General features: G+C 64.6%; 109 protein-coding genes and 1 tRNA gene (1 of these 110 cut by a window edge). 63 read left to right on the plus strand and 47 right to left on the minus strand.

Annotated elements, in window-relative coordinates; all coding sequences use genetic code 11:
• Positions 1-333: 333 nt before the first annotated feature.
• Both EAE28_RS14070 and EAE28_RS24440 read right to left on the minus strand, forming a co-directional pair.
• A complete protein-coding gene (locus EAE28_RS14070; RefSeq protein WP_127107338.1) occupies positions 334-1,539 on the minus strand; it encodes an IS256 family transposase in 1,206 nt (401 codons plus the stop codon).
• 117 nt (positions 1,540-1,656) lie between these two features.
• Entirely contained in the window at positions 1,657-1,821 is a 165-nt protein-coding gene (locus EAE28_RS24440; protein ID WP_127107340.1) for a helix-turn-helix domain-containing protein, read from the minus strand.
• A 321-nt stretch (positions 1,822-2,142) separates the two neighbouring features.
• Here EAE28_RS24440 and EAE28_RS14080 point away from each other — a divergent pair, with 321 nt between their 5' ends.
• Positions 2,143-2,697 carry a metallophosphoesterase gene (locus EAE28_RS14080; protein ID WP_127107342.1) on the plus strand — a complete coding sequence of 185 codons (555 nt, stop codon included), beginning with the start codon at positions 2,143-2,145 and terminating at the stop codon, positions 2,695-2,697.
• A 147-nt stretch (positions 2,698-2,844) separates the two neighbouring features.
• On the opposite strand, the gene EAE28_RS14085 is transcribed toward EAE28_RS14080, so the two are convergent.
• The 4 genes from EAE28_RS14085 to EAE28_RS14100 form a co-directional block, all read right to left on the minus strand.
• Positions 2,845-6,747, minus strand: coding sequence for an NACHT domain-containing protein (locus EAE28_RS14085; RefSeq protein WP_127107344.1), 3,903 nt, complete (start codon positions 6,745-6,747; stop codon positions 2,845-2,847).
• A 260-nt stretch (positions 6,748-7,007) separates the two neighbouring features.
• On the minus strand, positions 7,008-8,807 hold the full coding sequence (locus tag EAE28_RS14090; RefSeq protein WP_127107346.1) for an ATP-binding protein: 1,800 nt from the start codon (positions 8,805-8,807) through the stop codon (positions 7,008-7,010).
• Positions 8,804-10,120 carry an SIR2 family protein gene (locus tag EAE28_RS14095; protein ID WP_127107348.1) on the minus strand — a complete coding sequence of 439 codons (1,317 nt, stop codon included), beginning with the start codon at positions 10,118-10,120 and terminating at the stop codon, positions 8,804-8,806. The genes EAE28_RS14090 and EAE28_RS14095 overlap by 4 nt, the downstream gene beginning before the upstream one ends.
• A gap of 862 nt (positions 10,121-10,982) precedes the next feature.
• Positions 10,983-13,241, minus strand: a complete 2,259-nt coding sequence (locus EAE28_RS14100) for an adenosylcobalamin-dependent ribonucleoside-diphosphate reductase (protein ID WP_127107350.1) — start codon at positions 13,239-13,241, stop codon at positions 10,983-10,985.
• Positions 13,242-13,384: 143 nt separating this feature from the next.
• Here EAE28_RS14100 and EAE28_RS14105 point away from each other — a divergent pair, with 143 nt between their 5' ends.
• The gene (locus EAE28_RS14105) at positions 13,385-13,810 is read left to right on the plus strand and encodes a DUF1489 family protein (protein WP_127107352.1); all 426 of its coding nucleotides are present in this window, start codon (positions 13,385-13,387) and stop codon (positions 13,808-13,810) included.
• 315 nt (positions 13,811-14,125) lie between these two features.
• Here EAE28_RS14105 and EAE28_RS14110 read toward each other — a convergent pair whose 3' ends face one another.
• Genes EAE28_RS14110 through hisS form a run of 4 tightly spaced genes read right to left on the minus strand, consistent with a single transcriptional unit; the run spans position 14,126 to position 18,049 of the window.
• Complete coding sequence (locus EAE28_RS14110) at positions 14,126-14,788, minus strand: HAD family hydrolase (RefSeq protein ID WP_127107354.1); 663 nt, start codon at positions 14,786-14,788, stop codon at positions 14,126-14,128.
• Positions 14,785-15,474: an ATP phosphoribosyltransferase gene (gene hisG, locus EAE28_RS14115; RefSeq protein ID WP_127107356.1), complete on the minus strand. Its 690-nt coding sequence runs from the start codon at positions 15,472-15,474 to the stop codon at positions 14,785-14,787. Before hisG ends, EAE28_RS14110 begins: the two co-directional genes overlap by 4 nt.
• On the minus strand, positions 15,471-16,568 hold the full coding sequence (locus EAE28_RS14120; protein WP_127107357.1) for an ATP phosphoribosyltransferase regulatory subunit: 1,098 nt from the start codon (positions 16,566-16,568) through the stop codon (positions 15,471-15,473). Before EAE28_RS14120 ends, hisG begins: the two co-directional genes overlap by 4 nt.
• Complete coding sequence (gene hisS, locus EAE28_RS14125; protein WP_127107359.1) at positions 16,565-18,049, minus strand: histidine--tRNA ligase; 1,485 nt, start codon at positions 18,047-18,049, stop codon at positions 16,565-16,567. Before hisS ends, EAE28_RS14120 begins: the two co-directional genes overlap by 4 nt.
• Positions 18,050-18,178: 129 nt before the next feature.
• Between hisS and EAE28_RS14130 the strand changes: the two genes are divergently transcribed.
• Positions 18,179-18,382: a SlyX family protein gene (locus EAE28_RS14130; RefSeq protein ID WP_127107361.1), complete on the plus strand. Its 204-nt coding sequence runs from the start codon at positions 18,179-18,181 to the stop codon at positions 18,380-18,382.
• A 628-nt stretch (positions 18,383-19,010) separates the two neighbouring features.
• On the opposite strand, the gene groL is transcribed toward EAE28_RS14130, so the two are convergent.
• From groL to EAE28_RS14160, 5 genes are all read right to left on the minus strand, one after another.
• The gene (gene groL, locus EAE28_RS14140; protein WP_127107363.1) at positions 19,011-20,660 is read right to left on the minus strand and encodes a chaperonin GroEL; all 1,650 of its coding nucleotides are present in this window, start codon (positions 20,658-20,660) and stop codon (positions 19,011-19,013) included.
• Positions 20,661-20,731: 71 nt separating this feature from the next.
• Complete coding sequence (locus EAE28_RS14145) at positions 20,732-21,019, minus strand: co-chaperone GroES (RefSeq protein WP_127107365.1); 288 nt, start codon at positions 21,017-21,019, stop codon at positions 20,732-20,734.
• Positions 21,020-21,138: 119 nt separating this feature from the next.
• The gene (locus EAE28_RS14150) at positions 21,139-21,405 is read right to left on the minus strand and encodes a hypothetical protein (RefSeq protein WP_127107367.1); all 267 of its coding nucleotides are present in this window, start codon (positions 21,403-21,405) and stop codon (positions 21,139-21,141) included.
• Positions 21,402-21,911: a DUF2953 domain-containing protein gene (locus EAE28_RS14155; protein WP_246022367.1), complete on the minus strand. Its 510-nt coding sequence runs from the start codon at positions 21,909-21,911 to the stop codon at positions 21,402-21,404. Before EAE28_RS14155 ends, EAE28_RS14150 begins: the two co-directional genes overlap by 4 nt.
• Positions 21,912-21,924: 13 nt before the next feature.
• Entirely contained in the window at positions 21,925-22,293 is a 369-nt protein-coding gene (locus EAE28_RS14160; RefSeq protein ID WP_164736638.1) for a GerW family sporulation protein, read from the minus strand.
• 102 nt (positions 22,294-22,395) lie between these two features.
• Between EAE28_RS14160 and EAE28_RS14165 the strand changes: the two genes are divergently transcribed.
• A complete protein-coding gene (locus tag EAE28_RS14165; RefSeq protein WP_127107373.1) occupies positions 22,396-22,863 on the plus strand; it encodes a phosphatase domain-containing protein in 468 nt (155 codons plus the stop codon).
• 70 nt (positions 22,864-22,933) lie between these two features.
• Here EAE28_RS14165 and EAE28_RS14170 read toward each other — a convergent pair whose 3' ends face one another.
• The gene (locus tag EAE28_RS14170; RefSeq protein ID WP_127107375.1) at positions 22,934-23,608 is read right to left on the minus strand and encodes a DUF2161 domain-containing phosphodiesterase; all 675 of its coding nucleotides are present in this window, start codon (positions 23,606-23,608) and stop codon (positions 22,934-22,936) included.
• A 60-nt stretch (positions 23,609-23,668) separates the two neighbouring features.
• On the opposite strand from EAE28_RS14170, the gene EAE28_RS14175 reads away from it, so the two are divergent.
• Both EAE28_RS14175 and EAE28_RS14180 read left to right on the plus strand, forming a co-directional pair.
• Positions 23,669-24,364, plus strand: a complete 696-nt coding sequence (locus EAE28_RS14175) for a ZIP family metal transporter (RefSeq protein ID WP_220443936.1) — start codon at positions 23,669-23,671, stop codon at positions 24,362-24,364.
• A gap of 88 nt (positions 24,365-24,452) precedes the next feature.
• Positions 24,453-25,373 carry a manganese-dependent inorganic pyrophosphatase gene (locus EAE28_RS14180; protein ID WP_127107379.1) on the plus strand — a complete coding sequence of 307 codons (921 nt, stop codon included), beginning with the start codon at positions 24,453-24,455 and terminating at the stop codon, positions 25,371-25,373.
• 233 nt (positions 25,374-25,606) lie between these two features.
• On the opposite strand, the gene EAE28_RS14185 is transcribed toward EAE28_RS14180, so the two are convergent.
• The gene (locus EAE28_RS14185) at positions 25,607-26,842 is read right to left on the minus strand and encodes an aminopeptidase (RefSeq protein ID WP_127107381.1); all 1,236 of its coding nucleotides are present in this window, start codon (positions 26,840-26,842) and stop codon (positions 25,607-25,609) included.
• 130 nt (positions 26,843-26,972) lie between these two features.
• Between EAE28_RS14185 and EAE28_RS14190 the strand changes: the two genes are divergently transcribed.
• Positions 26,973-27,854 carry a TIGR01459 family HAD-type hydrolase gene (locus EAE28_RS14190; protein ID WP_127107383.1) on the plus strand — a complete coding sequence of 294 codons (882 nt, stop codon included), beginning with the start codon at positions 26,973-26,975 and terminating at the stop codon, positions 27,852-27,854.
• Positions 27,855-27,956: 102 nt separating this feature from the next.
• On the plus strand, positions 27,957-28,523 hold the full coding sequence (locus EAE28_RS14195) for an NADPH-dependent FMN reductase (RefSeq protein WP_127107385.1): 567 nt from the start codon (positions 27,957-27,959) through the stop codon (positions 28,521-28,523).
• Here EAE28_RS14195 and EAE28_RS14200 read toward each other — a convergent pair.
• Positions 28,520-29,722: an MFS transporter gene (locus tag EAE28_RS14200; protein ID WP_127107387.1), complete on the minus strand. Its 1,203-nt coding sequence runs from the start codon at positions 29,720-29,722 to the stop codon at positions 28,520-28,522. The two genes, EAE28_RS14195 and EAE28_RS14200, sit on opposite strands and share 4 nt — an antisense overlap.
• Before the next feature lie 217 nt (positions 29,723-29,939).
• On the opposite strand from EAE28_RS14200, the gene EAE28_RS14205 reads away from it, so the two are divergent.
• The 5 genes from EAE28_RS14205 (at position 29,940) to EAE28_RS14225 (ending at position 34,200) form a co-directional block, all read left to right on the plus strand.
• The gene (locus tag EAE28_RS14205) at positions 29,940-30,425 is read left to right on the plus strand and encodes a MaoC family dehydratase (protein ID WP_281279600.1); all 486 of its coding nucleotides are present in this window, start codon (positions 29,940-29,942) and stop codon (positions 30,423-30,425) included.
• 34 nt (positions 30,426-30,459) lie between these two features.
• Positions 30,460-31,386, plus strand: a complete 927-nt coding sequence (locus EAE28_RS14210; protein ID WP_127107391.1) for a bifunctional riboflavin kinase/FAD synthetase — start codon at positions 30,460-30,462, stop codon at positions 31,384-31,386.
• A 679-nt stretch (positions 31,387-32,065) separates the two neighbouring features.
• A complete protein-coding gene (locus EAE28_RS14215) occupies positions 32,066-32,647 on the plus strand; it encodes a GNAT family N-acetyltransferase (RefSeq protein ID WP_127107393.1) in 582 nt (193 codons plus the stop codon).
• A gap of 42 nt (positions 32,648-32,689) precedes the next feature.
• Positions 32,690-33,151, plus strand: a complete 462-nt coding sequence (locus EAE28_RS14220) for a YcgN family cysteine cluster protein (RefSeq protein ID WP_127107395.1) — start codon at positions 32,690-32,692, stop codon at positions 33,149-33,151.
• Positions 33,151-34,200, plus strand: a complete 1,050-nt coding sequence (locus tag EAE28_RS14225; protein ID WP_127107397.1) for a threonine aldolase family protein — start codon at positions 33,151-33,153, stop codon at positions 34,198-34,200. Before EAE28_RS14220 ends, EAE28_RS14225 begins: the two co-directional genes overlap by 1 nt.
• 21 nt (positions 34,201-34,221) lie before the next feature.
• On the opposite strand, the gene EAE28_RS14230 is transcribed toward EAE28_RS14225, so the two are convergent.
• The gene (locus EAE28_RS14230; RefSeq protein ID WP_127107399.1) at positions 34,222-34,506 is read right to left on the minus strand and encodes a DUF1294 domain-containing protein; all 285 of its coding nucleotides are present in this window, start codon (positions 34,504-34,506) and stop codon (positions 34,222-34,224) included.
• A gap of 294 nt (positions 34,507-34,800) precedes the next feature.
• Between EAE28_RS14230 and gap (EAE28_RS14235) the strand changes: the two genes are divergently transcribed.
• The 4 genes from gap (EAE28_RS14235) (at position 34,801) to EAE28_RS14250 (ending at position 40,382) form a co-directional block, all read left to right on the plus strand.
• A complete protein-coding gene (gene gap, locus EAE28_RS14235) occupies positions 34,801-35,802 on the plus strand; it encodes a type I glyceraldehyde-3-phosphate dehydrogenase (protein ID WP_127107401.1) in 1,002 nt (333 codons plus the stop codon).
• 114 nt (positions 35,803-35,916) lie between these two features.
• Positions 35,917-36,663: a type I methionyl aminopeptidase gene (map, locus tag EAE28_RS14240; RefSeq protein WP_127107403.1), complete on the plus strand. Its 747-nt coding sequence runs from the start codon at positions 35,917-35,919 to the stop codon at positions 36,661-36,663.
• Between the two features lie 128 nt (positions 36,664-36,791).
• Positions 36,792-37,796: a type I glyceraldehyde-3-phosphate dehydrogenase gene (gene gap, locus EAE28_RS14245; protein ID WP_127107405.1), complete on the plus strand. Its 1,005-nt coding sequence runs from the start codon at positions 36,792-36,794 to the stop codon at positions 37,794-37,796.
• Between the two features lie 81 nt (positions 37,797-37,877).
• The gene (locus tag EAE28_RS14250; protein ID WP_127107407.1) at positions 37,878-40,382 is read left to right on the plus strand and encodes a cation:proton antiporter; all 2,505 of its coding nucleotides are present in this window, start codon (positions 37,878-37,880) and stop codon (positions 40,380-40,382) included.
• A 3-nt stretch (positions 40,383-40,385) separates the two neighbouring features.
• Here the strand turns inward: EAE28_RS14250 and coaD are convergent, their stop codons facing one another.
• Both coaD and EAE28_RS14260 read right to left on the minus strand, forming a co-directional pair.
• On the minus strand, positions 40,386-40,904 hold the full coding sequence (coaD, locus tag EAE28_RS14255) for a pantetheine-phosphate adenylyltransferase (protein WP_127107409.1): 519 nt from the start codon (positions 40,902-40,904) through the stop codon (positions 40,386-40,388).
• A gap of 120 nt (positions 40,905-41,024) precedes the next feature.
• Positions 41,025-41,456, minus strand: coding sequence for a CBS domain-containing protein (locus EAE28_RS14260; protein ID WP_127107411.1), 432 nt, complete (start codon positions 41,454-41,456; stop codon positions 41,025-41,027).
• A gap of 111 nt (positions 41,457-41,567) precedes the next feature.
• Between EAE28_RS14260 and EAE28_RS14265 the strand changes: the two genes are divergently transcribed.
• Positions 41,568-42,200, plus strand: coding sequence for a hypothetical protein (locus tag EAE28_RS14265; protein WP_127107413.1), 633 nt, complete (start codon positions 41,568-41,570; stop codon positions 42,198-42,200).
• Here the strand turns inward: EAE28_RS14265 and EAE28_RS14270 are convergent.
• On the minus strand, positions 42,182-43,084 hold the full coding sequence (locus EAE28_RS14270; RefSeq protein ID WP_127107415.1) for a LysR family transcriptional regulator: 903 nt from the start codon (positions 43,082-43,084) through the stop codon (positions 42,182-42,184). The two genes, EAE28_RS14265 and EAE28_RS14270, sit on opposite strands and share 19 nt — an antisense overlap.
• Before the next feature lie 111 nt (positions 43,085-43,195).
• Between EAE28_RS14270 and EAE28_RS14275 the strand changes: the two genes are divergently transcribed.
• Positions 43,196-44,695, plus strand: a complete 1,500-nt coding sequence (locus EAE28_RS14275) for a CoA-acylating methylmalonate-semialdehyde dehydrogenase (RefSeq protein WP_127107417.1) — start codon at positions 43,196-43,198, stop codon at positions 44,693-44,695.
• Positions 44,696-44,756: 61 nt separating this feature from the next.
• On the opposite strand, the gene EAE28_RS14280 is transcribed toward EAE28_RS14275, so the two are convergent.
• Positions 44,757-45,386, minus strand: a complete 630-nt coding sequence (locus tag EAE28_RS14280; protein WP_127107419.1) for a hypothetical protein — start codon at positions 45,384-45,386, stop codon at positions 44,757-44,759.
• Positions 45,387-45,711: 325 nt separating this feature from the next.
• On the opposite strand from EAE28_RS14280, the gene EAE28_RS14285 reads away from it, so the two are divergent.
• From EAE28_RS14285 to EAE28_RS14315, 7 genes are all read left to right on the plus strand, one after another.
• Positions 45,712-46,047: a cupredoxin domain-containing protein gene (locus EAE28_RS14285; protein ID WP_220443937.1), complete on the plus strand. Its 336-nt coding sequence runs from the start codon at positions 45,712-45,714 to the stop codon at positions 46,045-46,047.
• Positions 46,048-46,134: 87 nt separating this feature from the next.
• Positions 46,135-46,557, plus strand: a complete 423-nt coding sequence (locus tag EAE28_RS14290) for a hypothetical protein (RefSeq protein WP_127107421.1) — start codon at positions 46,135-46,137, stop codon at positions 46,555-46,557.
• 142 nt (positions 46,558-46,699) lie between these two features.
• Positions 46,700-47,845, plus strand: a complete 1,146-nt coding sequence (locus tag EAE28_RS14295) for an acyl-CoA dehydrogenase family protein (RefSeq protein ID WP_127107423.1) — start codon at positions 46,700-46,702, stop codon at positions 47,843-47,845.
• A 9-nt stretch (positions 47,846-47,854) separates the two neighbouring features.
• Positions 47,855-48,883 (plus strand): enoyl-CoA hydratase/isomerase family protein, encoded by a 1,029-nt coding sequence (locus tag EAE28_RS14300; protein ID WP_127107425.1) that lies wholly within the window; start codon positions 47,855-47,857, stop codon positions 48,881-48,883.
• A 48-nt stretch (positions 48,884-48,931) separates the two neighbouring features.
• Positions 48,932-49,801 carry a 3-hydroxyisobutyrate dehydrogenase gene (gene mmsB, locus EAE28_RS14305; protein WP_127107427.1) on the plus strand — a complete coding sequence of 290 codons (870 nt, stop codon included), beginning with the start codon at positions 48,932-48,934 and terminating at the stop codon, positions 49,799-49,801.
• Entirely contained in the window at positions 49,801-50,448 is a 648-nt protein-coding gene (locus tag EAE28_RS14310) for a Crp/Fnr family transcriptional regulator (protein WP_127107429.1), read from the plus strand. The genes mmsB and EAE28_RS14310 overlap by 1 nt, the downstream gene beginning before the upstream one ends.
• A gap of 85 nt (positions 50,449-50,533) precedes the next feature.
• Positions 50,534-50,740: a YgaP family membrane protein gene (locus tag EAE28_RS14315; RefSeq protein ID WP_127107431.1), complete on the plus strand. Its 207-nt coding sequence runs from the start codon at positions 50,534-50,536 to the stop codon at positions 50,738-50,740.
• An 88-nt stretch (positions 50,741-50,828) separates the two neighbouring features.
• Here the strand turns inward: EAE28_RS14315 and EAE28_RS14320 are convergent, their stop codons facing one another.
• Positions 50,829-52,682: an ABCB family ABC transporter ATP-binding protein/permease gene (locus EAE28_RS14320; RefSeq protein ID WP_127107788.1), complete on the minus strand. Its 1,854-nt coding sequence runs from the start codon at positions 52,680-52,682 to the stop codon at positions 50,829-50,831.
• Between the two features lie 101 nt (positions 52,683-52,783).
• The gene (locus EAE28_RS24225) at positions 52,784-54,805 is read right to left on the minus strand and encodes a LysM peptidoglycan-binding domain-containing protein (protein ID WP_246022360.1); all 2,022 of its coding nucleotides are present in this window, start codon (positions 54,803-54,805) and stop codon (positions 52,784-52,786) included.
• A 105-nt stretch (positions 54,806-54,910) separates the two neighbouring features.
• Between EAE28_RS24225 and EAE28_RS14330 the strand changes: the two genes are divergently transcribed.
• Positions 54,911-55,471, plus strand: coding sequence for an LOG family protein (locus tag EAE28_RS14330; protein WP_127107433.1), 561 nt, complete (start codon positions 54,911-54,913; stop codon positions 55,469-55,471).
• A 112-nt stretch (positions 55,472-55,583) separates the two neighbouring features.
• Here EAE28_RS14330 and EAE28_RS23785 read toward each other — a convergent pair whose 3' ends face one another.
• Positions 55,584-55,754 carry a hypothetical protein gene (locus EAE28_RS23785; RefSeq protein WP_164736639.1) on the minus strand — a complete coding sequence of 57 codons (171 nt, stop codon included), beginning with the start codon at positions 55,752-55,754 and terminating at the stop codon, positions 55,584-55,586.
• Between the two features lie 535 nt (positions 55,755-56,289).
• Between EAE28_RS23785 and EAE28_RS14335 the strand changes: the two genes are divergently transcribed.
• On the plus strand, positions 56,290-57,273 hold the full coding sequence (locus EAE28_RS14335; RefSeq protein ID WP_127107435.1) for a hypothetical protein: 984 nt from the start codon (positions 56,290-56,292) through the stop codon (positions 57,271-57,273).
• A 151-nt stretch (positions 57,274-57,424) separates the two neighbouring features.
• Here the strand turns inward: EAE28_RS14335 and gatB are convergent, their stop codons facing one another.
• On the minus strand, positions 57,425-58,936 hold the full coding sequence (gene gatB / locus EAE28_RS14340) for an Asp-tRNA(Asn)/Glu-tRNA(Gln) amidotransferase subunit GatB (protein ID WP_127107437.1): 1,512 nt from the start codon (positions 58,934-58,936) through the stop codon (positions 57,425-57,427).
• 402 nt (positions 58,937-59,338) lie between these two features.
• Here gatB and EAE28_RS14345 point away from each other — a divergent pair, with 402 nt between their 5' ends.
• Entirely contained in the window at positions 59,339-59,914 is a 576-nt protein-coding gene (locus EAE28_RS14345) for a lytic transglycosylase domain-containing protein (protein ID WP_127107439.1), read from the plus strand.
• Between the two features lie 5 nt (positions 59,915-59,919).
• Here the strand turns inward: EAE28_RS14345 and EAE28_RS14350 are convergent, their stop codons facing one another.
• Complete coding sequence (locus EAE28_RS14350; RefSeq protein WP_127107441.1) at positions 59,920-60,456, minus strand: YbjN domain-containing protein; 537 nt, start codon at positions 60,454-60,456, stop codon at positions 59,920-59,922.
• 223 nt (positions 60,457-60,679) lie between these two features.
• Between EAE28_RS14350 and EAE28_RS14355 the strand changes: the two genes are divergently transcribed.
• The gene (locus EAE28_RS14355; protein ID WP_127107443.1) at positions 60,680-61,153 is read left to right on the plus strand and encodes a DUF4177 domain-containing protein; all 474 of its coding nucleotides are present in this window, start codon (positions 60,680-60,682) and stop codon (positions 61,151-61,153) included.
• A gap of 161 nt (positions 61,154-61,314) precedes the next feature.
• Complete coding sequence (locus EAE28_RS14360) at positions 61,315-61,950, plus strand: J domain-containing protein (protein WP_127107445.1); 636 nt, start codon at positions 61,315-61,317, stop codon at positions 61,948-61,950.
• A gap of 222 nt (positions 61,951-62,172) precedes the next feature.
• Here the strand turns inward: EAE28_RS14360 and EAE28_RS14365 are convergent, their stop codons facing one another.
• Genes EAE28_RS14365 through EAE28_RS14380 form a run of 4 tightly spaced genes read right to left on the minus strand, consistent with a single transcriptional unit; the run spans position 62,173 to position 64,405 of the window.
• Positions 62,173-62,595, minus strand: a complete 423-nt coding sequence (locus EAE28_RS14365; RefSeq protein ID WP_127107447.1) for a protein tyrosine phosphatase family protein — start codon at positions 62,593-62,595, stop codon at positions 62,173-62,175.
• 19 nt (positions 62,596-62,614) lie between these two features.
• Positions 62,615-63,055, minus strand: a complete 441-nt coding sequence (locus EAE28_RS14370) for a DUF6691 family protein (protein WP_127107449.1) — start codon at positions 63,053-63,055, stop codon at positions 62,615-62,617.
• A 1-nt stretch (position 63,056) separates the two neighbouring features.
• The gene (locus EAE28_RS14375) at positions 63,057-63,485 is read right to left on the minus strand and encodes a YeeE/YedE family protein (RefSeq protein ID WP_127107451.1); all 429 of its coding nucleotides are present in this window, start codon (positions 63,483-63,485) and stop codon (positions 63,057-63,059) included.
• 56 nt (positions 63,486-63,541) lie between these two features.
• Positions 63,542-64,405, minus strand: a complete 864-nt coding sequence (locus tag EAE28_RS14380) for an MBL fold metallo-hydrolase (protein ID WP_127107453.1) — start codon at positions 64,403-64,405, stop codon at positions 63,542-63,544.
• Between the two features lie 206 nt (positions 64,406-64,611).
• Here EAE28_RS14380 and EAE28_RS14385 point away from each other — a divergent pair, with 206 nt between their 5' ends.
• Positions 64,612-64,944 carry a TraR/DksA family transcriptional regulator gene (locus EAE28_RS14385; RefSeq protein ID WP_246022361.1) on the plus strand — a complete coding sequence of 111 codons (333 nt, stop codon included), beginning with the start codon at positions 64,612-64,614 and terminating at the stop codon, positions 64,942-64,944.
• Positions 64,945-65,066: 122 nt separating this feature from the next.
• Positions 65,067-66,905: an enoyl-CoA hydratase-related protein gene (locus tag EAE28_RS14390; protein ID WP_127107455.1), complete on the plus strand. Its 1,839-nt coding sequence runs from the start codon at positions 65,067-65,069 to the stop codon at positions 66,903-66,905.
• A gap of 342 nt (positions 66,906-67,247) precedes the next feature.
• Here the strand turns inward: EAE28_RS14390 and EAE28_RS14395 are convergent, their stop codons facing one another.
• On the minus strand, positions 67,248-67,718 hold the full coding sequence (locus EAE28_RS14395) for a DNA polymerase III subunit chi (RefSeq protein WP_127107457.1): 471 nt from the start codon (positions 67,716-67,718) through the stop codon (positions 67,248-67,250).
• A gap of 3 nt (positions 67,719-67,721) precedes the next feature.
• Complete coding sequence (locus EAE28_RS14400) at positions 67,722-69,173, minus strand: leucyl aminopeptidase (protein WP_127107459.1); 1,452 nt, start codon at positions 69,171-69,173, stop codon at positions 67,722-67,724.
• Positions 69,174-69,826: 653 nt separating this feature from the next.
• On the opposite strand from EAE28_RS14400, the gene lptF reads away from it, so the two are divergent.
• The 5 genes from lptF to pdxA all read left to right on the plus strand — a co-directional run bounded on the left by lptF (position 69,827) and on the right by pdxA (position 76,528).
• Complete coding sequence (gene lptF, locus EAE28_RS14410; RefSeq protein ID WP_127107794.1) at positions 69,827-70,930, plus strand: LPS export ABC transporter permease LptF; 1,104 nt, start codon at positions 69,827-69,829, stop codon at positions 70,928-70,930.
• Entirely contained in the window at positions 70,840-72,027 is a 1,188-nt protein-coding gene (gene lptG, locus EAE28_RS14415; protein WP_127107463.1) for an LPS export ABC transporter permease LptG, read from the plus strand. Before lptF ends, lptG begins: the two co-directional genes overlap by 91 nt.
• A gap of 3 nt (positions 72,028-72,030) precedes the next feature.
• Complete coding sequence (locus tag EAE28_RS14420; protein WP_127107465.1) at positions 72,031-74,214, plus strand: LPS-assembly protein LptD; 2,184 nt, start codon at positions 72,031-72,033, stop codon at positions 74,212-74,214.
• A 74-nt stretch (positions 74,215-74,288) separates the two neighbouring features.
• Entirely contained in the window at positions 74,289-75,554 is a 1,266-nt protein-coding gene (locus tag EAE28_RS14425; RefSeq protein ID WP_127107467.1) for a peptidylprolyl isomerase family protein, read from the plus strand.
• 14 nt (positions 75,555-75,568) lie between these two features.
• Positions 75,569-76,528, plus strand: a complete 960-nt coding sequence (pdxA, locus tag EAE28_RS14430) for a 4-hydroxythreonine-4-phosphate dehydrogenase PdxA (RefSeq protein WP_164736650.1) — start codon at positions 75,569-75,571, stop codon at positions 76,526-76,528.
• 36 nt (positions 76,529-76,564) lie between these two features.
• Here pdxA and EAE28_RS14435 read toward each other — a convergent pair whose 3' ends face one another.
• Positions 76,565-77,173 carry a 3'-5' exonuclease family protein gene (locus EAE28_RS14435; protein ID WP_127107471.1) on the minus strand — a complete coding sequence of 203 codons (609 nt, stop codon included), beginning with the start codon at positions 77,171-77,173 and terminating at the stop codon, positions 76,565-76,567.
• A 95-nt stretch (positions 77,174-77,268) separates the two neighbouring features.
• On the opposite strand from EAE28_RS14435, the gene rsmA reads away from it, so the two are divergent.
• From rsmA to EAE28_RS14455, 4 genes are all read left to right on the plus strand, one after another.
• Complete coding sequence (gene rsmA / locus EAE28_RS14440; RefSeq protein WP_127107473.1) at positions 77,269-78,105, plus strand: 16S rRNA (adenine(1518)-N(6)/adenine(1519)-N(6))-dimethyltransferase RsmA; 837 nt, start codon at positions 77,269-77,271, stop codon at positions 78,103-78,105.
• A gap of 243 nt (positions 78,106-78,348) precedes the next feature.
• Entirely contained in the window at positions 78,349-79,617 is a 1,269-nt protein-coding gene (locus EAE28_RS14445; protein WP_127107475.1) for a TadE/TadG family type IV pilus assembly protein, read from the plus strand.
• Positions 79,614-80,150, plus strand: coding sequence for a TadE/TadG family type IV pilus assembly protein (locus EAE28_RS14450; RefSeq protein ID WP_127107477.1), 537 nt, complete (start codon positions 79,614-79,616; stop codon positions 80,148-80,150). The genes EAE28_RS14445 and EAE28_RS14450 overlap by 4 nt, the downstream gene beginning before the upstream one ends.
• 8 nt (positions 80,151-80,158) lie before the next feature.
• Positions 80,159-81,994 carry a TadE/TadG family type IV pilus assembly protein gene (locus EAE28_RS14455; RefSeq protein ID WP_127107479.1) on the plus strand — a complete coding sequence of 612 codons (1,836 nt, stop codon included), beginning with the start codon at positions 80,159-80,161 and terminating at the stop codon, positions 81,992-81,994.
• 45 nt (positions 81,995-82,039) lie between these two features.
• On the opposite strand, the gene EAE28_RS14460 is transcribed toward EAE28_RS14455, so the two are convergent.
• Positions 82,040-82,636, minus strand: coding sequence for a TetR/AcrR family transcriptional regulator (locus EAE28_RS14460; RefSeq protein WP_127107481.1), 597 nt, complete (start codon positions 82,634-82,636; stop codon positions 82,040-82,042).
• A gap of 109 nt (positions 82,637-82,745) precedes the next feature.
• Here EAE28_RS14460 and EAE28_RS14465 point away from each other — a divergent pair, with 109 nt between their 5' ends.
• From EAE28_RS14465 to glpX, 4 genes are all read left to right on the plus strand, one after another.
• A complete protein-coding gene (locus EAE28_RS14465; protein ID WP_127107483.1) occupies positions 82,746-83,024 on the plus strand; it encodes a hypothetical protein in 279 nt (92 codons plus the stop codon).
• 97 nt (positions 83,025-83,121) lie between these two features.
• Complete coding sequence (locus EAE28_RS14470) at positions 83,122-84,423, plus strand: homoserine dehydrogenase (RefSeq protein WP_127107485.1); 1,302 nt, start codon at positions 83,122-83,124, stop codon at positions 84,421-84,423.
• Between the two features lie 3 nt (positions 84,424-84,426).
• Positions 84,427-85,131 carry a ceramidase domain-containing protein gene (locus EAE28_RS14475; protein WP_127107487.1) on the plus strand — a complete coding sequence of 235 codons (705 nt, stop codon included), beginning with the start codon at positions 84,427-84,429 and terminating at the stop codon, positions 85,129-85,131.
• Positions 85,132-85,234: 103 nt separating this feature from the next.
• A complete protein-coding gene (gene glpX / locus EAE28_RS14480) occupies positions 85,235-86,200 on the plus strand; it encodes a class II fructose-bisphosphatase (RefSeq protein ID WP_127107489.1) in 966 nt (321 codons plus the stop codon).
• A 5-nt stretch (positions 86,201-86,205) separates the two neighbouring features.
• On the opposite strand, the gene EAE28_RS14485 is transcribed toward glpX, so the two are convergent.
• The gene (locus tag EAE28_RS14485) at positions 86,206-86,958 is read right to left on the minus strand and encodes a hypothetical protein (protein WP_127107491.1); all 753 of its coding nucleotides are present in this window, start codon (positions 86,956-86,958) and stop codon (positions 86,206-86,208) included.
• Between the two features lie 58 nt (positions 86,959-87,016).
• On the opposite strand from EAE28_RS14485, the gene EAE28_RS14490 reads away from it, so the two are divergent.
• The 3 genes from EAE28_RS14490 (at position 87,017) to EAE28_RS14500 (ending at position 89,527) form a co-directional block, all read left to right on the plus strand.
• Entirely contained in the window at positions 87,017-87,454 is a 438-nt protein-coding gene (locus tag EAE28_RS14490) for a MarR family winged helix-turn-helix transcriptional regulator (RefSeq protein ID WP_127107493.1), read from the plus strand.
• Positions 87,455-87,521: 67 nt separating this feature from the next.
• On the plus strand, positions 87,522-89,282 hold the full coding sequence (recJ, locus tag EAE28_RS14495) for a single-stranded-DNA-specific exonuclease RecJ (protein ID WP_127107495.1): 1,761 nt from the start codon (positions 87,522-87,524) through the stop codon (positions 89,280-89,282).
• A 170-nt stretch (positions 89,283-89,452) separates the two neighbouring features.
• Positions 89,453-89,527 (plus strand) — tRNA-Glu (locus tag EAE28_RS14500).
• A gap of 159 nt (positions 89,528-89,686) precedes the next feature.
• Here EAE28_RS14500 and EAE28_RS14505 read toward each other — a convergent pair.
• The 6 genes from EAE28_RS14505 to EAE28_RS14530 all read right to left on the minus strand — a co-directional run bounded on the left by EAE28_RS14505 (position 89,687) and on the right by EAE28_RS14530 (position 96,149).
• Positions 89,687-91,324, minus strand: a complete 1,638-nt coding sequence (locus EAE28_RS14505; protein ID WP_127107497.1) for a flavin-containing monooxygenase — start codon at positions 91,322-91,324, stop codon at positions 89,687-89,689.
• A 191-nt stretch (positions 91,325-91,515) separates the two neighbouring features.
• The gene (locus EAE28_RS14510) at positions 91,516-92,487 is read right to left on the minus strand and encodes a branched-chain amino acid ABC transporter permease (RefSeq protein ID WP_127107499.1); all 972 of its coding nucleotides are present in this window, start codon (positions 92,485-92,487) and stop codon (positions 91,516-91,518) included.
• A 1-nt stretch (position 92,488) separates the two neighbouring features.
• Positions 92,489-93,361, minus strand: a complete 873-nt coding sequence (locus tag EAE28_RS14515; protein WP_127107501.1) for a branched-chain amino acid ABC transporter permease — start codon at positions 93,359-93,361, stop codon at positions 92,489-92,491.
• Positions 93,362-93,367: 6 nt separating this feature from the next.
• Positions 93,368-94,084, minus strand: coding sequence for an ABC transporter ATP-binding protein (locus EAE28_RS14520; protein ID WP_127107503.1), 717 nt, complete (start codon positions 94,082-94,084; stop codon positions 93,368-93,370).
• On the minus strand, positions 94,077-94,883 hold the full coding sequence (locus EAE28_RS14525) for an ABC transporter ATP-binding protein (RefSeq protein ID WP_127107505.1): 807 nt from the start codon (positions 94,881-94,883) through the stop codon (positions 94,077-94,079). The genes EAE28_RS14520 and EAE28_RS14525 overlap by 8 nt, the downstream gene beginning before the upstream one ends.
• A 63-nt stretch (positions 94,884-94,946) precedes the next feature.
• Entirely contained in the window at positions 94,947-96,149 is a 1,203-nt protein-coding gene (locus tag EAE28_RS14530; protein ID WP_164736640.1) for an ABC transporter substrate-binding protein, read from the minus strand.
• Positions 96,150-96,471: 322 nt separating this feature from the next.
• On the opposite strand from EAE28_RS14530, the gene EAE28_RS14535 reads away from it, so the two are divergent.
• From EAE28_RS14535 to EAE28_RS14570, 8 genes are all read left to right on the plus strand, one after another.
• Positions 96,472-97,374: an SMP-30/gluconolactonase/LRE family protein gene (locus EAE28_RS14535; protein WP_127107509.1), complete on the plus strand. Its 903-nt coding sequence runs from the start codon at positions 96,472-96,474 to the stop codon at positions 97,372-97,374.
• Positions 97,365-98,543 (plus strand): acyl-CoA dehydrogenase family protein, encoded by a 1,179-nt coding sequence (locus EAE28_RS14540; protein ID WP_127107511.1) that lies wholly within the window; start codon positions 97,365-97,367, stop codon positions 98,541-98,543. The genes EAE28_RS14535 and EAE28_RS14540 overlap by 10 nt, the downstream gene beginning before the upstream one ends.
• 9 nt (positions 98,544-98,552) lie before the next feature.
• Positions 98,553-99,668 carry an acyl-CoA dehydrogenase family protein gene (locus tag EAE28_RS14545; protein ID WP_127107513.1) on the plus strand — a complete coding sequence of 372 codons (1,116 nt, stop codon included), beginning with the start codon at positions 98,553-98,555 and terminating at the stop codon, positions 99,666-99,668.
• Between the two features lie 179 nt (positions 99,669-99,847).
• Positions 99,848-100,612: an enoyl-CoA hydratase/isomerase family protein gene (locus tag EAE28_RS14550; RefSeq protein WP_127107515.1), complete on the plus strand. Its 765-nt coding sequence runs from the start codon at positions 99,848-99,850 to the stop codon at positions 100,610-100,612.
• Positions 100,613-100,617: 5 nt separating this feature from the next.
• Positions 100,618-102,198 carry an acyl-CoA synthetase gene (locus EAE28_RS14555; RefSeq protein ID WP_127107517.1) on the plus strand — a complete coding sequence of 527 codons (1,581 nt, stop codon included), beginning with the start codon at positions 100,618-100,620 and terminating at the stop codon, positions 102,196-102,198.
• Positions 102,199-102,239: 41 nt separating this feature from the next.
• Entirely contained in the window at positions 102,240-103,019 is a 780-nt protein-coding gene (locus EAE28_RS14560; RefSeq protein ID WP_127107519.1) for an enoyl-CoA hydratase-related protein, read from the plus strand.
• A 16-nt stretch (positions 103,020-103,035) separates the two neighbouring features.
• The gene (locus EAE28_RS14565) at positions 103,036-103,902 is read left to right on the plus strand and encodes an alpha/beta fold hydrolase (protein ID WP_127107521.1); all 867 of its coding nucleotides are present in this window, start codon (positions 103,036-103,038) and stop codon (positions 103,900-103,902) included.
• Positions 103,903-104,032: 130 nt separating this feature from the next.
• Positions 104,033-104,815 carry a helix-turn-helix domain-containing protein gene (locus tag EAE28_RS14570; protein WP_127107523.1) on the plus strand — a complete coding sequence of 261 codons (783 nt, stop codon included), beginning with the start codon at positions 104,033-104,035 and terminating at the stop codon, positions 104,813-104,815.
• A 12-nt stretch (positions 104,816-104,827) separates the two neighbouring features.
• Here EAE28_RS14570 and EAE28_RS14575 read toward each other — a convergent pair whose 3' ends face one another.
• A complete protein-coding gene (locus tag EAE28_RS14575; RefSeq protein WP_127107525.1) occupies positions 104,828-105,586 on the minus strand; it encodes an SDR family NAD(P)-dependent oxidoreductase in 759 nt (252 codons plus the stop codon).
• A gap of 394 nt (positions 105,587-105,980) precedes the next feature.
• On the opposite strand from EAE28_RS14575, the gene rsgA reads away from it, so the two are divergent.
• A complete protein-coding gene (rsgA, locus tag EAE28_RS14580) occupies positions 105,981-107,048 on the plus strand; it encodes a ribosome small subunit-dependent GTPase A (protein WP_127107527.1) in 1,068 nt (355 codons plus the stop codon).
• Positions 107,049-107,158: 110 nt separating this feature from the next.
• A complete protein-coding gene (locus EAE28_RS14585) occupies positions 107,159-107,428 on the plus strand; it encodes a hypothetical protein (RefSeq protein ID WP_127107529.1) in 270 nt (89 codons plus the stop codon).
• Positions 107,429-107,505: 77 nt separating this feature from the next.
• On the opposite strand, the gene EAE28_RS14590 is transcribed toward EAE28_RS14585, so the two are convergent.
• A complete protein-coding gene (locus EAE28_RS14590) occupies positions 107,506-108,141 on the minus strand; it encodes a L,D-transpeptidase (protein ID WP_127107531.1) in 636 nt (211 codons plus the stop codon).
• 290 nt (positions 108,142-108,431) lie between these two features.
• Here EAE28_RS14590 and EAE28_RS14595 point away from each other — a divergent pair, with 290 nt between their 5' ends.
• The 4 genes from EAE28_RS14595 to EAE28_RS14610 all read left to right on the plus strand — a co-directional run bounded on the left by EAE28_RS14595 (position 108,432) and on the right by EAE28_RS14610 (position 110,453).
• A complete protein-coding gene (locus EAE28_RS14595) occupies positions 108,432-108,626 on the plus strand; it encodes a hypothetical protein (RefSeq protein ID WP_127107533.1) in 195 nt (64 codons plus the stop codon).
• 173 nt (positions 108,627-108,799) lie between these two features.
• Positions 108,800-109,003, plus strand: coding sequence for a hypothetical protein (locus EAE28_RS14600; protein WP_127107535.1), 204 nt, complete (start codon positions 108,800-108,802; stop codon positions 109,001-109,003).
• Between the two features lie 191 nt (positions 109,004-109,194).
• Positions 109,195-109,401: a cold-shock protein gene (locus tag EAE28_RS14605; RefSeq protein ID WP_127107537.1), complete on the plus strand. Its 207-nt coding sequence runs from the start codon at positions 109,195-109,197 to the stop codon at positions 109,399-109,401.
• A 122-nt stretch (positions 109,402-109,523) separates the two neighbouring features.
• Complete coding sequence (locus EAE28_RS14610) at positions 109,524-110,453, plus strand: LysR substrate-binding domain-containing protein (RefSeq protein ID WP_127107539.1); 930 nt, start codon at positions 109,524-109,526, stop codon at positions 110,451-110,453.
• Here EAE28_RS14610 and EAE28_RS14615 read toward each other — a convergent pair.
• On the minus strand, positions 110,413-111,261 hold the full coding sequence (locus tag EAE28_RS14615) for a DMT family transporter (RefSeq protein WP_127107541.1): 849 nt from the start codon (positions 111,259-111,261) through the stop codon (positions 110,413-110,415). The genes EAE28_RS14610 and EAE28_RS14615 overlap by 41 nt on opposite strands.
• 91 nt (positions 111,262-111,352) lie before the next feature.
• Positions 111,353-112,924 carry the 3' portion of an ABC transporter permease gene (locus EAE28_RS14620; RefSeq protein ID WP_127107543.1) on the minus strand. The gene runs 111 nt beyond the window's last position, so the window shows 1,572 of its 1,683 coding nt (coding positions 112-1,683); its start codon lies off the right edge, out of view — the gene reads right to left on this strand; it ends in the stop codon at positions 111,353-111,355.

The following is a 112,924-nucleotide window of genomic DNA, read 5'->3' on the forward strand; positions in this document are numbered from 1 at the left end:
AAGGTGTTCCTCTCGGCCATCGCCCTCGCTGCGACCGTTCTCTTCTGGCTTTGAAAATCAATGAGTCTGGAACCTAAGGGCTCGGCGTCGAGGCCCATACCTTGCTGACACACCGGGATTAGAAATTTTATCTCTCAAAATCAGCCAGATAAAAGGAAAACGGGCCTACCCTCTGCAGGTAGGCCCGTTGCTTTTCTACTGACATCCACAGCGCCCGACATCGGCCCGTGGGCAATCTATGCGGTGATACTGGACACCAAACCGCACCAAATGGGCAAACTATGGTCACGTCCGTCAAGGTGGTGTAAATTGCGAGATGGCCTGAGGTCATGATCAGGCGGCTCTTGTGGTGATGCTGAGAAGCGGGTCGATCTCCTCCTTGTCGATCTGGGCGAATGCCTCGACCATCATGTAGCGGCTGGAGGTCTGCCATTCGTCATTCTGTTCGAACAGCACGGCGCCGATCAGACGCAGGATCGAGGCCTCGTTCGGGAAGATCCCGACGACATCAGCGCGGCGTTTTACTTCTTTGTTCAGGCGCTCGATCGGGTTCGTACTGTGAAGCTTCGTGCGGTGCTGGCGCGGAAAGGCCATGTAGGCCAGCACGTCATGCTCGCTGGCGTCCATCAGATCGGCGAGCTTGGGCCAGCGGGGTCGAACTTGATCCGCCACGCGATGCCATGTTTCCGCGGCATGGGTGCGGTCAGGTTGTTCGAAGGCCTGGCGGATCGCGGCGGCCACGACCGTGTGCTGGCCCTTCGAGACGTGAGCCAGTGCATTGCGCATCCAGTGAACGCGGCAACGTTGCCAGGTCGCTTCAAAGACGCGGGTGATGGCGGCCTTGAGGCCGGTGTGGGCATCGCTGACCACCAGCTTCACCCCATCGAGGCCACGGGCCTTCAGAGAGCGCAGGAAATTCGTCCAGAACGTCTCTGCCTCGGATGGGCCAATCCCCAGGCCGATGATCTCCCTGCGGCCTTCGGTGTTGGCGGCGACGGCGATTATCGCCGCGACGCTAACGATGCGCCCGCCCTGGCGCTGCTTGAGGTAGGTGGCGTCGAGCCAGACGTAGGGCCAGTCCCCGGTCAGGGGTCGGTTCAGGAACTCACCGACACGCTCATCAATGTCTTTGCACAGCTTGGAGACGGTGCTCTTCGAAATGCCACTCAGCCCCATGGCCTGCACCAGATCGTCGACCTTGCGTGTCGAGACGCCGCTGATCCACGCCTCCTGTATCACGGCCACCAAGGCCTGCTCGGAGGTCTTGCGGGCCTCGAGGAAGCCAGGAAAGTAGCTGCCCTGCCGCAGCTTCGGCACCTTCAGGTTCAGCGTGCCGAGCCGGGTGTCGAAGGACCGATCTCGGTGGCCATTGCGCCACGTCGTGCGCCCCTCGGCCCGTTCGTGTCGCCCGGCACCGATCAGGCCATCGACATCGGCCTCCATGATCAGCTGAAGGACAGCCTCGGCGATGCTGCGCAATAAATCCCCCTGATCGTGCTTTGCCAGAAGCTCGGACAGGTCCATTGTGGTCTTGGTCATCGGGGTCTCCGTGTGGTTCGCGGTTGAAGCGTCGAAACTCCACCTCGATCATACACCTCGATGGCCACCTCGCCCTACACCGGCAGCGCCGATGAAATTACACCACGTCCTCGGACGCTACCCGATTGCCGCTTCGATCCGCGGAGATCTTTTCCTACCCGCCAACACGTTCGACACCGCAGGTCGACTGTATCCGATACTCTCAGCAAGCTCCGTGATCGTCGTCCCGGACATCCCGAGATGCAGTTTCACGATCTGCTGGCGCATTTTGTCTGCGTCCATATCTTACAGCCTTCAGCGGGAACGAACGTTTCTAATCAAGCCGGGTTTGTTTTCTCGAACCGAACCGATTCTAGAAAGCCCCCAGAGCAGCTTGCAAGGGGAATCTGGAGTCTTACCCCGGAGAAGTCTCAATTAGTTCTGACACTTAACTTACCTTTCCCTTGGAATGTCAGATGGCAATTTCACATTAGACATTGGCGGCGGAACAAAGGTTTCCGAAGACGTCGGGAAACCCACACCATACCGAAAGAGGTCCTCGGCTTTTGTGCAGTCACATGCCAATGTCTGGGACGGATTCTGACGAAAGCGGAGGGCATGCACTTGGCCAACTGGTATTCGGCCGACTTGCACTTCGGCCATCATCGCATCATCGACTTCTGTAAGCGCCCGTTTGCCTCGACAGTCCAGATGAACGCCACGTTGATCGCAAACTTCCAGGCCTGCGTCCATCATGACGATGATCTGTGGATTCTGGGGGATTTCGCGTTCGGACGGGCCGAGGATACGGCGCAGTTCGAGAGCTGGTTTCACAGCCTCCCCGGGCGCAAGCACCTGATCATCGGCAACCACGATGATGAAGCAGTGATTTCGCTACCCTGGGAAAGCACCGAGTACATGGCCGAGATCAATGACGGCGATCAAAGCCTCATTCTTTGCCACTATCCGATGATCACTTGGAACGGCGCTCGACGGGGTGCCTTACAGCTCTTCGGCCACGTTCACGACCAGTGGCCTGGCTCACGTAACAGCCTGAACGTCGGCGTCGACCAGTGGGACTTCCGTCCCGTGCAGGTTTCCGACATCATAGGTCGGGCCGCAACGCTGCCCGTGAACAAGCACTGGCATGATGTGGAACACGGGAACGAGCTTAGTTGAGAATGCTGTGCCCGGTAGGCGGCACAATGGTACAGCGGCAGGCAGCACCCATCGCTCCAGATGGACCTGAACGGCCGGTCGAATTGGCACTGTGCTACCGGTCTTTTCTTCAAAGGCGCGCAATCGCGGTACCAGTGAACTCGGGGCTCAGCGCCTTGCGAGGTCAAGAACCACAACATCGATCTTGCCCACGAGTTCGGCGGACAAGCCTTCTTCAAGTTTCTTTTTCAGATCAGAGACCTGCAAGTTATCGTGGTTCTTCAGGCCTGCAATCTTTTCGTTCGTCCCAAACCAGAGAACTAGATAGACGCCCTGATCTTCTGCAGTTGGGTGTACTGCGTAGCGATCTGAAAGCTGCATGTGGGCCGCCGTGAAAAGCTCAGCGTTCCATTGACCTTTAACTTCAACAACCAGCATCTTGCGCCCTGCAGACGTCTGGATGGATGCTGTAATGTCGCATCGGTTGCCATCAGCTAGCTGGTGTTCGATCACATCCACGAACCCCAGGGGCTCAAGGCGAGGTCTCAGCCAGTTTACGATGCGCCGGGTCGCGGCGTTCTCGCCAAGCCGCTGTCCTTTCTCGTAAAACTGGTCGATCACTCCGAGGTCGCCGCCCTGAATATCGTCCTGCAATCGTCCAAGGTACTCGACAACGATGCCGCGCATGTGTTCAACGCTGGCTGGCCGTGCCTGATCAAGTGCCGCTCTGACGGCTGCGGCACTCGGTGGGGTAAAGTCGCGTAGGGATCTTGTGCGCCTGCTCGTCGCCCGGATGCTTCGCAGATTTATGTGAAACGGTGCCATTCGACGATCGGCGAGAAGGCCATCCAGAACCGGCAAGACAGCGTCCGTCGTATCCCGTCCAATCGTGTAGACGATGTCACAAAGATAGCGATAGGCGACTTCAGGCTTCGGGCTCCCCGTTCCCCAGCTTGAAGGGAGTGGGACAGGCGGCCAGCGGTCAATGAACGTGTCTAAGATGCGCGCGATTTTCGCGGCACTCAGGTCGGGCCACGTCGCATCCTCCCCTCTCTGGTCACTTCGAATGTGTTCAAGTTCGAAGATGAAATCCGGATCACGATCCAGAACCGACCAGACCGCCGGCTGATCCTCATCCAAGAACCAGAAGTGGCGAAGGAACCAAAAGCGCCGTTGCGCCTCGAGCCGGTGGGGCAGCATGCCGGAATCAAGGTCTGCACAGCGCTCCCTGATCAACGAAAGCAGGTCTGCGCGATCCCCGTAGCGAACAGCCATGTCGAAGAGCCGGTTCAAGGGATGGTGCGCGATGGCCGGAAACTTGCGCAGCCATTCCAAAGGACGCGTAGGCCGTAGGAAATGGAACGTTGGCTTTCGTTCCAACCAACTTACGTCTGCCGCTTCGCTGCCAGAGGCGAGCTGAGCTTCAACGTACCCTGTTATGAATGCGTCGGCGTCGGTGTCGTTGCGAAAAAGCAATGCGTCGACCGCTTCCTCGAATTGTACGCGTTCATCCTCACTAACCCCATTGTATCCGCCGATATCTGTGCGAACCGCAGCGAGGATGCGCCGATCAATATGCGACAGGTCTCCGGTGGCCCTGAACTCGGCGACGCAGGCGGCATGGAGCCTGGCAACGCTTGCGCGGGCGGTGCCCAATGCACACTGTTCCAAGTTCGGGATGTCATCGACGACGACGCGGAGATAGTTCCGCAGGGCCGCGTCCACGTCGATCAATCCGTGCGTAAGTTCCTGCATTTCGTCGGGCTGAATGAGGTAGTACTGCGCGATGTGCGTCAGCCAACCCTTGTGACGGCCAGCCTCGATAATGCTGCGGTCTCGGTTCAGTGATAAGACCGCGGCGCCTTCAGCCGCACGATCTCGACGGCGCCGACGGGCTTGGAAGCGAGAGCGTCGATCGCGGTTCCGCTGCCAGTAATCGAACTGCCTGCGCTGCCGAAGTGCCCACCTTTCGAGGAATGCGGGCTTCTGTTGCGCTTGCCATCGCGCATACCGCCGCAGATCGTTCGGACCTCGTTCGCTCGGTCCGGCGTAGAAATGGTGCGATGGCGAAAAGAAATCCCAAAGCTCGAAGTTATCCGTGGCGAACGCATAATCCATCGCGGGCCGAATATCGTCGCGCAGGAAGGAGAGGCCGGCGTGACCATAGCGGTCGGTTCTTTGGTCGATCATGGCCTCCCGCGTGGTTAGCCCGTCGAACATTAACCGCTGAATTTCACGACGCAGGTGGTGTTCCTCGTGCAGGACGCGGACTGCTGGGCTATCCTTGGCACCGACCGAGCGATGGAAGTGAAGCGGTTTCAAACAACTCCAGATCCTTGCAGGATCCCGCGGCGCCTCGGCGATGTCAAAATATCGGTCTAGGAGATGCCCAGCAATCTTGCTGATGCCATCTCGGCAGTGACAATCCCATGGACGCGCACCGCAAGTACACGTCAAGCCTCGTGTAATCTCATCAAGCAGCCAGCCACACAGATCAGCATCGAAATCCCGCACCAGAATTCTTATGAAGTATCGTGATCCGATCACGCGGTCGCGCTCTTTTGGATCAGTCGGGTACAAGTTGGCGCAGGACAGAAGCAGGTCGCGAAGCCTTTCGCGAGGTTGGCGTCTCACACCCACGTGGGTAACGATCTCTGCAGCAAGACGCAGGGCCTCGTTTGTGCCAGACGCGATAAGTGGATCGATCATCGGTGCCAGGTCGAGCTCTTCCCTTGCGAGGCAATCGAACGCTGCGTGCCTGCACCGCGGCGTGGCGGTGTCGTCCAGAATGATCGCTTTCAGTTCTGGACGAAGCGCGGTGACCGCAGGCGAGCCCGATAGAAGCTCCAGCAACAATGCGCGCAAGTCACCTCCGGTTTCGCGAACGATCATCGGGCGGATCGCATCAACGATGTCGGGAGAAAAGAACCCCGAGGCGCTGAAATTTCGCCAGCGATCTACGCGGCGGAAGAAGGGATCATCGGCCTCCAGTTTGCCGAGGGCTTCAAGAAGTCGATGTCTGGACCTAACCGAGAGACGCGATGGATCCCCGTTTGAGAGGACGGCATATGGGTCAACGTCGATGGCCGCATCCTGGACATTCTGGCTTCCTAATGCAGCCATCCAGCCAAGGAGACCACGAAGGTCATCGCGGGTAGCACCGTTGGGTGCTACAAGGCTGAGACACTGTTTTACGGTGAATGTGTTTGCAGGATCGTCAACCCGTTGGACAAGCGCGCGGGCTGCACAGTGCTCCGCAACAATGCGATGGACAGGTTCATGTCGATCGGCGCCAGCAGCCGGACGAAAGAGGCGGGTATCAAGGATCGAGGGTAGTCGTTGGTCGGGCAGGCCAAGGTCTGCGAGACGGGGGAACGTGGGGCCTTCGGCGAAATCGGCCATTGCAACGCCATCGCAACCTGACAAGAGAAGTCGAGCAAAGACCTCGTCCGCCCAAGCTATGCGTTGCTCAGTTGTGGGCGCATCTCGTGTGGAAACCGACCTATTCGTTTCGCGAGCGAGATACCGAACCGCATCGCTGAAAATCTCATGTCGCTCCGTGAATCGGCCTCCGGCCTGAACGAACGCATCCGCGAACAGGTTCAGGAACTCCGGATTGCCAAGGAGATGAGTTAGGTCGTGGCGGGCGGCATCGGAAAGGAAGTCCTCGAAGTTGGCATCTGGATGTCGGTATCGAAAGAGCAGAGCTTGCTCGTTTTGATCAAATGGGACCAACCTGGCGATGGTTGGCTCGATACCCGTGATGTCATGCAGCAGGCGAGTGTCCGCGTCGCTCCACTCCCCAGATCGGCTCGACAGAATTGTGTGCTCTGCTCCCGTGTGACGCAGTTCTTTGAATGTGCGATGAAGGCCTGTCGGATCAATGCGAGCAACCTCGTCGAATGCATCGACGACAATGCACGGCGCATGCGTTCGTTCGAAAATGCTGGCCTTGACCGAAGTGGTGCCAAAGCGTGCTGCAAGACTTACCAGAAGTGCTGACTTTCCTGACCCTGGTTCGGCTAGAACAATTGCTACGCCGGGACCTGAAAGCAGGTCAGTTTCCAGCACCTGCATTTCACCTAACAAGAGCTTACGTGGGATATGAAACGGCGGCAGAGTTTGAACTTTCTAGTAAATCGAACTTTTTACGAAAATGCGACCTAACGAGTTGTGTCGCAAGCTGTATTCACATCCTCCACTGCCCAAGCCTGCTTTTAACGTTCGCACAACGGGTCACTTTCTACCCTGAAATTCGGAACCATGGTGCATGCTGCAACATTTACGAACGTCAGCTAAGGGCGAAGGTACCGCGATGCCTGAGTTCCCACCTACCCCTCGACAACAGTGCCTCCGCCGCCCCAGAAGCGTTGATATTGAGGGCCATGGCTCTCAGGCTGCTGCCCCTTTTCAGGCTTTGTCATCATGAGAGGCAATGGTGCTGGAAGGTCTGGCCCAACGACAATTGCTTCGCCTTGCGCAAGCGCAGGAATGAAAGCGGCAGCACTCCTGTCGAGATCGCCACAGGCTTTCTCTATTGTTTCCCGATCCCGTTCGTTAGTTAGTCGATGGACGAACAAGGTTCCAAGTTGGCTGAGCACGTCCGGAGGCACGTCACGCGGTCGTTGCGTGGCGATCACTGTCGTAAGACCGTATTTGCGACCTTCCTTGGCGATTAAGCCGAACGCATCGAGAGACACATGGTTTTGCTCGTCACCGACGGACCTGCCGATGAACTGGTGAGCTTCGTCTAAGAAGCACACCAACGGGCACTCACGGAACCGCCCCTGCCGCGCAAGTCCTAACAGGTAGCGCCCAAGCGTATTCAGGAGTAGTTCGCGGGTATTATGCTTAAAGCTAACCTTCTCGAAGGAAAGGACCATGGCATTTGCGCTGGGATCACCCAAAAAACTTTCAATCTCGGCTGAGATGTCCAACCCATTTTCTGAGAAGATACAGGCCAACTCAGGCGAAGAAAGGTAGGTCTCAATTCGAATGATCAATGTGTTGCAGTAGCCAATTGCAGCATTATCGAGGCCACCGAAGCTAGCCGCGTCATTGCCAACTGGGCGAACGCATTCATTTCGAACTTGCCGAGACAGAGCACGGAAATCGAAATCGCATTGCTCAGCGGTCAACTGCTCTGCGAGCAACAACTCTGCCCTTCCGAAGGCAACCCGACTTTGGTTTGCCTTCTCAATTGAGCCGTGCTCTTCGATAACCACATAGCCGAATGGGTTTTCTCCCTGACGGATAAGAACCTTTGTTCTCTTACCCTCGGCTTCCTGTGTGAAAAGATGAGGTGCGTCACGCAAGGCTTTAGACATGCGCAGGCTTTTGGTCGCGCCGCGAAGCATGGGACCTTGGCTTTGGCCGGTTGGCGTCAAGAGAGCATGGAGGTCAAGTTCCGAAAGCAGCTTGCTCGGGAAACGCACCAGTGGCTGCCCTGGGAGCGTGGCCTCGGCAAATGCGAACTGCTTTGCACCAGCAACCTTACCTGTGAACTCTCCTGTCGGATCAAACAGGATGCACTTCCCACCGATCCGAACGACCTCGTTGACTAAGCGCGATACCGTCCAGCTTTTGCCGCCCCCGGTGGCCCCAAACACACCGCAATGACGACCGAACAGCTTTTCTGGCGGGATGCTGATCTCTGCATCCTCCAGCCCCGCCAGCCTGCCCAAGTTGACCATCAACGGCTCAGTGCTTCCGTCTGCCCCACCTCGCAGTGCATCTTGGATCGAAGCCGACAAGGCGCTTCCATCGGCGAGATATACCCCGTCTCCGACGCGCGGCTGCGAGCTGATCCCGCGCGAAACTTTTCGCGTTGTCTTGCTCACGGTCGCAAGCAATTGGATGCGGCCATTAGGCTCTACCAGTGCTTCCTGCTCGATCTGATGCTCTAGGCTCGGTCTTTGTTTCTCGGGGATGCCGACTTCTGTAATCCGCCCGAGAACGGTCTCCCGGTCGCAATCAACGAACACAAAGTTACCTACCGCGCCCTTCGCCAGCCCTCTGCGCCCAGAAGCTGCCAACGCGTTGGGAAGCGTGAGTTCAACGGCGCTGGCCGTGACGCGTGTAACAGTTCCGATGCGCTTGAGCGGGTCGATCAGTGAAGCAGGCTCGGTCATGCGTTAGTCTCCCCGAGCGTGGCCAGACGGTCTTGCAAAAGCTGACGGTCTGTCTTGCCAGATATCTCGGGGATTGCATGGGCCAGGTCCTCGAAACGCCCATTCAGGACGGTGATCCTGCTGTCCCCCTGCTGCACGAGCTTGATGATCTTCTTTTGATAAGAACGCTGCGTATCAAGTTCGAGGTCGATTTCATGCGCATCTATTGCGTCAAGTCGCTGATGGGGAACAAAGCCCCTGTCACACAGGATCACGCGCAACGACAAGTTTGTCTCAATGGCTGACCAGATCGGAGCGCTGATGTGATAGTCGGCAAAGCCGAACCCCGAAACGATCAGCGTCGTGTCAGGCTCTCGCAGTGCCTCTTGCAGGGCCGCGAACATGTCGAGGTAGGGCGTTTCAAACGCCTCCTGATATTTGGTCGAGCGCGGATAGATCAGGACCGGGCGCAGTTCATCAGTGGCTTCTGCCTGACTGCGGATCACAACACCATCGGCTTGTCTGCGCCAGTCCACCGACCCGTGTAGTTTGTAGGAGTGAAAGACCCCATCAAGGTAATCAGCCTTTGTGCTTTTCGTGGAGCGCCGCACGATGTCGTGCTGAAAGTGATCCCGATTGAACCGCTGTACAGCAGCGTGTGAAAATCCGTCTACCAGAACGACGCCCAAACGGGCTGCCGCCGTTTCAATGCAGAGGTCGTAATTGGTAGTAAACAGCTTGACGCGCGGCTTCTCGGGCGAGCGGCGTCCGAATTTGCGAATAAACCCCACGTGGGCGGCCAGCTCCGTATCCAGCCTCACGAAATCCACCTTCTCAAGGATGGTCTTTTCCGCGGCCTTGATGAACTTTTCTAGGCTTCTGAGCTTGGGCTGCTCTATGAAAAGCTGGTCATTCTCCGACTGTACGCGCAATAGCTCAATTGACATCTTACACAGGCTTAGCAGCCCCTCAATGTTTTCTTTGCCCTCGTCGGGAACATCGCCCATCACATATGTGACGATTTGATCGAAGGCATCATGGCCGTATCCATCGCGGACGGCGTACCAGAGGTCCCACATACCGGGTGCTTTGGACCCATCTGCGCTCTTAGCGCAGAAAGAAGCGCCAGATCCTAACAGCACGACCACATTGGTCGAGTGCAAGGCATCGTTCAGCTTGTCCTCCACCTGCTCACGGCATCCCGTGATGCGTTTGCTTTTTGCATCATCCGGGTCGGCTTCCTTGTCAGACCAAGCCAGCCACTTTGCATTACCTGTCAGCAGGCGCAGAAGGTCTTTTTTGCCATCGTGGAGGCTTTCCCAAAAATCGGTCATAGTAAAACTCGCTCGAAATCCCTCACCGCGCCTCGCACTCTGTCAGCGTGATCTATTCGCGATACAGCTTCCTGCTGGCAGTTTTTGAAAAGATCGTATTCACACGCCTAATCTGACCGGAGCAAGAACCGTGAAATACAGGAGTTCTGAATATCGCCCATTGTCGCGGAACCTTCCCAAATAACAGAAACCTACTCGCTCTCAGAAGGCACTATTTCCGGCAGTGGTTTGGAAGGCAAGGCAATCAGAGCGTGTGAGTGCAAAGAAACGCCCGCCGAGTTCTTGGTGAACAGCTTGTCCCACAGGCTTAGCCGGCCAGCATGACGTCTGAGGCGTGGCCGGTCTGGACGCGATTGTCATAGCGGAGGAAGCCGCCTGTGCTGATGAGGTCGCAAAGACTAGCGGCCCTCGCGCAACAACCCGGCGCCATGGTCTGCTTCGAAGCCACCGATTGGCAGGAGTGGAGGTTATGCTGCGCAAGGTCATCCATGTCTGGTTCGGGTAAGCTGCAATGCGGCTACACCGCTTCCGGCGAATAACGCCATTGGGCCGGCACCGGCGGCAACCAGCGCCAAGATGAACTGGGCAATTGGCCGGCTCCTGACAAACTAAGACCTGATGCACGCGGAACCGCATTCACTTGCTGCGCCTGCCTTTGTTCATACGATCACATGATGCGCAACGGAGGTCGATTTGGCCTGCTGCCCAGCAAAAACACTGGCAGGCGTCTCCACAACCGGACATGCAAACGGCCTCGGGTACTCCCCGAGGCCGTTTCTTTATCACCTCAGCCAAAATGACCTTGTGAGACGGTTAGGTCATGTCGCGTGGCACGCCACAACTACTTCCCACCCCACCACCGTCACCCGCATTTCGAATGCCCGCAGGCGCGGCAGGTCATGCAGCCTTCGATCATTACCAGCTCATACGCGCCACAGGACGGGCACGAGGCGGGGCGGACGTTGCTGGTCACCGGGCCGGCCTTGGGATCGGATTTCAGCCCCAGTCCCTGCCCTTCGATAAAGCCGATGGCGACCAGATGTTCCTCGATGACGCCGCCAATCGCGGCAAGGATCGAGGGGATGTACTTCCCCTGCATCCACGCCCCGCCGCGCGGATCGAACACGGCCTTCAGCTCTTCGACGACAAAGGACACATCGCCCCCGCGCCGGAACACCGCGCTGATCATCCGCGTCAGCGCCACGGTCCAGGCGTAATGCTCCATGTTTTTCGAGTTGATGAACACCTCGAACGGCTGCCTGCGCCCGCCGACGATGATGTCATTGACGGTGATATAGATCGCGTGCTCGCTCACCGGCCATTTCAGCTTGTAGGTGTGGCCCTCCAACGCCTCGGGGCGGTCCAGCGGCTCGGAGAGGTAGATCACCTCGGCGCCGGTATCGGTCTGCGGGGCTTTCTCGCTGGTCTCGGAAACGGTCAGCACCGAGCCGGTCACAGCATTGGGCCGATAGGTCGTGCAGCCCTTGCAGCCCATGTCCCAGGCCGCCATGTAGACGTCCTTGAAGGATTGAAAATCAATGTCTTCCGGGCAGTTGATGGTCTTGGAGATACTCGAATCCACCCATTTCTGCGCCGCCGCCTGCATGCGCACATGCTCCATCGGGGCAAGTGTCTGGGCGCTAACGAAATACTCGGGCAGCGGCGCATCGCCGTTCTTCTCACGCCACAGCGCGACGGCGTAATCGACCACCTCTTCCTCGGTGCGCGAGCCATCCTTCTGCAAGACCTTGCGGTTATAGGCATAGGCGAACACCGGCTCGATCCCCGAGCTGACATTCCCGGCATAGAGGCTGATCGTCCCCGTCGGCGCAATCGAGGTCAACAGCGCGTTGCGGATACCATGCGCGCGCACAGCCTCGCGCACATCGTCATCCATCGCCTGCATGGTCCCAGAGGCGAGGTACTTCTCGGCATCAAACAGCGGGAAGGCCCCCTTCTCGCGCGCCAGATCGACCGAGGCGAGATAGGCCGCCCGCGCAATCGCCCGCATCCACGCGTCGGTCTGGACGACAGCGTCGTCCGAGCCATAGCGCAACCCCATCATCAGCAGCGCATCGGCCAGACCGGTGACGCCCAGACCGATGCGACGTTTGGCCTCAGCCTCAGCCGCCTGCTGCGGCAGCGGGAATTTCGACGCGTCAACCACGTTATCCATCATCCGCACAGCCGTGCGCACCAGCGCGTCCAGCTCGGCCGTATCGATGCCGGCATCGCTCTCGAAGGGCGCCTTGACCAACCGGGCCAGATTGATCGACCCCAGCAGACACGCGCCATAAGGCGGCAGGGGCTGCTCGCCGCAGGGGTTGGTGGCGGCAATCGTCTCGACATAGCGCAGGTTGTTGGCGGTGTTGATCCGGTCGATGAAGATCACGCCGGGCTCGGCATAGTCATAGGTCGCGCGCATGATCCGGTTCCACAGATCCAGCGCCTGCACGGTGCGGTAGACCCGGCCATTGAACTGCAGATCCCACGGCCCATCGGCTTTTACGGCATCCATGAACGGATCGGTCACCAGCACCGACAGGTTGAACATCCTTAGCCGGGCGGAATCCTGTTTGGCGGCGATGAAATCCTCGATATCCGGGTGATCGCAACGCATCGTCGCCATCATCGCCCCCCGGCGGCTGCCTGCCGACATGATCGTCCGGCACATCGCGTCCCAGACATCCATGAAGCTGAGCGGCCCTGACGCATCGGCGGCGACCCCATGCACCACAGCGCCCTTGGGGCGGATGGTGCTGAAATCATAGCCGATGCCGCCGCCCTGCTGCATGGTCAGCGCGGCCTCTTTCAGCATCTCGAAAATGCCGCCCATGCTGTCGGGGATCGTGCCCATGACGAAGCAGTTGAACAGGGTAACAGCGCGGCCCGTCCCGGCCCCGGCCAGAATACGCCCCGCGGGCAGAAAACGGAAATCTTCAAGCGCGGTATAGAAGCGGTCCTCCCACAGCACCGAATCGCTCTCGACCGAGGCCAGATCACGCGCCACGCGGCGCCAGCTGTCTTCCAGCGTGGCATCGAGGGGCGCACCACCGGCGTCTTTGAGCCGGTACTTCATGTCCCAGATCTGCTCGGCAATGGGGGCGGAGAAACGGCTCATCGGGCGTCCTGACGGCAAGAGTTTGGCTGTATGGAGAGCGACGGAAGATAGTCTGCCGCCACGCCGGGGTCAACGTATTGAACCGCGACGGAACGGCGGGATCGCGCCTTGAACTTGCGGGGCATCGGGGCACATATGGGGCCATGACCGTTCACATCCTCAAACTCTGCGTCGGCTGCGAATCGATTGAGGATCTCGCCGATTGGCAGATCCAGCGCGCCAGCGAGCGGCCCGACGGGCTGCCGCGCCATGTTACCCGCATGTGGCCAAAACGCGCGGATGAGATCACCGATGGTGGCTCGATCTACTGGATCATCAAAGGCCAGGTGAGCGTGCGCCAACGCATTGTCCGGCTGGATGAGGTGGTCGGTGACGACGGCATCCGCCGCTGCGCGCTGGTGCTTGACCCCGAGCTGGTGCGCCTCCAACCCGCGCCCCGCCGGCCGTTCCAGGGCTGGCGCTACCTGTCGCCCGAAGACGCCCCGCGCGACCTGCCGCGATACCGTGCCGGCGACGATGAACTGCCGCCCGAGCTTGCCGAAGCGCTGGCGGAGTTCGGCTTGAGGTAGGCGCGGCTCGGACCCCATCGAGGGGTCCTCGCCGCGGCGGGTTGCCACCCGCACCCGCTTCAAGGGACGCACGCGCCCCTTGAAAATCCCCGTGGATATTTAGAGCATAAAGTTGAACAAAAAGCGGCACGCATCCCAGGGACACGCGCCGCCAACTTCATGCACGGTCATCGGCATCCCTGCCTGTACCGTGCGGCTATTCTGGGCCCGCAGCGTTAACAAAGGCTGAACGCCGCCCCAACTTTATGCCCAAAATATCCTGGGGGGTGAATTTGGCTTTAGCCAAAGAGGGGGGCTAGCCCCCCTTACCCGCTCTCAGCCCTGCGCACGCAAGAGCAAGGGCATCATCGCTGCCACCAGTGCGCGCGCGCCGTTGGGCTCGTAATCCCACCCCAACCAGCCGCGCTTTTCCGCGGCGGCGATGTTTGCGGCGGTGTCATCAATGAACAGGATCTCGAAAGGCGCCATGTCCAGCGCCTTCTCCACCGCCTCGAACGCTGCCGGGTTCGGCTTCATCAGCCCCGTCTCGCCCGACGCAAAGAACGCGTCCACCCGTTCGGCCCAGCCCGCATCCTGTGCGATCCAGCGGGCGCGGCGGGAGTCGTTGTTGGTAAAGATCGCCTGCACGATGCCGCCCTGCGCCAGCATCTCGACGATACGCTCAAGTTCGGGGTCCGGGTCGTGATCGGTCTCGAACCACAGTTCCAGCACGTCCTCGGGGGCCAGGTCGACGCCCGCGCTCTCGGCCCAGTCCGCCAGCCGGTCCATCACGTCGTCCTTGCCGGTGAACAGTGCCGCCTTGTCACGCCCGAACACCGCCTTGCCCATCGCGACGGCGTCGATGCCCAGCTCGCGCCCGACCAGCGCCTGCCACGGGAAAATCCCCTGCGCATCCGGTCGCCCGGCGCGGTTGAGTACGCCGTCGAAATCCCAGACCACGGCGCGGACGGCGTCCAGTCCCTCGATCACCTCGCTCATGCCAGACGCTCCCGCAGGGCCTGCATCGCGGCCGTTTCACCCGCATCCAGCGCCGCAGCGCGCGTCGCGAAAAGCGTTGCCTGTGACAGCAGGATCGGTTCGGTATCGAGGATCTTCAGATGGTTGGCGCGCAACGTCTCGCCAGTCGAAGTGATATCCGCCACCGCCTCGGCCGTCAGGTTGCGAATGGTGCCCTCGGTCGCGCCCTGGCTGTCGACCAGCTGATAATCCGCCACCCCATGCGCGCGCAGATAGTCGCGCACCAGCCGGTGATATTTCGTCGCGATCCGCAGCCGGAACCCGTGATCGGCACGGAACGCCGAGGCCGCCGCATCCAGATCATCCAGCGTTTCGACATCGACCCAGCACTCGGGCACCGCGATGATCAGGTCGGCATGGCCAAACCCCATCGGCGCGATTTCCTCGACCACCGCTTGCCAGTCCGCCAGCTTTTCGCGCACCAGATCGGTGCCGGTGACGCCCAGATGAATACGCCCCGCCGCCAGCTCGCGCGGGATCTCGCTGGCCGAAAGCAGCACCAGCGAGACACCCTCGATCCCCTCGACAGCGCCCGAATATTCGCGTTCAGCGCCAGTGCGCTTCATGGTGATGCCGCGTTCGGCGAACCACTCGAAGGTCTTCTCCATCAACCGGCCTTTTGAGGGCACGCCAATCTTCACGCTCATGCCGGGTCTCCCAGTTCGACCAGCAGCGCGGGCCGGATCACCCCGCCCACCGCCGGGATCGAGCGCCCCTGCCCCAGCACCGCTGTCAGCGCATCATACCGCCCGCCGGTTGCCACAGGGGCCAGATCGGGCCGCGCCTCGGCATAGAAGCCAAAGACGAAGCCGTCGTAATATTCCAGCGTGGTGCGGCCATAGGCCGCCTCGAAATCCAGATCCTCGACCGCGACACCATGCGCCGACAGCACCACCAGCCGTTGCTCGAAGAGGTCCAGCGCCGGGGCGATCCACGGCATCTGCCCGGCCAGCCCGCGCATCGCCGCCAGTGCCTTCGGCGCCTTGTCAGCCACCGCCACCAGCGCCTCCAGCGCATCGACCACCGCGCCCGGAATCGCCGGGGTCGCCGCATCCTCGGCCAGTCGCGCCAGCCGTGTTTCGATCTCGGCGCGCGAGCGCAGACCGATTTGCGGTGCCGGGCTCTCGACCGGATCGCCCGCCGCCAGCCGCTCCAGCAACGCCGTGCGTCCCTTGGGCAGCGGCGCGCGGTCCGCAAACCGCTCCAGCAACGCGCGGAACCGCGTAGGCCGCCACAGGTGGCGCATCAGCGCCGCCTTGCGCGTGTCCGACGTCGGCAACCCCCGCACCGCCGCGATCAGCACCCCGATGTCGCCCGTCGCCGCCCGCAGCCCCTTGCCCGCCAACATGCGGGAAAACAACGCGAAAACCTCGGCATCTGCGCGCAACGGCTGCTCGCGGTCAAAGACCTCATAGCCGACCTGCAGGTATTCCGAGGCCCGGCTCCTGCCGCCCTCCTGCTTGCGAAACACCTCGCCGCTATAGCAATAGCGCGCCGGTTCCGCCCCCAGCGCCATATGCGCCTGCACCACCGGCACGGTAAAATCCGGGCGCAGCATCATCTCGCCCTGCACCGGGTCCGTGGTGACATAGGCGCGCGCGCGAATATCCTCGCCATACAGGTCCAGCAGCGTTTCCGCCGGTTGCAGCACCGCCGCCTCGACCGGCACCGCGCCCCAGCTCTGGAACGCGCTGAACAGACGCTGCGCCTCGGCGCGGGCGGCAAGGGATGGTGTGCTCATGAGGCCTCCAGCATGGCCTTGACGGTGGCCACCAGATCCGCGAGCGGCACCTCGACCTGCGCGGGCCGCTCTTTCCATTCCTCCAGCGTCGCGTTCTCGGCGATCTTGGCACCCAGCACCAGATCCTTGACCTGCACCACGCCGCGCGCGGCCTCGTCCGAGCCCTGGATGATTGCCACTGGAGAGTTGCGTTTATCGGCGTATTTCAACTGGTTGCCGAAGTTCTTGGGATTGCCCAGATAGACCTCGGCCCGGATCCCCGCGCGGCGCAGATCGCGCACCATCGCCTGATAATCGGCCATCCGCGTGCGGTCCATCACCGTCACCACCACCGGCCCGGCCGTATCCGCCACGACCCGCCCCTTGGCGGTCAGCGCGGCCAGCAGACGGTCGACACCGATGCTGACGCCGGTTGCCGGCACCGCTTGGCCCGTGAAGCGTTTGACCAGATCGTCATAGCGCCCGCCACCGGCCACCGAGCCGAACTGCCGCTTGCGGCCCTTCTCGTCGAGGATCTCGAAGGTCAGCTCGGCCTCATAGACCGGCCCGGTATAATACCCAAGGCCGCGCACCACTGACGGATCAATCACCACCCGGTCCGCGCCATACCCCTGCGCGGCCAGCAGCGCAGCCATCTCTTCCAATTCGGCCACGCCCTCGGCCCCCATCACCGAGTCCCCGACCAGCCGCCGCAATTCAGCGCAGGTCTCGGCCCCGCTGTCACGGCGCGCAGCGGTGAAGGCCAGCACGATATCCGCCGAGGCGTCCGGCAGCCCGGCCCCCTTGGTGAAATCGCCGCTGTCATCCTTGCGGCCTTCGCCGATCAGCGCGCGCACCCCGGCTTCGCCCAGGCGGTCCAGCTTGTCGATGGCGCGCAGCACAATCCCGCGCTCCTCGGCAAACTTCTCTGGATCGGCCGGGTCCAGCACCCCCGCCGCTTCCATCACGCCGTTCAAAACCTTGCGGTTGTTGATGCGCACGATGAAATCGCCGCCCAAACCCAGATCCTCGAACACATCGGCCAGCATCGCGCAGATCTCGGCATCGGCGGCCACCGTCGAGGCCCCCACCGTATCCGCATCGCATTGATAAAACTGCCGGAACCGCCCCGGACCGGGCTTTTCATTGCGCCAGACCGGCCCCATCGCATAGCGCCGGTACGGGCTGGGCAGATCGTTGCGATACTGCGCCGCGACGCGCGCCAAGGGCGCTGTCAGATCATAGCGCAGCGCCACCCAGTCCTTTTCATCCTCCTGCCACGCGAAGACCCCTTCATTGGGGCGGTCCACATCCGGCAGGAACTTACCCAGGGCTTCTACAGTCTCGACCGCGCTGGTCTCCAAGGGGTCAAAGCCATAGCGATGATACACCCGGGCAATCCGGTCCAGCATCTCTTTGCGCGCGGTTACCTCGGCGCCGAAATAATCGCGGAAACCCTTGGGCGTTTCAGCCTGGGGGCGGCGTTGCTTGGTCTTGCTCATGGATCACCCGTTCTGCTCGCGCGAGGTCTACCCCAAGGGGCGCGGCACGACAAGAAGGCGGGCACCTGCCAAGGCCCCTCGCCCGAACACCCGATTGACGCCGCCGCTGCTCCCTGCGCATTGTGCGCCATGACCAACACCGACGCTCTTGAAGAACGCATCGCCCATCTGACCCGCGCGGTCGAGGATCTCTCGGATATTGTCCGCGCGCAGGGGCTGCAACTGGACCGCATGACCCACCGCGTGCGCATGCTGACCGAGCGCGAGGCCGAACGCGACGCCGCCGATGGCGTGCAGATCCCGCTGACCGACCAACGCCCGCCGCATTACTGAGGCGTCCATTTTTCGGCTAAAACAGCCGATAGGCGCGCGATCATCGCGAGACCGACACGCCCCGACACCGTCAAAGATCGGCGAACACGCGCAAGCGCGTCGGGAACGACCTTGATCTGATGCTAAATTCCCGTCGGCAGGGAAGAATTGCACCCCCGCTCGGCCAAATCCCCACGCAGCACCGCGCCCAAGCGCAACGATCAGCAGCGGCGCGACGCTAAGCACGGGCTAAAGTCATCGCAAAGACGCGTCACTCAACCCGTCCCTCACCCACCGCCGCCGCCAAAGCACACGCCCTCGGTCAGCGGGACTTCTACCGCACGGCTCCGACGACCGACACGACCCTGCCCCCTCACCTTGTCCCAAATACTCACGCACCAGTGCCGCATCCTCACGGCTGACCCGCTGCACCCGCCCCTTCATCTTGCCCCAAATACGCACCCGCCGCTCCCGCAACACCCCGGCCTGAACCGCGCGCAACAGCCGGGCCGCCCGCGGCACGCGGGCAGGTCCGGGCGGGGGGCGTCGGGGGGCCCTGGCCCTCCGGCGCCCCCCGCCATCCCCTTTCGGAATAGAAAAAGGGCGACCCGAAGGCCGCCCTTTCCCGTCTGTGCGTTTGCACGGCAGATTACATCATGCCGCCCATGCCGCCCATGCCACCCATATCGGGCATGCCGCCGCCGTTCGAGCCTTTGGGCTCGGGCTTGTCAGCGATCATGGCTTCGGTGGTGATCAAGAGGCCAGCGATCGAGGCTGCATCTTCCAGCGCGGTGCGAACCACTTTGGCCGGGTCAATGACGCCGAACTTGAACATGTCGCCATATTCTTCGGTCTGCGCGTTGAAGCCAAAGGTCTTGTCGTTCGATTCGCGGATCTTGCCCGCCACGACAGCGCCATCAACGCCGGCGTTTTCAGCGATCTGACGCATCGGGGCTTCCAAAGCGCGGCGCACGATGGCGATACCGGCTTGCTGGTCGCTGTTCGCGCCAACCAGATCGGCCAGGATTTTCGCACCCTGAACCAGCGCCACGCCACCACCGACAACGATGCCTTCTTGCACGGCAGCGCGGGTCGCGTTGAGCGCGTCATCGACGCGGTCCTTGCGCTCTTTGACTTCGATCTCGGTCATGCCGCCGACGCGGATAACGGCAACACCACCGGCCAGTTTGGCCAGACGCTCTTGCAGCTTCTCTTTGTCGTAGTCCGACGAGGTCTCTTCGATCTGCTGACGGATCTGGGTGACCCGGGCTTCGATCTCGGCTTTGTCGCCAGCGCCATCAACGATGGTGGTGGTGTCTTTGTTGATGGTGATCTTCTTGGCCACGCCCAGCATGTCCATGCCGACGCTTTCCAGCTTCATGCCCAGATCTTCCGAGATGACCTGACCACCGGTCAGGATCGCGATGTCCTGCAGCATGGCCTTGCGGCGATCGCCAAAGCCCGGGGCTTTGACCGCAGCGATTTTCAGACCGCCGCGCAGCTTGTTGACCACCAGCGTCGCCAGGGCTTCGCCCTCGACGTCTTCGGCGATGATCAAGAGCGGCTTTTGCGACTGGATCACTTGCTCGAGCAGCGGCACCATCGGCTGCAGCGACGAGAGTTTTTTCTCGTGCAGCAGGATGTAGCAATCTTCCAGATCCGCGATCATCTTGTCGGGGTTGGTCACGAAGTACGGCGACAGGAAGCCGCGGTCGAACTGCATGCCCTCGACAACTTCGACCTCGGTCTCCATGCCTTTGTTTTCTTCGACGGTGATCACACCCTCGTTGCCGACTTTCTGCATCGCGTCAGCGATGAAGCGGCCGATGTTGGCTTCGCCGTTGGCCGAGATCGTGCCGACCTGCGCCACTTCATCCGAGTCAGCGACCGGACGGGCAGCAGCTTTGATCGACTCGACGACTTTCAGGGTCGCCATGTCGATGCCGCGCTTCAGATCCATCGGGTTCATGCCGGCGGCGACGGCTTTCATGCCTTCGCGCACGATGGCCTGAGCCAGAACCGTTGCGGTGGTGGTGCCGTCACCGGCTTCGTCGTTGGTGCGGGAAGCGACTTCCTTCACCATCTGCGCGCCCATGTTCTCGAACTTGTCGCTCAGTTCGATCTCTTTGGCGACCGTCACACCGTCTTTGGTGATGCGCGGGGCGCCGAAGGACTTGTCGATGACCACGTTGCGGCCTTTGGGGCCCAGAGTGGTTTTCACGGCGTCGGCCAGGATGTTCACGCCCTTGAGCATGCGATCGCGGGCGTCGGTGCCGAATTTGACTTCTTTAGCAGCCATGTGTGGTGCTCCAATGTCTGAAGGTGGGTGTAGGGTGCGCGGATCGGCGCACCGTTACCGGAAAGTCGAGATCAGGCGATAACGCCCAGGATGTCGCTTTCTTTCATGATCAGCAGCTCTTCGCCGTCGACCGTCACTTCGGTGCCCGACCATTTGCCGAACAGGACGCGGTCGCCGGTTTTGACAGCCATGGCGATCAGCTCGCCCGAATCCTTGCGCGCGCCTTCGCCGCAGGAAACGATCTCGCCTTCAGCGGGTTTTTCTTTCGCCGAATCGGGGATGATCAGTCCGCCTTTGGTCTTTTCTTCGCCTTGGACGCGGCGCACCAGCACACGGTCGTGGAGGGGTTTGAAAGCCATCTGTGAACACTCCCTAGGTTCCAGGTTCTATTCTCTTAGCACTCGCCGTTGGTGAGTGCTAACGACCCCCGAGATAGGCAACCTGACCCAGCCTGTCAACAGCCGCTTGGCGGGAAATTTTACGCGTCCTGCCCGCGGGCCGATTGCGCGAACTGCCCCCAGACATCGGGCGCCAGCGCCTCGACCTCGGCGCGGCTCAGAGACCCGCCGTCAGGCGCAAAAGCCGCGATGCCGTCCGGCCCGGCGATCAGGATCGCGACGGGTTCCTTGCGGCCCCAGCCGACGATCCGCTCGTCCACCATCTGGGCACCCGCCCCGCTGCGTGCAAGGGCGGCGACCCGAAAACCTTTTGCCGTCATGACCTTACCCAGCGTGAGTTCGCTCATCGAAGCGCCCAGACCAGCCGCGCCGCCAAGGGCAGCAGCCGCGCGGGCACCAGTGACAGCGCCAGTTCAGCCTCACCCTCCAGCGTCTCGCGGTCAAAAACCGGCACCAGTCGCAGCCATCGCCCGCCCCCCAGCGCGGCCAGGGGCGCGGCCAGCCGACCGTATAGCTCGCCCGTCATCGCCGGGTCTTCCAGCCCGAACCACAGCGCGCCCCGGCAGGTCTCGATCCTGATCTTCCCCAAAGCCTCCAGCGCCCCGCCCGGCAACAGCCGCAGGAACCGTGTCGGCGGTCGCCAGCCGCCCGACTTTGCCTTGGCCTTCGGGGCTTCGCGCCGGGGTTTACGCGGTAGCGCGCTGTCCAGCGGCGCAAACCGCACCAGCCCCCAGAACAGTCCCAGCTCCACGCGAGCCTGCGCCGGGGTGCTTGTTACCGTGGCCCGCAGCCGAACCGGTGCGACCAGGATCACCGCCAGCACCGCGACCAGCCCCAAAAGCACCCACGCCACAGCCGCCAAGCGCTTACTCCGCGTCCGCAGCCTTTTCAGCCGCCTTGCCGCCGCGCGCTTTGATCACTTTGGCGACGGTCGAGCCGATCGCTTCGGCCATCGTCGCCGCATCGCCACGGATCGCCTCGACCCGCGCGCCGCCGTCGTCGATGATGATCGCACCGACCGGCCGGATCCCACCCCCTGCCGCCGTGCCCATACCGCTGCCCTGCGCGGCAGCTGGACCGGTGCCACTGCCCGCCCCAAAGCCGAAGCCATAGCTGACAATCGGAATCACCGTCGCCCCGTCGCGGTCGATGGGCGTGCCCAGTACATTCTTGGCGTTCAGCAGCTTGTCCAACTCGTCTACCGTGCTTTGTAGCAGCTTTGCGACGTCATCCATGATCCGACTCCTTTGCATTTGATCTATCATCGCGCAAAGCGCAGGCCTTCGCCATGACTTGGATCACTTGCGCGAAACCACGCGCGCGGCTACGCCAAAGCCATGCGTTTCACGATCTCCCCCCTGCCCCTGCGCCACGGCACGCTGGCGCTCTGCGCGGTTCCCGCCGGAGCCGACGCGCGCGCGGCCCTCGCCGAATTTGCGCCCGCGCTTGTCGTCTCGATGACCGAGGCCGATGAGCTGGAAAATCTGGGCGCAGGCGACCTCCCCGACTGGCTGGCCGCCCAAGGCATCCTTTGGCGCGGCTTCCCCATCCGCGATTTCGGCACGCCGCCGCCGGGGGCCGACTGGGCGGCGCTTGCCCGCGATGCCGCCCGGATCCTCGACACTGGCGGCCGCGTCTTGCTGCACTGTCGCGGCGGGCTTGGCCGGTCCGGCATGATAGCCCTGCGCCTGATGGTCGAGGCGGGCGAAGACCCCGACGCAGCGCTCACCCGGTTGCGCAGTGCACGTCCCGGCGCGGTCGAGACCGTGGCGCAAGAGCACTGGGCGACATCGGGACAGTCTTAAGATTTCCTGAATCACGCCACCTAAGTGGTTGATTTGTATAGTCCTGAAAAATGTCCCATCGTGGGACACCCTACTCGGGCAGCGCCCCGTCCCAGTCCGCCAAGCCTTTGCGGCCCGCTTCCGTCAGCCCGTAGACGCCGGTTGAGACCCGCTCGAACCAGCCATAATGATTATCCGCCATGATCCGCCGCGCCACCGGCACGCCAGTATCGCGCGCCACCGCCGCCCCCTTGGCCGCCCCGTATTCCGCCAGATACGCAGCACATCTGAGCGCATCCTGCCGATACCCCGTCACCAACCCGTGCCGCGTCGCCCCGCCCGCGTTCGGATCGCCCTGACGGCGCGCGAACTCCGCCTCCAGCTTGCCCCGCTTCGCCTTCGAGCCGCGCGGCGCATAGGGCCCCGGCTCGGCCAGCACCTCGACAAACCCGTCGCGCCCCCGCACCGTGATCAACCCCAGCGCCAGCCTGCGGCACAGCGCCGTATTTTCCTTGATCATCCGCCGCGCCGCCGCGCCCTCAGGCCGCAGCACCGCCAGATACACCTGCGGGCTCATCGCCAGCCGCGCGATACCCTGATGATAGAGCGCCAGCGAGAACTTCAGCTTCATCTCGACGATGACCGGGTCCGCGCCCCCCATCGCCACCAGATCCGCAGCCCCGATCTCGCCCTTCACGGTCAGACCGCGGGCCTCGAAATGCGCCTTCAGGGGCGGGTAGAGATCCGCTTCGCGGGTGACTGTCATGAGTGCTTTCTAGCCCGGCCCGGAACTCAGGGGAACCGGCGGCGTTAAGGCTCCATGCTGATGACCCTGCTCGTCCTCGCCCTTGTCGCCGCCGCCCTGTTGCTCGGGGCCGCCTGGGGCCTGTTTGCCCCGCTGCCCGAACGGCTTGAGGGGTTCCTGATCGCAGTAGCGGGCGGCGCGCTGATCGTGTCGATCATGTCCGAACTGGTCGACCGCGCCGCCCCCCATATCCCCTATCCGGTGCTGGCCCTGTCCCTGCTGGCAGGCGCCGGCGCCTTCGTGCTCCTCGACCGGCTGGTCAAGCGCCGGATGGGGGCCGAGTCCGGCGGCGGGCTGCTGCTCTCGGTCACGCTGGATGGCATCCCTGAGAACCTCGCCCTCGGCGTCGCCCTGATCGGTGCCACACCGCTGGAAGTGGCGGCGCTGGCCGGCGCGATCTTTCTGTCCAACCTGCCCGAAGCGGCAGGCGGCGCGAAGGGCATGCACAAGGACGGCTACAGCCGTGCCGCGGTCTTCGCGATCTGGACCGGCACCGCCCTGCTGCTCTCGCTGGCCGCGTTGATCGGCAACGTGACCCTTGCCGAGGTCAGCGAAACACCCCTCGCCATCATCCGCGTCTTTGCCGCCGGGGTCGTCGCAGCCTCGCTGGCGACCGAGGTCTTCCCCAAGGCCTACAAGGAAGACAGCCTAGCGACCGGCTTCGCCATCGCGCTGGGACTGGTCGCGGCGCAGGGGCTGGGGCAACTGGCGGGATGAGGGCTGCGACCCTGGCAACTAGTGACATCCCCTGGGGCTTTGCCTATAACCCGCGCGAAAATTCGCCGCAGCGCACGGGACACTTCACATGACGATTCAGGTTTTTGGCCACAAATCCCCCGACACCGACTCGACCGGTTCGCCCATCGCCTGGGCCTGGTATCTGAGCGAGATCAAGGGCACCCCCGCCAAACCCGTGCTGCTGGGCGAGCCGAACACCGAAGCGGCCTTTGTTCTCAAGCACTGGGATCTGCCCAAGCCCGAGATCATCGCCGGCGTCGAGGCCGGCGCACCGGTGGTGATCGTCGATACCAACAACCCGGCCGAGCTGCCCGAGGGGATCAACAAAGCCGACATCCTTGCCATCATCGACCACCATAAACTGGTCGGCGGGCTGGAAACCAACGGACCGATCGAAATCACCGTGCGCCCGCTGGCCTGCACGGCGACGATTTTGCATGACCTGATGGGCGACGACCTCGCCCGCGCGCCGCGCGGCATCAAGGGCGCGATGCTGTCGTGCATCCTGTCCGACACGCTGGAATTCCGCTCGCCCACCACGACGGCGCATGACCGGGCGGTGGCCGAGAAGCTGGGGGCGGATCTGGGCGTTGACCTGAATGCGCTGGCGACGGCGATGTTCGAGGCGAAATCGGATGTCTCTGGCTTTTCCGACGCCGCCCTGCTGCGCATGGACAGCAAGGAATACACCGTCGCAGGCAAGGAGCTGCGGATCTCGGTGCTGGAAACCACGGCGCCCAAACTGATCCTCGATCGCAAAGCCAGCCTGATGGCCTCGATGATCGACGTCGCCAAGGAAGACGGCGCGGATCAGGTGCTGCTGTTTGTCATCGACATCCTGAACGAAGAAGCGACGCTTCTGGTCCCCAACGCGCTGGTCAAGGAAATGGCCGAGAAAAGCTTCGGTGCGACGGTCACGGGTGACACCGTCGTGCTGCCGGGCATCATGAGCCGCAAGAAACAGATCATCCCCTCACTGTCGCTGTGAGCGCAGGCAGGTGCGGCGCTCAGGGGCATCGAGCCCCTTCGCGCCGCCGGGGGGCGCTGCCCCCCACGCGCGTTCCGCGCTCCCCCCGGGATATTTAGAGCATAAAGTTGAAAGAATCGGGCGCGGGCTGCGCAACTTTATGCTTCAAATATCCACGGGGGGATTTTCAAGGGGGGCGCGTGCGTCCCCCTTGAAGCAGGGGGTCCGGGGGGCGGCAGCCCCCCGGCGCCGGGTCACGCCCATTCGCCCTTGCGCATCACCGGCACGCGCTCGCCGCTTTGGCTGATGCCGTCGATGTCGATCTGACCCGAGCCGATCATCCAGTCGATATGGATCGCCGAGGCATTGCCGCCGCGGCGCGCAACCTCGTCGTTGTCCATCTTGTCGCCGCCGTGGAAGCAGGTCGAATAGCACTGCCCCAGCGCGATATGCGAGGCGGCGTTTTCGTCGAAGAGGGTGTTGTAGAACAGCATGCCCGATTGCGAGATCGGTGAGCCGTGGGGCACCAGCGCCACCTCACCCAGCCGCCGCGCGCCTTCATCGGTGTCGAGCACTTTTTGCAGCACGGCTTCGCCTTTGGTTGCCTTGGCCTCGACGATGCGCCCGTCCTCGAACCGCACGGCGATATTCTCGATCAGCGTGCCCTGATGCGACAGTGGTTTCGTCGCGCAAACCGTGCCGCTCACCCGCAGCCGGTGCGGCGTGGTGAAGACCTCTTCGGTCGGGATATTGGGGTTGCACAGGATGCCACTGGTGGTCTCGGTCGCGCCTGCCACCCATTTGTGCCCGTCGGCCAGACCGATTGTCAGATCGGTCCCCGGCCCGGTGTAATGCAGAGCGGAAAAGTTCTGGCCGTCCAGCCACGCCGACCGACGCCCCAGTTCCGCGTTATGGCTCAGCCAGTTCTCGACAGCGCCGTCGTCATCGACGCGCGAGGCGGCAAAGATCGCCTCGGCCAGCCGCCGCTGCGCGTCGTGCTCGCTCAACTCGGGCGAAACCAGCCGTGCCCAGGCTGCATCCGGCCAGGCGACAATCGTCCAGTTCGTCGCAAAGCGGGTGATCCGGTCACGCGCGCCCGAATAGGCCATGGCCATCGCCCGGTTGGCGCGGGCGACCTTGTCCGGGTCTTGTTCCGACAGCAGCATCGGGTCGCCCCCGGCGATCGCCAGCCGTGCCGCGCCCTTGTCATAGGCCGCAGCCATGCCGTCAAACAGCCAGCCCGCCGCCGCATCGAACGACTCATCGCGCGCATGGGCGTAGCGCGCCAGCGTCACCTGATCGTCGGACAGGATCGGCGTGACCAGCCCCGCGCCCGCCTTGTAGGCGTGCTCGGCGATGCGCCGCACCAGCGGCAGCGCGCCGACCGGCGCCGTCAGGACCAGGTCCTGCCCCGGTTGCAGGTTGAGCCCGACGCGCACGGCCACTTCGGCCAGTCTGTCGAGTTTGACGGGATCTATCGGGTCTTGCATTGCGTTCCCTTGTTCTTGGGTGGGGCAAAGCTGAGCCGTTGCCCCGATGTGTCGCTGAGGATAAACCCACTCTGCCTGCCGTCAATGCCAGCGCCCGGTGCTCTGCGCCGAAACCGTGAAAGGACTGCCCGTGACTGATGTGATCGCCTCGCTTTTTGAGATTTCGGCACCGTATGATGTGCTTTACTGCGATCTCTGGGGGTGCCTGCATAATGGCAAGGCCTTGTTCCCGCAGGCGGTTTCCGCCCTGCAGGCGTTTCGGGCCAAAGGCGGCGCTGTGGTTCTGCTGACCAACGCCCCGCGCACCAAGCACGCCGTCAAGCGTCGGCTCGACCAGATGGGCCTGCCTGAGGATGCCTATGATGCCATCGCCGCCTCGGGCGACGCGACGCAGATCGCGATGCTGCAAGGCGCTGCCGGTCGCAAGCTGTGGCATCTGGGGCCGGGCAAGGATGAGGATCTGTTTTCCATCATCCCCGACTGGCTGCAGGACCAGCCTGCCATCGAGCGTGTACCGTTTGAGCAAGCCGAGGGCATCATTTGCACCGGCCCGTTCGACGAGTTCAACGACACGCCCGAGGATTACCGCGGCCGCTTCCTTGCCGCCAAGACGCGCGGTCTGAAGATGCTCTGCGCCAACCCCGATCTGGTCGTGGATCTGGGCGAGCAGCGCATCATTTGCGCCGGCGCCCTTGCGCAGCTCTATGAGGAGATGGGCGGCGAGGTGCTGTCCTTCGGTAAGCCGCATCCCCCCGTCTATGACGTCGCGCGCAACGCGCTGGCGGCCAAGGGCATCACCTATGAGAATGACGCGATCCTTGCCATCGGCGACGGGATCCGCACCGATTTGCGCGGCGCGCAGGGCGAAGGCATCGACGCGCTCTTCGTCACCGGCGGGCTGGAAGCCGATCGCTTTGGCCCGGATGTCGAGAATCCCGATCCTGCCCTGCTGACCGCCTGGCTGGAAGCCGAAGACCTGCACCCGCGCTACACCATCGGGCGTCTGCGCTAAGCATCGCCCGCTGCGCTTGAGACCACCCGCAAGCGGCCTATCTCATCCCAAGACGGCGCTACACTTTCAGCGCAACTGACCTTTCCTGACCTTGGAGCCCCAATGACCCATTCCCTCAAGATCATCATCGGATCGACCCGCCCCGGCCGTAAAGGCCCTGTCGTGGCGCAATGGATCGACACTGTCGCGCGGGCGCATGGCGCGTTTGACGTCAGCCTTGTCGACCTTGCCGATATGGACCTGCCGCTGCTCGATGAGCCCAAGCATCCGGCGATGCAAGACTACCAGCACGACCACACCAAGCGCTGGAGCGCGGTGATCGGTGAAGCCGACGCCTTTATCTTCGTGACGCCGGAATATGACTTTTTCGCCCCTGCCTCGCTGGTTAACGCGATCCAGTGTCTGAGCCGGGAATGGAAATACAAGGCCGCCGGCGTCGTCAGCTATGGCGGCATTTCGGGCGGCCTGCGCTCGATGGAAGTGCTGCGCGGTCTGCTGGTCAACCAGAGCGTCATGCCGCTGGCCCAGAGCGTGCCACTGCCCTTGTTCACCAACCACATCACCGACGATGGCCGCTTTGACGCCAACGAAAAGATGGTCGAAGGCGCCAACCTGATGCTGGACGAACTGGTCAAATGGACCGGCGCGCTCAAGTCCCTGCGCGGTTAACCCAGAACGTCTGACGGCGGGCGCAAGCGGCCCAACAGGATGCCGCCCACCGCCGTCAGCGCGCAAAAGCCCATCATCGGCCCCAGCGCATAGACCCAGTTGCCGCCGCCGAACGACACCGAGGCGGCAACCAGCGGTGCGCCGATGAACTGCCCCATGGACGAGCCCTGCATCAACATCCCGTTGCCCGCACTGATATGGCGCAGGCTGGGCGTATAGCGCGGAACGCAGGTGAACAGGGCGGGCGGGATCAGCCCGCCTGCAAACGAGAACACCAGACACAGCGCCACCCGCATGCCCACCGACGGGCCGGGCAGGAAGATCCCCAGCGTACAGGCCGCCATAACCCCGGTGGCGATCAGGATCATCGGACCGGGGTTCCAGCCCCGGCGGATCAGCGCGCCGCCGAACAGGCAGCCGGGCACGTTGATCAGCACCACCAGCGCGGTCATCAGCGCGGCGAAGCCAAGATCGGCGTTGAAGCTCTCGGTAAGAAAAGTCGGCAGCCAGGCCATCAGTGTCACCCACTGGAACGCATAGGCAAAGAAAACCAGAGCAATCAGCTGGAAGCCCCGCGTGCGCAGCGCCTCAAGCGCCAGCGGCAGGAAGGGGGCGCGGTTGGGCGCGGGCAGGTCCAGCCGCTTCATCTGACGCAGCGCGGCCCAGGCCACGAACGGGCAGAGCGCCGCGATCAGCCACCAGACGCCGCGCCAGCCGAAGAGATGCAGCAGGACCGGCGAGGCGAGCATGGTCAACGCCATCCCGAAGGGGTGGTAAATGCTCCAGATCCCCAACACCATGCCCTGATCCCGTGGCGCTGCGGCGGAAACCATCGCGTAGGGCAACGATACCGTGACGGCAACAAAACCGACGCCTTCGACCAGACGGCTGACCATCAGCCAGACCAGATTGGGCGACAGCGCGCCCAGAATGCCGCCCGCGACAACGAGGCCAAAGCCCAGGGCCACCAGACGCTGCCGCCCTGCCCGCTCGGCCAGACCGCCGAGCAGCACGGCAATGGTCATGCCCAGCACGTTGAACAGCGACAGCACGAACCCACCGGCGATCAGCCCGAATCCCATGTCAGACCGGATCAGCGGCAGTGCCGGCGGCAGCTTGCCCACCTGCGCCGAGGCCATTGCCCCGGCCAGTGTGATGATCGCCACGGCACCCCAGGCTGTCTTGTCTCGGCTGGTCACGGGCCCCTCCCTGCTCGATCTGCCGGATGGCTAGCGGGAATGGGGGGCAAAGGCCACAGGGCGCGGGCTTGCTTCACCTATTAAGTAAAGCAGGCAGATTCTCTGCGTAATTAAATTGCCTCCGCCAGTGATTTTGCGCACAATAATTACTTGCTGGCTTGCGTCAGCCCGGCAAACCCGCTATGCTGCGCTGCAACATCCCCTGTGAGACCCGAAAATGGGACATAACAACGGAACCCGCGCCATGCTCGACAGTCGCCCCAAGGATAACCTGCCCCGCGGCACGATCTGCATCGAGGATCTTGAGGTCGGCCTCATGCGCTATCTGCGCAAGGAAATCACCGACCGCGACATCGCACTGTTCGCCGAGGTCTCGACCGACCACAACCCGGTGCATCTGGATGACGACTACGCCCGCGACACGATTTTCGAGGGGCGCATCGCGCATGGGATGCTGACGGCGGGCCTGATTTCAGCGGTGATTGGCGAGCAATTGCCGGGACATGGCACCATCTACATGGGCCAGAACCTCAAGTTCCTTGCGCCCGTGCGCCCCGGCGATGTGGTGCTGGCCGAGGTCACGGTGCGCGAGATCGACTACGCCAGGCGCCGGGTTACCCTTGATTGTCGGTGCTCGGTGGGCAATACCACCGTTCTGAAAGGCGACGCGCTGGTTCTGGCGCCAAGCCGCAAATTCGACTGACGCCGCGACCGCGCGGCAAGCGCCGCGGGGCAGCATGAAACACATCACCACCTGGAGCGGACTGGACGCGGCGCTGAAAGGCGCCTCGGTCGCGATGGGCAATTTCGACGGGGTCCACCGGGGCCATCAGGCCGTGATCGACGCCGCCCGCCGCCCCGATATGCCGCTGGGCATCGTGACCTTCGAGCCGCATCCGCGTCAGGTCTTTGCCCCCGATGCGCCGCCCTTCCGGCTGATGAACGCCGAAGCGCGCTCCAACCGGCTGGCCAAGCTGGGGGTCGCGTTCCTGTACGAGCTGCCCTTCACCCGCGATCTGGCTTCGCTCACGCCCGAGGACTTCGCGCGGCAGGTGCTGGCCGAAGGGCTGGGGATCAAGCATGTCGTTGTCGGTGCCGATTTCTGCTTCGGCAAGGGCCGCGCCGGCACCGCGCAGACCCTGCGCGAGGATGGCAAACGCTTTGGCTTCGAAGTGACGATCCAGCCTTTGGTCGGCGGGGATGAGGGGGCGATTTCCTCGACCGCGATCCGCGCGGCGCTGGGCGACGGCCGCGTGCGCGATGCCGCTGACATGCTGGGCCATTACCACCGCATCGACGGCGAGGTTCTGCACGGCGAAAAGCGCGGCCGCGCGCTGGGCTATCCGACGGCGAATATGGCCGTCGAGGGCCTCCACCTGCCCAAGCTGGGCGTCTACGCCGTCAAGGTCGAGGTGCTGAGCGGCGAGCATCGCGGGTTCTATGACGGCGTGGCCAGTCTGGGTGTGCGCCCGATGTTTGGCGAGAACACGCCGAACTTCGAGGTGCATCTTTTTGATTTCACTGGCGATCTCTATGGCCAGCATCTGAGCGTCGCTTTGGTCGAATACCTGCGGTCCGAGGCCAAGTTCGACGGGCTCGACGCGCTGATCGCCCAGATGGACGCTGACAGCGAACAAGCGCGAGCGATCCTGATCAACGGTTGATCCTTATGAGAAACAATATCGCCGAAAAGATGCAGACCTGTCGATTATCGAACCCGGATCTGAATGGGGTCATCGAAGAGTTCGATCGTTTCCCGACCAACACGATCGCCGGTAAAGATCACCTCAATTGCTGGCGTCGACCCACCGCACGATCTGCTTTGCCTAACACCGGTGCGCCCTAACGAAAAATGGCCAAGTGATGAAGCCGGGGGACGAAAACTGCTCTGCCGTGGTGTCTCGCCGCAATTAGCACGCATTCCATGGATGACGACGCTTTGGCCGACATTCAGGGTAACGCTGTCTCGATAACGAATCGTGAGGTTTGCATCGGCGAGAGACACCGTGCCAGTTCCCAAGAAAGCCAAACACGCAAAAACAATTGTCGAAAGCCGCATTGTAAATTCCTCGTCTCGTTGAGTTCATAGAAATGAAACAGGCGATTCCCAATCGCGTCAACTCAATATCGAAAAGCTCTGCGCCCTTACGATACCAAGGACCGCTGGGCGTTTGCCTGTAGGTCGCCAAGCTTTACACACAAAATTTCCGTGCGCTATCGATGTCTAAGCGAATTCTCAGACTGGGTATGTCTATCATTACCTGTGATCCCATGGTGGCATTAGCAAACTAACCTTGGTTTGCGAATAATCTCTGGTTGTCACGGCAACTGAAAGGGATGCCCATGTCCAATGCCACTGTCATCCGCCCGCTGACGCCTGATCTGTCAGCGGATTTCCAGACGGTCATGGGCCCCTCGGGCGCTTGTTACGGCTGCTGGTGCACAGCGTTCATGATGAGCCCGAAGGCGCGGCAGGCCAGCACGCCGGACGAACGGCGCGATCTGTTCCTGAACATCGTGGCCGAAGGGCCGCCGCCCGGCCTGATCCTCTACCGTGACGGCGCGCCGGTCGGCTGGATGCAGATCGGCCCGCGCGCGCTGGTGCCCGAATGGAACAACCCGCGCCGCAGCTCCACCCCCCTGCCCGACGCGCCCGCCGATGACCCGGGTGTCTGGGCGATCACCTGCTTTTTCCTGCACACCAAGCACCGCGGACAGGGTCTGTCGCACGCGCTTGTCGCCGCCGGGATCGACCATGCCCGTGCCAATGGCGCGCGGGTGCTTGAGGCCAGCCCGATGGATCAGGCGAAGCGGTCCAAGAGCATCGGGCTGTTTGTCGGCTCGACCTCGGTCTTTGAGAAAGCCGGGTTCGAGACCGTCGCGCGGCAAAAGCCTAACCGTCCGCTGATGCGGTTCACGCTCTGAGGCCCCCTTTTTGTTTCGCGCGTGAAGGTCTAGGGTCGCGGCATGAACACGCCCTCTGCCCTGCGCCCCCGTTTCTGGGAAACCGTGCCCCTGTCCAAGATGACGCTTCCGGAATGGGAAGCGCTGTGTGACGGCTGCGGCAAATGCTGTCTGAACAAGCTGGAGGACGCCGACACCGGTGAAGTGTTCTTCACCCGCATCGCCTGCCGTCTCTTCGACGACAAAAGCTGCCAATGCGGCAACTACGCGAATCGCAAATCCATCGTGCCGGAATGCGTCATGCTGACCCCCGACACGCTGAAGGACATCAGCTACTGGATGCCGCGCAGCTGCGCCTATCGCCGTCTGAATGAGGGCCGCCCGCTGGAAGCGTGGCACCCGCTGATCAGCGGCGATCCGGACTCGGTTCACCGGGCGGGGATTTCGGTGCGCGAAGAGACGGTCAGCGAATACGACGTCGCCGACGACGATTGGGAAGATTACATCATCGACGAGGAGATCTGATGTTTCTGGCATCCGACAACACTTCGGGCGTGCCCGAGCAGGTTCTGGCCGCTCTGGGTCGCGTTAATGACGGGTTCTCATTGGGCTACGGCGCTGACGACCTGATGCAGCAAGTGCAGGCGAAGATCCGCACGCTGTTTGAAGCGCCCGATGCGGCGGTGTTCTTGGTTGCCACCGGCACCAGCGCCAATTCGCTGGCCATCGCCACCTATGTGCAGCCGTGGAGCGCGGTCTACTGCCACCGCCACGCGCATATCGAGGAAGACGAGTGCAACGCGCCCGAGTTCTACAGCAACGCCAAGCTGTCCCTGGTGGACGGCGAGCATGCCAAGATCGACGCACAAGCCCTTGAAACCACACTGACCAATGCCGCCGAGGGGGTGCACCATGTGCAGCCCGGCCTGCTCAGCCTGACCAACCTGACCGAACGCGGCGCGCGCTATACGGTAGCCGAGGTGACGCGGCTGGCCGCCATCGCCAAGGCCAAGGGCCTGCCCGTTCACATGGACGGCGCGCGCTTTGCCAATGCGCTGGTGGCCGAGGGCTGCACGCCTGCCGAGATGACGTGGAAAGCGGGCGTCGATGTGCTCAGCTTCGGCGGCACCAAGAACGGGTTGCTGGGCGTTGAGGCGGTGATCTTCTTCGACCCTGCCAAGGCCTGGGAATTCGAACTGCGGCGCAAGCGCGGCGGGCATCTTTTCTCGAAACACCGCTTCCTGTCCGCGCAGATGGACGCCTATCTGACCGACGATTTGTGGCTGGATCTGGCCCGCACCGCCAACGCACGGGCTGAGGCGCTGGAAGCGGGCCTGACGAAAGCCGGTGTGCGGCTGCTACACCCGCGCGGCGGCAACATGCTGTTCGCCGAATTCCCGCTCAAGGCGCACGACGCCCTGCGCGCTGCCGGGGCTGTCTATTACGACTGGCCCGCCCCGCCGCCCCAAGGCGCGGGCGGCGATCATCCGCATCAATGTCGTCTGGTGGCCTCGTGGTCAACGACCGAGGCGGATATTGCCCGGTTCATCGAGGTGCTGACGGCCGCGCTGTAACACCGGCAGGCGCGCTGTCGCTCAGCGCGCCAGATACGAGATCGAGTAAATCGCAGCCATGGCGACGATCTGGACCGCAAGGATGCCGTTAAGCTGCTGGCGAAACGGCTCTTTGCGGATCTTGTGGCGAAGGGTCATCTGGGCGATCTTGGCCCCGATCGAGCCGCCCAGAAACGCCAGCGCCAGCAGCCGGTCCTCTGAAATGCGACGCGCTCCGGCAATCGCCGCGGCCTTGTCGCGCGCGAAGGCGACATAGGCGGCGATGTTGACCACGCATAAATACAATCCGACGAGGATTTCAAACACAGCGCGTCCGTCGCTTCGTTGAGTTTCACTTCGTCCGCCCTCTTAGGAGAGGCCCGCGCACATTGCAATGCGATCCCGGGCCGCCTGTTGCCGCCGCGCCCGGAAAATCGTTATCGCAAACACCCGCAGATTTGCGATGGTTTGCGCTAACGCCTTGCGAAGTATCGCTTTTCGCCCTTTCTATGCCACCTTTGGGCAGGTATACATTGCGCAGCATCATACGCGGACTCGTACCCGGGTTGCCTCTCTGCTCCCGCCTTCGCACCCGGTTCGACACCAGACGGAGACAGATCCATGACCATCACCATCGGCATCAACGGTTTCGGTCGCATTGGCCGTTGCACGCTGGCCCATATTGCCGAAAGTGCGCGCAACGATGTGGAAGTCGTCGCCATCAACGCGACCGGCCCGATTGAGACCAACGCGCATCTGCTGAAGTACGACAGTGTGCATGGCCGCTTCCCCGGCACCGTCCGGGTTGAGGGCAACACGCTGGATCTGGGTCGGGGTCCGATCCGCGTCATGTCGACCTACAATCCGCAAGAGCTGGACTGGGAAGGCGTCGATATCGTTCTGGAATGCACCGGCAACTTCAATGAGCGTGACAAGGCCGCCGTGCACATGACCCGCGGTGCCAAGCGCGTGCTGATCTCGGCCCCGGCCAAGAACGCTGACAAGACCATCGTCTACGGCGTCAACCACCGCACGCTGACGAATGAGCATCTGGTGATCTCGAACGGGTCGTGCACGACCAACTGTCTGGCTCCGCTGGCCAAGGTGCTCAACGATGCGGTCGGTATCGAATCGGGCATCATGACCACGATCCACAGCTACACCGGCGACCAGCCGACGCTGGACCGCCGTCACAAGGATCTCTACCGCGCCCGCGCCGCTGCCATGGCGATGATCCCCACCTCGACCGGGGCTGCCAAGGCGATTGGCGAGGTGCTGCCGGAACTCAAGGGCAAGCTGGACGGCTCGGCCATCCGCGTGCCGACGCCGAACGTCTCGGCTGTGGACCTGACCTTTGTGGCGGGCAAGGACGTGACGGTTGCCGACATCAACGAGATCATGCGCGAAGCGGCTGCCGGTCCGATGGGTGCAGTGCTGTCCTATGACGCCGAGCCGAAGGTCTCCATCGACTTCAACCACACGCCCTATTCGTCGATCTTCGCCCCTGACCAGACCAAGGTCATTGGTGGCCGCACGGTGCGCGTGCTGGCGTGGTATGACAACGAATGGGGCTTCTCGTGCCGCATGGCCGATGTCGCCGGCGCGATGGGTCGCCTGATCTGACCCGATCCCGTTTGCAGACCCTGCAGGCCCGTCCCTCACCGGACGGGCCTTTGCCTTTTTGTGTGCGGGGCACTAGGTGTGGGGCCGACCCGCCCAGCCTGTGAGACCCCGATCATGACCATCACCCAGGAAGACGAACTCGACGGCCTGAAAGAAATCGGCCGTATCGTCGCCAACACCATGCACGCCATGGCCAAAGCGATGGAGCCGGGCATGACCACGGCCGAGCTGGACGCCATCGGGCGCGGGCTGCTGGAGCGCGACGGCGCGGTGTCGGCCCCCGAGAGCACCTATGACTTCCCCGGCGCGACCTGCATCAGCGTCAACGAAGAGATCGCGCATGGCATTCCGGGCGAGCGGGTTCTGGTGGCGGGCGATCTGGTGAACATTGACGTCTCGGCCTCGAAGAACGGGTTTTTCGCCGATACTGGCGCGACCTTCCGCCTGCTGCCGGTCAAACCCTCGCTCGATCAGCTGTGCCGCGATGGCAAGCGCGCCATGCAGATCGGCATCGCGCAGGTCGGCAGTGGCAAACCGCTGGCCGGGATCGGCAATGCCATCGGCAAGTTTGCCGAGCAGCGCGGCTATACGCTGATCCGCAACCTTGCCAGCCACGGCGTCGGGCGCAGCCTGCACGAATACCCCGAAGAGATCGCCACCTGGCCGACGCGCGACAAGCGTCGGATCACCAAGGGGCTGGTGCTGACGGTCGAGCCGTTCCTGTCCAAGGGTGGGCTCTGGGCCGATCAGGGCGATGACGCGTGGACGCTCTACAGCGATCCGCGCGCGCCGGTGGTGCAGTATGAACACACCGTGGTGGCAACCGATCGCGGCGCGATCATCGTCACGCAACCGCGCTGATTTTACAGGCACCCTGACCTCTGGACCCCGGCTGCGGCCATCGCGACCTTGACTTTTGCGGTATTCTGTGTTGTTAGCGCAAACAAAGGCCCTGGCTCGCTCAACCCCGGGGACCGAGGAGTTGCACCATGACCACCACCCTTGCCATCAACGGTTTCGGCCGCATCGGTCGCCTCGTCCTGCGCGCCCTGATGGACCAAAAGCGCACCGATCTTGAGGTCGTTGCCATTAACGATCTGGGCCCGGTCGAAACCAATGCTCACCTGATCCGCTTTGACAGTGTCCATGGCCGCTATGACGGTGAGGTCACCACCGGCGACGACTGGATGGATCTGGGCGCCGGCCCGATCAAGGTCACCGCGATCCGCAATCCGGCAGAGCTGCCGTGGAAACACGTCGATGTGGTCCTCGAATGCACCGGCATCTTTACCGACGCCGAGAAAGCCAGGATCCACCTTGAGAATGGCGCGACCCGCGTGCTGGTCTCGGCCCCGTCCAAGGGCGCGGACCGCACAATCGTGTTCGGTGTCAACGATGGCACGCTGGTTTCGGCGGACAAGATCATCTCGAACGCGTCCTGCACTACCAACTGTCTGGCGCCCGTGGCCAAGGTGCTCAATGACACCGTCGGCATCACCAAGGGCTTCATGACCACGATCCACAGCTATACCGGCGATCAGCCGACGCTGGACACGATGCACAAGGATCTCTACCGCGCCCGTGCTGCGGCGCTGTCGATGATCCCCACCTCGACCGGCGCGGCCAAAGCGGTCGGGCTGGTTCTGCCCGAGCTGGACGGCAAGCTGGACGGTGTGGCGATCCGCGTGCCGACGCCCAACGTCTCGGCGGTGGATCTGACCTTTGAAGCCTCTCGCGAGACGACGGTTGAGGAGATCAACGCAGCCCTCAGCGCCGCGGCCGCAGAAGGCCCGCTCAAGGGCATTCTGGGTGTCACAGGCTTCAAGAATGTCTCGATCGATTTCAACCATGACCGCCGCTCGTCCATCGTCGCGTTGGACCAGACCAAGGTGATGGGCGGCACCATGGTCCGCATTCTGGCATGGTATGACAACGAGTGGGGCTTCTCTAACCGGATGCTCGATACGGCGGCAGTGATCGGGAAACTTGCCTGATCCGCAATTGTTGCAGAACTTGTCCTAAATTTGACCCCCCGGCCACTGTGCGCCGGGGGGTTTTGCTTTTATCTTAAGGACATGGACCTAGTAGCCGTTGTCGCCCTCACCGCCATTCTTTTTGCGATCATCGGCCTGTCCGAGCCGGTCGCCAACCGTCTGCGCCTGCCCGCTACGGTGGTTCTGGCGCTGATGGGCATTGCCATCGGCGCGGTTTCGGCCTCGGTGCTGGCCTTGCCGGATTCGCCGATGCTTGAGGCGGCGGGCGAGATGATCCAGAACCTGCCGATCCGCTCGAACCTGTTCTTGTATGTCTTCCTGCCGACGCTGATCTTTCAGGTCTCGCTGACAATTGATCTGCGCCGGATGCTGGATGACTGGGTGCCAATCCTGCTGCTGGCCGTCGTCGCCGTGGTGGTCAGCACCATGGCCGTGGGCTGGGCGCTGTTCCCGCTTTCAGGCTTGCCGATCATGGCCTGCCTGATGATCGGCGCGATTGTGTCGACCACGGACCCGTCGGCCGTTGTCGGCATCTTCCGCGCCACGCCTGCGCCCCAGCGACTGGCCCGGATCGTCGAAGGCGAAAGCCTGCTGAATGACGCGGCCGCCATCGCGTTGTTTTCGCTGTTCTTTGCCTTTGTGGCCTACGGCATTCCCAATCCGCGCCTCAGCGATGTCGCCGTGCAATTCCCGTGGCTGGTGGTGGGGGGTGCGGTAACCGGCTGGGTCGCCGGGCGGCTGGCGCTGGCCGGCCTTGCTCGGCTTGATGACCATCCGCTGGGGCAAGTTTCGCTGTCGGTGGCGCTGCCGTATCTGACGTATATCATCGCCGAAACGCTGCTGGGCGTGTCGGGGGTGATCGCCGTGGTGGCTGCCGGACTGGCGCTGAACTTCCACGCGCCCGGCTCGCTGTCGCCGCCCAGCCGCGCCAAGCTCGAGGACACCTGGGATCTGCTCGGCTACTGGTCCGGTGGCCTGATCTTCGTGCTGGCCGCCATCCTGATCCCGCGCCTGTTGTCGGATGTGCGGCCCTTCGATCTGGTGCTGGTCGCCGTCACCGTGCTGGCCTCGCTGGCCGCGCGGGCGCTGATTCTGTTCGGCCTGCTACCGCTGCTGGGCAAGTTGAAACTGTCACCCAAGGTCGAGCGCCGACAACGCGCGGCGATCCTGTGGGGCGGTCTGCGCGGCGCGGTAACGCTGGCGCTGGCACTGGCGGTGACCGAGAGTTTCCGCATCCCCGTCGACATTAAGCGGCAGGTCGGCATAATCGCCACAGGCTTCACGCTTTATACCCTGATGGTACAGGGTACGACGCTGCGCTGGGTGATCAACCGGCTGGGGCTGGACAAACTGTCGGCCATAGACGTTGCGCTCTCGGCGCAGGTTGTCGCGGTTGCGTTGCAATCGGTGCGCGAGACGGTCAGCGACACCGCGCGCGATTTCGGACTGGCGCCGCAGACTGTGCGGGATGAGGCCAAACGCTTTGCCGAACGCGTGGACGAAGCGGTCAAGGCCGCCGACGCCGGGGCCGAGATCGCCGACCGTGACCGCATCACGCTGGGGCTGGTGGCGCTGGCCGGGCGCGAGCGTGATCTGGTGCTGGAAGGCTTCAGGGACGGGATGCTGCCTGCGCGGCTGGCGACGCAGATGGTCGCCGACGCGGACCGCCTGATCGAAGGCACGCGCAACGGGGGGCGTCTGGGCTATCTGACCACGGCGCGGCTGACCCAACGCTCGGGCCGCGCGCAGGCGCTGGCGACCTTCCTTCATAACCGGCTGCGCATCACCGGCCCGCTGGCGCGCCAGACGGCTGATCGCTTTGAACATCTCGTCGCCCTTGCCCCGACCCTGCGCGAACTGCACGGCTTCATTGATACCCGCATCCGCCGCATTCACGGCAAGCGCGTCGGCGACCTGCTGCACGACCTGCTCGAACGCCGCATGGACGAAGCGGATCGGGCGCTGGACGGCCTGCGTCTGCAATTCCCCGGCTACGCCGAGGAACTGGAGCGCCGCCTGATCCGCCAGATGGTTCTGGCGCAGGAAGAGCGGGAATACGCGGCGCTGGTCGATGACGGGCTGGTCGGTCCCGAGCTGCGCCATTCGCTGGCCAATGGCATCGCCAAGCGGCGCAGTGCGCAATCGCAGCGGCCGACGCTGGACCTTGCCATTCAGCGCATGGCGCTGGTCGCAACCTTCCCGCTGTTCGCCGAGATGCCGGTGGACCGCCGCAAGATGCTGATGCGCGAGATGCGCACGATCTATGCCGCGCCCGGCACCGTGCTGCTCAAGCGTGACGAGATCCCGCGCAAGGTCTGGTTCATCTCCTCAGGCGCGGTCGAGCAGGTGCGCGCGGGTCAGGTGCTGCGGCTGGGACCGGGCGAAATGTTCGGGCATCTGGCCATGCTCAAACGCGGCTTGCGGCGCGGCCAGACCACAGCGATCACCCGCTGCACCCTGCTGACGCTGGACGAGGCGCAGTTTATCAAGATGATGAAGGCTGATAAAGGCCTGCGTCAGGCCGTCATCGAAAGCGCCGCCAAACGCGGCGTGGCCCTGGACCCCGACGCACTGACGACAGAGTGATGCCTAGGGTGCAGGGGCGCGTTCGATGGCCGGGCCAAACCGCTCACGCAGGGCGGTATTGACCGGCGCGGGCACGAATTTACTGACCTCGCCGCCCAGCCGGGCGATCTCCTTGACCAGCTTCGAGGCAATCGCCTGACGGCGGGCGTCAGCCATCAGGAACACGGTCTCGACCTTGTCGTCGAGCGCGCGGTTCATACCAACCATCTGGAATTCATACTCAAAATCCGCCACGGCGCGCAGCCCGCGGATGATGATCCCCGCGCCCACATCACGGGCGCAATCGATCAGCAGGTTCTCGAACGGATGCACAACGATCTCGACGCCGGTGCTCTTGATCAGCGCCGCTGTCTCACCCTCGACCATCGCCACCCGCTCATCCAGTGAGAACAGCGGGCTCTTGTCGCGGTTGATCGCCACGCCGATCACCAACCTGTCCACCATAGGGCAAGCACGCGTAATGATGTCCATATGTCCCAATGTGAGTGGGTCAAATGTCCCCGGATAAAGCCCAATACGCATCGCGTCCCCCTTGCGGATGTGTGTGCGACGCCACGCAACAATATTGCGTGAAAAGATGCAAGCGCAGAAAAACCGCCGACGCGCCCGGCGTCACCCTGCCACGGGCGCGTCGGCAAGGGCTCAATTGCCCATGATCATCCCGGTCAGCGCGTCTTTTTCCATCTGCAACTCGCTCAAACGGGCCGCGACGACATCCCCGATCGAGATAAAGCCGACCATCAGGTTGTCCTGCATGACGGGCATATGGCGAAAGCGGCGGGTGGTCATGGTTTCCAGCACCGAGTCCGTCGAATCTGCAGGCGCGCAGCCATAGATCGCGCGGGTCATCACCTTGTCGACTTTCTCGTCCAGACAGGCGGGGCCAGAGCGACCCAGTTCGCGCACGATATCGCGCTCGGATACGATTCCCTTGACCTTTTTGCCGTCATTGGACACCACCACCGCGCCGATCCGCCGGGTCGAGAGCAGCTCGACAACTTCGCGCAGCGTGGCATTGGGGGCGACGGTCACGACCCCCTCAGCCTTGGATTTCAGGATTTGACTGACAAGCATGGGGCACCTCCTTGTCCCTGTTTGTCCTTTACAGTCGGCACTTTGCACGGGATTCTGTCAAGACTTGTTTTCCAGCGAATCTTTTAGACCGGTCAAGATTTAGAGGACGTCATGCGCGCCAAATTTCTGAGCATCGCGGTGCTTGCCGCCTCATCGCTGGCCGCTCAGGCACAAGACGCCCTGCTGGCGCGCGAACAGCTTTATGGTCAGGTGCTGGCACATCCCTTGGTGTTTGGCGTCGAACCCGCCTTTCACGCCGAGCGCGCTGACGGGTTCTACCTGATGGAATGGGTGCCCGAGGGGCAGAGCGTCGAAGACTGGCAGCAAATGCAGACCATCACCGCGCACCGGGCCGTCGGCTCCAACCATGGGGACGATCAGGCCGCTTCACTGGGTGAAAACATCGCGGTGAACTTCCTGAACGGCTACCGCGACAACTGCGCGACCGAGGTGGACGCCCTGCCCTTGCCGATCACTGGCGCACACGGCGCCCGCGCGGCCTTCGCCGCCTATATGGGCTGCTCGCAGGTGCGCGGGACCGACCATGCCGAGGAAATGGTGATCCTTGTGATGGTCGGCGCGACCGACAGCTATACGCTGCAATGGGCCGAACGCTCGCCCGCGCGGGCTGCCTTCGACCGCGAGGACTTCTCGCGCTGGCGGCCCCGGATCGAGGCGCTGACGCAGGCCCATCTGTGCACCGTCCCCGACGGCGAAGAGCCGCCCTACCCGTCCTGCAACTGACCTTCCAGCGCCCGCATCTCGGCCCGCATTCCGGCGACCAGCGCCGCGGCGAAGCGCTCGATACGGGGCAGTTTGCGGTCGTCGGCGTGGCGGATTAGCCAGAAAGCGCGGGTCAGGCTGAAGTCTGAGGTCAGAACCCGCCGCACCCCCGCCGCCGCAGGCAGCGCGAAATCATGCGCCACGCCGACGCCCGCGCCCTGCCGGATCAGGTTCAGCTGCACCGAGACCGAATTGGACGCCATCGGAGGCTGTTCCACGCCCAGATCGGCCAGATAATCCAGTTCGCGGTCAAAGATCATGTCGGGGATATAGCCGATCACCCGATGCGCGCGCAGATCCGCCAGCGTCTCCAGCGGCGGCGCATCCCGCAGGTAGCGGTCCGAGGCCGCCAGATGCAGGTGATAGTCGGTGATCTTGGTGGCGATGACCCGGCCCTGCTCGGGCTTTGACACCGCGATCACCATATCCGCCTCGCGCCGGGACAGGCTGAAAACGCGCGGCAGGGCAACGATCTGCACCTCAAGCCCGGGATTTTGCGCAACAATCCCGGCCACCACCTGCGGCAGCAGGTAGTTCGCGCAGCCATCCGGCGCACCGATGCGGATCTGGCCGCTGATCCCCTCGGACGGTCCCGCCAGCGTCTCGGCGGCGCGTTCCATCGCAGTTTCAATCGCTTCGGCATGGGCCACCAGCCGCCCGCCCTCGTCCGTCAGCACATAGCCCTGCGGCGAGCGGGTAAAGAGCCGCGCGTCCAGCGCCTGCTCCAGCCGCGCCACGCGGCGGCCCACGGTGGCGGCGTCCAGCTTGAGCACCCTGCCCGCCCGTGACAGGCTTTCGCCGCGCGCGACGGCCAGAAACACCTTCAGATCATCCCAATCGGCCACAGGCGTACTTTCAGGGGGCTTTGCATCCTTGCAAAACGGCTTTTGGGAAACTGCCTCTGTTCAGGTGATTTTTGCAAGCCTATTGTGCGCCCAAAGCCACAGGAGGACGCTATGAAAGAACTCGGACACTGGATCGACGGCAAACTGGTCGCGGGCACGTCGGGCCGCTTCGCCGATGTCTATAACCCGGCCACCGGTGAGGTTCAGGCCAAGGTCGCGCTGGCCTCTAAGGCTGAACTCGACGCCGCCATTGCCTCGGCTGCGAAAGCGCAGGTCGCCTGGGGTGCTACCAACCCGCAGCGCCGCGCGCGCGTGATGATGGCGCTGGTTGGCCTGCTGAACCGCGACATGGACAAGCTGGCCGAGGCGCTTTCGTCCGAACATGGCAAGACCTTCCCAGATGCCAAGGGCGACGTGCAGCGCGGGCTGGAAGTGATCGAATACTGCATCGGCGCGCCGCAGATGCTCAAAGGTGACTACACCGACAACGCCGGCCCCGGCATCGACATGTATTCCATGCGCCAGCCGCTGGGCGTCGTCGCCGGCATCACGCCGTTCAACTTCCCCGCCATGATCCCGCTGTGGAAAATGGGTCCGGCGCTGTCGTCGGGCAACGCGATGATCCTCAAGCCGTCCGAACGTGACCCTTCGGTCCCGCTGATGATCGCGGCGCTGTGCAAGGAAGCCGGTCTGCCCGATGGCATCCTGCAGGTTGTCAACGGCGACAAGGAAGCCGTCGACGGCATTCTGGACAGCGACATCATTCAGGCCGTGGGCTTCGTCGGCTCGACCCCTATCGCGCAGTACATCTATTCCCGCGCCGCCGCGAGCGGCAAGCGCGCGCAGTGCTTCGGCGGTGCCAAGAACCACATGATCATCATGCCGGACGCCGACATGGACCAGGCCGCCGACGCGCTGGTCGGTGCAGGGTTTGGCGCGGCGGGCGAACGTTGCATGGCGATCTCGGTCGCGGTGCCGGTGGGTGAAGGTACCGCAGAAGCCCTGCGCGAACGGCTGGTGCCCAAGATCGAGGCGCTCAAAGTCGGGCCGTGGACCGCGGGCGACGATGTGGACTATGGCCCCGTCGTCACCGCCGCCGCCAAGGAGAACATCCTGCGGCTGGTGGAATCCGGCGTGGCGCAGGGTGCGGATCTGGTTGTCGACGGGCGCGACTTCAAGCTGCAGGGCTATGAGGACGGCTTCTTCGTCGGTGCGCATCTGTTCGACCACGTGACCACCGACATGGATATCTACAAGACCGAAATCTTCGGCCCGGTCCTGTCGATGGTGCGCGCGCAGACCTATGAAGAGGCGATCCAGATGGCGATCGACCACGAGTATGGCAACGGCACCGCGATTTTCACCCGCGACGGCGACACTGCCCGCGATTTCGCCAACCGGATCAACATCGGCATGGTCGGTATCAACGTGCCGATCCCGGTGCCGCTGGCCTACCATACCTTCGGCGGCTGGAAGAAATCAGGGTTTGGCGATCTGAACCAGCACGGGCCGGACGGGTTCCGCTTTTACACCCGCACCAAGACGATCACCGCGCGCTGGCCGAGCGGGATCAAGGAAGGCGCGGCCTTCAACTTCAAGGCGATGGACTGACATTGCTTTTTCCGGGCCGCTCAGTCGGCGGCCCGGATACCAAAGCCCAAGATCGCCGCGCTCAGCGACCGGGAACTTCCACAATCGGGCTGGGCACCTGACCTCTGCCTCGAATAATAAAGCCGCAGTCTGGCCGCTCGCACCGTGCGCGCATCTCGTAAACGGCAGTAAGAACCGGACCCACAAGCGCCGCCCCGATCAGGGCAACTATGAGGGATATGACTAAACCAAGGCCAGGGAGAGCAAGCCGCGACGACGGCTCACCCGTCGATGGCGCAGACCCCGAGCCCTCAATCAACTGATCGCCATTTCTCAGGCTGAAGCTGACGGTCTGCCCCGATTGCCGCAGCGCCACCTCGGCTTCGACGCGGGTTCTGCCCTGCTCGAAGGTCACGCCAACGCGGCCTTCCTCGACCATCGCCCGCACCGCCCGATCAGCGCCCGATGGGATCTCGATGAGCTGCCAGACCTCTTCGCGGCCGCGACGTGTCATCACGTAGAACTCATTCGCACTGGGTCCGGCGTAAATCTCGGCCTGCACGCGCCCCCCGCGCGTCAGCGACGCGGTGGCGAGCGGCGTCAGCGTGGCCTGTTCGGCGCGGGCGATGCGCGGATTGAGTGTAGTCACGCTCAGGCCGGTGACGCCCAAAGCGGCGGCAAGCGCACGGGTGGTGAAACTGCGACGGTCCATAATTCCTCCAGGGACAGGGCAAGTCGCGATACACCGCCACACCGTCCAGACGACCGCATCACCCAAACGGTCTAAGCCGATACCCCCAAAGGCTCGGCTGCGCCTTCACAACCGCGCAACCCCTATCAAAGTGCCGTGATGGCAGCGGAAATCCGTCCCGTTGCGTTTATATGAGGAGTACTTGATGATGGAGCCAAGTTAGCCGACCCGGCATGGCAGAGATTCTCAGGGCTGTTCCCTAGGGAACTGTACCGACGCCCGTGCTGGCGCAAGATGCATCCACGTTCTGCGCAAGGCAGAGCCGTTTCTTCCACGGAGGCTTTCTATGACCACGATGACCCGCCGCTCGACGCTCGCCCTTTTCGCCGCCACGCCGCTGGCCTTTGCCCTTGCCGGCCGCGCACATGCGGCCACCCATGACATCGCCATCGAAGGCATGGCCTATTCACCGGCCGAGATCACCATCGCGCGCGGTGACAGCATCACCTTCACCAACAATGACTCGATGCCGCACACCGCCACGTTCCGTTCCGCCGGAATGGACACCGGGCGCCTGTCGCAGGGCCAGACCGCGACGTTGACCTTCGCCAATGCCGGTACGTTTGACTATTTCTGCGCCGTTCACCCGTCGATGCGCGCGCGGGTCATCGTCGCTGGTTAAAAACCTGACGTCGCGGTCAAGTTGGGGCTCGCACTGGGGGATTTTCGCGATACGTTGAGCGAAAGCCACCGGTTGCCGGAGTGCATCTTGTCCGCGACGTATCGTATCCTGCCCGACCGCGCGCTGGTCTATGTGCGCTATGAAGGGTTCGTGACGCTTGATGAAAGCGTCGCGGTGATCGGCGATTACATCAATGATCCACAGCGACGTCCCGGACAGATGCAACTGGTGGACCTTTCGGCGGTGACAGGTTTCGAATTCGACTTTGTCCGCCTGATGGCCCTGCAAGCGCAAAAAGCGGCGATCTTTCGGCCCGCTGACGGTATCCAGACCTTGCTGGTCTATTATGCTCCCCATGATGAAGGCTATGAGATGGCCAAGCTGGTGCTGCGCTCGTGGCAGGGCGTCCCCTCGGTCATGGCCACCATCCAGCGCCACGAATCCGACGCGCTGGATATTCTGGGCCAGCCCGAGCGGCGGATGGACGAACTGCTCTCGGCCGCGGGCTGACGGGTCAGTGCCTTGGGCACTTTCCGTCGTGACGCTGCGCCAAAACCTGCCTCCCCTTGCGCTTGTCCCGGCGCGCTGCAAAACTCCTGCAACAATCAAGAATTAAACATGCGTTCAATTCTTGGGGGAGAGAGGACCGCGCATGGATTTCGCCTTGAGCGACGAGCAGACCGCCATATTCGACATGGCCCATGCCTTTGGGCAGGAACACATCGCGCCCTTCGCGCGCCAGTGGGAAGCCGAGGGCGTGATCCCGCGCGATCTGTGGCCGAAACTGGCCGAGCTGGGGCTGGGCGGGCTCTATGTCAGCGAAGACAACGGCGGAACCGGGTTGACGCGGCTGGACGCGACGCTGGTGTTCGAGGCGCTGAGCATGGCCTGCCCCTCGGTCGCGTCCTTCCTGTCGATCCACAACATGTGCGCGGCGATGCTGGACAAGTTCGGCTCGGAAGACGTGAAAGCCCGCATCCTTGCGCCCGCTGTGACGATGGAAAAACTGCTGTCGTATTGCCTGACCGAACCCGGTGCGGGCTCGGACGCGGCGGCGCTGAGCACGCGGGCCGAGAAGACCAACACGGGCTATCGGCTCAACGGCACCAAGGCGTTCATCTCGGGAGGCGGCTACTCCGACGCCTATGTCGTGATGTGCCGCACCGGCGATGCGGGGGCGAAGGGCATCTCGACCGTGGTCGTCGAGCAGGGCACGCCGGGGCTCAGCTTTGGCGGGCTTGAGGACAAGATGGGCTGGCGCAGCCAGCCCACCCGGCAGGTGCAGTTCGATGATTGCGAGACCTCACTCGACAACCTCGTCGGGGTCGAAGGCGACGGGTTCAAATACGCGATGATCGGATTGGATGGCGGGCGGCTGAACATCTCGGCCTGCAGCCTTGGCGGCGCGCAGGCAGCGCTGAACCAGACGCTGGCCTATATGGGCGAGCGCAAGGCGTTTGGCAAAAGCATCGACCAGTTTCAGGCGCTGCAATTCCGTCTTGCTGACATGGAGATCGAACTGCAGGCGGCGCGGACCTTCCTGCGTCAGGCCGCGTGGAAGCTGGACACCAAAGCCCCCGACGCGACCAAATTCTGCGCCATGGCGAAGAAATTCGTCACCGAAGCCGGCAGCCGCATCGCCGATCAGTGCCTGCAATTGCATGGCGGCTATGGCTATCTGGCCGATTATGGCATCGAAAAGCTTGTGCGGGATCTGCGTGTGCATCAGATCCTCGAGGGCACCAATGAAATCATGCGCCTGATCACCGTCCGGGCGCTGCTGGCCGAACGCGGCTAAGGGAAATCCATGTCTGAACCCGAAGTGATCGTGCGCAAAGAAGGCCGTGCCGGTCGTCTGACGCTGAACCGACCCAAGGCGCTGAACGCACTGACGCATGGCATCTGTTTGCAGACCACGCAGGCGCTGCTCGACTGGGCGGACGACCCCGAAGTGTCGGTGATCATTCTCGACGGCGCAGGCGAGCGGGCGTTCTGCTCGGGCGGCGATATCGCGCAGGTGACGGCGGCGGGCAAGCGCGGTGACTACGCCGCCGGGCGCGATTTCTGGCGTGATGAATACCGCATGAACTGCCTGCTGGCCGCCTATGCCAAGCCCGTGGTCAGCTTCATGCATGGCTTCGTTATGGGCGGCGGCGTCGGCTATGGCTGCCACACGCGCAACCGGATCGTTGGCGAGAGCACGCAGATGGCGATGCCCGAATGCGGCATCGGCATGATCCCCGATGTCGGAGGCACCTGGCTGCTGGGTCAGGCGCCCGGCGAGCTGGGGGTCTATCTTGCGCTGACTGCTGCGCGCATGGGGCCGGGCGACGCGATCCACGCCGGTTTCGCCGACCGCTTCGTGCCTGAGGCCGCGTGGGACGGCGCCAAGGCTGCGCTGATCGAAACCGGCGATGTCAGCGCCCTGCCCCGGCACGCCGATCCGGCCAGCCCGATGGCGGTTGAGCAATCGCGGATCAACCGGCTGTTTGCGCCCTCGACCGTGACCGAGATCATCGACTCCCTGCGCACCGACTCCAGCGCCTTCGCGCAAGCGGCGCTCAAGGCAATCGGACGCAACTCGCCGCTGTCGATGGCCAGCACGCTGGCTTTGCTGCGCCCCTCGCCCCGTTCGCTGGAAGAGGCGCTCAAGCAGGAATACCGCTGGACCTGGCGGGCGATGGAACACTCGGACTTCATCGAGGGCGTGCGCGCGCAAATCATCGACAAGGACCGCACCCCGCACTGGAAGCACGCCGATCCCGCCGACGTTACCATCGCCGAGGTCGCCGCACTGCTGGCCACGCTGGGCCGCGACGAGCTGAGTTTTGGCTGAGATCCGGCCGAGCCCACGCTCGGCCCCCCGCTTTTGAGGAGGAGCATCATGTACATCGCCTTTATCGGTCTGGGCAATATGGGCGCGCCCATGGCCGCCAATCTGATCAAGGCCGGGCACTCTGTCACCGGCTTTGACACCCAGGCCACGCCCGCGGGCGTAACCATGGCTGCTTCGGCCGCCGAGGCGGCCACGGGCGCAGACGTCGTCATCACCATGCTGCCCAATGGCGCGATCCTGCGCGCGGTGGCCGATCAGATCATCCCGGCGATGAAATCCGGCGCGGTGCTCTGCGATTGCTCGACGGTTGATGTCGACAGCGCCAAAGCCGTCGCCGCGCAGGCCGAGGCCGCAGGGCTGGGCGCGCTGGACGCGCCGGTCTCGGGCGGCACGGGCGGGGCGACCAACGGCACGTTGACCTTCATGGTCGGCGGCAGCGATGCGGCCTTCGCCACCGTGCAGCCGCTCTTTGACATCATGGGCCAGAAGGCCGTGCATTGCGGCGCGGCGGGCGCGGGCCAGTCGGCCAAGATCTGTAACAACATGATCCTCGGCGTCACCATGATCGCGACCTGCGAAGCCTTCGCGCTGGCCGACAAGCTGGGACTGGACCGCCAGAAGATGTTCGATGTGGTCTCGACCTCGTCAGGCTACAGCTGGTCGATGAACGCCTATTGCCCCGCCCCGGGTGTTGGCCCGCAATCGCCTGCGGATAACGGCTACAAGCCTGGCTTCGCTGCGGAATTGATGCTCAAAGACCTGCGCCTGAGCCAGCAAGCAGCTGAAAGCGCCGATGCCGATACGCCGATGGGCCAGCTGGCCGCCGCGCTCTATCAGCAATTCGTCGAGGCCGAAGACGGCAAAGGCACGGACTTCTCCGCCATGCTCCCCCGCTTCGAGAAACGCGGGCGCGCCTGATGGGTTGGGCAGGCACCGCGCTCCCCGGACTGGATGCCGAGGACCGCGCGCGTCTTGACGCCCTGCCCGTTCAGGTGCTGCCAGACGGTGCGCATCTGTTTTCCCCCGGCGACCGCCCGCAGGGCTTTGCCATGGTGCTCTCGGGCCGGATCGAGGTCAGCCTCACCGGCCCCAACGGGCGCGAGATCCTGCTCTACGCCGTCGAGCCGGGCCAAAGCTGCATCCAGACCACGCTGGGCCTTTTGGGCGATGACGCCTATTCCGGCGAGGCGGTCTGCATCGGGCCGGTGCGCGTCGCGGTGATCCCCGGCGCACTGTTCCATGCCCTCATGGCCCGGTCCGAGGCGTTTCGCGGCTTCGTCTTCCACGCGCTTGCGACGCGGATGAACGACATGACCCAACTCCTTGAGCGCGTCGCCTTCACGCGGGTCGAGGCGCGGCTGGCGGGCGCGCTGCTGGATCTGGGCGGGCATGAGGGCATCGTCGAGGCGACCCACGCCGACCTCGCCGCGCGCATCGGCTCGGCGCGTGAGGTCGTCTCGCGCAGGCTGGAAGCGATGGCCAAGCGCGGGATGGTCAGCACGGATCGCGGACGCGTCGCGCTGCTCGATCCGGCGGCGCTGCGCCGCCTCGCCGTGGCGCTATAACCGCAGGGGCGGTGATCACGTCACAGACCCGGACGGCGCTGACGTGGTAAGACGGCGGTGGCACAAATCTGGAAAGGGTTTCCCCATGTTCTCGCGCAATGTTGGCACGATCGACCGCGGCCTTCGCATCATCCTCGGCCTCGCCCTGCTGGCCGGGTTCTTCCTGTACCCCGACGCTGGCCTGCGCTGGCTGTTTCTGGTCGGGATCATCCCGCTGGTCACCGGGTTGATGGGCACCTGCCCGCTCTACCGGATCTTCGGCTTTTCGACCTGCCCGATTTCGCGCAGCTGACGCGTTAAGCGCCGGAGGGGCAGCGCCCCGACACGCCGCGCGAAGGCTCCCCTTGCGGGGGCCTGAGCGCGGCGTTTCCGCGTCGCCGTCAGACCGGCGCGCTCAGGCTTTCGTGCGAGCTGCCCTCATGCGACTGGCGCGCCCACATCGCCGCATAGCGCTGCCCCAGTGCCAGCAGCTGCGCATGGGTGCCCTCTTCGATCACCTCGCCCGCTTCCAGCACCACGATCCGGTCGGCATCGACCACCGTCGACAGACGGTGCGCGATGGTGATCACCGTGCGCCCCCTGCCCATCGCCGCCAGCGCGTCCTGAATGTCATGCTCGGTCTGCGTATCCAGCGCCGAGGTCGCCTCGTCCAGTAGCAAGATCGCCGGGTTCTTCAGCAGCGTCCGGGCAATCCCCACCCGCTGCTTTTCGCCACCCGACAGTTTCAACCCACGCTCGCCGACCTGGGTGTTGTACCCCTCGGGCAAGCTGCTGATGAAATCGTGGATCTTGGCCGAGCGTGCTGCCGCCTCGACCTCGTCGCGCGTGGCGTGGTCCTTGCCGTAAGCGATGTTGTAATAAATCGTATCGTTGAACAGCACGGTATCCTGCGGCACCACGCCAATGGCCGCGTGCAAGCTGTCCAGCGTCACGTCGCGGATGTCCTGCCCGTCGATGGTCAGCGCGCCGCCGCTCACGTCATAAAAGCGGAACAGAAGCCGCCCGATGGTCGACTTTCCGCTGCCCGAATGCCCGACCAGCGCCACGGTCTGCCCGGCGGGCACGTCGATGCTTACGCCTTTCAGGATAGCGCGCTCGGTCTCATACGAGAAGGCCACGTCGTTCAGCCGGACATGCCCCCCCGCCAGCCGCAACGGCTTGGCTCCGGGTTTCTCAACCACGTCAGGGGCCTGCGACAGCAGCCCGAACATCTGCCCCATATCCACCAGCGCCTGCCGGATCTCGCGGTACACCGTGCCCAGAAAGTTCAGCGGCATGGTGATCTGGATCATATAGGCGTTGACCATGACGAAATCGCCGACCGTCAGCGTGTTGTTCTGCACCCCGATGGCCGCCATGACCATCACCACCACCAAGCCGGTGGTGATCAGCGCGGCCTGCCCGAAATTGAGCAGCGTCAGCGAATAGGCGGTGCGCAACGCGGCACTCTCATACCCCGCCATCGCGCCGTCATAGCGCTGCGCCTCGCGGTTCTCGGCGTTGAAATACTTGACGGTTTCAAAGTTGAGCAGGCTGTCGATGGCTTTCTGGTTGGCATCGGTGTCCTGCTCGTTCATCTCGCGTCGGATCTTTACCCGCCATTCGGTCACCGTGAAGGTGAACCAGACATAGAGCGCGATGGTGACCATGATCACCGCCAGATACCAGGCGTCGAACAAGACCAGCATGACGATGCCGATCATCAACAGTTCCAGCACCAGCGGCCCGATCGAGAACAGCAAGAAGCGCAGCAGGAAATCGACGCCCTTCACCCCGCGCTCGATCACGCGACTCAGGCCGCCGGTCTTGCGGGTCAGGTGATAGCGCAGGCTCAGGCGGTGGATATGCGTGAAGGTCTCCAGCGCCAGTTGCCGCAAGGCGCGCTGGCCCACGGCCGCAAAGAACGCGTCACGCAATTGCTGGAAGCCGTTGGTCATCAGCCGCGCCATGCCGTAGGCGATGGTCAGACCAACCGCGCCGATGCCCACAAGCCAGCCTGCGTCCAGCACATTGGGTGCCAGCGCATCGACGGCGGCCTTGTAGATCATCGGCGTTCCCACCGCGATGAGCTTGGACGCCATCAGCGCCACCATCGCCAGCACGACGCGGATCTTCAGCCCGTTCTCGCCCTCAGGCCACAGATACGGCGCCACTTTGGCGATGGTCGAACGGCCCGAAGCCTCGGTTTCCAAAGGGTCGGAGGGCAGCGCGGTCGAGCTGGGACGGTTTCGCATACGGGACATAGGGCTCGCTGTCTGGGCTGGCGTGGGAGAGAGACGTAATCCCTTCACGCAGGCTTTACCAGCCTGACACACGCGCCTTGTGCAGTGGGGCCTTATTCCGTCGGCAAGGTAAAGATCTGACCCGGATAAATCAGATCGGGATCGCGGATCTGACTGCGGTTGGCGTTGTAGATGACGACATAGCGCTCACCCTGCCCGTAACGCTCACGCGAGATATGCCACAGCGTATTGCCCGGCTGCACGGTGATCAGCGACACCTGCGGCGCAGCGGCGGTCGGCGGCGCGCTGGCCGATGCCGTGGCGGTGACGACCGGGGTTTCGATCGACGCGGCGGCGCGGGATGGCTCGACCGGTGCCCCCTCGGGGGTTTCCTGCGCCAGCGTGCGGGGCGTCACCACGAGGGGCGTCGCATCAGCAGCAGGCGCGACGGGTTCCTGTACACTCGCGGCAACGGTGCTCGCGGTGCCGGCGGCGGGCGATGTCGTCGCCGCGCTCTCAACCGGGCGCGCGCCAACGGGGGACTCGGCAGACGCTTCAGGCTCCACCGCCGCCGTCTGGGTCACGGGTTGTTCCACCGCCGCAGTCTGTTGCGCGCGGGCTTGCGCGGCGGCGACGATTTCAGGGGCTTCGCGCTGGAACGGGGTCTCAAAGCGCGAAACAACCCGCCCGTCAGTGCCGACCTGATCGACCCGCAACGTGTAGACGCCCGGATCGATCGACGGCAGGTCCGACGCCCAATCGCCACTCTCGGCCTGCGCCACGGCGATGGGACGGTTGTCCAGATAGATGCGCAGATTGGCATCAGGATTGGCCCGCGCGGCGCGGCCCGCGATCTGGACATCCCCTGCCGAAGAATAGCTGATCGAGTCGATGATCACATTGTCCATCACACTGGGCGCGCGGTCCAGAACCGTGACCTGCCCGTCGCCCCGCAGCAAGAAGGCCGAGGGCATGCGGCTGGAGTCGGGCACACTGTCGGCACTGGCGACCACGGTCGGCTCAGAAGCCGTCTCAGGCCCGGTCCGGTCCGGCACCGGATCCGTTTGCACAGGGTCAGCACTGGCCTCGGCCGTTTGCCCGGTCTGCGGCGCGGCAGCACCCCCTTCAGACGGCGCAGCGCCGGTCGGGCGCGTCCCGGCTTCTGCCGAGGCGATCTCTAGCGGCGCGGCCTCTGCCGGGTCAGCGGCAGGAGCACCCGGAACGGGTGCCTGCACTGCGGGTTGGTCGCTGGTGGGTTGCGGTGCGTCCGACGCGATGGTCTGGCCTTCAGTGTCCGGTGCGCTGTCGTCTGGCGTGGCGCTTGCACTCTCGGTTCCTGCGACGGGGCTGCTTTCCACGCTCTCGGGCGCAGTGGTGTCTGTCGCGACCTCGGTCGTTGGTTCGTCACGAGCCGGGGGTGCCGACGGCTCCGCCTCGGGCGCGGAGGCCACCTCGACTGGCGCGGGCTCTGTCGCCCCCCCTTCGGAAACGCCCTGCGCCTGCGTTGCCGCGGTGTCGGCGCTGGCTGGGTCCGCAACCTCACCGGAGGTCGCGGCCTCTGAAGGACCGGTCAATGGCTCGGATTGAGGATCGGCGGTGCGCAAACCGTCAACCGCAGTTTGCAGTCCCACCGTATCCGCTGCAGGCTGATCCACTGCGGCGATCTGCACCGGCGCGTCTGCCGGTCGCGGCGTCAGGATCACCGTATCCTCGCCGACAATCACCTGCCCCGCAGCATCCAGCATCTCAAGCGTCATGACCTGCGGCACGTCCGACGGCTCCAGCGAAAAGATCGCCACGAACTGCCCGGCTGAATCCGCCGAGGTCTGCGCCCGCTCGACACCATCGACCCGCAGGACAACCGCCGCCCCCGGCGCCGCCGATCCGGCCACCAGCGCCGCACCGTCGCGTGCCACGCGCACAACGTCAAAACCGGGGGGAACGGGGGCGACAACGGCTGGCTCTTCGGCAACCGGCGGCGTGCTTGGCTCAGGCGCAACCGCGGGGGTGGCCGGCGTCGCTTCCGGCGCAACAGCGACCCGGTCGTCCTGCATGCCCATGGCCAGCCACACGGCAACCGCGCTGCCTGCGGCCAGTGTACCACTGCCCAGGATCCATACCAGGTAACGCGACATCAACCTTGTCTCCCCGTGTCGGGACCGCTCTTGTTCCCTTCATACAACGCCCGTATCTATGGGTGAACACTTATTCTTGCCCCAAGGTCTTGCGAAAGGACGCCCATGCCAGCCTTCCCTCCCTCGGTCTGCGTGTTCTGCGGCTCGCGGCCCGGCAGCGATCCCGCGATGATGCAGGCCGCCCATGATACCGGCACGATGCTGGCGCGGCGCGGCTGGCGGCTGGTCTATGGCGCGGGCGACATCGGGCTGATGGGCGAGACCGCACGGACTACGCAGGCGGCGGGCGGCAAGACCTTCGGGGTGATCCCCACCCATCTGATGCAGGGCGAGGTGGCGCGGGCCGATCTGGACACGCTGGTGATCACCGAGACGATGCACGAGCGCAAGAAGGTAATGTTCGCCAACTCGCACGCGATCGTCGTGCTGCCAGGCGGCGCGGGGACGCTGGACGAGTTCTTCGAGGTCGTCACCTGGGCGCAGATCGGGCTGCACAAGAAGCCGGTGGTTTTGGTGGATCAGAACGGGTTCTGGCAGCCGCTGCTGGCGCTGATCGAGCATGTGATCGCGCAGGGTTTCGCGCCGGATTTTTTGCGCGATCTGATCACGGTTGTGCCGGATGTGGCGATGCTGGAGGTCGTTTTGGCGGCCTATCTACCCGAGTGACGCCGGATGTCCCCTGATGGGACATTTTCAGAATTGAGCAAAATCAATGGGTAAAGGGCGGGGATTAACCCGCCCTTTACCCATTCAGCACCTGACGCGTGGCTGGGCGCGATCAGACCCGCTTGAGCAAACAGCCCGCCGCCAGCACGACATAGCCCGCGACAACGATCCAGAACGCGGAAACCGGCAAGGTCGGGATGATGGCCAGAGCCACCAGTATGCCGATGACGGTGATGGCGAGGGAAATCAGAAAAATGACTTGGGTCGGCGCGCTGAGTTTCATGAGACACCTGTGACTGGGGGAAATGGCCCGGAGCCTTTGACTGCGACGGAGCCTGACCGCGCGATCCATACCGCGCGACGAGGGGACGGTAGGGCGGTTGGGGTTGGAAAACAAGGCGGTGTTCAGTTGGCGAAGCCGGATCTAGCCATTGCGGACCAGCGCGCAACACGCCCCCTTTTCTCGTCAGACGCGCAAAATTTGGCGAACGGCAAAGGCTACTTTCGTCTGAACCCCGAGGCGGCTGCCGAACAGGCACATCGTTGGACTGCGTCAAGGAAAGAAGCCAACGATTTGACCGCGTGAACAGTGGCACCCCCCTTCTGACTGCCAGGGGCAATTTTCGTCAGGCGTGGTGCAACTGCCCGGCTGTATCAGGTTGAGACAGCGACTGGCCGATTACCTCCTGCGCGATTGCGTTGGCTCTTGCCGGGTCGCCTTCGGGAGTTTTTGACAAGGAGCTGGTGGGCTCATACCCTAACCCAAGGAGACGCACCCGCGAAACCCGGTATCATTCTTGTCGCGAGCAGGCGTAACGATGAAGCTCAGAGCATTCGGCCGCACGAACCGCAGCTTTGGGCCTGGACCGTGGCGACCACTTGCCGAACTGATCGAAATTGAGCTGCCTGACTTTGGCGACGCGCTCCACCAGATCGAATTGACCGTCTATTGCAATGGCGATGCCCCCGTCAGACATAGCCCTTTGCTCGTTTTTCTGGAAAGTCTGGGTGGCTCGACTGACTTCGCACCCCTTCAACTCACCGCTAAATCGACGTTTTTCAGGAAGCGGCGGGAACTGAGGATACAATTCCCGACGACACGCTTCGACGTATCGGATGCCGTCGGAATCTCGGGTTCTGGCTGGAGCAGGGAAGCCCTGCGTGAAGCGAAGCATGATGTGCGCGATGCCGTGCAATGGGCGTTCAATCGGTCAATCAAAAAAACAGACGACTTCGATACTGCCGCCTTTCTGACCTGGTTTGACAACTGGCGCGGACTCGACACCGACCTGGAGACCCCCATCTCCGACCTGATCCACGCAGCATGGAGCGAAAAGACGCGGCGGCGCGCGTTAGAAGACCCCTGGTCCTTGCTCGACATAAAATGGAACAGGATGCACCCGGAGGCCCGGAAGATCCTGGATCGCCCCGAAGACTGGTCGCAAACCGATGGCCTGTCGCCGCATGGCAGCGACACAGGTGCGGATATATGGAGCGACTGGCGACGCTATGCCCGCCTGACGCCCGAAGATGCGGCGCTGCGCATGGGCTGGAACCCGCGCGATCCCGAGGCCCGCGCGGTTATGGCGAGGGATTGGATGGAGATCCATCTGGCTCTGGCTTTTGGGCAGATCAAACGTAATGGCTGTTGTCCGCCAGATCTGGCGACTGCGACGGTGAAGTTACTGAATGAATCGCTATTGAACGAAGAGTTGGTTGTGCCAGAAAGACTGCAGGACTGGCGTGATCGCGCAAATCGCTACACAACCATTCTTGCGAGGTATGCGGCGCAGAACCCTTGATACCTGGTACCGCAAAGCACCCAAGAGACGACATTGGCCGTCTATCAAGTGAACTTGAGCGCGCAGGCGGGCGCAGCAATTAAGGCTGCGCGATGCCCGTCAACACCAAATACAGGGCGAGCTTGGCGCAGCCGCTGCGAAAACCGGGGCTTTACAGCCCCAGTTTCTGCATCACCAGCGCGTTGACCGCTGCCGGGTTGGCCTTGCCGCCGGTGGATTTCATCACCTGCCCAACAAACCAGCCCGCCAGTTTCGGGTTCTGTTTGGCCTTTTCGACCTGCGCCGGGTTGGCCGCGATGATCTCGTCGACCGCCGCTTCGATCGCGCCGGTGTCGGTGACCTGCTTCATGCCGCGCTCTTCGACGATCTGCGCGGGATCGCCGCCTTCCGTCCACAGGATCTCGAACAGATCCTTGGCCAGTTTGCCCGAGATGACCTGGCTGCTGATCAGATCGACCACGCCGCCCAGTTGCTGCGCCGAGACGGGGCTGGCGTCGATGCTCAGGCCCTCTTTGTTCAGCCGCCCGAACAGTTCGTTGATCACCCAGTTGGCCGCGATCTTGCCGTCGCGGCCTTTGGCCACGGCCTCGAAGAAGGCCGCGTGCTCCAGCTCGGCGGTCAGGACGTTGGCGTCGTAATCGGTCAGGCCGAAGTCACCCATGAAGCGGGTTTTCTTGGCGTCCGGCAGCTCAGGCATGGTGGCTTCGATGTCATCGACCCAGCCCTGCTCGATTTCCAGCGGCAAGAGGTCGGGATCGGGGAAGTAGCGGTAATCCTGCGCTTCTTCCTTGGAACGCATCGAGCGCGTCTCGCCCTTGTCGGGATCGTAGAGCCGGGTTTCCTGATCGACTTTGCCTCCATCCTCAAGGATGGCGATCTGGCGGCGAGCTTCATAATCAATGGCTTGCTGGATGAAGCGCATCGAGTTCATGTTCTTGATCTCGCAGCGCGTGCCCAGATGGCCGAAGTCCTGCGTCGCCTGATACTTCTCATACTGGCCCGGACGGCAGACCGAGACGTTCACGTCGGCGCGCAGGTTGCCGTTCTGCATGTTGCCGTCGCAGGTGCCCAAGTACCGCAGGATCTGGCGCAGTTTGAGCACATAGGCGGCGGCCTCTTCCGGCCCGCGGATGTCGGGGCGCGAGACAATCTCCATCAGCGGCACGCCGGTGCGGTTGAGGTCGATGAAGGACATGTTCGGGTCCATGTCGTGGATCGATTTGCCCGCGTCCTGCTCGACGTGGATACGCTCAATGCGCACCAGCCGCGCGACGCCCGCACCCAGCTCGACCAGCACTTCGCCCTCACCCACGATGGGGTGATAGAGCTGGCTGATCTGATAGCCCTGGGGGTTGTCGGGGTAGAAATAGTTCTTGCGGTCAAAGGCCGAGCGCAGGTTGATCTGCGCCTTCAGGCCCAGCCCGGTGCGCACCGCCTGCTCAAGGCAGAATTCATTGACCACCGGCAGCATCCCCGGCATCGCCGCATCCACGAAGGACACGTTCGAGTTGGGCTCGGCCCCGAAGGTGGTCGAAGCGCCCGAGAACAGCTTGGCCTGCGTCGAAATCTGCGCGTGGATCTCCATCCCGATGACCAGTTCCCAATCGCCGGTGGCACCGGAGATCACTTTGGGCTTGGGGGCTTCATAGCTGAGATCGAGCATGGGGTCCGTCCTTGGCAATCACGGTCCCGGTTCTAGTGCGCCTTGCCCGCAGTGAAAAGCGGTTTTCGGCAAGGGCTGCCCGGCTTCGGGCTGAAACGCGGGCATAGGGCGCAATCGGCGTCGATGCGGGCTGGATCTGAACGGCGGACGGTTGACCGCGGCAGGGTCGGACTGCCTGTTGCCGTTGCCAGCTGCCCCGGTTCAGACCGGACCGGCAGCAAATTGGCGAGCGGCCGCTATGGTTCTGGGCCATGCCAGCCGTCCTTAAGTGCTGCAAATTCAACGGGCGGCGGATATCCGCCCGGCGCGTTTCCGCGCAGGCGCGGGTGCCAAACCCTGCCATGGATTGCGCAGATTTGGGGGGCGGCGCATGAGAGACCCCAGCAAACACTGGATCCTTTGATGCGCCTCGCCCTTCTCGCCCTGCCTTTTGTCGCCGCGTGCGCTGCACTGCCGGCCGACCAGACCACGCCCGAAGTCGCCGCCCGTTGGAACCACCGCCCCGAGGCTGCGGTCTGGAACGCCGCCATGATCGAGGCCCTGCTGACCGATGGCAGCGCCATGGTCGTATCGGTGCCCGATGACATCGACAGCTTCTGCCCCGGTTATGCCGATGCCACCCCCAGCCAGCGCGCGGGCTTTTATGTCGCGTTCTTCTCGGGTCTGGCGCGGTTTGAAAGCACGTGGAACCCGCGCGCCTCGGGCGGCGGTGGTGCGTATCACGGCTTGCTGCAGATCTCGCCGGCCACGGCGCGCTACCATGGCTGCGCGTTGCCCGAAGACGGCCTTTATGACGGGGCGGCCAATCTCAGCTGCGCCGTGCGCATTGCCACATCAGCGGTGTCGCGCGACGGTGTGCTGGTGACGGATCGCGGCGGGGTCGCTGCCGACTGGCCGCCGCTGCGCGATCCCGCGAAACGCCGCGAGATCGCCGAGTTCACCCGCGCCCTGCCCCAATGCGCATCGCAAGAAAGCTGAGCGGCTTACTTGTCGCGTGACGGGGAGTTGGGCGACTGACCGCCGCCCTGGATGGCGAAGCCGGGCTCGATGACTTCCTCGCGGAACTGCCGCATCACGGTACGCCACCATTGGACGGAATCGTCGAAATTGGCTGCCGGCACGCCATGCGCAAGGTTCACGTCCCATTCGATCGTCGCATTGCCGCGACTGTCGAGATAGGCCGATGAAAAGCGCCTGTCCTGGTTCCACTGGTTCATCGCGTCCACGGTATGCGCGCCGTTGGACTCCCACCAGGCGCGAAACTGGACCGAGTTGCAGTTCTGGTGCTGGTCGTTGCAGTTCAGAAACGAGATCGAATAAACGGTGTCATCCATCTCGCCGCGCAGCCAGACACCCGCGTCGTCTTCGCGCCGGTCAATCGTGCCGTAGACGGCAGCGATCTGGGTGATGCGGGCAACATCAGAGCCGGTCACGACACCGGTCAGCGGCTGCTGCGCCACCGCAGGCCCGGTCAGAAAAACGGCGAAAACCGCCGGCGCTATCAGAGCACGAACAGACATATTGACAATCCCTCCTAGTAAAATCGCCTGATCACGCTAGCATCGGCCCGGTTGAGCTGACAATCACATGCCTGTGGCCACGGTGAAATAATCTGCGCAGAGCCGGCGCATCGCTGGTATCACCACGCAGGCCGGGCAAGCGGCGGTCAGCCGGTCGGGTCAGGCGCAGCTTGCAAATCCGACCCGTTTGCCGCACAACGCCCAAAACCTTTCGGAACACCCAATGCTCGAATACAAGGTCGTCCCCGCGCCAGTGCGCGCGGTGAAATCCAAAGGTCTCAAGACCACCGCAGACCGGTTTGCCAACACGCTGGCCGAGCGGATCAATGCCGAGGCCGCCGGTGGCTGGCAGTTTCTGCGCACGGAATCCCTGCCCTGCGAAGAACGCTCGCGCTTTGGCGCGGCGCGGGTCTCGCAACAGGTGGTGATGGTGTTTGCCCGCGAACTGGGCGCCGCCCGGCCCGATGCCGGGGCCGCGCTGGCTGCGGTGCAAGAGGCTGTGCACAGCGACGAGCCGCGTGAGGCGCCCGCACGCCTCAAACTGGAACCGCGCCGCGAGCCGGTGCCGGAACCCGCTGCCCGCCGCCAGGAACCGCTGTTCCGCTCGGGTGCCATGCTGCGCGCTGACGCGGCGCAACGCCCCGAACCGGTGCTGCGCCCGCTCAATGCGGCGGATGAGACCGGCACCGCTAACTGACGCGCGGCGCTGGTACTCAGGCAGACCGGGGCGATTGCATGCGATCGGTTTGCCCGCAGCCCTTCCCTTTTGCAGTTGCAAACAGGTACACTAACGCCTCCGACTCGCAGGCCGGTCATTCTGACCCCTGCAGCGGCACCAGACATACCATCGGCAGGCTTATGACTCGCGATCCTTTCAACTTTGATATCCGCGCTTCCACTGACAAGGCCAAGCGCACCAAGGGTCGGCGCGGGATGTCCGGCGCGGTCGAGACCTCGGCCCGGCTGTGCCAGCACCCGGGCTGCGGTCTGCCGGGCAAATACCGCGCACCGCGCTCGCCCGACGCGCTGGACGACTACCTGTGGTTCTGCAAGGACCATGTGCGCGAATATAACCTGAAGTGGAACTTCTTCTCGGGCCAGACCGAGAGCGAAATGCAAGACACCATGGAACGCGACCGCGTCTGGGGCCGTGCGTCCAAACCGTTTGACAACGGCGACGCGCGCGACTGGTCGCGTCATGGCATCGACGATCCGTTTCAGGTGCTGGGTGACAAGGCGACGCAGCGTCGGCCCGACGGCAGCAACCGACCGCACGGAGCAACGCGCAAACTGCCAGCCACGGAACGCAAGGCGCTGGAAGTGCTGGATGCGCGCGACACCTGGAGCCGCGCCGAAATCCGCAAGCAGTATAAAAGCCTGGTGAAGGACCTGCACCCCGACCTCAACGGCGGCAACCGCGCGGATGAGGAACGCCTGCAAGAGGTCGTCTGGGCCTGGGACCAGATCAAGGAAAGCCGCAGCTTCCGCGAATGAGCACGGTGCTTGTGGCGACGTAAAAAGGGGGCTTTCAGCCCCCCTTCTTCGCTTGTCGCGAATTCACCCCCGAGGATATTTAGTGCATAAAGTTGGGGCTTAACTTTTCGTTAACCTTGTCCAACTTTATGCCTGATATATCCCGGGGGCGGGCCGGAACGGCCCGGCGGGGGCAGCGCCCCCGAGCGGCGCGAAGGCCCTCGATGGGCCTGAGCGCCGCGCCTACCCGTTCGCCAGCCGGTCGATCAGCTCGCGGAATTGCCCCAGCTGGTAGCCGTATTGCGCCCCCGCTGCGATCAGGTCATCCGTCGGTTGCCGTCCGGCATTGGCCAGGGCCCAGACGACCGATGACCGGTTGCCCGACGCGCAATAGGCCAGCACCTTGCCACCGGCGTCGATCGCCTCGCGCTGCGCCTCAACATTCTCCATGGTCAGCGCGCCGCCGACCACCGGGTTGACCACAAACCCCATCCCCGCCGCCTCGACCGCGCTGCGCAGGGTGTCGGCGTGCAATTCGGGCGGGTTCTCGCCATCGGGGCGGTTGCAGATCACCGTGGTGTAGCCCGCGGCGGCAATGGCCGGGATATCCTCGGGCAGGATCTGCGGGGTGACGCTGTAGCTGTCGGTCAGCGGACGGATGTCCATAAGGGCGGCTCCTGGCTCGTTAGCGGATCGCAGCGGCGACGGCGTTGACACGCGTGCGCACGGCGGGTGCAAGCAACATACCGGCGAGCATCGCGGCAAGGAAGACCAAACCGCCGATCCCGCCCCAGCTGATCGAGGCAATGGCCGGACCCGGGCACAGTCCCACAAGCCCCCAGCCTGCACCGAACATCAGCGACCCGATCACCAGATTGCCGTCGATCTCGGTGCCCGGCTTGCCCGGCAGCGGGCTGCCCAGCAGCGATTTTGCCCGCCGCGAGGCGATGTTCCACGCGACCGCCATCGGCAGGATCGCGCCGCCCAGCACAAAGGCCAGCGTCGGGTCCCAGTCGCCGAAAATGTCCAGCCAGCCCTGCACCTTGTCGGTGTTGGTCATGCCCGAGATCAGCAGGCCCGTGCCAAACAGCCCGCCTGCAAAGAGGGAGAAGAGATTGCGCATCATGTCAGATCACCGAAAGCCAATGGCGGAAAACGATCACGGACACCCCGCCCGCAATCAGATAGAACACCGTCGCGATGATCCCGCGCATCGACAGCCGCGAGATGCCGCAGACCCCGTGTCCTGAGGTACAGCCGTTGGCCAGCCGCGTACCGACGCCGACCAGCAGCCCTGCCGCGACGATGGCCGACAGGTTGGTGGTGATGTTGGTCTGCACAGGCTCTGCCATGAACCCGCGCAGCACCATCGGCACCAGGGCCAGACCGGCGATAAAGCTGAGCCTCTCGGCCCAGGTGCTCCAGCCTGAGCGGTCGACCAGACCGCCGATGATGCCCGACGCGCCCATGATCCGGCCGCTGCCCAGCAGATAGAACGACGCCGCAGCGCCGATCATGAGGCCCCCGACGAGGCCCCAGATCCAATCGATATCCATGGTTATCTTCCCGTTTCAGTGCCCGGTTCTTGTGCTGACCGGGCTGATCGTGACGTTCAAAGCCCGTTCATTGGCACCTTGATATAGCTCACACCGTTGTCTTCCGGCGGCGGCATCTGCCCGGCGCGCATGTTCACCTGTAGCGACGGAATGATCAGACGTGGCATCGCCAGCGTGGAATCCCGTTCCGTACGCATGGACACAAACGCCTCGGCGGGTTTGCCCGCGCCGACGTGAATGTTGAAAGCTTTCTGTTCGGCAACGGTGGTTTCCCAGGCGTATTCGTCGCGCCCCGGCGCCTTGTAGTCATGACCGACAAAGATCCGCGTCGCATCGGGCAGCGCAAGGATCTTCTGGATCGACTCATAGAGCGTCTCGGCCGAGCCACCGGGAAAATCACAGCGTGCCGTGCCGAAATCGGGCATGAACAGCGTGTCACCGACAAAGGCCGCATCGCCCACCACATAGGTCAGGCAGGCCGGCGTATGCCCCGGCGTGTGCAGCACGTCGCCGCGCATCTGGCCAATATGGAAACTGTCGCCGTTCTTGAACAACCGGTCGAACTGCGAGCCGTCGCGCTGGAACTCGGTCCCTTCGTTGAACACCTTGCCGAAGGTGTCCTGCACGACCTTGATGTTCTCGCCGATACCGATCTTGCCCCCCAGCGCCTGCTGCAGATACGGCGCTGCCGAGAGATGATCAGCATGGACATGGCTTTCGAGCAGCCATTCGACCTCGAACCCCTTCTCTTTGACAAAGGCGATCACCGTATCGGCCGAGCGGGTATCGGTCCGCCCCGAGGCATAATCGAAATCAAGCACGGAATCGACGATGGCGCATTTGGTGCTGGACGGGTCGCGGACGACATAGGTGATGGTGAAGGTCGCTTCGTCGAAAAAGCCGTAAACTTCCGGTTGCATCGCGGTCTCCCTGCTCTGACTGTTAGGGGCAATATAACCGACAAAATTCACATTGCAAGATTTGAATGTTTATTTCTGCCCGGCGTGGCGAACCGACGCAGGATGCCCGGTCCTGCGCCGCTGTTACAAAGGCCGTATTGATATGGATCATGCTCTGCGGTGCCTTCCCCCCGTACACTGGCGCAACCCAGCACAAGGAGGCCCCCGTGACCCAGTTGCCCGCCGAAGCTTTGTCCCGCCGAAAAGCCCAACTGATCGCCAGACTGGCCGAACTTGACCAGCGTTTGCATGGGATCGAGGATGAACTGCTCTCGCACCAGTCGCGTGACTGGGAAGAGATGGCCACCGAACGCGAAAACGATGAGGTTCTCACCTCGATCGGGGATGACGGACGTGCCGAGTTGCGCATGATCTTCGCGGCGCTCGCGCGGCTGGACGCAGGCAGCTACGGGGTCTGCGTGACCTGCGCCACCCCCATCGCCGCCGAGCGGCTGGACTTGCTGCCCGCAACCCCGTTCTGCCGGGACTGCGCGCCCTAAGCCTCAACCAGTGTTGATGATTTTGGTGGCAGAGCCACCACACCAAGCCTCATTTTCATCAGCAAGTCTTGCCAGCCTGCGTGCTCTTTCGTCTAATGACGAAACAGTAACCAGGAGCCGCAGTGAACCGTCAACCCGCGACCGACAGTGATCCGAAGGCGGAACAAAGCCCTGTTGTCGCGCGTCGCAACCGAAACAGCGTCGCGATCCTGGTCCTGAGCGGACCAGACGGCAATCGCATGAGCCCGACCTTGATCACAGCGCTGCACCGGGCGGTGGTCGAGGCGGCGGCAGACCCCGCGGCTCGTGCAATCGTTCTGACGTCGTCCGAGGATTTCTGTCTGGGGCCGCATGACGACCTGCCCCCGCCGGGACCGGGCCGCCACAAGACCCCAGCCAGCCTTGCCGCGCTCGCGGCGCTCTGCACCCTGATCGAGCGCGCGCCCAAACCCGTGGTCTGCGCCCTGCGCGGGCGGGTCTCGGGTGGCGGGCTGATGGTCGCGCTGGCAGCGGCGGGTCGCGTGTCCGGTCCTCGGGCGGTGTTCACCTGCCCCGAGCTTCGCGCCGGGCGTGTGCCGCCTGCGGGCGGGCCGGTGCGGCTGGCGTGGCGCGTCGGTGCCGGACCGGCACTGCGCCTGATGAACGGCGCGGTATGGTCCGCCGAAAAGGCACAGAAAGCCGGTCTGATCGACGCCGTGCACAAGGAAGGGTTGCTGGCCGCAGCGATCAACCGCGCGTTGGGGCTGGCCGATGGCACCAGCGTTGCCGATCCGCGCCCAGGTCTGGCCGATGCCAACCGCTTCCGCTCCGCCGTGGCCGAGGCGCGGGCCGCCCTGCCCGCGCCGTTTCTCAGTGCATCGATGGCCGATCACTGGCTGGTCGACTGTGTCGAGGCCGCGCAATTGCTGCCCCCCGAACAGGCGCTCGACTTTGCCGTCATCCGCGCCGCCGACGCCGCCAGCCGACCCGAAGCGCGGGCCTTGGCCCATCTCGCCCGGGCCGCGCGCCGTGCCCTGCACCCGGTCCCGCGCCCGGCCAGCGGCGCGGTCATCGTTGCGCTGGACAAGGAACAGGCCGCGCGCTGGGTGCCGGTGATGCTGCACGAAGGCGCTCCGGTCATCCTGATGGGCCAGGACCGCGCGACGCTGGCCGACGCGCTGGAAACCGTGGCCGAGGCGCAGCTGGATCTGGTCGAGGCGGGGCGTCTGACCGAGGCCGAGGCCGAAGCCGACTGGACCCGCGTTTCGGGCCGCCTGGCACTGGAGCCCGATCAGCCCATCGGCGTGGCGCTGGCCGATGCGGCGCACATCGACTGGCTGGCGGCGCAACTGCCCGACGTGGTGCCGCTCGCCTTGTGGTCACCGGCGGGCGAGCGGCACCCCCGCGCGGTAACCCTCGTGCCCGCACCGACCCGCCCGACCCGGCTGTGCGAGATCGTCAGCAACAAGGCGGCTGCGATCGACGCCGTCGCCGGGATGGCATTGCAGATGCGGCTCACCCCGCTGCGCGCGCGCGGCGGGCCGCTGCTGGCGCCGTTGATCCGGGCGACGGCGCAGGCCGCCGCGCGGCTGCGGGCCGCCGGGGTCAGTGTGGGCGAGTTGACCGCGACCGGGATTGTCCCGCCGGGGCTGGACCACGGCGAGGTTGCCGCTGAACGCGCCGCCTTGCCGCTGCCTGTCGAGCGGCTGATCCTGCTGGCCGTGGTCAACGCGGCGGCCAAACTATTGGAAGACGGGCATGCGGCGCGTCCCTCAGACGTGGATCTGGCGCTGGTGCTTGGGGCGGGCTGGCCGAACTGGCGCGGCGGTCCGCTGGCCGAAGCCGACGCGCTGGGGCCGATGGTCCTGCGGCACGAATTGCGCGCCGCCGCGGTGCTGGATGCCGAGCTCTGGACGCCCGAACCGATGCTGGACGAGATGATCCGGCGCGGCTGGCGGTTTGAGGATCTGAACGCGGGTTGAAGGGGTGTCCCACGATGGGACAGCTGACCGGGTTGATGTTTTTCAAGGGCTTACGCGTGAACGTTAACCCTGTCACAACACTTTTCCGGGTGCGAACCAGCGGTCGCCCGGCATCGCATCACGCGGGAACAGCGATTCACTTTCGGTAAATGTTTTGGCGGCAGGCTGGAGCGCAGCAGAGGTAACGTCAGCAGAATCGCGCCATGAATCCCCTGAAGAAGAACACATACCGGGCTTTTCTGTACGGTTGCCTGCACCGGATTTCGCGGATTCTGATCACGGCCAGCGCTCGCCCCAAAAGATAAAAATTCCCTTTATAGCCATCGGCTTGCGCAGGGTTCTTCACTTCGGATGCTTCGCCTTGCACTCCCACCGCCCGGACTCGCGGCTCCAGTACTCCGCCTCGATCCCCGCGCCGGTCAGGCTGCGCCATTGCGCCCGTGCGCGGACGACGGCGTCTTCGTCCGTGCCGTCGAAGACCACGCAAAGCCGCTCGACCGCCGCCGCCTCGATCGCCGCAACTTCGGCCCCGTCAAGGGTCACCAGACATCCCGGCGCGTTGGGCAAAGCGTCGGCCGGGCGCGTATCGCAGACCAAAAGACACGGCTGGTCCGCGTCATGCGGACCGCCTGCCATGCCATGCGGCAGAAAGCCGTCGCCATGCCAGAGCGTGCGGTCCAGCGCCTCCATCCGCGCCTGATCGGTGCCCCGCACCGCAACGCGCAACCCGATCTCAATGGCCTTGCCGACCAGCACCGGCAGCAAGGCTTCAACCGGATCGCGCGTCAGGTGGTAGAATTTGGCAACCGCCATGCGTCAGCCTTCAAACTTGGCCCGAACCAGCGCGTCCAGCGTGCGCACGCCCCAGCCCGAGGCACCTTTGGGCGCCAATGTGGTGTCGGTCGACGGATACGCGACGCCCGCGATGTCGATATGCGCCCAGGGCTGTCCGTCCTTGATAAAGCGTTGCAGGAACTGCGCTGCGGTGATCGCCCCGCCATAGCGTCCGCCAGTGTTCTTCATATCGGCCATGCGGCTCTTGATCAGCGCGTCATACGCCGGGCTCAGCGGCATTCGCCACGCGCCCTCGCCCTGGGTTTGCGCGGCTTTCAACAGATCCGCGCAGAACGGGTCATCATTAGAGAAAACCGCTGCATTTTCAAAGCCAAGCGCAACAAGACAGGCCCCCGTCAGCGTCGCCAGATCGACGATGGCGCGGGGCGCGAAGCGTTCCTGCGCGTACCAAAGCACATCGGCCAGCACCAGACGGCCTTCGGCGTCGGTGTTGATGATCTCAATGGTATCGCCCTTCATCGAGGTGACGACATCGCCGGGGCGCTGCGCCTTGCCGTCGGGCATGTTTTCGACCAGCCCGACCAGCCCGACGACATGCGCCTTGGCCTTGCGCGCCGCCAGCGCGCGCATGGTCCCGGCGACCACCGCCGCGCCGCCCATGTCCATGATCATCTCTTCCATGCCGCCCGCCGGCTTGATCGAGATGCCGCCGGTGTCAAACACGACGCCCTTGCCAACCAGTGCCAGCGGCGCGCCTTCGGCGCCTTTCCACTGCATAACGACAACCTTCGTCGGACTTTCCGACCCCTGCCCGACGCCCAGAAGCGCGCGCATGCCCAGTTTTTCCAGCTCAGGCTCGTCAAGCACCTCGACGCTCAGCCCCATCGCTGTCATCGCCAGCAGCCGGTCGGCAAATTCGGTCGTGGTCAGGATATTGGCCGGATCATTGACCAGATCGCGGGTGAAATGCACGGCCTCGGCCCGGCCCAGCACCTCGGCGCAGAGCGTGGCGGTTGCCTCGGGTTCGGGATGCGCAATCTGGATGGTGCCCGGCAGTTTGGGCGCTTCGGCTTTGCGCGAATAGACATAGCTGCGCAGCGCAAGGCCTTCGATCAGCGCGGGCAGTGGCTTGACCAGACGGGCGAGCACCAGCGCGCCCTCGGGTTTGAGCCCCTTGGCGATGGTGGCCCCGGCCTTGAGCAGAACCTCGGCATCGGCCTTGCGCGGCAAACGGATCAGCTGCACGGCGCTGGCAGAAAGGCCCGTCGGAAAAGCCAGTGTCAGCCCCTCGCCCGGCTTCACGCTGTCCCAGCTGTCGGCTGTAACCGCACGGGTCAGCGCGCCGCGCATCAAGCGGTCGACGCGCTTTGCCTCGGCATCGAGGGTGAGATCGGCGAAGACCACGACACGGCCGGTATGCGCGGCAAGCGCGGCGGGATCGGGCGTGATGAACTGAATGTCGGGAAGGGCCATGCAAGTGTCTCCGGTCGTTGCGGGCAGAAGGTAGCCCCTGCCCGTCCGGATGGCCAGAGGCGAGACTGGTCGGGTCAGGTCGCCGCCTGAAGCGCGACGGGTGTTGTTGGGGGGCCAGTGATCGGCGGTGAGGATGACCAACGCCGCGCCTGTATTGATGCGGGTCGGGGCACGTTTCAAAGCTTGGGTCACGGCAGAAAAATGGCGCACGCCAAAGGGCTTGGGACATTGCGGGTATTAATCCCGGTCCTGGTGGCCGTCGTGAGGCAACACAAGATTCCGGCTGTCAGCGTGTACCTGCCCGTCGGCGGCACTGGCTGGGCGGTCTGCATTTCGGTCACCGGTCTGCGCCGCTGTGTCCGCTTTATCGAAACGCGCAATGAACAGTTCGGTCTGGCCGAAACCGACCTTCGGCCCGCTGCGCTGTTGCCAGCGCGGCTGGCATTCCTGTCTCACCCGTGTCCGCTCAGAACAAGGCAGCCCCGATGCTCCTGATCCACACACTGGGCAACCCGCCCCGGTCGCGCAGCCCCGTTATCAGGCCACCGCGGCAACCGCCGCCGCCGGCCCCGCGCGCCACCGATTGACGGTTTCACAGCGCTGATAAACCGATTAGATTGCCCGCACTTGGGGACTTTGGTGAAGGGTGTCGCGTGGCGCGGCTGGATCGTTACATTCTGGCGCAGCTCTTGTGGGTATTCGGTTTTTTCTCGCTTGTGCTGGTGTCGGTCTATTGGGTGAACCGGGCGGTTCGCCTGTTTGACCAGTTGATCAGCAATGGTCAGCCGATGTCTGTATTTCTGGAGTTCACCGCGCTGAGCCTGCCGATGCTGATCCGCACGGTGCTGCCGATTTCGGCCTTTGTCGCGGCGACCTATGTGACGCTCAGCCTGCTCAGAAGCAGTGAAATCACCGTGCTGCAGGCCGCCGGGATCTCGCCGTTCCGACTGGCGCGGCCGGTGGTGGCCTTTGGGCTGATCGTCACGGCCTTCCTGATCGTGCTGATGCACTTCCTGATCCCCGAGGCGCGTGCCGAGTTGTCGCGCCGCCAGATGGAGGTGGCGCAGAACCTGACGGCCTCGTTGTTGCAGGACGGGGTTTTTCAGCATCCGGCGAACGGGGTGACGTTCTTCATTACCGAAATTACAGCCGAGGGCACGATGCGCGGCATCTATCTGTCGGACGCGCGCAGCCAGTTGCAGCGGATCGACTACACCGCGCGCACGGCGCTGATCGTGCCCGAGGCAACCGGGCCGAAGCTGGTGATGATCGACGGACAGGCGCAGATCTTTGACCGGACCACCGGGCGGTTGTCGGTGACGGGATTTGGCGATTTCACCTATGATCTCAGCACGATGACCGGCCCGGCTGGTCGGGGACGCTCGGTGCAGGAGCTGGGATCGTCGGAACTGCTCGCCGCCACGCCCGCGCTGCTGGAGGAAACCCGCGCCAGCGTCGCGCAATTCCGGTTCGAGCTGGTGTCGCGCTTTGTCGACGGCTTTGCCGCCGTGGCCGCCGCGCTGATCGGCTTTTCTTCGCTGATCGCGGGCGGGTTCAGCCGGCTGGGGTTCTGGCGCGAGGTGGTCGTCGCGGTGGTGCTGATGGCGCTGGTGCAGACGCTGACGAACGCGCTTGCCGGACCGGCGATGCGCTCGACCGCGCTGGCATGGCTGGGCATCGTGCCGCTGGGGCTGGCGGTGGCGGTGTCGCTGGGGCTGATCGCCTGGGCGACGCGCAAGCGGCGGGTCAGGACATGACGCTGGGCCTGTATCTGGTGCGCCGCCTTGCGGCGAGCTTTGCGCTGATCGGCTCGGTGTTCTTTGGCATGCTGTTGCTGTTCGAGATCGTCGAGATGGTGCGGCGCTTTGGTGGCGGCAGCACCTCGATGAGCGAGATCGTCTGGCTTTCGCTGCTTCGCGTCCCGGCGACCTTCTACCAGATCCTGCCGCTGCTCACGATCCTGTCGTCGATGGCGATGACGCTGGGGCTGGCGCGCTCGTCCGAACTGGTGGTGATCCGCTCGGCCGGGCGCAGTGCGATGCGCATGCTGCGCGAGCCGTTTCTGGCAACAATCCTGTTCGGCGCGGTGCTGGTGGCGCTGCTCAACCCGCTTGTGGCGGGTGCCTCGCGCGCGTATCAGCAGCGCCTGCAGGCGATGCACAGCCCCGACCAACAGGCGCAGATCTCGCTTGAGGGATCCGCGCTGTGGCTGCGGCAGGGCGATGCGCTGGGGCAAACGGTGATCCGCGCGCAATCAGTGGACCCTGACGGTCTGGGGTTTGGCGATGTGTCGTTTCAGCTGTTCGAGCGCGATACCGGTCTGCCCCTGCAACGCATCGAGGCGCGCAGCGCCCGGCTGGAGCCGGGGCGCTGGCTGCTGACCGATGCGAAGATCTGGGATCTGGCCGCCGACAACCCCGAGCGCGATGCGCGAAGCCTGATCTCGCTGGACGTGCCCAGCGACCTGACTGGCGAACGCATCCGCGAGAGCTTTAACCGGGCTGGCACGCTGTCGGTCTGGGATCTGCCCGATTTCATCCGTGCGCTGGACCGGGCGGGCCTGTCGTCTCGACCGCACCGGGCGCAGTTTCAGGCCGAACTGGCGCTGCCGCTGCTGATGGCGGCGATGTTGATGGTGGGGGCAGTGTTGTGTTTCAAACACACGCGCGCCGGCGGTGTGGGCACCCGCGTTTTGCTGACGGTTCTGGCCGGTTTTGCCCTGTTCTTTTTGCGCAATTTCGCGCAAGTTCTGGGTGAGAATGGGCAGATCCCGTTGTCGCTGGCCGTATGGACACCACCGATAGCTTCCATGCTGCTGGCGCTTGGGGTATTGCTGCATCTGGAGGACGGATAGACAGTGCCACGCACCACGCACAAGACCGGCGCCTTGGGCAGGATCGCGATCGCGACTCTGGTGAAGGTTCATGCCTGCGTGTTGGTGGCCGGTCTGGCCGCGCCGCTGCTTGCCCCTGCCCCGGCCGTTGCGCAAACGGCAGCAACGGTGATGGCCGATCAGGTCTTTGTTGACGGATCGGGCCGGTTGGTGGCCTCGGGCTCGGTGGAGATCTGGCAAGGATCGGTGCGCGTCACCGCCGAGCGGGTGATGTTTGACCGGGTCAGCGACTCGCTGGATATTCAGGGACCGATCACCATCAGCGACGGCCCTGATCAGGTCGTGATGGCCGATGCCGCACAGCTCAGCCCCAATTTGCGCGCCGGACTGGTGACCTCGGCCCGGGTGGTGCTGGATCAACAGATGCAGATTGCCGCCGCGCGGATCGAAGCCGGCGTCAACGGTGTCAGCCAGATGGAGGCCGTGGTTGCGTCGAGCTGTCCGGTCTGTGCCTCGGACCCGACACCGCTGTGGGAAATCCGCGCCGACCGGGTGATTCACGACAACAACACCGGGCGGATCCAGTTTCAGCGCGCGCAGTTCCGCTTTGCCGGGGTGCCGATCCTGTACGCGCCGCGCCTGAACCTGCCCGCGCCGGGGACGACCCGGCTGCGCGGCATGCTGCGGCCTGAGGTCAGTCTGGACAGCGATCTGGGTCTGCAGGCGGGCATTCCCTATTTCATCCCCTTTGGGGACACCAGCGACCTGACGCTGACGCCCCGGGCGTCGTCGCGGGGCATGGTGTCGCTGGGCTTTCGCTATCGGATGGCGCGGCAGAACGGCGGGATCGAGATTGGCGGTCAGATCTCGCGCGATCAGCTGCTGCCGGGGCAAACGCGCGGCTATGGCTATGTGCGCGCGCTGTTTCATCTGGCTAATGACTGGGTGCTCTCGGCCGATGTGCTGGCAGCGTCCGAGCGCAGCTATCTCGAGACCTATGACATCACCAGCGAAGCGCGCCTGCACGGTCATATAACGCTGGAGCGTATCCGCCGCGATCAGGCGGTCCGGGCGCGCTTTCTTGGGTTTTATTCGATGCGTCTGGCGGATGACAACGACACGCTGCCCAACGCCGCCACGCAGGTCGATGCCGAGCATCACCACAGCCTTGCCGGGGGCGAGCTGACGCTGGGCATGGGGGCGACGGCCTTTGTGCGCCATTCCTCGCTTGACGGGATTCAGGGGCGTGACGTGGCGCGGGCGAATGTGCGCCTGAGCTGGCGGCGCAGCGAGATATTGCCGGGCGGCATCGTCGCCACGGGCGCGCTGGCCGGCCGGTTCGATCATGTCCGCGTCGATGACGACAGCGCCTATCCCGACCCGCTGAACCGGCAGGCGGCGCAGGCGATGGTCGAGCTGCGCTGGCCCTGGGCCACCACCACCGACAGCGGCGCACGCCATGTGATCGAGCCGGTGATGCAGGTCATCGACAGCCGCCGCAACGGCGTGACGCTGCCCAATGACGACAACACCATGCCCGAGCTGGACGCGGGCAATCTGTTCGCCCTGACCCGCTCGTCCGCCGAAGGTGCGCCGGATGACGGCGCGCGGATCAACGCCGGTTTGCGGTGGGCCCGGCAGGATGCGAGCAGCTGGTCGACCGAAGCGCTGGTCGGCCGCATCTGGCGCCGCGATACGCTGGCGGGCTTTGATCCGGCGCATGTGCAGCCCCTGGGCGGTGCGCGGTCGGACTGGTTGCTGGCCGGACGCCTGAGCCATTCGGACGGCTATGCGCTGACCCTGCGGATGCTGCTGGACGATGACGCCAATGTGACCCGGGCCGAGACCAATTTCGCCTGGGCCGGGGACCGGACCGAGGTATCAACGAGCTATCTGTACCTGCCCGCCAGCAGCTTCGAGGCGCGCACGGTCACGCTGAGCGAATGGTCACTGGACGTGAAGCACGAGTTGAACAACGGCTGGCGAACAACGGTGGGCTGGGACTATGACGTGGCGCAAAGCATCTTCGCGGCGGCACGGACCGGACTGGCCTATAGCAACGAGTGTCTGGCGGTCAATCTGACGCTGGCGCGGCACTTTGTGACGGCGACGAATCCCTCGGCCTCGACCCGGTTCAACATGCGGGTCGAGCTGTTGGGAATCGGCGGACGCGCGCCCAACAGCAGCGGGCGCACCTGCCGCGCCTGAGCGGACCCTTTTCATCCCGTGCGCGACCGGCTAGGCCGGGGCGAACGGCACGACGAACAGAACGGATTGCTGCAATGCAAGCTATGCTTTTCCGCCCCACCTTTTTCAAATCCGCACCGCGTGTGCTGCTGGGCCTGGTCATGGCCGCGGCGGTCGCGCTGGCCGCGCCTGCCGCGCGTGCACAGTCGCCCTTTGCCGCTGCGCTTTACGTCAATGACGACGCGGTCACCAATTACGACATCACGCAGAAGATGCGGTTTCTCGAGTTCATCGGCGTCACCAACGCCAACATGCGCCAGCTGGCCATCGAAAGGCTAATCGAAGACCGGTTGCAGCTGCAGGAAGCCTCGCGGCTCGGTGGCCGGGTGACGCCCGACATCATGGCAGCCGGGATGAGCGAATTCGCCGCCCGCGCCGAACTGACCACTGAAGAAATGGTCAGCCGCATGGGTCAGGCCGGTATCGACCGCGAGACCTTCGAGACCTTCATCCGCTCGGGCGTGTTGTGGCGCGAGCTGATCCAGCAGCTCTATGGCACGCAGGTGTCGATCACCAACGCGCAGATCGATCAGGCGCTGTCGGTTGAGGGCATCCAGCCGTCGACCGAGGTGTTGATCTCTGAGATTTTCCTGCCCTCGGATCCGCAATTCGCCGAGGCCGTGCAGCGCATCATCCCGCAGATCGAACGGATCACGACCGAGGCCGAGTTTGCCAATGCCGCGCGTCAGGTGTCGGCCGCGCCGTCCGGCCCGTCGGGCGGGCGCGTGGACCGCTGGATCAATGTGCAGGCCGTCCCCGACCCCGTCGGACCGGCCATGGCCACGGCCGCAGTGGGCACCGTGTTCGGCCCGCTGGACATGCCGGGCGCCTATGCGTTCTTCCAGCTGCGCGCGCGCCGCGATTCGCGCGCGGTCCCGTCCGAGGCGATCGAGCTTGACTACCGCCGCGCCGATATCCCCGGCGGCCTGAGCGACGCCAATCGCGCCGCCGTGGCCCGCATCCGCGACAACGTGGACAGCTGCGTCGATTTCGACGGCGTCGTTTTGCGCACCTTCCCCGACCTGCCGGTTGCCGCTGTTCAGACCCTGACCGAGCGTCAGAGCGCCCTGTCCTCGGGCGTGCGCGGCGAGCTGGAGCGGTTGAACGCTGGCGAGCTCAGCGCCAGCATGGTCGAGAACGGCCAGCTGGCGGTGATGATGCTCTGCGCGCGCCGCGTGGCCTCTGATGCCGCCCCGGCCCGCAGTGCTGTCCGCGCCGGGCTGTTGAATCAGGCGCTTGAAGGTCAGGCAGCGATCTACCTGCAGCGCCTGCGCGCCGAGGCCGACATCCGGTATCCGTGATGCCTGACGCCTCGCTGACCGCACCGCTGGCCGTCACCTGTGGCGATCCCTCGGGTGTCGGGCCTGAACTGGCTGCCCGGATTGCAGCGCAGGGCGCGCCCGCGCCGATGGTCTGGATCGGCGATCCCCGGCATCTGCCCGAGGGCACACGCTGGCAAGCGGTCGGGCATCCCTCACAACCGGTGGACCCCGGTGCGCTGGCCGTGTTGCCGCTGGCCTTTGCAGCCCCGGCCAACCCCGGTCACCCCGACCCCGCCAATGCCGCCGGAACCATCGCTGCGATCGAACGGGCGGTGGCCTTGTTGCAGGACGGGGCCTGTTCGGCAGTGGTCACCGCACCGATCAACAAGAAGGCACTGAAAGACGGCGCAGGCTTTGCGTTTCCCGGTCACACCGAGTTTCTGGCGCATCTCGCCGGCGGTGCGGACGTCGTGATGATGCTCGCCTGCCCCGAGCTGCGGGTGGTGCCGGCGACGATCCATATCGCGCTGACCGATGTCCCGCAGGCGCTGACCGCCGACCTGTTGCGCCGAACCATCGCAATCACCCGCGCGGCGCTGATCCGCGATTTCGGCCTGACCGCGCCGCGCATCGCCGTGGCCGGGCTGAACCCGCATGCGGGTGAAGGCGGGGCGATGGGACGCGAGGAGCTGTCGATGATCGCGCCGCTGCTGGCCGAGATGCGCGCCGAAGGGTTTGATCTGCAAGGCCCGCTGCCCGCTGACACGATGTTCCACGCTGCGGCACGGGCGCGCTATGACGCGGCGGTGTGCATGTATCACGATCAGGCGCTGATCCCGATCAAGACGATTGATTTCTCGGGTGGGGTGAATGTGACGCTGGGGCTGCCGTTCGTGCGTACCTCGCCGGATCACGGAACCGCCTATGATATAGCCGGGCAAGGGCTGGCCGATCCGACCTCGATGCGGGCGGCGATGGTGATGGCCTGGGAGATGGCGCAAGCGCGGGGTTAGGGTTGGGTGCGGGGTAAGGTGGGGTTGAACCCCACCCTACGGGCGCTCGAAATCAGCTGCAGAGAGGGTGCCGGTGCGCAGCAGATGTTGCAGCGTGTAGGCCACGCACAGCGCATCATCCAGCCCGTCATGACCGCGCAGGGGCGGATGATCGACCGCATAATACGCGGCGAGGGTGTTGCTACGGGTCTTGTGGACATCCTCAAGCGGCATCCCGGCCTTGAGCAGCAGATCACAGGCATTGGCAAAGCGCGCGGGCGTCATGGGCGGCGTGATCCCGGCGATCCAGCAGCTGACGGCGATCATGTTCAGCTCGTCCTTGCCCCAGGACCAAAGCGTCGCGCCCTCGGAAAAGGTAACGAGGCGGCTCAGCGCGTCTGCCAAAGCGATGCCGTCGGCATCGAGGATTTCTTCGGTAATGCCGGTCAGGCGGATGAACAGCGGGTCCGGCGTTTGCCGGGTGCCGTCGCGGCCCACGGGGTGCACATGAAGGCGCAGGGTATCGAGGATCTTTCCGTCCAGCGACAGCTTGACCGCGCCTATCTGCGCGATGATCGGGTCGGGGTCGACGGGCCCGTTCCAGAAGCGCTGCGGGGCGCCGGGGGCAGTGAGAAACTCGCAATCGTAGACGATGACGTGGGGCATGGGGGTCTCCGTTTCGCGCAAAGCCGACGGTAGCTCAGGCGCGCGACGGGTCCAGCGCCCTTGCCTTGCGCGCGGTTTTGGCGGATTGAGACAGCATGAGCCAGATTGACGGACTTCCCCCCCTGCGTGACGTGATTGCCCAGCATGATTTGCAGGCGAAAAAGGCCTTGGGGCAGAATTTCTTGCTGGATCTGAACCTGACCGCGCGGATTGCGCGGGCGGCGGGGGATCTGAAGGGCTCGGATATTCTGGAGGTCGGCCCTGGCCCCGGTGGCCTGACCCGTGGTTTGTTGGCCGAGGGCGCGCGCCGGGTGCTGGCGATCGAGAAAGACCCGCGCTGTCTGCCCGCGCTGGCCGAGATCGCGGCGGCCTATCCCGGACGGCTGGAAGTGATCGAGGGCGACGCGCTGCAGATCGACCCGCTGGCGCATCTGACGCTGCCGATCAAGATCTGCGCCAACCTGCCCTATAATGTCGGCACCGAGTTGCTGGTGCGCTGGCTGACGCCCGCGCAATGGCCGCCGGTCTGGTCCTCGCTGACGCTGATGTTCCAGAAGGAGGTCGCCGAGCGGATCGTGGCCAAGCCCGGCTCCAAGGCTTACGGGCGGCTGGCGCTGCTGGCGCAATGGCGCTGCGAGGCGCGGATTGTGCTGACGCTGCCGCCGAGTGCCTTCACGCCGCCGCCGAAAATCGACAGCGCCGTGGTCCATCTGACCGCCCTGCCCGAGCCGCGCTTTCCGGCCCCGGCGAAGACGCTGGAACGGGTGGTGGCGGCGGGCTTCAACCAGCGCCGCAAGATGCTGCGCTCGGCGCTCAAGGGGCTGGACCCGCAGATCGAGGCCCGTCTGACCCGGTTGGGAATCGCCCCGACGGCGCGGGCCGAAGAGATCGGGCTTGAGCAGTTCTGCGCCCTTGCGCGGGACTTTGGTTAAGCCCTGACCGGCACGGCGCGGTTGCAGCCGCAGTTTTGCCCAACTTCACAGGCAGGTCGGGTTCATCGGGCGTTAACCCGATTCGGAAACAATCCTTTTCCCGCTTTCCGGGGTATGCCGTGGGCCATGCCGCTTTCTTGCCACATTTCGGCAAGAGAGCGCCGCATTTCAGCCACCGCGTCACCCTAGAAAGACCGGAAGACGAAGCGCGCCTTCGCGTTTCTCAGGTGACAGGTGACCTTTATGCGTAATGCACTCATGGCAAGACACCCGGTACGCGCACGCCGTTTGGCGGCGCAACTGGCAGGGTTTCGTCGCGGCGAGTCTGGCTCGATGGCGGTGCTCAGCGTGTTCATCTTTGTCGCGATGATCCTGTTTGGCGGGCTGGCGGTCGACCTGATGCGCCACGAGAACGAGCGATTGCGCATGCAGGGCGTTGCCGACCGCGCGGTGCTGGCCGCGACAATGCTGCGCGACAATGCCTCGGGCGCGACGCCCGAGCAGATCCTGCACGCCTATTTCGCCGCTGAGGGGCTTGATGAGCAGTTGGGCGACAATTTCAGCGTGGTCGACGACGAAGACGGCGGGCGCACGGTCACGGTCGCGCCTGCGGCAACGGTTCCGTCGCTGTTCATGCGCCTGGTGGGGGTCAATGACTTTGCCGTGGCAACCCCGGCGCGGGCCCATGAAACACTGGGGGCCGGGCTGAAGCTGGAAATCGTCATGGTGCTGGATGTGTCGGGCTCGATGAACGGACAGCAGAAGATCGGCATGATGCAAACGGCGGCAACCCAGCTGGTCAATTCGCTGCTGACCGATGATATCGAACCCGGCGATGTGGCGATCACCATGGTGCCCTATGACACATGGGTGCTGCCGCCCGCAGGGTTTCTCAATCAGTTCACCAACTTGCAGGGCAGCGGTGCGTGCAATGACTGGACGTTGTGGAATTCGGTGGTCAACGGCCTGACCCAATCCTCGCAACGCCGCAATTGCAACACGGCAAGCTGGCGCACGGTGCGTCCCTATCTGAGCAACGCGGCCACCGCCGAGACGTATATCACCGAACTGCGCGCGTCGGGCACGACCTCGATCGATCTGGGGATCCGCTATGGGGCGCTGTTCTTCGACCCCTCCCTGCGTCCGGCAATCAGCGCGCTGATCGCCAATGGCGACATCGACCCTGTGTTCGAGGGTCGGCCTTATGACTGGAACGAGCCGAACGTGGTGCGCGCGCTGATCCTGCTGACGGATGGCGAGAATTGCTGCGGCGAGCGGTATTCCGACGGGATTCAGGACACCAATTCAACGGCGACCTGCGACGCGCTCAAGGATCAGGGCATCCTGATCTATTCGATCGCCTATCAGGCCCCGCCCGCCGGTGCCGCGCTGATGCAAAGCTGTGCCTCGTCTGCCAGCCATTACTTCAACACCACCGCTGACGGCATCGTCGACGTGTTTCAGGGCATCGCCAACAGCGTGCAGACGCAAGCGCTGAGGTTGACGCTGTGACCGGTCCCCGATCCCTGTGGCGCCGCTTCGCGCGCTCGCAAAGCGGTACTGCGACGATCGAGTTCGTGATCATGGTGCCGCTGGCGCTGGCGTTCCTGTTCTCGGCCATCGACTATGGCGTGGTGATGATCCGGCAGGTGTTTCTGGATCGCGCGGTTGATATCGCCGTGCGGCAGGTGCGGCTGGGCAATGTGTCGGCCACCAGCTACGCCGGGTTTCGCGCGCAGGTCTGCGAAAACACCTTCTTGCTGGCCGATTGTGAAAGCAACATCGCCATCGAACTGCGCCCGGTGAATACCACGACATGGGCCGGGCTGGATCAGCCCGCCCAATGCGTGAACCGCGCGCAGGACATCAGCCCGGTGCTGTCCTTTGTGCCGTCAAGCGGATCGCAGGTCCTGATGCTGATCCGCGTCTGCGTCGTCGCCGATCCGTTCATCGACCTGACCGGCATCGTTCTGGGCATGCCCGTCGACGAGTCGGGCGGCTTTTATCTGGTGTCGAACGCCGCCTTTGCCAACGAACCCGCGTGAGGACAATCATGAGACATCTCTTTACGCTCCTCTTCGCCCGCCACCGCCTGACCCGTCTGAAAGACGAGCGCGGATCGGTCGCGGTCGAGTTTGTGATCACCCTGCCCCTGCTCTTGTGGGGGCTGGTCGCAACGGTGGTGTTCTTTGAAGGCTACAAGGCCCGCTACAACGCCCAGATGGCCGCGCAGACCGTGGCCGATATCATGTCGCGTGAAACCGACCTCTTTACCGGCAATTATATCGAAGGCCTGAACAACGTTTTCGACTTTCTGGCCGACAGCGAGTATCCCACGCGCATCCGTGTGTCGTCGGTGATCTGGGACAGCACGACCGAGCGGAACCGCCTGCAATGGTCCTATGCCACGCGCAACATGGCACCGCTGCCCGAGAACACTTTCGAGCTGCTGCAGAACGATGATACCGCGACCTTGCTGGCCGAGTTCGGCGACGATACCTCGTTCTCGTTCACCGGCGCTGCCGCGCAGATGCCTGTCAGCGATCTGGCCAGCCGCATTCCCCCGGTTCTGCCGGGCGAGGCGCTGCTGCTGGTCGAAACCTTCGCACTGTGGGAGCCTTTCGCCAGCGTCGGCGTCGGCAATCTGCGCTTTGCGCCGGTGGTCGTCGTGCGCCCGCGCTTCGCGCCCTGGATCAATTTTGAGGGCGTCGAGACGATCTATCCCGAGGCCAGTTACGAAGTTGCGTGGACCGGCTCGGGCAATACCTCGCTGCCTGATCCGAACGATCCCGACGAACCGGTCACCGAGCCGCCGGCCGGGGCGACTTACGCGTTCGAAAACTCAGTGACCACGGGCTTCTCGTCGAACACCGTAACCGCTGGCGGGCCGACGGGCCGGTATCTGGGGCCGTTCGGGGCCTCAACCTATAACAACCCGGTGACGCTGAGCGTGGCGCTGCCTTCGGCCAACACGAATGCCAGCATCGCTTTTGATCTGTTCATCATCGACACCTGGGACGCTTATAACGCCAGCTGGGCCCCCAGCTATGGCGACAACTTCACGCTGATGTACAACGGCCAGCCGATCTCGCTGGACCTGTTCAACACCGCGCTAAGCGCCCCCTTCAACAACGCGCGCACCAGCGCCGGGTACATCGCCGGTGTGACCTATGGCGTCACGATGACCCGCACCTCGTCGGGCACCAATTTCACCGGGTCGGCAGATCATGATTCGGCCTGGCGCGTGGTCGTCACGCTTCAGAACGCCCCGCAAAACTTCACGCTGGGCTTTTCGGCCTCGGTGCAGGAGTCGTTGGCAAACGAGAGCTTCGGCATCGACAACCTGACCATTGCCTCCTCAGGGACCGGGACGCCGCCACCGTTCACTGCCAACCCAAGCAATCTGGAAACCCGCGATCCGCACACCCGCTTTGCGCGCTATTCGGGCTGCCCCGAGTATCGGATTTCCGCACCGTGGCTGACGATGACCCGTTCGGACCTGACCACCGGGATCACCATGCCCCGTGAGGCAGGCGGTCCGACCGATGCCAGCCGGTGCGCCGCCAGCGGCGGGCGCGGGCGGGTTCAGGCGTCGCCGCACCTTGTTCTCAACTATGATGCGCAAGGGGTGGTCAACAGCAGTTCGGGCCTGCTGATCCGCACCGATGACTACAACAACGGCGGCACCTGTGACACGACGCTATACGTGCGCGACCCCAACGGGCAGTGGTGGTTCAACGACGACGTATCCAACACCACCTATGGTCGGGACTATAACTCACGGTTGCAGATCGCCGGTGCGACATCCGGCCAGTACGAGATCTGGCTGGGCACCTATGGGTCGAGCCGCTGCACGTCGGATCTGAGCATCAGCCGATACACACGCTAAATCCGTCAACGCCAGCCCGTCCCCCACCGGGGCGGGCTGCATGTCTCAGGCGCGCGCGCCTGCGGCCTTGAGCACCATGTCGACATAGATCTGCTCGACCCGGTCGCGGCTGAGCCGCCCGCCGTCGCGAAACCACGTGTTCACGCCGGTCAGCATGGCGATCAGGGCCATCGCGGCCAGTTTGGTATCGGGCACCGCCAGCGTGCCCTCGTCCTGACCGGCGCGCAGGATGGTTTCCAGCTCGGTCTCATAGCGCTTGCGCAAGGCCTCGACGGTAGCGAAATTCTCGGGCGTGAGGTTGCGCAGCTCCATATAGGCGATGAACACGGCGTCGGCGCGGGCGGCGTGGAAACGAATGTGGAAGCGCGCGAAATGCTGGAGCCGGGCGCGGGCATCGCCCAAGGGCGGCGTGCTGTCGGCCCATGCGCTCAGCAGCGCATCCATGTGATCCTGCATCAGCTCGAACAACAGGGTCTGCTTGTCGGCGGTGTAGAGATAGATCGCCCCGGCCTGCACGCCGACCTCGGCGGCGATCTGGCGCATCGAAACGGCGGCATAGCCGTCGCGGGCAAACAGCCGCAGCGCCGCGTCGCGCAGACGCGGGCCGGTGATCTCGGCGCGGGAACCGGGTTTGCGAGCCATGCGCTATTGTCACTGAACGCTCGTTCAGTTCAACCCCTCTCTGGCCTTTGCCGCTTCACAGCGGGAAGCACGCTTGCTACTCTCGCCCTGTCCAGTCAAAGGTCGCCCTATGCCCCGTTTGCCCGCCCTGCCCCTTTTGTTGCTTGCGCTTGCCGGCTGTGCCGAGGTGGCGGCGGATGCGCCCGCCCTGCTGACGCGGGACGAAATCGCTGACCGGACGATGAACGCGGCGGATACGGCGCGGGGGACACAGGCCGCGGATGAGCTGGGCTACCGTGCCGCGCAACTGCGGGCACGGGCGGCACGGTTGCGTCACAACGACCGCGATGCCGCCGAACGGGCCGAATTGCTGCGCCGCGCGCAGGTGCTGGAAGCACAGCAAACCTGATCGCGCGCATCCGCGCATTGCACCCAAGACGCGCCTCCGCTAATCCTGCGACAACGCCACGCGGCACGGCCCGTGGCCTGATCTTGCGGAGTTTCTTATGACCACCCCCTCACATCCCGGCCCGTTGCGTTTGGCGATTGCCGGTCTTGGCACCGTCGGCATCGGTGTGGTCAAGATCGTCCAGACCCATGCCGCGCTGATTGCCCGGCGCGGGGGACGCCCGATCGAGATCGTCGCGGTCAGCGCCAATTCGCGCTCGAAAAAGCGCAGCGCCGATATTTCCGCCTACGCGTGGGAGGATGATCCCGTCGCGCTGGGTCGCCGCGATGACGTCGATGTGGTGCTCGAGCTGATGGGCGGCGAGAATGGCGCGGCCAAGGCGCTGGTCGAAACCGCGCTCAAGAACGGCAAGGATGTGGTCACTGCCAACAAGGCGCTGCTGGCGCATCACGGCACCGCGCTGGCCCGGCTGGCCGAGGCCAATGGCCGCGTACTGCGCTTCGAGGCAGCGGTCGCAGGCGGTATCCCGGTGATCAAGGCACTGACCGAGGGTTTGGCGGGCAACCAGATCAAGCGCGTCATGGGCGTGATGAACGGCACCTGCAACTATATCCTGACGCGGATGGAAAGCGCCGGGCTGCCCTATGACACGGTGTTCGAGGAAGCCCGCAAGCTGGGCTATCTGGAGGCCGATCCCAATCTGGACGTGGGCGGCATCGACGCGGGCCACAAGCTGAGCCTTCTCAGCGCGATTGCCTTCGGCACCGAGGTCGATTTCGACGCGGTGGTGCTGCAGGGCATCGGCTCGATCTCGACCGATGATATCCGGCTGGCGCGCGATATGGGCTATTCGATCAAGCTTCTGGGCGTGGCGCAGATGACCGGGCGCGGGCTGGAACAGCGCATGACCCCCTGTCTGGTCCCCGAAACGCACCCGCTGGGCCAGCTGCAGGGCGGCACCAACATGGTGGTGATCGAGGGCGACATGGTCGGCCAGATCGTGCTGCGCGGCGCGGGCGCGGGCGAAGGCCCGACGGCCAGCGCGGTGATGGGCGACGTGATCGACATCGCGCGCGGTTTCCGTCTGCCGGTGTTCGGCCAGCCCGCCGCCGATTTGGTTGACGCGCCGCCCGCCGTGGTGAGCACCGGCGCGCCGTGGTATCTGCGCATGACGCTGCTGGACAAACCCGGTGCACTGGCGAAGATCGCCACGCTTCTGGGCGAAAGCGGCATTTCCATCGACCGGATGCGGCAGTATTCGCATGACGGCACCGATGCGCCGGTGCTGATTGTCACACATAAGGCAACCTCGGATGATATCAGCCACGCACTGGACCGCTTTGCGGCCACCGGGGTGGTGGTCGGCGAGCCGGTCGCGATGCGGATCGAGGAAGTTTAACCCATGGCCTGGACCGACCCCGTAGACATCTATTGCGAGCGGGTTTCGGCGGCCTTCTGGGCCGAGCCAGTCAACGCGCTGACCAACGCCGCCTTCGTGCTGGCGGCACTGTGGGGCGCGGCTGAGGCGCGCAAGCGCGGAGTACGCTCACCCATGGTCTGGGTGCTGATCGTGATGGCCGGGGTGATTGGCGTGGGCAGTTTCCTGTTCCACACCTTCGCAACCCGCTGGTCCGAACTGGCCGATACCCTGCCGATCTGGAGCTTTGTCGCGGCGTTCGTACTGGCCGCAATGCATTTCATCGGCGGGATGCCGGTCAAGCGCGTGCTGCGGGTGGCGGTGATCATCGTGGTCGCGGCGGTGGGCGCGATCTGGCTGGCTGGCGGCGAGGGCGCGGATGTGGCGACAGCGGCCCCCGACCCGCTCAACGGCTCGGGCCAATACGCGCCCGCAGTGCTGGCGCTGGCGGTTTTCACCGGCATCGCCTTCTGGCGCAAGCATCCGGGGGCGCCGTGGATTCTGGCCGCGTTCATCACCTTCCTGATCTCGCTCAGCCTGCGCACGCTGGACCGTGACATCTGCACAAGCTTCCCGCTGGGCACGCATTTCGCGTGGCATACGCTGAACGGCCTGATGATCGGCTTGCTGCTGCAAATGCTGATCCGTACCGGGCATTTCGGGAAAATACCCTCAGACTCAGCCCGTTAGCGGCACCAAAGTTGTTCGCTCCGACGCCAAGGGGTATGCAAGACGCGCAACCCTATTTCGAATCCGGCCCGTCCGCGGCCCTGCCCCTATTCAAGGAATCACCATGTCCGACTCTCCCCTGTTTCACGACCGCCTGCTGTCGCTGGGTCTTGCCCGCGTTTCCGAAGCGGCGGCGCTTGAATCGGCCGCGTGGATCGGCCGTGGCGACGAGAAAGCCGCCGACCAGGCCGCTGTGAACGCCATGCGCAACCAGCTGAACATGCTGGACATCAAGGGCGTCGTGGTCATCGGTGAGGGCGAGCGCGACGAAGCGCCGATGCTGTTCATCGGCGAAGAGGTCGGCACCGGCAACGGCCCCGCCGTCGACATCGCGCTGGACCCGCTGGAAGGCACCACGCTGACCGCCAAGGACATGCCCAACGCCCTGACCGTGATCGCCATGGCCCCGCGCGGCACCCTGCTGCACGCGCCGGACGTCTATATGGACAAGCTGGCTATCGGGCCGGGCTATGCCGTGGACACCGTGACGCTGGCCATGACGCCCGCCGAACGCGTGCACGCGCTGGCCAAAGCCAAGGGCTGCGAGGCGGGCGACATTACCGTGTGCATCCTTGAGCGCCCGCGTCATGAGGATCTGATCGCCGAGGTCCGCTCGACCGGGGCGTCGATCCGCCTGATCACCGATGGCGACGTCGCCGGTGTCATGCACTGCGCCGAAGCCGCGATCACCGGCATCGACATGTATATGGGTTCGGGCGGCGCGCCTGAGGGGGTTCTGGCCGCTGCGGCGCTCAAATGCATGGGCGGGCAAATGTACGGCCGCCTTATGTTCCGCAATGATGATGAGCGGGGCCGTGCCGCCAAGGCCGGGATCACCGATCTGGACCGCATCTATACCCGCGATGAGCTGGTCACGGCGGATGTGATCTTCTCAGCGACCGGCGTGACCACCGGCAATATCGTGCACGGTATCAAGCGCGAGCCGGGCTGGCTGACCACCGAGACGATCCTGATGCGCTCGAAAACCGGCTCGGTGCGGCGCATGAGCTATCGCACGCCCGTTAAGTAAGCCTCTCAGCGCGCCAGCCGGTAGAGCACCGGCATGGCCGCTGTGCGGTTGGCGGCGAAATGCGCCAGCACGTAGGCGCGAAAGCTGCGCTTGAAGATCAGCGCGGGCAGGATCTCGGACAGCCCGTCCCATCGACAGTGATTGACGATGGGCCAGTCCGGCGCCTGCCCCGCTTGCGGTTGCAAGACCGTGGAATTGTCGAGGCCGGTCTGGTCGGTGAACCAGCCCGCCGTGTAGTTCCAGACAGCGAGGTTCTGGTCGAGGTCATCGGCGGTGAACCAGTTGAACAAAAACACCCCTTGCCGCGCGTGATCCACCGGGCCGATATGGCGGATATTGGTCGCGCTGAACGCTGCCTGCCGCCGGGCGAGCGGGGCCGTGGCCGCCAGCAGCGCCTGCCAGTCATCGCTGGCTTGCAGGGTTTGTGCCGCTTCGGGCGTCGCCGTTTCCACCAACAGCACCAGATCAAACCGCGCCGGGCGGATCTGCGGGCGCTGCCGCAGATACGCGCCCTGCCCCGGTGGGATCAGCAAGGCAGTGAAGACATGCGCGTCGGGCTGCCGGACGGCGAAGGCGCGCAGGCGTTCGGTCGCTTTGCGCTTGGCGGCTGAGGCGAGGCCGAACAGGAACGGCGGCCGGTGGTCGATCTCCAACGCCAGCACCAGATAGCCCGCGCCGGTAACCGGTTGCAGCACCACCTGTGGGAACTGCCCTGCCCCTTCGAGCAGGACGAGGTCTTGCGAAACGGTTTGGGTCATGCGAGTCTCTCCCGTGCTGACTACACTATGTGCTATATACACCTAAATAGGTCAACCCATGTTCGATTACACCCAGTCCCTCGGGCACTGGATCAACCGCGCCGGTTTCGCCCTGCGCGCCCATCTGCGCGACCGGCTGGCGGCGCAGGGCATCGCCCTGACGCCCGAAGAATGGTCGCTGCTGATGGTGCTCTGGCGCGACGGGCCGCGCGGAATGAACGAGCTGGCGGCGGTGACCCTGCGCGACCGGACCACGGTGACGCGGCTGGTGGACCGGATGGTCGCCAAGGACCTTTTGCGCCGCGAAACGCCCGACGGTGACCGCCGCGCCGTGCGCATCGCCCCGACCGAGGCGGGCGCGGCGCTGGAGGGGCCGGTGCTGGCGGTGGTCAGCGGCGTGCTGTCGGATGCGGCGGGCGGACTGGATCCGGCGCAGCTGGAGGCGACGCGCGGGTTGTTGCAACAGATGGTCGCCAATCTGGATGGCTCGGCGTAAGGACCTATCCGCTGGCGCTCACCCGCCCGCAGCCCTATCCTGCGCGCAAAAGGACGGCTTTCTGACGATGGACACCCAAACCGACATCGCCGCTTATCTGGGCGTGACCGCCTCGTTCACCGGACGGCGCTGGGTTGGTCCCGGCGTCGAGCTTGAGCGGCAGGCCGAAGCCCTGACGCAGGCGACGCGGCTGCCGATGGCGCTGTGTGCGGTGCTGGCGCGGCGGCAGGTCGCGGCGGAAGGCGTTGACGATTACCTCGCCCCCAGCCTGCGCGCGCTGTTGCCCGATCCGCTGCTGATGCGCGACATGGATGTGGCGGCGGACCGGCTGCTGGCGGCGCTGAAGGCGCGCGAGAAGATCGCGGTCTTTGCCGATTACGACGTGGATGGAGGCACCTCGGCGGCGCTGGTGCTGACCTGGCTGCGCGCGATGGGCCATGACGCGACGCTCTACATCCCCGACCGGATTGATGAGGGCTACGGGCCGAATGAGCCCGCGATGGAAGCGCTGGCGCGCGAGCATACGCTGATCATCTGCGTGGATTGCGGGACGCTCTCGCACGGGCCGATTGCGGCGGCGGTCGGGGCGGATGTGGTGGTGGTGGATCACCACCTGGGCAGCGAGACCCTGCCGCCCGCGCTGGCCGTGGTGAACCCCAACCGGCAGGACGAATCGGGTGATCTGGGGCATCTGTGCGCGGCGGGCGTGGTGTTCCTGCTGCTGGTCGAGGCGAACCGGCGGCTGCGGGGTAGCGGCCTGCAAACCCCTGATCTGATGAGCTATCTCGATCTGGTAGCGCTGGCGACGGTGGCCGATGTCGCGCCGCTGATCGGGGTGAACCGCGCCTTTGTGCGTCAGGGGCTGAAGGTCATGGCCAAGCGCGGGCGGCCCGGTCTGGTGGCACTGTCGGACGTGGGACGGATCGATTCGGCCCCGACGCCCTACCATCTGGGCTTTGTGCTGGGACCGCGTGTGAACGCAGGCGGGCGGATTGGTGCAGCGGATCTGGGGGCACGGTTGTTGTCCACCAACGACCCGATGGAGGCGCAGCGCATCGCGGCGCGGCTCGATCAGTTGAACGACGAACGGCGGGCGATTGAAGCGGCGGTGCGCGAGGAAGCCATGGCGCAGGCCGAGGCGCGCGGCATGGACGGCCCGCTGGTGTGGGCTGCAGCCGAAGGCTGGCACCCCGGCGTGATCGGCATCGTTGCCGCGCGGCTGAAAGAGGCCACCAACCGCCCCGCCGTGGTCATCGCGCTGGATGGCGGTGAGGGCAAGGGTTCGGGCCGGTCTGTGGCGGGCGTGGATCTGGGCGCGGCGATCCAGCGGCTGGCGAGCGAAGGACTGCTGATCAAGGGCGGCGGGCACCGCATGGCCGCCGGGCTGACGCTGGCGCAGGACCAGCTGGAACCCGCGATGGCGCGGCTGGGTGAGTTGCTGGCGCGGCAGGGTGCCGGTGTCGGCGGCGCGGGCGATCTGCGGGTCGACGGCCTGCTGATGCCGGGCGCGGCAACGGTCGAGCTGATCGAGTCGCTGGAACAGGCGGGGCCTTTTGGACAGGCGGCCCCTGCCCCGCGCTTTGCCTTCCCGTCGATGATGATTCTCGACGCGCGCAAGATCGGCACCAACCATCTCAAGCTGCGCTTTGGCGAGCCTGCCGGGCCTGCGTTGGAAGCGATTGCCTTTGGCGCATATGACGGCCCGCTGGGACCGGCGCTTGAACGGCGCGGGCCGGGCCGTGTTCATCTGGCGGGCAAGGTCGAAGTGAACAGCTGGGGCGGGCGCAACCGCGTGCAGCTGCGGCTGGACGACGCCGCAAGTGCTTGAAATGCCTTTGTATCAAGGGCTTTGCGGGTCTCCATGGCCGCGCTGTCATGCAACGGTAAAAAAACACGCGACGGGGCAAAAAACCCTCTTGCGCCCACCGCACCGCTGGCCTAAATACCGCCTCACACCGGAGGCAAACAGCTGAAAAGCAACGCAGACGGTGAGACAGTGGCCCGTTCGTCTATCGGTTAGGACGCTAGGTTTTCAACCTAGAAAGAGGGGTTCGACTCCCCTACGGGCTGCCACGTCTTCCTGAAAGATCAGCGGAAATTCAGCGCCTTGGCCCCCGGCTTTGGCGCTTTTTTGTTTTGGTCACAACGCGGGTTTCCCGGCGCGGGCACTTCAGGCACACCAAAACGGGCGGCGCTGGGGAAGCGCCGCCCGTGGTCATTCTGCCGTCAGGGTCAGGCGTCGACGTCTGCCGGGGTGGTGACGAAACCCGGGAAGCCGTTGGCAACCTCGTCGGCGCACATCTCGCGGTATTTGTTCAGCCCGCCCGCAAAGATCGGGAAGAAGCGCGGTTTGCCAGCGATGTTGGTGCCGGTGTACCAGGTGTTGGCCTTGGGCATCAGCGATTGCTCGGCGATGGCGACGACCTTGTGCATATAAGCAGATTCGGCCTCGGGGCGGGGTTCGATGCCGGGCAGCGCGTGGGTGCGCAGGTGGTCGATGCAGTCGCAGATCCAGTCAGCGTTCTGCTCGTTCAGCAGCACGAAATTAGCCAGCGCCGAAGGGCCGTTGGCCCCGGCGATCATGAAGAGATTGGGGAAGCCCTCCATCATCAGACCCAGATACGATTGCGCCCCGCCCGCCCATTTCTCGCGCAGGCTGCGCCCGTCGCGGCCGGTAATATCGACCGCCATCATCGCGCCGGTCAGCCCGTCATAGCCGGTCGCGCCGATGATCACGTCCAGCTCGATATGCGCGGTGGCGGTGCGGATACCGGTGGCGGTGATTTCCTGAATCGGATCGGTCAGGCAATCGACAAGGGTGACGTTGTCGCGGTTGAAGGCCTCGTAATAGCCGCTGTCCAGACAGGGGCGACGGGCAAAGATCGGATAGCCGTGAGGGGTCAGGACCGCGGCGGTTTTCGGGTCGTGGACGGTTTCAGCGATCTTGCGGCGGACGAAATCGGCAACGATATCATTGGCCTGCTGGTTGAACAGCAGATCCGAGAAAAGGCCGAGGAACTCCAGCCCGCCCCGGTCCCACGCGTCTGACATCAAACGCTCGCGCTCGGCCACAGACACGCTGAACAGCGGGCGGCTGGTGATGGCGCGCACGCCGCCGGTGAACGAGTTGCGGGCCAGGGCACGCAGCTGGGGGTAATGTTCCTTGATCTGGGCGACGTAAGCGGCATCCAGTTTGCGGTTGCGCATCGGCAGGGTGAAGCTGGGCGTGCGCTGGAACACGGTAAGCGCCTGCGCCTGCTGCGCGACGACGGGAACGATCTGGATCCCCGTCGAGCCGGTGCCAATGACGCCGACGCGCTTGCCTGCGAAATCGACGGTGTGGTGGGGCCAGCGGCCCGAGAGATACAGCTCGCCGGCAAAGCGGTCGGCCCCCGGCACGTCGATGCCCTTGGGGACGGACAGCGGGCCGGTGGCCATGACCAGATAGGTGACCTCGAAGACCTCGCCGCCCTCGGTCTCGACCCGCCACAAGGCGCGGGCGTCATCATAGCGCATCGTCGTGGCGCGGGTGTTGAACTGCACGTCGCGGCGCAGGTCCAGTTTGTCGGCGACGTAATTGGCGTAGGCCAGAATTTCGGGCTGGGCCGCGAATTGCTCAGACCAGGTCCAGTCCTGCATGATCTCGTTCGAGAAGGAATAGCAGTAGTCGATGCTCATCACGTCGCAGCGCGCGCCCGGATAGCGGTTCCAGTACCACACGCCGCCGACGTTATCGCCCGCCTCGATCGCACGCACCGACAGCCCCATACCGCGCGCCTTGTGCAGCATGTACATGCCGCCAAAGCCCTGCCCGATGATCAGCATGTCGAGCTGCGTTGCGCCCCCGGTTTGCCCGCCTGTGTTGGTCATTCTCCGCCCCTTGATCGCTGTTTCCTCTCTTCGCTAGGGGCTGGGGCGGGCGCGGGCAACACAAGCGGGCTGCGGGCGCACAACATCACATCCGTGAAGTTACGCGGGCGGAAAACAGTGCGATTTCAGTGCACAAGGCAAGGCCCCGGCAGGGTCATCTGCCGGGGCCTTGCTGTACGAGGGGACCGCGATCAGCGGCGCGCGCGCAGGCGGATGAGCAATCCGCGCACAAAGCCCACCACCCCCGTTGGCATGAAGAATACCATGATCAGCAAGAAGCCCGCGTAGATCGCCGAGGTGGCAGATTGCGAGACCTGCTCGGCCAGATTGGGCACGAACTGGATGAACACCGCCCCCACCAGCGGCCCCAGAATGGTCCCTGCCCCGCCGACCATGACCGCAACCAGAAGCAGGATTGATTTCATCAGATCGAAGCTGTCGGGCGAGACGTATTCGGTGATCAGCGTATAGAGCGCGCCTGCCAGCCCGGTGAGCAGGCAGCTGAGCGCGAAGGTGGCCAGCTTGGTACGCGTGACATTCACCCCCATCGAGGCGGCGGCGATCTGGTTCTCCTTCACCGCGATGATCGCGCGGCCCATGCGGCTGCGAAACAGCGCGGCGGTGCCAAAGAAGGCGATCAGCACCACGGCAAGCACGAGGTAGAACACGAAGACCTCGCGCGACAGCGGCAGCCAGTCGGGCACGGGCGAGTTGAACACCATCACCCCCTGCACGCCGCCGGTCCATGTCTCGATGCTGCGATGTTTCAGGATCTGCGGCATGGCCAGCGCCAGCGCGAAGGTGGCCAGCGCCAGATGGTGCCCCTTGAGCCGCAGCGAAGGCCAGCCGAAGAGCACACCGAAGGCCAGACAGACCAGCCCCGCGATCACCACCGCAGGCAACCAATGCAGCGCAAAGCTGTCCATGCCGACGGCCGCGACATAGGCCCCGATGGCAAACACCGCGCCGTGACCAAGGGACAATTGCCCGCCGTAGCCGACGACGATGTTGAGCCCCATCACCGCCAGCGCCATGCACAACACCATGGTGATCTGGAACAGAAAGAAGCCTTTGACCAGCATCGGCAGGGCGACAAGCAGCGCAATCGCCGCGACGATCAGCAGCGCGCCAATGCGACGCGAGGAAGAGTTCGGGGTTTGCATCTCAGACCCTCGTTGCGGTTTTGCGGCCCAGCAGGCCCTGTGGCAGCAGCATCAGCACGGCCACGATGATCAGCAGCGCCAGCGAGAGTTTCATGTCGTTGCCAACCACATAGGCCCCCGCGAGGTTCTCGATCACACCGATCAGGATGCCGCCGACAATCGCGCCCCAGGGGCTGTCGAGCCCGCCCAGAAGCGCGGCGGCGAAGGCGTAGATCAGCACACCGATCATCATGTTGGGGTCCAGAAACACGATGGGCGCGACCAGAAGCGCGGCCACCGCACCGACGGCGGCGGCGATGCCCCAGCCCAGCGTCAGCAGCCAGTCGACCGGCACACCGCTGAGCCGGGCCGAGACCGGGTTATCCGCCGTCGCGCGCATGGCAAGGCCAAGGCTGGTGTGCGACAGGAACAGGTAGAGCAAGCCTGCGATGACCACGACGGTCACGATGCTGCCTACTTCATGCGCGCTCAGGAAGGGGACGACCGACGAGGTGCCCGCGCCAAAGATCGACGGGAACGCCTTGAGATCATGGCCGAAGATCCAGCCCGACAGGGAGTTTATACCGATAAAGAGCGCGATGCAGGCGACGACAAAGGTTGTCGCCGACGCGCTGTGAAAGCGGCGGATCACCACCCGTTCGATCACCATGCCCGACACAAAGGCAAAGAGCACCGCCACGACAGCGGCCAGCCACAGCGGCAGGCCCAGGCCCACGGCGAACAGCGCGACATAGGCCGAGAAGGTCGCCATTTCGCCTTGGGCGAAATTGACGTGATGGGTGGTTTTGTAGATCAGCACCAGCGCCACCGCGAGGCAGGCATAGATGCTGCCGATCGCGATGCCCGAGAGCGTCAGTTGGATGACTTGTTGCATGGCTTCTCAGCTCCCCAGATAGGCGCGGCGGATGTCGTCATTGCCGAGGAACTCGGCGCTGGGACCGCTGCGCGCGACCTGCCCGTGTTCGATCAGGATGGCGCGTTGGGACATCGACAGCGCCTGATGGACGTTCTGCTCGACCAGCAGGATCGACAGGCCTTCGGTGCGGTTGATGTCGGCGATGATGGTGAACAGCTCACGCACGATGAGCGGGGCCAGCCCGAAGGACGGCTCGTCCAGCATCAACAGGCGCGGCCCCTGCATCAGCGCGCGGCCGATGGCCAGCATCTGCTGCTCGCCGCCCGACAGCGTCCCGGCCTGCTGATGGCGGCGCTGCTTGAGCTTGGGGAAATGGCTGTAGATCCGCTCGATCCCGGCGGCCCGGGCGGCGCGGCGGCGTTGCAGATAGCCACCAACCAGAAGGTTATCCTCGACGCTCAAGCCCGCCAGCGTGCCACGCCCGTCGGGCACATGCGCGATGCCGCGCGCGGCGATGCGGTTGGTGGCAAGGCGGGTGATCGGGCTGCCGTCGAACAGGATATCGCCGCTGGTCGCGCAAAGCCCGCTGATGGCGCGCAGCAAGGTGGTCTTGCCCGCTCCATTGGCCCCGATCAGCGCGGTGATCTGGCCTTTGGGAATCTGCACCGCAATATCGCGCAGCACGGTCACCGGGCCATAGCCTGCGCCCAGAGCACGGGTTTCAAGGAGCATCTCAGACATCGGGGGCCCCCAGATAGGCTTGGACGACAGCCTCGGAGCCCTGCACCTGCGCAGGGGTTCCGTCAGCGATCTTGCGGCCAAAGTTGATGGCGACGACCTGCTCGGCCACGCGCATGATCAGGTCGAGATGGTGCTCGACCAGCAGCACGCTGACGCCGAACGCATCGCGCATTTTCAGGATGAAGGCGCGCAGATCCTCGACGCCTTCGTGGTTCAGACCGGCGGCGGGTTCATCCAGAAGCAAAAGCTTTGGCTGCATGACCAGCGCGCGGGCAAATTCGACCCGCTTTTGCGCGCCGAAATTCAACTGGCTGACCAGCGTGTCGGCCTGATGGGCCATGCCCAGCCGCTCGAGCGTTTCCAACGCGGCCTTACGGCCTGCGGCTTCATCGCGGCGCGCGCGTGGCAGGCCCAGCATTGCGGTGACAAAGCCGCTGCGCATGCGGACGTGATTGCCGACCAGCACGTTCTCCAGCACCGACATGCCCGGAAACAGCGCGATGTTCTGGAACGTGCGCCCGATGCCCAGCGCCGCCATACGGTGCTGCGGCAGGGACAGGATGTCGGTGCCATCAAAGCGGATGCGCCCCGCGCTGGGGCTGTAGATCCGCGAAAGCACATTGAAAAGCGAGGTCTTGCCCGCCCCGTTCGGCCCGATGATGCCGCAAATCTGGCGCGGGGCGACGCGAAAGGAAATATCGTCGAGGGCTGTGATCCCGCCAAACTTGAGCGAGATCCCCTCGACACTCAGCAAGGCCTCTGGTTTCAGCAGGGCCTCTGGCCGGCTGGTGTCGGTCATGGATTGTCCCCGGATTTGGAAAATATACGGGCCGGCATGGCCTTGGCCAGCCGCCCCGCAGGATCAGAATTCGACGACGTCGCCGAAGAGATCATAGCTCTGGCCGTTGAACCGCTCGAGCTGGATGCCGCGGATCATCTGATAGTTGTCGGGGCTGGTGGCCAGCGGGATACCGGGCAGCATCAGCGGGGCATTGACCGTGGACAGGTTGCGGGCGACATCGAGGATGTTCTGCCGTGTCAGGGTATCGCCCGCCTCGCGCAGGATCTGCAGCAGCACATGGCCGGTGTTATAGCCGCTGATCACCGAGCCGTTGGTGGGTTCGGCATCGGGGTAATACCCTTCGATCGTGTCCATGTAATCGCGATAGGCCTGCGTCTGCTGGAAGGCTTCATCCGAGGCATCCTGCTGCGTGGCGCTGGTGATGATCCCGGTCGAGATCTCGACCCCTGCCGGCACCAGCGAGGTCTGGATCACGCTGGCGACCGACCCCATGTAGCGCGCAGGCGTCCAGCCCAGATCGGCGGCCTTGCGGATCGCCTGTGCCACCGCGCGCGGCACGCCGAACAGCATCAGCGTGTCGGCCCCCGTCGCCTGCAGGCTGACGATCTGGCCATCAACCGAGGGGTCCACCACTTCAAAGCTGAGCGCGCTGGCGATGGTCGCGCCGGTGCCTTCGATCCCGCGTTCGACCCCCTCCAGGTATTCGCGGCCCAGATCGTCGTTCTGATACAGCACGGCTATCGACGCCGTGGGGTTCTCGGCCACGGCGTTCTGCGCGAAGGCATAGCCTTCCAGCCCATAGGGCGACAGCAGGCCCGAAACGGTCCACGGGTACGTCTGCGGGTCGTTCCAGCGGGTGCCCCCGGCCAGCAACAACAGATGCGGCACCTCGCGTTGGTTCAGGTAGCGCTGAATGGCGATATTATGCGCCGATCCGACGGGTGCCGCGATGAACAGGACTTCATCGCGCTCGACCAGACGGCGGGTCTGTTCCATCGTGCGCGCCGGGTTGTAGGCGTCATCATAGCTGATGAAGTTGATCTGACGGCCGTTGATCCCGCCCTCGGCATTGGCGCGGGCGATCACGGCGGCGATCATGCGGCCATTGACCGCAAAGACCGAGGCCGGGCCGGAATAGGGCATGGTGTTGCCGATGCGGATCTCGGTGTCCGAGGCACCGGGGCCGTATTGCGCCTGCGCCAGCGCCGGACCGGCCGCCATGGCGAGCATCGCAAGAGCCCCTAGCGTGTTCTTGATGGTCATGGTCATTTCCTCCCTGTTGTGGCCCTTGCAGGCCGGTCGTTCCGCGCCAGACGCCCAAGCGGCACGGGTCAGCGGGCTGACCGGGGGTAGCTGGGGGGCTGGTGTCGTCTCCTCGACCCGGAGTATTGCGAGGGGCTGGCAGCTTGCCAATTTGGGGCGGCGACAATCACACTTATGATTGCACCCTGCGTCCGCCTTGCTCGGCGCGATATCCCATGCGTGATATGGCGCGGTCCCCGGCCAAAATACTTGAGTCCCCTCCCCCTGCGGGCCGATCCACGCTCAAGCCCCGCTGAGTGGCGGGCACGACGAGGGAGGCTTCATGACCATCCGTATTGACCTGCATTCACCGCAAACGGCGTTGCTGGGCGAAAGCCCGCTGTGGGATGTCGAGCGCCAGCGCCTGTGGTGGGTGGATGCGCGCGCGGCCTCGATCCGCTGCGCCGATGCTGACGGCACGGTGCTCAGCGACTGGACGATGCCGGGGCAAGTGGGCAGCATCGGGCTGGCGCAGGGCGGGCTGATCGCCGCGCTTGAGGACGGGTTTTATCACATCGACGGTCAGACCGGCGCCGCGCATTGCGTGGCCCGCGTGACGCCCCCCGCACCGGGCCTGCGCCTGAACGACGGCAAGGCCGACCGCGACGGACGGTTTGTGAGCGGGCACATGCACCCCGGCGGCGGCACGGCGGGCGAGCTGTGGCAACTGGGTCTGGACGGGCGCGTGACGCAGCTGGAGACCGGTCTGGGCATCACCAACGCGCTGTGCGTCTCGCCCGATGGCCGCCAGCTCTATCTGGCGGATTCGATGGACGGGGTGATCCGGCGCTATGACTATGACGGCGCGGCCGGGCGGCTGTCGAACCGGATCGATCTGATCGACTGCCGCGCGCAGGGCTCGGGACCGGACGGCGCGACGGTCGACAGCGATGGGCGGCTGTGGGTGGCGCTGGTGCTGGCGCACAAGATCGCCTGCTATGCGCCCGATGGCAGCTTGCTGCAGCTGATCGACAGCCCGGTGCAGTATCCGTCGTGCCCGGCCTTTGGCGGCGCAGCGATGGACACGCTCTTTGTCACCACCATCGCGCATTCCGGTCACAGCCTGATCAGCACCAGCGCTGACGCGGGCCGCGTCATGGCGATCCGGGGCCTTGGGGCCACGGGTCTGCCCGAAGCGGTCTGGCACCCCACCCCCGCCCGCCAAGGAGCCGCACCATGGAGCTGAGCCTCGACGCCAAAGACACCGCCTTTCGCGACGAGGTGCGGGAATTCTTCAGCACCGGCGTGCCCGATAGCTGGCGCGACCGCGTGCGTGCCGGGCTGCGCCTGTCACCTGACGAGCTGACCGGCTACCAGCAGCGCTTGGCCGCGCGTGGTTGGGGCGCACCGACATGGCCGGTTGAATACGGCGGCACCGGCTGGACGCCAACGCAGCTGTGCGTCTTCTGGTCCGAAGCCGCGCGCGCCGACGCGCCGCATCAGTTCCATCAGGGGTTGGAGCTGATCGGGCCGATCATCTTCTCATACGGGTCGCCCGAGCAGAAAGACTACTACCTGCCGCGCATCATTCAGGCGCAGGACTGGTGGTGTCAGGGCTATTCCGAACCCGGTGCCGGGTCGGATCTGGCCAGCCTGCGCGCGCGCGCCGACCGCGACGGCGATGACTATGTGCTCAACGGCCAGAAGACATGGACCAGCTACGCGCATGTCGCCTCGCAAGTGTTCCTGCTGGCGCGCACCTCGCACGAGGCACGGCGGCAGCAGGGGATTTCGCTGATCCTCGCGCCGATGGACACCCCTGGCTTCCGTATCAATCCCATCGCCACGATGGATGAGAAGTACCACACCAACGAGCTGTTCATGGACAACGCCCGCGTCCCGGTCGCCAACCGTGTCGGGGACGAAGGGCGCGGATGGGAATATGGCAAGGTGCTGCTGGACCGCGAGCGGATGGTGGCGGCGGCGAATGTGATCTTTCTGGGCCAGATCGTGCGCGGCATCACCGACGCGGCGCGGCGGCGGAAGATCCGGGGTCGCGCCCTGGCCGATGATCCGGGGTTCGCGGCAAAGCTGGCGCAGTTCACGGTCGAGCTGACGACACTGCAAGCGATGGTGCTGCGGTTGCTCGACGACATGACGCGCGGCGCGGATTCGGGACCGCGGGGATCGATGGTCAAACTGCGCTGGTCACAGCTCTATCAGGCGGGCACCGCCCTGTGGGTCGAGGCCCTGGGACCAGAGGCCGCGCAGTTCGCCGCGCTGGACGGGGCCACCCTGCCCGCCGACATGCCCGCCGCGCTGCAAGGCGCGCTCTATGCGCGGGTGACGTCGATCTATGGCGGGTCCAGCGAGATCCAGCACAACATCATCGCGCGCCGCGCGCTGGGTCTTTGAGGGGGTGCTATGGAACTGACTTTCAACAGCGAACAGATCATGCTGGCCGACAGCGTGGGACGCTATGGGCTGGACAAATGGCCCGCCATCAACCGCCACAAGCTGCTGGCCGGGGAACAGGACGGCTTCCGAGAGCGCTGGCGCGAGATGGCCGAACTTGGCTGGACCCTGTTGCCCATCGCCGAAGACGACGGCGGGCTGGGCGGTAGCGCGGTCGATGTCATGGCGCTGGCCGAGGGGCTGGGCCGTCACCTGATCGCGGTGCCCTATGTCACCAGCTGTGTGTTGGTGCCCGCGCTGATCGGTGGGGTGCCCGGGGGCGAGGATCTGCTGGGCGCGCTGGGTGAAGGCAAGGCTTTCGCCGCCGCCGGGGTGCTTGAGGCCGAGGGCGGCGGCGATCCGGCATGGGTGACAACGCGGGCCGAGAAGGTCGGCGGGGCGTGGCAGCTGACCGGGATTAAGGAACACGTCGAGGACGGCGGCTGCGCCGATGCGTTTGTGGTCTCGGCCCGTGTGGAGGGCGAGGCGGGCGACGCCGAGGGGATCGGGCTGTTTCTGGTCGACCGCGCCGCCCTCGGCGACGGTGTCGCGCGGTTCCGCGCGGTCGACGGGCACCTGCACGCGCGGTTGACGCTGCAGGGCACGCCCGCGCTGGCACTGGGTGAGCCGGGACAAGCCCTGCCCCGGATCGTTGCAGCGCTGGACCGTGCGATCTGCGCGCATCTGGCCGAGGCGACCGGCTCGATGGAAGCCGCCACCGCTGCAACGGTCGAGTACCTTAAAACCCGCGAGCAGTTCGGCCAGCGCATCGGCAGCTTTCAGGCGCTCCAGCACCGCGCGGTGGACATGACCGTCGCCTGCGAGGAAGCGCGCGCGATCACCTGGCACGCGACGCTGTCGCTGGACGCCGCCCCCGGCAGCCGCCAACGCGCGGTCTCGGCGGGCAAGGTGCGTGTCGGGCAAAGCGGCGTCTATGTCGCCCAGCAGGCGGTGCAACTGCACGGCGGTGTGGGCTTTTGCGAAGAGCTGATCGTCAGCCACCACCTGCGCCGCCAGATGATGCTGGACATGGCAATGGGCGGGCAAGGCCACCATCTCAGCCGGGTTGCGCAGCTGTCGGTCTGACCCTCCCCGGACCCGAAACGCAGCGCCAAGGCCCCGTCTGGCAGGACGGGGCCTTTCGCCTGCCCGCCTTGGTGCCTGCGACTATCGCGTATGGGATTAAGTGCGTAAAAACAGGTCTTTGCATGCCCTTGGCCGGGGCCGCTGGTAAGCTGACCTCCGAACCATCTGGAGGAAAACCCATGAGCAAGATCCGCCTCGACGTGAAGGATTTCGTCGCCGTCGTCACCCTCGACAACCCGCCGGTCAACGCGCAGCCCATGGAGGTTCTGGAAGAACTGACCGCGGTGTTCGACAGCTTCAACGACCGCGACGATGTCCGCGTCGTGGTGCTGACCGGTGCGGGCAAGATGTTCTCGGCGGGTGCTGACCTGAAGCAGCGCCCCGATCTGAGCATTCCCGGCGCCCGCTGGCGGCGCAACCGCATCGTGCGCGAGGTCTCGTATGCCATCGCCGACAACGCCAAGCCGGTGATCGCTGCCGTCAACGGCCCGGCCTTGGGCGCGGGTCTGGGGCTGGTGGCCAGCTGTGATGTCATCGTCGCCTCGGAAACCGCCGTGTTCGGCCTGCCCGAGGTGGACGTGGGTCTGATGGGCGGGGGCAAGCACGCCGGACGGATCTTCCCGCATTCACTGGTGCGCCGGATGATGCTGACCGGCTACCGCGTGCCCGCCGCCGAAGCTTTCCGCCGCGGCGTGATCGAAGCCTGCCTGCCCGCTGACGAGCTGATGCCCTGGGTGATGGACATGGCGACGCAGATTGCATCGAAAAGCCCGCTGGCGACCAAGATGGCCAAGGACAGCATGCGCACCATCGAGAACATGACACTGCGCGACGGCTATATCTATGAACAGGGCAACACCGCCAAGCTGTCGACGACGCATGATGCCGCCGAAGCCGTGCGCGCCTTCGTCGAAAAGCGCGCGCCGCAGTTCATCGGATCGTAAGCGCGATGGGCTATCCCTGGAATTTTGGCGATCTGCTGGATGCGACCGCCGCTCAGGTGCCGCCCGACCGCCCTGCCATCGTGCAGGGCGACCGGGTGATCGCGTGGCCGGCCTTTGACCAAGCCACCAACCGGCTGGCCCGCGCGATGATCGCCGCCGGGCTGGAGCCGGGCGCGCGGGTGGCCATTCTCGCGCGCAACGTGCCGGAATATATCGAGATTTCTGCCGCCGCCTTCAAGGCACGGATGGCCAGCGTCAACGTCAACTACCGCTACACCACGCCTGAAGTCGCGCATCTGATGAGCGATTCTCAGGCCGCGATGCTGCTCTATCAGCCTGAGTTCGCTGCCGTTGTCGCCCCCCTGGCCGAAAGCCATCCAGACCTGCAACTGGTCGAGATCGAGGCGGGCGGTCGGTATGGCGACTGGGTCGCGCAGGGCGACGGTGCGCCTCTGGGCATCGCGCGCTCGGGCGATGACGGGTATCTGATCTACACCGGCGGGACCACCGGCAAACCCAAGGGCGTCGTCTGGCGCGCTGCCGATGCGCGGACAACGCAGCTGGAATCCCCGGCGGCCAGTTCGGTGCCGCAGTCGCTTGAGGACCACATCGCCGTCGTGCGCGCCAATACCGCGCCGCACCGGGTGCTGCCCGCCTGCCCGCTGATGCATGGGGCGGGGATGACCTCGTCGCTGGCGGAACTGGTCAACGGTGGCACGGTGGTCTTGCTGCCGGACGGGCCCTTCGATGCCGAGGTTCTGCTGGACACGGTGCAACAGCACCGCGTCACGCGGATCCTGATCGTCGGCGATGTGTTCGCCCGCCCGATGGTCGAGGCCCTGCAGCGCGATCCCGGGCGCTGGGACACGTCGTCGCTGCGTATCATCTCGTCCGCTGGGTTGATGTGGAGCCGTGAGATGAAACAGGCGCTGATTGCAGCGGTACCGCAGGTGATGCTGGTGGATATTCTGGGCGCGTCCGAGGCGTCGGGGTTGGGCTATGCCGTCACCTCGGCCACACGCGAGACCCCGACCGGCTGGTTCGAGCCCGGTCCCAAGACGGTGCTGATCGATCCCGAAACGCTGCGCGTTCTGCGCCCTGACGAGCCCGGCACCGGCTGGATCGCGCGGCATGGGGCGGTCGGCAGCGGCTATTTCGGTGATCCGGAAAAGACCGCTGCAACCTACCGCGAGATTGACGGCATTCGCTATGCGATCCCCGGCGATCTGGCGGCGCGTGATACCGACGGGCGGCTGCGTCTGATCGGGCGCGGCAGTCAGGTGATCAACACCGGCGGTGAAAAGGTTTTCGCCGAAGAGGTCGAAGAGGCGCTCAAACGCGCGCCGGGCGTCACCGATGCCATCGTGATCGGTGTCCCCGATGAGACATGGGGCAAGGCTGTGGTGGCGGTGATTGCGGTGCGCGAGGGCTATGATGAGGCGACGGCGCGGTTGGCGCTGCAGGCGGATCTGGCGCGCTACAAGCTGCCCAAACGCATCGTGGTGGTCGACACCCTGCCCCGCCATCCCAGCGGCAAGAGCGACTATCGCGCGGCGCTGGACATCGTTCTGGGCGGCGCGGCCTGAGCGCCGCCCGCCCATTCCCTGCCCCCCTGAAAGGATCGCCGATGGCCCCGTTCGAGCACATTCGTCTGACGCGTGACGGCGCGATTGCCCGGCTGACACTGAACCGTCCCGCACGGCTGAATGCGCTGATCCGGCCGATGCAGGCTGAACTCTCCGCCGCGCTGGATCTGCTGGAGGCCGAGCCACCGCAGGTGCTGATCCTGACCGGCGAAGGGCGCGGGTTCTGCGCGGGGCAGGATCTGACCGAACGCTATCCGCAGATCGCGGCGGGTGAGGCTGTGCATCTGGGGGCGTCGCTGACACAGACGTATAACCCTTTGATCCGGCGCCTGAATGCGCTGCCCTGCGTGATCATCGCGGCGGTAAATGGCGTTGCGGCGGGGGCCGGAATCGGGCTGGCACTGACGGCGGACATCATTCTGGCGGCACGCGAGGCGCGGTTCCTGATGGCCTTTGGCAAGGTCGGTCTGGGACCGGATGCCGGCGTCAGCTGGGCGCTTCCCGAGCGGATCGGCAGCCGCCGCGCGCTGGCACTGGCGCTGACCGGTGGCGGGATCGACGCGCAGACCGCGCTGGACTGGGGGCTGGTCTGGGCACTGCATGACGCGGGTGAACTGGCAGCGGCGACGCAAGAGCTGGCGCTGGTGCTGGTGGCGGGCTCGGCGCAAGCACAGCGCGCCGCCAAGCAGCTGCTGCGCGAAAAGGCCCCCAGTCTGGAGGCTGCCCTTGCGCGCGAAAGTGCGTGTCAGGACGCGCTGGGGCACACCGATTTCTACCGCGACGCCGTTCTGGCCTTCGCCGCGCCCAAACCTGCCCGCTGACCGGATCACAGACGCCATGCCCTATGCCCACAACGGACCCGTCGCGGTCCATTACGACACGCAGGGTACCGGGGTGCCGGTGGTGATGCTCGCGGGCGCGGGGCGTCCGGCGTCGGATTTCGACGCGCTGTTTTGCGCGCCGCTGCTGGCGCAGGGGTTCATGCCGCTCAGGATCGACAGCCGCGATACCGGGCGTTCGGCCAGCTTTGCCGGGCAGCCCGCGCGGCTGGCGCAGGTCCGGCAACGCGCGCTGGGACAGGATGGTGCGCCGCCGCCCTACGCGCTGGATGATATGGCCGGGGATGTGCTGGCGGTGCTGGACCACGCCGGGATAGAGCGCGCGCATCTGGTCGGGCGGTCGCTGGGGGCGATGGTGGCGCAGGCGGTGGCGATTGCCGCGCCCGCACGGGTGTTGAGCCTGTCACTGATCATGGCCTCAAGCCGCACCCTGCCCGCGCAGGTGCCCGATGCGGTGCTGGACCGGCTGGAGGCCGAACAGGTCACGACCGCCGATGACTATATCGCCCGCCAGTTGCGCGTGGCGGCGGCGAATGGGCTGGCGCAGGATTATGACGCGGCGCGGATCGCCGGGGAAGCGCGCCTTGCCTGGGCGCATGGCATAGCGCCGGGCGCGACGGCACGGCATTTCGCCGTCAGTCTGGCGGCAGGCGATCTGCGGCCCGGTCTGACGGGCCTGCACCTGCCCGCGCTGGTTCTGCACGGGCGACAGGATGCGCTGATCCCGCTGATCCGCGCCGAGGAATGCGCCGCCGCCCTGCCCCACGCGCAGCTTGAGGTGATCGAGGACATGGTCCATGACGGCCCCCCGCGCCTGCGCCGCCGCTGGGGTATGCGGATTGCGGCGCATCTGGGCAGCCTCTGACCTGCCATCACATATGTGATTCCCCCTCGCCCCGCGCCGATACTTCGCGCATGGTCGAAAAGCTGCCGTAAGCTCATCCCAGAGGACCGGCCAGCACCGGGAGAGGCCAGCACCGTGGGAGGAGCGTGTGATGCAGGGACTTGCAGTGAAATCAACGTTGCGGACGTTCGAGGTTCTCGAATTCTTCCGCGAACAGCGGCGGCCCCTCAGGCTGAATGAGATCTACAAAGCCCTGAACTATCCGCAGTCGAGCACGACGAACCTGCTCAAGAGCATGGTGATGACGGGCTATCTCAACTACAACCGCAAGACGCGGATGTACCTGCCGACGATGCGGGTGAGCAGTCTGGGCAGCTGGCTGCACAGCGTCATCCATAACGACGGCGATCTGCGCAAGCTGGTCGATACGGTTCAGGCGCGCACCGACGAAACCGTCGGGGTCGTGGCGCAGAACGATCTGTTCATCCAATACATCATGCTCAAGACCCCGACGCATGAGTTCAAGATGCCGCCCAGCGAAGGGGATATGCGGCTGCTGATCGACTCGTCGGCCGGGCTGACGATCCTCAGCCGGTTGCGTGACAGCGCCATCGAGAAATTCTACCGCTTCACCAAGTATCATTACCCTCGGCTGGAGTACTTCGCCAGTTACGCCGACCTGATGAAAGAGATCCGCTGGGTGCGCTATATCGGCCATTGCTACATGCCGATGCTCCCGACACCCGAGGTTGCCTCGGTTGCGATTCCGCTTGAGGAAGAGATGTTCGGCATCCCGCTGGCGCTGGGGGTGGGCGGGCTGCAACCGCGCATTGCCGCACGCAAGGAAGAACTGCTGGCGATCATGCACGAGGCGGTGGCCGAGTTCCACGAAACCAGCCGCCAGAACAGCAGCGGGGCTATGGCCGCCGAATAGGCGGCCAAAGGGTCAGCGGTTGAAGGCGTGCCCCATCCCGCCATCGACGGCAAGCGACTGGCCGGTGACAAAACCCGCGCGTTCTGACGCCAGCCAGAGCACGGCCTGCGCGATGTCCTCTTCGGTGCCGATGCGACCCAGCGGCGTGCTGGCCTTGCGCGCGGCGAAGGTCTCGGCGTCAAGCATGGCGCGCACTGCGTCGGTTGCGATGGTCGAGGGGGCGACGGCGTTGACGCGGATACCGTGCGGCCCCAGCTCGACCGAGGCCGCGCGGGTCATGCCATCGACCGCTGCCTTGACGCCGGAATAGAGCAGCGTGTTGGCGCTGGCGATCCGCCCGGCCATCGAGCCGATGTTGACCACACTGCCCCCGCCCCGCGCGCGCATCGCCGGCACGGCGGCTTGCAGGCCCCAGACGATCCCCGCCATGCCGACGCCGACCATGCGCGACAAGACGTCGGGCTCGATCTGCTCGATCGGCTCGTAGCGGTTCCACATCGCGTTATTGACCAGAATATCCAGCCCGCCGAACGCCTCGACGCAGCGTGCCACGGCCCGCTGCATCGCCGCGCGGTCGGACACATCGGCACCGATGCCGATCGCGGTGCCCCCTGTGGCCGTAATCCCCTCGGCAGCGGTCTGCGCCCAAGCGTCTTTCAGATCGACCAGCACCACCGACGCCCCGGCCTCGGCCAGTGTGGTGGCGATGGCGCGGCCCAACCCGCGAGACGCGCCGGTAACCAGCGCGATTTTGTTGCTCAACTCAGTCATGGTTTCCCCAACCCGGTACACTGGGGCAAACCTTGCCCCTCCCGCGATCCGGCGCAAAGCGCGCAGCCTTTCGGCGCGTCACAATCGCATACGCGATTAATGGGCGCGGCGGCGGGGAAGCGATTGTTGACGCGTCCGACCCTCTGAGGCATGCCCGCCACCTTCGGTCTGCCGCGTTGCGATGCTTGCAATGCGCCGGGGACGGCCTTATCCTGCTGCAAAGAGTATGGAGATTTAATGTCCCGTTGAGGTGGGGAGGCAAGGCGCCCTCCCAAAACAAGATCGAACCACGCAAAGCCCCTGCATGCCGCCGGGGCGCTGGTTTCTTGTAGACCCCTATCGAGTATTTGCGGCGCGGATCGGATCCGCTGCCGGGACATGAAAGCCTGAACCCATGACTCGGGATTTTTCCCAATTCCTGCCCCTTGCCACCCCGCCCAAACGCGAGCGCAGCCTGCTCGAACGCTTGGGCTGGACCCCGTTCTTCAGCCAGCAGATCGACCCCGAAGCGCTGATCAACACGCCTCCGGTGCGTGTTACAGCCGTGCACCGCAGCGGCTTGCATGTGATGGGCAATGGCATCGACACGATGATCCCGCCAGGGCCGAATGCCACGGTGGGCGACTGGTTGCTTTATGACGCCGCCCTGCCCGCCAACAGCGAAGTGCTCGAGCGCAAGAGCCTGATCGAGCGGCGCGCGGCGGGTCACGACCGCCGCAAGCAGAAGATCGCGGCCAATCTGGACACGGCGTTTCTGGTCTCCTCGTGCAATGATGACTTCAACGTCGCCCGACTGGAACGCTATATCGCACTGACCTTCGAGGCCGGTGTGCAGCCGGTGATCATTCTGACCAAGCCCGACCTGTGCGACGATACCACCCCCTATGTCGAGCAGGCTTCGGCGATCTCGGACCGGGTGCCGGTCGAGGTGCTCGATGCGCTGGCCGGGGACGTGACGGGACGTCTGGCGCAATGGTGCCGGCCGGGACAGACGGTGGGGTTTCTGGGCTCGTCGGGCGTGGGGAAATCCACGCTGGTCAACGCGCTGTTCAACGCGCAGGTCGCCGAAACGCAGGGCATCCGCGAGGATGACAGCCGGGGCCGGCACACCACCACCCACCGCCAGCTGCACCTGACGCCCGAGGGCTGCGCGGTGCTGGATACGCCGGGGATGCGGGAAATCCAGCTGACGGACACCGAATCAGGCATCGCCGAGGTGTTTGATGATCTGAGCGAGCTGGCGCTGCGCTGCCGGTTCCGCGATTGCCGCCACGAGTCCGAACCGGGCTGCGCGGTGCAGGCCGCGCTGGCCAGCGGCGAGATCGACAAGGTGCGGCTGGAGCGCTGGAAGAAGCTGGGGACCGAGGATCGCTCGAACACTAAGGCGCTGCACGAGCGCAAGAGTGAGGGCAAGGCGTTGCGCAAGCAGATCAAGGCAGCGCTGAAGTCCAAGCGCGAGTGATGAGGGCAACGCCTTTGGCAATTCGGCCCGGGTTTCGCGCTTGTGGCTTGACCTCGGCCCAGTGCCTGCGGTCTTAAGAAGCAATGTTTACACGCCGTAGAGGGCCTTGAATGATGTATAACCGCAGTTTGGCAGTCGCGGCACTGCTGCTCGTTTCCGCCTGTGTCTCGACCCCGGAAAACCCCAACGGCCCCAGCTATCTGGCTGAATTGCCCGAAGGTCTGGCCCAGACCGCTGCACCCGGTCAGGATCTGGACCGCGTCCGCATCATGCCCGATGATGGCTGTTACTGGTACGAATACACCAACATCGTCGAAACCACGATGCTGCCGCTGCGCACCAGTGAAGGTCGCCCGATCTGCTCGCGCGCTCAAAGCTGACGCGGGGGCCAGAGGGCCAATGAAAAACCGGGCACTGCGTAAAGCGGTGCCCGGTTTGTTCATTTCAGCACAAGCGCTTACTCGGCGTCGTAAAGATGCGCGACGGCGCCCAGTTCAACCTGCTCGAACAGGTCGATGATATGCGCCATCACCATGCGCACGCAGCCCGAGCTGGCGCGCTGGCCAATGGACCACGGCTGCGGTGTGCCGTGAATGCGCAGATAGGTGTCGCGATCGCCGACATAGAGATACAGCGCCCGGGCCCCCAGCGGGTTCTCGGGACCGCCGGGCATACCCCCGGCGAATTCCTCATACGACGGCGTATGACGGATCATGTTCGCCGTCGGCGTCCAAGAGGGCCAGCGCACCTTGCGGCGGATCGTGTAGACGCCCGGCTCATACAGGTCATCGCGCCCGATGGCGACGCCGTAGCGCATCGCCGTGCCGTCGTTCTGGATGTGATACAGATAGCGCGCCACGGCATCGACGTGGATGTCGCCGGCCCGCAAATTCGGGTTCGCCTGCACCCGGCGCGGCAAGAACCGCGAGGCCAGACCCCAGGGATTGGAGAACGCAGGATCATAGCCTGCGGGAATGACTTGCTCGTCCCAGGCGTCCCACTCGGCCTGATCCGCCTTGGCGCGACGCGGCGCGAGGAACGGAGCGGCGAGCGCCCCGGCGCTGGTCATGATGAAGTGACGTCTAGTCGACACAGATCTTATTCCTTGCCTGCAAGGGCTACCATTGCCGTTCAATATGCTCAGGACGGGGTCAGAGGCAAACCCTTAGGTCAAAAAGCCTGATCACTGTTGCGCAAACTGGACGCCCTGTGTCGTTGTCGCTTCGACCCGCGCCCTGCCGCGTTCCAAGGCCGGGAAGAAAGTTTAGAGCGATTTTAGCCGCTTGCGCGATGGCTTGGCGATTCTCCTCGCAATCACGGTGGATTAAGTCCATACCAAACGAACCCGCGCGGTAGCTCTGCGTGGCGTCAGGAAGGGCCATCATGGGCGCCGAGACGACCGCGATCCGCCGCAGCAGCGCCGATGATTTGGCACTGTCGCCCCAACAGACACCAAGATCCGAGCGCGCGAGCGCCGAGGTGATCGGCCGCCAATGGTCCGATTTCTTTGCGCGGTTCGCCCATGGCCCCGTTGCCGCGCCGGAGCAAGACACCCTGCCACCCCCCGATCGCAAGTGACGGGACCTGCACGCAAGCGCTGTGGGGTGGGGTTTTCCTGAGCGACACGACCGAAGCGGCGATCTGGCCCCCAAGGCCATTGATCCTGATTCGTGCGGCGACGCCGGGAAGGAAGCGGCGGGGTCAGCTCCGCCGCTTCCGGCAATTTGACCTATGTTCGGAAAGGAACACAGATGGGTATTTCGACACCGAAAAAGCCGTTCGACCTGAAGGAATTCCTCAGCGAGAAGGGCAAGCCGCGCAATGTGCGGCGCAATTTCGCCATGCGCGGCGCGGCCAGTGCTGCCCCCGCCGAGACCGTGGCCGAGCCCGAGGCAGATGTCGACTCCGACGCCGAGCCCTCGACCGAGGCAAAGCCGGACGCGACCGAGAAATAACAGGGGCTTGCGATGCCTGTTGGCGGGCCGGTGGCTGGTGCGGGGTAAACCAGCGCTAGCTATTTGCCGCGATACGGTGTAGAGAGTGCGGGCATCTCTATTTTCGGACTGTTCCTTTCGGCTCAGCCTTCGATCTTTAGCTCTGCCGAGTCGCTGCGCTGTGTGGGCGACACAAAAGAAGGAATAACACGATGGCTAATGGCACCGTGAAATGGTTCAACCAGACCAAAGGTTTCGGCTTCATCGCTCCGGCTGAAGGCGGCAAAGACGTGTTCGTGCACATCTCGGCCCTGGAGCGCGCTGGCATCCGTCACCTCGACGACGGCCAGGCTGTGACCTACAACGTCGAAAACGGCCGTGACGGTCGTCAGTCGGCGATGGATCTCGCGCTGGCCTGATCGGCCCCGAGACCGCGCCAACCGGCGTCAGACAGTTTGAAGGGCCTGGCACATCGTGCCGGGCCCTTTTGCTTTGCGGCGGTTAAGCGCTAGCATCGCCCTGCCCTTGTGAAAGTTCCCGCATGCCCCCCTCCCGCCCCGCCTTGCCGCCGCTCAACGCGCTCAGGGCCTTTGATGCGGTGGTGCGGCTGGGCAGCGTGAGTGCGGCAGCCTCGGCGCTGGATGTTGCGCCCTCGACCGTCACCCAGCATCTGCGCAATCTTGAGGACCATCTGGGCGCGTCCCTGTTCGAGCGCTCGGCCAACGCGATCACCCCAAACGCACGCGCTCTAGCCTATGCCGAGGCCGTGCGCGCAGGGTTCGATCAGTTGTTCGCGGCCAGCGAGGCGGTGTCAGCGGATCTGAGCCAAGCGCCGATCCGGCTGAGCGCCGCGCCGACGCTGGCGGGTGTGTGGCTGGCGCGGCTGATCGCGCAGGTAGAAGCCGAGTTTCCCGGTGTGGCGATCCGATGCGATTTCTCAACGCAGCCTGCCGATGTGGACGCCGATCAGGTGGATATCGCGCTGCGCTATGGGGCGGGGCCGTATCCGGGCGCGGTGGTCGAGCCGCTCTATACCGATGTGATGGCTCCCGTGTGTTCCCCGCAGATGGCGGCGGGGTTGGCCGCGCCTGAGGATCTGCTGAACGCCCTGCGCATCGAAACCGCCGAGACCGCGCCGGACGGGCGGTCCTTGTGGGCATGGTGGGCACAACAGGCCGTGGGAGATGATCTGGCGCAGGCTCTGGGGCAGCCGGGCCGCTGGCAGGTGCAGGGGTCGGGGTTTACGCAGGCACTATTGCTGGAGGCCCCCGCCGTTGCGGTGATGGAGCGCGGCCTGATTGCCGGGGCGCTGGCCAGCGGCGCGCTGGTTGCTCCCTTTGCCGTGTGGGTGCCTGCGCCCTGTGGTTATGCACTGGTGACCTCGCGCAGGCGGGTGTTAAGACCGGCGGCGAAGCGGTTGAAAGCACTGATCAAACGCCACGCGTCGCAAGCGCTACGCCGGCCAGAATAAGCCCGCCACCGATCAGGGTGAGGGTTGAGAGCGTCTCGCCCAGCAGCAGCACGCCCCCCAGCAGTGACCAGACCGGCACCAGCAGCAGATAAGGCGCGACGCGATGCAGCGGGTAGCGGACGATCAGCGCGTACCAGCTGCCGACGCCAAAAGCGGTCATCGCCAACCCCAGATACCCCAACTGCGCCCAGGCAAGCAGCGTCGCGGCAGCGGCGGCGGGCATAGGTGCCTCAAGCAGTAGCGAGGCGAGCAGCAGCTGCGGGGCCGCGACCAGCGACATCGCCCCCAGCAACGCAAAGCCACTGCCCTGCCCGCCCAGTCCCAGCTTGCGCACAAGGATCTGACCGACCGCCCAGATCATCATGCTCAGCACCACCAGCCCCACCGCCGCACCCTGCCCGGCTGCGCCCGGCGGTCCGGCTACAAGCGCGACGCCCGCCAGCGTTAGCGCAATCCCCGTCCATGCGGCGCGCGAGGGATGCTCGCCCAGCCAGAGCGCCGAGAGGATCAGCAACAGCGGCGCTTCGAGTTGCACCAGCATCACCGTGGTGGACACGTCCAACCGGCTGAGGCCGATGTAGCTGAGGCTATAGGGCAGCGAGATCGCGCAGGTCGAGGCGATAAGGATCGCCCTGAACGGCGCGCGCGGCCAGCGGGTGACGGCGCGGATCGCCAGCCCGGCTATACAGAAGCGCAGGGCGGCGGTGAAAATGGGCGGGAAGCTGTCGGTCGCGGTCTTTCCCAGCACCCAGCCCGCGCCCAGGACGAGCGACAGCAACAGGGCGAGGGCGATGTCTTTGCGGTGCATTCTGGCGTCCCCGGTTGGTCCGGGTTGCAGAATGGCGCGGCCCGAGCCCGGCCACAGCCGCGCAAATACCGGGGCAGCGCAGGGAAAACACTCAGTGCGACGACGGGCGGTCCATCGCGCGGCTGAGCAGCACGACCGGAATGATCCCCAGCGCCACGATCATCAGCGCCGAGGTCGAGGCCTCGTCCAGCCGCCCGTCCGAGGCCAGCCGATAGGTGCGGATTGCCAGCGTATCCAGATTGAACGGACGGACGATCAGCGTGGCCGGCAGTTCCTTCATCACATCGGCAAAAATGAAGATCGCCGCCGACAGCAGCCCGCCGCGCAGCAGCGGGAGATGCACCGTCAACAGGGTGCGCCCCGGCCCCGAGCCAAGCCCGCGCGCGGCATCATCCAGCGAGGGCGGAATGCGTTGGAGCGAGGCCTCGATGGTGCTCAGGCTGATCGACAGGAAGCGCACGGTATAGGCGAATATCAGGCCGACATAAGAGCCGGTCAGCAACAGCCCGGTTGAGTAGTCAAACGTCGCGCGCATCCACGCATCCAGCGTCTGATCCGCCCAGCTGAGCGGCAGCAGGATGCCGACGGCGATCACCGCACCCGGCATGGCATAGCCGATCCCCGCCACGCCCAGAGCAGCCTTGACCAGCGGCCCGCCGTCCATCCGCCGCGCATAGCCAAGGAAGAGCCCCAGCGTCAGCAGCACCAACGCGGCCAGCCCGGCCAGCATCAGCGAGTTGCCAGCAAACGCATAGAAACGCGGGCCCCACATCGGATCGCCGACCAGCACGGCGCGGCGGATCAGATCCCAGACCGGATAGAGGAACCCGGCAAAGACCGGAAAGGCACAAAGCGCCATGACGATCAGAGCCCGCGCTCCGGTCAGCGGTTGGCGCGCAGCGGCGCTGGCGGATTTGCCCGCGGGATCCCCGACATAGCGCCGCGAGCCACGCAGGATGCGTTCCAGCACCAGAGCCAGCGCGACAAAACCGATGAGCAGCGCCGCCAGCTGCGCCGCCGCCACCGGCTCACCGCGCGCGAACCACGTGCGGAAGATGCCGCTGGTCAGCGTCTGCACGCCCAGATGCGAAACGGTGCCGAAATCGGCCAGCGTCTCCATCGCGACAAAGGCGGCCCCGGCGACCATCGCCGGGCGCGCCATCGGCAGCGCCACGCGAAAGAAAGCCCCGCGCGGGGATTGGCCGAGGGCACGCGCGGCCTCCATCAGATGCAGCGACTGGGTGGCGAAGGCAGCGCGGGTCAAAAGGTATATATAGGGGTAGAGCACCAGCGCCAGCAGCACCGCCGCGCCGGGCAAGGAGGCGACCTGCGGGAACCAGTAGTCATGCCGACCCCAACCAAAAATCTCGCGCAGAGTGGTTTGCAGCGGCCCGGCATAGGCCAGCCGGTCGTAATAGACATAGGCGATGACATAGCCCGGCATGGTCATCGGCAGCATCAGCGCCCATTGCAGCATGCCCCTGCCCTTGAACTGGAACCCGGCGATCAGCCAGCCCGCGCCCACCCCGATGGCCGAGGCCAGCGCGACGGTCAGCACCACCAACAGCAGCGAATTGCGCAGATAGAGCGGCAGCACGGTCGAGGCCAGATGCGACCACGCCCCGCCCGAAGGGATGAACACCTGCGCCACCACCGTGACGAT

The sequence above is a fragment of the Pararhodobacter zhoushanensis genome, assembly GCF_003990445.1.
GTDB lineage: Bacteria > Pseudomonadota > Alphaproteobacteria > Rhodobacterales > Rhodobacteraceae > Pararhodobacter > Pararhodobacter zhoushanensis.

Excerpts from the sequence above, each read along its gene's own strand:
- EAE28_RS14365 (WP_127107447.1), bottom strand. The coding sequence starts at position 62,595 with ATGGACATCCGTCCGCTGACCGACAGCTACAGCGTCACCCCGCAGATC.
- EAE28_RS14400 (WP_127107459.1), bottom strand. The coding sequence starts at position 69,173 with ATGGCCCTTCCCGACATTCAGTTCATCACGCCCGATCCCGCCGCGCTT.
- EAE28_RS14070 (WP_127107338.1), bottom strand. The coding sequence starts at position 1,539 with ATGACCAAGACCACAATGGACCTGTCCGAGCTTCTGGCAAAGCACGAT.
- EAE28_RS14515 (WP_127107501.1), bottom strand. The coding sequence starts at position 93,361 with ATGCAACAAGTCATCCAACTGACGCTCTCGGGCATCGCGATCGGCAGC.
- EAE28_RS14280 (WP_127107419.1), bottom strand. The coding sequence starts at position 45,386 with ATGGACCGTCGCAGTTTCACCACCCGTGCGCTTGCCGCCGCTTTGGGC.
- EAE28_RS24440 (WP_127107340.1), bottom strand. The coding sequence starts at position 1,821 with ATGGACGCAGACAAAATGCGCCAGCAGATCGTGAAACTGCATCTCGGG.
- EAE28_RS14295 (WP_127107423.1), top strand. The coding sequence starts at position 46,700 with ATGGATTTCGCCTTGAGCGACGAGCAGACCGCCATATTCGACATGGCC.
- EAE28_RS14560 (WP_127107519.1), top strand. The coding sequence starts at position 102,240 with ATGGCCCCGTTCGAGCACATTCGTCTGACGCGTGACGGCGCGATTGCC.
- EAE28_RS14105 (WP_127107352.1), top strand. The coding sequence starts at position 13,385 with ATGACCGTTCACATCCTCAAACTCTGCGTCGGCTGCGAATCGATTGAG.
- EAE28_RS14090 (WP_127107346.1), bottom strand. The coding sequence starts at position 8,807 with ATGACCGAGCCTGCTTCACTGATCGACCCGCTCAAGCGCATCGGAACT.
- EAE28_RS14615 (WP_127107541.1), bottom strand. The coding sequence starts at position 111,261 with ATGCACCGCAAAGACATCGCCCTCGCCCTGTTGCTGTCGCTCGTCCTG.
- EAE28_RS14545 (WP_127107513.1), top strand. The coding sequence starts at position 98,553 with ATGGAACTGACTTTCAACAGCGAACAGATCATGCTGGCCGACAGCGTG.
- gap (WP_127107405.1), top strand. The coding sequence starts at position 36,792 with ATGACCACCACCCTTGCCATCAACGGTTTCGGCCGCATCGGTCGCCTC.
- EAE28_RS14100 (WP_127107350.1), bottom strand. The coding sequence starts at position 13,241 with ATGAGCCGTTTCTCCGCCCCCATTGCCGAGCAGATCTGGGACATGAAG.
- EAE28_RS14505 (WP_127107497.1), bottom strand. The coding sequence starts at position 91,324 with ATGACCAACACAGGCGGGCAAACCGGGGGCGCAACGCAGCTCGACATG.
- EAE28_RS14565 (WP_127107521.1), top strand. The coding sequence starts at position 103,036 with ATGCCCTATGCCCACAACGGACCCGTCGCGGTCCATTACGACACGCAG.
- EAE28_RS14215 (WP_127107393.1), top strand. The coding sequence starts at position 32,066 with ATGTCCAATGCCACTGTCATCCGCCCGCTGACGCCTGATCTGTCAGCG.
- EAE28_RS14520 (WP_127107503.1), bottom strand. The coding sequence starts at position 94,084 with ATGTCTGAGATGCTCCTTGAAACCCGTGCTCTGGGCGCAGGCTATGGC.
- EAE28_RS14170 (WP_127107375.1), bottom strand. The coding sequence starts at position 23,608 with ATGACAGTCACCCGCGAAGCGGATCTCTACCCGCCCCTGAAGGCGCAT.
- EAE28_RS14485 (WP_127107491.1), bottom strand. The coding sequence starts at position 86,958 with ATGACCCAAACCGTTTCGCAAGACCTCGTCCTGCTCGAAGGGGCAGGG.
- EAE28_RS23785 (WP_164736639.1), bottom strand. The coding sequence starts at position 55,754 with ATGAAACTCAGCGCGCCGACCCAAGTCATTTTTCTGATTTCCCTCGCC.
- EAE28_RS14225 (WP_127107397.1), top strand. The coding sequence starts at position 33,151 with ATGTTTCTGGCATCCGACAACACTTCGGGCGTGCCCGAGCAGGTTCTG.
- EAE28_RS14275 (WP_127107417.1), top strand. The coding sequence starts at position 43,196 with ATGAAAGAACTCGGACACTGGATCGACGGCAAACTGGTCGCGGGCACG.
- rsmA (WP_127107473.1), top strand. The coding sequence starts at position 77,269 with ATGAGCCAGATTGACGGACTTCCCCCCCTGCGTGACGTGATTGCCCAG.
- mmsB (WP_127107427.1), top strand. The coding sequence starts at position 48,932 with ATGTACATCGCCTTTATCGGTCTGGGCAATATGGGCGCGCCCATGGCC.
- EAE28_RS14435 (WP_127107471.1), bottom strand. The coding sequence starts at position 77,173 with ATGCCCCACGTCATCGTCTACGATTGCGAGTTTCTCACTGCCCCCGGC.
- EAE28_RS14165 (WP_127107373.1), top strand. The coding sequence starts at position 22,396 with ATGCGTTTCACGATCTCCCCCCTGCCCCTGCGCCACGGCACGCTGGCG.
- EAE28_RS14335 (WP_127107435.1), top strand. The coding sequence starts at position 56,290 with ATGAAGCTCAGAGCATTCGGCCGCACGAACCGCAGCTTTGGGCCTGGA.
- hisG (WP_127107356.1), bottom strand. The coding sequence starts at position 15,474 with ATGAGCGTGAAGATTGGCGTGCCCTCAAAAGGCCGGTTGATGGAGAAG.
- EAE28_RS14585 (WP_127107529.1), top strand. The coding sequence starts at position 107,159 with ATGATGTATAACCGCAGTTTGGCAGTCGCGGCACTGCTGCTCGTTTCC.
- EAE28_RS14195 (WP_127107385.1), top strand. The coding sequence starts at position 27,957 with ATGACCCATTCCCTCAAGATCATCATCGGATCGACCCGCCCCGGCCGT.
- hisS (WP_127107359.1), bottom strand. The coding sequence starts at position 18,049 with ATGAGCAAGACCAAGCAACGCCGCCCCCAGGCTGAAACGCCCAAGGGT.
- EAE28_RS14490 (WP_127107493.1), top strand. The coding sequence starts at position 87,017 with ATGTTCGATTACACCCAGTCCCTCGGGCACTGGATCAACCGCGCCGGT.
- recJ (WP_127107495.1), top strand. The coding sequence starts at position 87,522 with ATGGACACCCAAACCGACATCGCCGCTTATCTGGGCGTGACCGCCTCG.
- EAE28_RS14510 (WP_127107499.1), bottom strand. The coding sequence starts at position 92,487 with ATGCAAACCCCGAACTCTTCCTCGCGTCGCATTGGCGCGCTGCTGATC.
- EAE28_RS14150 (WP_127107367.1), bottom strand. The coding sequence starts at position 21,405 with ATGAGCGAACTCACGCTGGGTAAGGTCATGACGGCAAAAGGTTTTCGG.
- EAE28_RS14605 (WP_127107537.1), top strand. The coding sequence starts at position 109,195 with ATGGCTAATGGCACCGTGAAATGGTTCAACCAGACCAAAGGTTTCGGC.
- gatB (WP_127107437.1), bottom strand. The coding sequence starts at position 58,936 with ATGCTCGATCTCAGCTATGAAGCCCCCAAGCCCAAAGTGATCTCCGGT.
- EAE28_RS14320 (WP_127107788.1), bottom strand. The coding sequence starts at position 52,682 with ATGCGAAACCGTCCCAGCTCGACCGCGCTGCCCTCCGACCCTTTGGAA.
- EAE28_RS14360 (WP_127107445.1), top strand. The coding sequence starts at position 61,315 with ATGACTCGCGATCCTTTCAACTTTGATATCCGCGCTTCCACTGACAAG.
- EAE28_RS14555 (WP_127107517.1), top strand. The coding sequence starts at position 100,618 with ATGGGCTATCCCTGGAATTTTGGCGATCTGCTGGATGCGACCGCCGCT.
- EAE28_RS14470 (WP_127107485.1), top strand. The coding sequence starts at position 83,122 with ATGACCACCCCCTCACATCCCGGCCCGTTGCGTTTGGCGATTGCCGGT.
- EAE28_RS14250 (WP_127107407.1), top strand. The coding sequence starts at position 37,878 with ATGGACCTAGTAGCCGTTGTCGCCCTCACCGCCATTCTTTTTGCGATC.
- EAE28_RS14370 (WP_127107449.1), bottom strand. The coding sequence starts at position 63,055 with ATGATGCGCAATCTCTTCTCCCTCTTTGCAGGCGGGCTGTTTGGCACG.
- EAE28_RS14175 (WP_220443936.1), top strand. The coding sequence starts at position 23,669 with ATGACCCTGCTCGTCCTCGCCCTTGTCGCCGCCGCCCTGTTGCTCGGG.
- EAE28_RS14595 (WP_127107533.1), top strand. The coding sequence starts at position 108,432 with ATGGGCGCCGAGACGACCGCGATCCGCCGCAGCAGCGCCGATGATTTG.
- EAE28_RS14465 (WP_127107483.1), top strand. The coding sequence starts at position 82,746 with ATGCCCCGTTTGCCCGCCCTGCCCCTTTTGTTGCTTGCGCTTGCCGGC.
- EAE28_RS14475 (WP_127107487.1), top strand. The coding sequence starts at position 84,427 with ATGGCCTGGACCGACCCCGTAGACATCTATTGCGAGCGGGTTTCGGCG.
- EAE28_RS14110 (WP_127107354.1), bottom strand. The coding sequence starts at position 14,788 with ATGAGCGAGGTGATCGAGGGACTGGACGCCGTCCGCGCCGTGGTCTGG.
- EAE28_RS14285 (WP_220443937.1), top strand. The coding sequence starts at position 45,712 with ATGACCACGATGACCCGCCGCTCGACGCTCGCCCTTTTCGCCGCCACG.
- EAE28_RS14345 (WP_127107439.1), top strand. The coding sequence starts at position 59,339 with ATGCGCCTCGCCCTTCTCGCCCTGCCTTTTGTCGCCGCGTGCGCTGCA.
- EAE28_RS14355 (WP_127107443.1), top strand. The coding sequence starts at position 60,680 with ATGCTCGAATACAAGGTCGTCCCCGCGCCAGTGCGCGCGGTGAAATCC.
- EAE28_RS14260 (WP_127107411.1), bottom strand. The coding sequence starts at position 41,456 with ATGCTTGTCAGTCAAATCCTGAAATCCAAGGCTGAGGGGGTCGTGACC.
- EAE28_RS14380 (WP_127107453.1), bottom strand. The coding sequence starts at position 64,405 with ATGCAACCGGAAGTTTACGGCTTTTTCGACGAAGCGACCTTCACCATC.
- EAE28_RS14540 (WP_127107511.1), top strand. The coding sequence starts at position 97,365 with ATGGAGCTGAGCCTCGACGCCAAAGACACCGCCTTTCGCGACGAGGTG.
- EAE28_RS14310 (WP_127107429.1), top strand. The coding sequence starts at position 49,801 with ATGGGTTGGGCAGGCACCGCGCTCCCCGGACTGGATGCCGAGGACCGC.
- rsgA (WP_127107527.1), top strand. The coding sequence starts at position 105,981 with ATGACTCGGGATTTTTCCCAATTCCTGCCCCTTGCCACCCCGCCCAAA.
- EAE28_RS14425 (WP_127107467.1), top strand. The coding sequence starts at position 74,289 with ATGCAAGCTATGCTTTTCCGCCCCACCTTTTTCAAATCCGCACCGCGT.
- EAE28_RS14220 (WP_127107395.1), top strand. The coding sequence starts at position 32,690 with ATGAACACGCCCTCTGCCCTGCGCCCCCGTTTCTGGGAAACCGTGCCC.
- EAE28_RS14535 (WP_127107509.1), top strand. The coding sequence starts at position 96,472 with ATGACCATCCGTATTGACCTGCATTCACCGCAAACGGCGTTGCTGGGC.
- EAE28_RS14210 (WP_127107391.1), top strand. The coding sequence starts at position 30,460 with ATGAAACACATCACCACCTGGAGCGGACTGGACGCGGCGCTGAAAGGC.
- EAE28_RS14095 (WP_127107348.1), bottom strand. The coding sequence starts at position 10,120 with ATGACCGATTTTTGGGAAAGCCTCCACGATGGCAAAAAAGACCTTCTG.
- groL (WP_127107363.1), bottom strand. The coding sequence starts at position 20,660 with ATGGCTGCTAAAGAAGTCAAATTCGGCACCGACGCCCGCGATCGCATG.
- EAE28_RS14600 (WP_127107535.1), top strand. The coding sequence starts at position 108,800 with ATGGGTATTTCGACACCGAAAAAGCCGTTCGACCTGAAGGAATTCCTC.
- EAE28_RS14550 (WP_127107515.1), top strand. The coding sequence starts at position 99,848 with ATGAGCAAGATCCGCCTCGACGTGAAGGATTTCGTCGCCGTCGTCACC.
- EAE28_RS24225 (WP_246022360.1), bottom strand. The coding sequence starts at position 54,805 with ATGTCGCGTTACCTGGTATGGATCCTGGGCAGTGGTACACTGGCCGCA.
- EAE28_RS14460 (WP_127107481.1), bottom strand. The coding sequence starts at position 82,636 with ATGGCTCGCAAACCCGGTTCCCGCGCCGAGATCACCGGCCCGCGTCTG.
- EAE28_RS14160 (WP_164736638.1), bottom strand. The coding sequence starts at position 22,293 with ATGGATGACGTCGCAAAGCTGCTACAAAGCACGGTAGACGAGTTGGAC.
- EAE28_RS14445 (WP_127107475.1), top strand. The coding sequence starts at position 78,349 with ATGCGTAATGCACTCATGGCAAGACACCCGGTACGCGCACGCCGTTTG.
- EAE28_RS14180 (WP_127107379.1), top strand. The coding sequence starts at position 24,453 with ATGACGATTCAGGTTTTTGGCCACAAATCCCCCGACACCGACTCGACC.
- coaD (WP_127107409.1), bottom strand. The coding sequence starts at position 40,904 with ATGCGTATTGGGCTTTATCCGGGGACATTTGACCCACTCACATTGGGA.
- map (WP_127107403.1), top strand. The coding sequence starts at position 35,917 with ATGACCATCACCCAGGAAGACGAACTCGACGGCCTGAAAGAAATCGGC.
- EAE28_RS14300 (WP_127107425.1), top strand. The coding sequence starts at position 47,855 with ATGTCTGAACCCGAAGTGATCGTGCGCAAAGAAGGCCGTGCCGGTCGT.
- EAE28_RS14375 (WP_127107451.1), bottom strand. The coding sequence starts at position 63,485 with ATGGATATCGATTGGATCTGGGGCCTCGTCGGGGGCCTCATGATCGGC.
- EAE28_RS14185 (WP_127107381.1), bottom strand. The coding sequence starts at position 26,842 with ATGCAAGACCCGATAGATCCCGTCAAACTCGACAGACTGGCCGAAGTG.
- EAE28_RS14570 (WP_127107523.1), top strand. The coding sequence starts at position 104,033 with ATGCAGGGACTTGCAGTGAAATCAACGTTGCGGACGTTCGAGGTTCTC.
- EAE28_RS14315 (WP_127107431.1), top strand. The coding sequence starts at position 50,534 with ATGTTCTCGCGCAATGTTGGCACGATCGACCGCGGCCTTCGCATCATC.
- EAE28_RS14525 (WP_127107505.1), bottom strand. The coding sequence starts at position 94,883 with ATGACCGACACCAGCCGGCCAGAGGCCCTGCTGAAACCAGAGGCCTTG.
- gap (WP_127107401.1), top strand. The coding sequence starts at position 34,801 with ATGACCATCACCATCGGCATCAACGGTTTCGGTCGCATTGGCCGTTGC.
- EAE28_RS14130 (WP_127107361.1), top strand. The coding sequence starts at position 18,179 with ATGACCAACACCGACGCTCTTGAAGAACGCATCGCCCATCTGACCCGC.
- EAE28_RS14575 (WP_127107525.1), bottom strand. The coding sequence starts at position 105,586 with ATGACTGAGTTGAGCAACAAAATCGCGCTGGTTACCGGCGCGTCTCGC.
- lptG (WP_127107463.1), top strand. The coding sequence starts at position 70,840 with ATGGCTGGGCATCGTGCCGCTGGGGCTGGCGGTGGCGGTGTCGCTGGG.
- EAE28_RS14455 (WP_127107479.1), top strand. The coding sequence starts at position 80,159 with ATGAGACATCTCTTTACGCTCCTCTTCGCCCGCCACCGCCTGACCCGT.
- EAE28_RS14205 (WP_281279600.1), top strand. The coding sequence starts at position 29,940 with ATGGGACATAACAACGGAACCCGCGCCATGCTCGACAGTCGCCCCAAG.
- EAE28_RS14145 (WP_127107365.1), bottom strand. The coding sequence starts at position 21,019 with ATGGCTTTCAAACCCCTCCACGACCGTGTGCTGGTGCGCCGCGTCCAA.
- EAE28_RS14395 (WP_127107457.1), bottom strand. The coding sequence starts at position 67,718 with ATGGCGGTTGCCAAATTCTACCACCTGACGCGCGATCCGGTTGAAGCC.
- EAE28_RS14265 (WP_127107413.1), top strand. The coding sequence starts at position 41,568 with ATGCGCGCCAAATTTCTGAGCATCGCGGTGCTTGCCGCCTCATCGCTG.
- glpX (WP_127107489.1), top strand. The coding sequence starts at position 85,235 with ATGTCCGACTCTCCCCTGTTTCACGACCGCCTGCTGTCGCTGGGTCTT.
- EAE28_RS14610 (WP_127107539.1), top strand. The coding sequence starts at position 109,524 with ATGCCCCCCTCCCGCCCCGCCTTGCCGCCGCTCAACGCGCTCAGGGCC.
- EAE28_RS14330 (WP_127107433.1), top strand. The coding sequence starts at position 54,911 with ATGCCAGCCTTCCCTCCCTCGGTCTGCGTGTTCTGCGGCTCGCGGCCC.
- EAE28_RS14120 (WP_127107357.1), bottom strand. The coding sequence starts at position 16,568 with ATGAGCACACCATCCCTTGCCGCCCGCGCCGAGGCGCAGCGTCTGTTC.
- EAE28_RS14350 (WP_127107441.1), bottom strand. The coding sequence starts at position 60,456 with ATGTCTGTTCGTGCTCTGATAGCGCCGGCGGTTTTCGCCGTTTTTCTG.
- EAE28_RS14530 (WP_164736640.1), bottom strand. The coding sequence starts at position 96,149 with ATGACCATCAAGAACACGCTAGGGGCTCTTGCGATGCTCGCCATGGCG.